Source organism: Gluconobacter wancherniae NBRC 103581 (genome assembly GCF_007988885.1).
Lineage (GTDB): Bacteria > Pseudomonadota > Alphaproteobacteria > Acetobacterales > Acetobacteraceae > Gluconobacter > Gluconobacter wancherniae.
This window is the reverse complement of sequence record NZ_BJUZ01000001.1, coordinates 1384117-1498566: the sequence shown is the minus strand read 5'-3', so window position 1 is coordinate 1498566 and position 114450 is coordinate 1384117. Positions and strand designations below refer to the sequence as shown.

Annotated in this window: 104 protein-coding genes, 6 tRNA genes, 1 other RNA gene and 5 pseudogenes (2 of these 116 cut by a window edge); 58 read left to right on the top strand and 58 right to left on the bottom strand. The window is 54.8% G+C overall.

Going from position 1 to position 114450, the window contains the following annotated elements; translation table 11 throughout:
* Window positions 1-930 carry the 5' portion of an aminotransferase class III-fold pyridoxal phosphate-dependent enzyme gene (locus GWA01_RS07045; protein ID WP_146795284.1) on the bottom strand. The gene continues 450 nt to the left of window position 1, outside the view, so 930 of the gene's 1380 nt are visible here — the first part of the coding sequence; its start codon is at window positions 928-930; the stop codon falls past the left edge of the window.
* 44 nt (window positions 931-974) lie between these two features.
* On the opposite strand from GWA01_RS07045, the gene GWA01_RS07040 reads away from it, so the two are divergent.
* A complete protein-coding gene (locus GWA01_RS07040) occupies window positions 975-1826 on the top strand; it encodes a helix-turn-helix transcriptional regulator (RefSeq protein ID WP_146795282.1) in 852 nt (283 codons plus the stop codon).
* A gap of 11 nt (window positions 1827-1837) precedes the next feature.
* Here GWA01_RS07040 and GWA01_RS07035 read toward each other — a convergent pair whose 3' ends face one another.
* The gene (locus GWA01_RS07035; RefSeq protein ID WP_146795280.1) at window positions 1838-2845 is read right to left on the bottom strand and encodes a 2OG-Fe(II) oxygenase; all 1008 of its coding nucleotides are present in this window, start codon (window positions 2843-2845) and stop codon (window positions 1838-1840) included.
* Window positions 2846-3295: 450 nt separating this feature from the next.
* Between GWA01_RS07035 and GWA01_RS07030 the strand changes: the two genes are divergently transcribed.
* From GWA01_RS07030 to GWA01_RS07020, 3 genes are all read left to right on the top strand, one after another.
* Entirely contained in the window at window positions 3296-5686 is a 2391-nt protein-coding gene (locus tag GWA01_RS07030) for a TonB-dependent receptor (RefSeq protein WP_146795278.1), read from the top strand.
* A 65-nt stretch (window positions 5687-5751) separates the two neighbouring features.
* The gene (hutU, locus tag GWA01_RS07025) at window positions 5752-7428 is read left to right on the top strand and encodes a urocanate hydratase (RefSeq protein WP_146795632.1); all 1677 of its coding nucleotides are present in this window, start codon (window positions 5752-5754) and stop codon (window positions 7426-7428) included.
* Window positions 7429-7495: 67 nt separating this feature from the next.
* Window positions 7496-8698, top strand: coding sequence for an MFS transporter (locus GWA01_RS07020; RefSeq protein WP_146795276.1), 1203 nt, complete (start codon window positions 7496-7498; stop codon window positions 8696-8698).
* On the opposite strand, the gene GWA01_RS07015 is transcribed toward GWA01_RS07020, so the two are convergent.
* The gene (locus GWA01_RS07015; RefSeq protein WP_146795274.1) at window positions 8637-10145 is read right to left on the bottom strand and encodes an HAL/PAL/TAL family ammonia-lyase; all 1509 of its coding nucleotides are present in this window, start codon (window positions 10143-10145) and stop codon (window positions 8637-8639) included. The genes GWA01_RS07020 and GWA01_RS07015 overlap by 62 nt on opposite strands.
* Before the next feature lie 79 nt (window positions 10146-10224).
* The gene (gene hutC, locus GWA01_RS07010; RefSeq protein ID WP_186819479.1) at window positions 10225-10950 is read right to left on the bottom strand and encodes a histidine utilization repressor; all 726 of its coding nucleotides are present in this window, start codon (window positions 10948-10950) and stop codon (window positions 10225-10227) included.
* 124 nt (window positions 10951-11074) lie between these two features.
* Here hutC and GWA01_RS07005 point away from each other — a divergent pair, with 124 nt between their 5' ends.
* Window positions 11075-11659: a HutD/Ves family protein gene (locus GWA01_RS07005; protein WP_186819478.1), complete on the top strand. Its 585-nt coding sequence runs from the start codon at window positions 11075-11077 to the stop codon at window positions 11657-11659.
* A gap of 3 nt (window positions 11660-11662) precedes the next feature.
* On the opposite strand, the gene GWA01_RS13320 is transcribed toward GWA01_RS07005, so the two are convergent.
* From GWA01_RS13320 to GWA01_RS13370, 4 genes and pseudogenes are all read right to left on the bottom strand, one after another.
* A complete protein-coding gene (locus tag GWA01_RS13320) occupies window positions 11663-12004 on the bottom strand; it encodes an N-formylglutamate amidohydrolase (protein WP_264818598.1) in 342 nt (113 codons plus the stop codon).
* 83 nt (window positions 12005-12087) lie between these two features.
* A complete protein-coding gene (locus tag GWA01_RS13315; protein WP_264818595.1) occupies window positions 12088-12369 on the bottom strand; it encodes an N-formylglutamate amidohydrolase in 282 nt (93 codons plus the stop codon).
* A 38-nt stretch (window positions 12370-12407) separates the two neighbouring features.
* Window positions 12408-12785 (bottom strand): amidohydrolase family protein, encoded by a 378-nt coding sequence (locus GWA01_RS13260; RefSeq protein ID WP_228118396.1) that lies wholly within the window; start codon window positions 12783-12785, stop codon window positions 12408-12410.
* Window positions 12786-12976: 191 nt separating this feature from the next.
* Window positions 12977-13042 (bottom strand): annotated as a pseudogene (locus GWA01_RS13370) (hypothetical protein); the annotation flags it as partial.
* A gap of 120 nt (window positions 13043-13162) precedes the next feature.
* On the opposite strand from GWA01_RS13370, the gene GWA01_RS13405 reads away from it, so the two are divergent.
* Both GWA01_RS13405 and GWA01_RS06985 read left to right on the top strand, forming a co-directional pair.
* The gene (locus GWA01_RS13405; protein WP_228118395.1) at window positions 13163-13342 is read left to right on the top strand and encodes a hypothetical protein; all 180 of its coding nucleotides are present in this window, start codon (window positions 13163-13165) and stop codon (window positions 13340-13342) included.
* Window positions 13291-14100: an amidohydrolase family protein gene (locus GWA01_RS06985; protein ID WP_229315971.1), complete on the top strand. Its 810-nt coding sequence runs from the start codon at window positions 13291-13293 to the stop codon at window positions 14098-14100. Before GWA01_RS13405 ends, GWA01_RS06985 begins: the two co-directional genes overlap by 52 nt.
* Before the next feature lie 1007 nt (window positions 14101-15107).
* On the opposite strand, the gene GWA01_RS06980 is transcribed toward GWA01_RS06985, so the two are convergent.
* Complete coding sequence (locus tag GWA01_RS06980) at window positions 15108-18809, bottom strand: glycoside hydrolase family 99-like domain-containing protein (protein ID WP_146795266.1); 3702 nt, start codon at window positions 18807-18809, stop codon at window positions 15108-15110.
* 154 nt (window positions 18810-18963) lie between these two features.
* Here GWA01_RS06980 and metX point away from each other — a divergent pair, with 154 nt between their 5' ends.
* The 5 genes from metX to GWA01_RS06955 all read left to right on the top strand — a co-directional run bounded on the left by metX (window position 18964) and on the right by GWA01_RS06955 (window position 24033).
* On the top strand, window positions 18964-20151 hold the full coding sequence (gene metX, locus GWA01_RS06975; protein ID WP_146795264.1) for a homoserine O-acetyltransferase MetX: 1188 nt from the start codon (window positions 18964-18966) through the stop codon (window positions 20149-20151).
* A complete protein-coding gene (metW, locus tag GWA01_RS06970; protein ID WP_146795262.1) occupies window positions 20151-20765 on the top strand; it encodes a methionine biosynthesis protein MetW in 615 nt (204 codons plus the stop codon). Before metX ends, metW begins: the two co-directional genes overlap by 1 nt.
* A gap of 115 nt (window positions 20766-20880) precedes the next feature.
* Window positions 20881-21489: a nitroreductase family protein gene (locus GWA01_RS06965; protein ID WP_146795260.1), complete on the top strand. Its 609-nt coding sequence runs from the start codon at window positions 20881-20883 to the stop codon at window positions 21487-21489.
* Window positions 21490-21851: 362 nt separating this feature from the next.
* Window positions 21852-23180, top strand: coding sequence for a DEAD/DEAH box helicase (locus GWA01_RS06960; RefSeq protein ID WP_146795259.1), 1329 nt, complete (start codon window positions 21852-21854; stop codon window positions 23178-23180).
* A gap of 106 nt (window positions 23181-23286) precedes the next feature.
* Window positions 23287-24033: an AIM24 family protein gene (locus tag GWA01_RS06955; RefSeq protein ID WP_228118394.1), complete on the top strand. Its 747-nt coding sequence runs from the start codon at window positions 23287-23289 to the stop codon at window positions 24031-24033.
* A 305-nt stretch (window positions 24034-24338) separates the two neighbouring features.
* Here GWA01_RS06955 and GWA01_RS13245 read toward each other — a convergent pair.
* The 3 genes and pseudogenes from GWA01_RS13245 to GWA01_RS06935 form a co-directional block, all read right to left on the bottom strand.
* A pseudogene (locus GWA01_RS13245) lies at window positions 24339-24521 on the bottom strand (IS5/IS1182 family transposase); the annotation flags it as partial.
* A 644-nt stretch (window positions 24522-25165) separates the two neighbouring features.
* Window positions 25166-25395, bottom strand: a pseudogene (locus tag GWA01_RS13240) (IS5/IS1182 family transposase); the annotation flags it as partial.
* A gap of 245 nt (window positions 25396-25640) precedes the next feature.
* Window positions 25641-27080 carry a glycosyltransferase family 2 protein gene (locus tag GWA01_RS06935; protein WP_146795257.1) on the bottom strand — a complete coding sequence of 480 codons (1440 nt, stop codon included), beginning with the start codon at window positions 27078-27080 and terminating at the stop codon, window positions 25641-25643.
* Window positions 27081-27258: 178 nt separating this feature from the next.
* On the opposite strand from GWA01_RS06935, the pseudogene GWA01_RS06930 reads away from it, so the two are divergent.
* Window positions 27259-27933 (top strand): annotated as a pseudogene (locus GWA01_RS06930) (transposase); the annotation flags it as partial.
* 386 nt (window positions 27934-28319) lie between these two features.
* On the opposite strand, the gene GWA01_RS06925 reads toward GWA01_RS06930, so the two are convergent.
* Window positions 28320-28409 (bottom strand) — tRNA-Ser (locus GWA01_RS06925).
* A gap of 230 nt (window positions 28410-28639) precedes the next feature.
* On the opposite strand from GWA01_RS06925, the gene GWA01_RS06920 reads away from it, so the two are divergent.
* The 12 genes from GWA01_RS06920 to GWA01_RS06865 all read left to right on the top strand — a co-directional run bounded on the left by GWA01_RS06920 (window position 28640) and on the right by GWA01_RS06865 (window position 40235).
* Entirely contained in the window at window positions 28640-29152 is a 513-nt protein-coding gene (locus GWA01_RS06920; RefSeq protein ID WP_146795253.1) for a Spy/CpxP family protein refolding chaperone, read from the top strand.
* Window positions 29153-29278: 126 nt separating this feature from the next.
* On the top strand, window positions 29279-30694 hold the full coding sequence (ffh, locus tag GWA01_RS06915; protein ID WP_146795251.1) for a signal recognition particle protein: 1416 nt from the start codon (window positions 29279-29281) through the stop codon (window positions 30692-30694).
* Between the two features lie 42 nt (window positions 30695-30736).
* Entirely contained in the window at window positions 30737-31081 is a 345-nt protein-coding gene (rpsP, locus tag GWA01_RS06910; RefSeq protein WP_146795248.1) for a 30S ribosomal protein S16, read from the top strand.
* A 31-nt stretch (window positions 31082-31112) separates the two neighbouring features.
* Complete coding sequence (gene rimM, locus GWA01_RS06905; protein WP_146795246.1) at window positions 31113-31655, top strand: ribosome maturation factor RimM; 543 nt, start codon at window positions 31113-31115, stop codon at window positions 31653-31655.
* Window positions 31652-32356: a tRNA (guanosine(37)-N1)-methyltransferase TrmD gene (trmD, locus tag GWA01_RS06900; protein WP_146795243.1), complete on the top strand. Its 705-nt coding sequence runs from the start codon at window positions 31652-31654 to the stop codon at window positions 32354-32356. The genes rimM and trmD overlap by 4 nt, the downstream gene beginning before the upstream one ends.
* Window positions 32357-32381: 25 nt before the next feature.
* Window positions 32382-32774: a 50S ribosomal protein L19 gene (gene rplS, locus GWA01_RS06895; protein WP_146795241.1), complete on the top strand. Its 393-nt coding sequence runs from the start codon at window positions 32382-32384 to the stop codon at window positions 32772-32774.
* Window positions 32775-32791: 17 nt separating this feature from the next.
* A complete protein-coding gene (gene leuC / locus GWA01_RS06890) occupies window positions 32792-34219 on the top strand; it encodes a 3-isopropylmalate dehydratase large subunit (protein WP_146795239.1) in 1428 nt (475 codons plus the stop codon).
* Complete coding sequence (gene leuD, locus GWA01_RS06885; RefSeq protein WP_146795237.1) at window positions 34219-34845, top strand: 3-isopropylmalate dehydratase small subunit; 627 nt, start codon at window positions 34219-34221, stop codon at window positions 34843-34845. Before leuC ends, leuD begins: the two co-directional genes overlap by 1 nt.
* On the top strand, window positions 34842-35951 hold the full coding sequence (gene leuB, locus GWA01_RS06880; protein WP_146795235.1) for a 3-isopropylmalate dehydrogenase: 1110 nt from the start codon (window positions 34842-34844) through the stop codon (window positions 35949-35951). The genes leuD and leuB overlap by 4 nt, the downstream gene beginning before the upstream one ends.
* Window positions 35952-36093: 142 nt before the next feature.
* Window positions 36094-37296 carry a pyridoxal phosphate-dependent aminotransferase gene (locus GWA01_RS06875; protein ID WP_146795233.1) on the top strand — a complete coding sequence of 401 codons (1203 nt, stop codon included), beginning with the start codon at window positions 36094-36096 and terminating at the stop codon, window positions 37294-37296.
* Window positions 37293-38504 (top strand): pyridoxal phosphate-dependent aminotransferase, encoded by a 1212-nt coding sequence (locus tag GWA01_RS06870; protein WP_146795231.1) that lies wholly within the window; start codon window positions 37293-37295, stop codon window positions 38502-38504. Before GWA01_RS06875 ends, GWA01_RS06870 begins: the two co-directional genes overlap by 4 nt.
* Window positions 38505-38546: 42 nt before the next feature.
* Entirely contained in the window at window positions 38547-40235 is a 1689-nt protein-coding gene (locus GWA01_RS06865) for a M3 family oligoendopeptidase (protein ID WP_146795229.1), read from the top strand.
* Between the two features lie 47 nt (window positions 40236-40282).
* Here the strand turns inward: GWA01_RS06865 and GWA01_RS06860 are convergent, their stop codons facing one another.
* The gene (locus GWA01_RS06860) at window positions 40283-40849 is read right to left on the bottom strand and encodes a thioredoxin family protein (protein ID WP_229315972.1); all 567 of its coding nucleotides are present in this window, start codon (window positions 40847-40849) and stop codon (window positions 40283-40285) included.
* 31 nt (window positions 40850-40880) lie between these two features.
* On the opposite strand from GWA01_RS06860, the gene GWA01_RS06855 reads away from it, so the two are divergent.
* Window positions 40881-41210, top strand: coding sequence for a hypothetical protein (locus tag GWA01_RS06855; RefSeq protein ID WP_146795226.1), 330 nt, complete (start codon window positions 40881-40883; stop codon window positions 41208-41210).
* Between the two features lie 3 nt (window positions 41211-41213).
* Here the strand turns inward: GWA01_RS06855 and GWA01_RS06850 are convergent, their stop codons facing one another.
* Window positions 41214-41654 carry a DUF423 domain-containing protein gene (locus GWA01_RS06850; protein ID WP_146795224.1) on the bottom strand — a complete coding sequence of 147 codons (441 nt, stop codon included), beginning with the start codon at window positions 41652-41654 and terminating at the stop codon, window positions 41214-41216.
* A gap of 125 nt (window positions 41655-41779) precedes the next feature.
* Between GWA01_RS06850 and GWA01_RS06845 the strand changes: the two genes are divergently transcribed.
* The 4 genes from GWA01_RS06845 (at window position 41780) to GWA01_RS06835 (ending at window position 43755) form a co-directional block, all read left to right on the top strand.
* Window positions 41780-42373, top strand: a complete 594-nt coding sequence (locus GWA01_RS06845) for a DUF4142 domain-containing protein (RefSeq protein WP_146795222.1) — start codon at window positions 41780-41782, stop codon at window positions 42371-42373.
* A 10-nt stretch (window positions 42374-42383) separates the two neighbouring features.
* Complete coding sequence (locus tag GWA01_RS06840) at window positions 42384-42968, top strand: cob(I)yrinic acid a,c-diamide adenosyltransferase (protein ID WP_146795220.1); 585 nt, start codon at window positions 42384-42386, stop codon at window positions 42966-42968.
* Window positions 42969-43031: 63 nt separating this feature from the next.
* Complete coding sequence (locus GWA01_RS13005; RefSeq protein ID WP_186819477.1) at window positions 43032-43175, top strand: hypothetical protein; 144 nt, start codon at window positions 43032-43034, stop codon at window positions 43173-43175.
* Window positions 43176-43185: 10 nt separating this feature from the next.
* Window positions 43186-43755 (top strand): hypothetical protein, encoded by a 570-nt coding sequence (locus tag GWA01_RS06835; protein WP_146795218.1) that lies wholly within the window; start codon window positions 43186-43188, stop codon window positions 43753-43755.
* A 7-nt stretch (window positions 43756-43762) separates the two neighbouring features.
* On the opposite strand, the gene GWA01_RS06830 is transcribed toward GWA01_RS06835, so the two are convergent.
* From GWA01_RS06830 to GWA01_RS06820, 3 genes are all read right to left on the bottom strand, one after another.
* Window positions 43763-45655 (bottom strand): OPT family oligopeptide transporter, encoded by a 1893-nt coding sequence (locus GWA01_RS06830; RefSeq protein ID WP_146795216.1) that lies wholly within the window; start codon window positions 45653-45655, stop codon window positions 43763-43765.
* Between the two features lie 71 nt (window positions 45656-45726).
* Window positions 45727-47430, bottom strand: coding sequence for an alginate export family protein (locus GWA01_RS06825; RefSeq protein WP_146795214.1), 1704 nt, complete (start codon window positions 47428-47430; stop codon window positions 45727-45729).
* A gap of 32 nt (window positions 47431-47462) precedes the next feature.
* Window positions 47463-48053: a hypothetical protein gene (locus tag GWA01_RS06820; RefSeq protein WP_146795212.1), complete on the bottom strand. Its 591-nt coding sequence runs from the start codon at window positions 48051-48053 to the stop codon at window positions 47463-47465.
* A 102-nt stretch (window positions 48054-48155) separates the two neighbouring features.
* Between GWA01_RS06820 and ispH the strand changes: the two genes are divergently transcribed.
* The 5 genes from ispH (at window position 48156) to GWA01_RS06795 (ending at window position 50983) form a co-directional block, all read left to right on the top strand.
* A complete protein-coding gene (gene ispH, locus GWA01_RS06815; RefSeq protein ID WP_146795210.1) occupies window positions 48156-49175 on the top strand; it encodes a 4-hydroxy-3-methylbut-2-enyl diphosphate reductase in 1020 nt (339 codons plus the stop codon).
* 6 nt (window positions 49176-49181) lie between these two features.
* Window positions 49182-50126, top strand: a complete 945-nt coding sequence (locus GWA01_RS06810) for a homoserine kinase (RefSeq protein WP_146795207.1) — start codon at window positions 49182-49184, stop codon at window positions 50124-50126.
* The gene (rnhA, locus tag GWA01_RS06805; RefSeq protein ID WP_146795205.1) at window positions 50126-50578 is read left to right on the top strand and encodes a ribonuclease HI; all 453 of its coding nucleotides are present in this window, start codon (window positions 50126-50128) and stop codon (window positions 50576-50578) included. The genes GWA01_RS06810 and rnhA overlap by 1 nt, the downstream gene beginning before the upstream one ends.
* A gap of 99 nt (window positions 50579-50677) precedes the next feature.
* Window positions 50678-50753: transfer RNA gene (locus GWA01_RS06800), tRNA-Asn, on the top strand.
* A 154-nt stretch (window positions 50754-50907) separates the two neighbouring features.
* Window positions 50908-50983: transfer RNA gene (locus tag GWA01_RS06795), tRNA-Asn, on the top strand.
* A 76-nt stretch (window positions 50984-51059) separates the two neighbouring features.
* Here GWA01_RS06795 and GWA01_RS06790 read toward each other — a convergent pair.
* Entirely contained in the window at window positions 51060-52286 is a 1227-nt protein-coding gene (locus GWA01_RS06790) for an MFS transporter (protein WP_146795203.1), read from the bottom strand.
* Window positions 52287-52348: 62 nt separating this feature from the next.
* On the opposite strand from GWA01_RS06790, the gene gpt reads away from it, so the two are divergent.
* The 3 genes from gpt to GWA01_RS06775 all read left to right on the top strand — a co-directional run bounded on the left by gpt (window position 52349) and on the right by GWA01_RS06775 (window position 53095).
* A complete protein-coding gene (gene gpt, locus GWA01_RS06785) occupies window positions 52349-52873 on the top strand; it encodes a xanthine phosphoribosyltransferase (RefSeq protein WP_146795201.1) in 525 nt (174 codons plus the stop codon).
* A gap of 50 nt (window positions 52874-52923) precedes the next feature.
* Window positions 52924-53000, top strand: a tRNA-Pro gene (locus GWA01_RS06780).
* An 18-nt stretch (window positions 53001-53018) separates the two neighbouring features.
* A tRNA-Arg gene (locus GWA01_RS06775) sits at window positions 53019-53095 on the top strand.
* Between the two features lie 168 nt (window positions 53096-53263).
* On the opposite strand, the gene GWA01_RS06770 is transcribed toward GWA01_RS06775, so the two are convergent.
* The 24 genes from GWA01_RS06770 to rnpB all read right to left on the bottom strand — a co-directional run bounded on the left by GWA01_RS06770 (window position 53264) and on the right by rnpB (window position 83005).
* Window positions 53264-53836 (bottom strand): nicotinamidase, encoded by a 573-nt coding sequence (locus tag GWA01_RS06770; protein ID WP_146795199.1) that lies wholly within the window; start codon window positions 53834-53836, stop codon window positions 53264-53266.
* Window positions 53833-55533 carry a DUF885 domain-containing protein gene (locus GWA01_RS06765; protein ID WP_146795197.1) on the bottom strand — a complete coding sequence of 567 codons (1701 nt, stop codon included), beginning with the start codon at window positions 55531-55533 and terminating at the stop codon, window positions 53833-53835. The genes GWA01_RS06770 and GWA01_RS06765 overlap by 4 nt, the downstream gene beginning before the upstream one ends.
* A 39-nt stretch (window positions 55534-55572) precedes the next feature.
* Window positions 55573-56919, bottom strand: a complete 1347-nt coding sequence (locus GWA01_RS06760; protein WP_146795195.1) for a hemolysin family protein — start codon at window positions 56917-56919, stop codon at window positions 55573-55575.
* 341 nt (window positions 56920-57260) lie between these two features.
* Complete coding sequence (gene ligA / locus GWA01_RS06755; protein WP_146795193.1) at window positions 57261-59309, bottom strand: NAD-dependent DNA ligase LigA; 2049 nt, start codon at window positions 59307-59309, stop codon at window positions 57261-57263.
* Window positions 59306-61024 (bottom strand): DNA repair protein RecN, encoded by a 1719-nt coding sequence (gene recN, locus GWA01_RS06750; RefSeq protein ID WP_146795191.1) that lies wholly within the window; start codon window positions 61022-61024, stop codon window positions 59306-59308. Before recN ends, ligA begins: the two co-directional genes overlap by 4 nt.
* A gap of 45 nt (window positions 61025-61069) precedes the next feature.
* Complete coding sequence (locus tag GWA01_RS06745) at window positions 61070-61951, bottom strand: outer membrane protein assembly factor BamD (protein ID WP_146795188.1); 882 nt, start codon at window positions 61949-61951, stop codon at window positions 61070-61072.
* A 67-nt stretch (window positions 61952-62018) separates the two neighbouring features.
* The gene (gene lpxC, locus GWA01_RS06740; protein WP_146795185.1) at window positions 62019-63050 is read right to left on the bottom strand and encodes a UDP-3-O-acyl-N-acetylglucosamine deacetylase; all 1032 of its coding nucleotides are present in this window, start codon (window positions 63048-63050) and stop codon (window positions 62019-62021) included.
* A 149-nt stretch (window positions 63051-63199) separates the two neighbouring features.
* The gene (gene ftsZ / locus GWA01_RS06735; protein WP_146795183.1) at window positions 63200-64747 is read right to left on the bottom strand and encodes a cell division protein FtsZ; all 1548 of its coding nucleotides are present in this window, start codon (window positions 64745-64747) and stop codon (window positions 63200-63202) included.
* A 55-nt stretch (window positions 64748-64802) separates the two neighbouring features.
* Window positions 64803-66206, bottom strand: coding sequence for a cell division protein FtsA (ftsA, locus tag GWA01_RS06730; protein WP_146795181.1), 1404 nt, complete (start codon window positions 66204-66206; stop codon window positions 64803-64805).
* The gene (locus tag GWA01_RS06725; protein WP_146795179.1) at window positions 66203-67123 is read right to left on the bottom strand and encodes a cell division protein FtsQ/DivIB; all 921 of its coding nucleotides are present in this window, start codon (window positions 67121-67123) and stop codon (window positions 66203-66205) included. Before GWA01_RS06725 ends, ftsA begins: the two co-directional genes overlap by 4 nt.
* The gene (locus GWA01_RS06720) at window positions 67123-68034 is read right to left on the bottom strand and encodes a D-alanine--D-alanine ligase (protein WP_146795177.1); all 912 of its coding nucleotides are present in this window, start codon (window positions 68032-68034) and stop codon (window positions 67123-67125) included. The genes GWA01_RS06725 and GWA01_RS06720 overlap by 1 nt, the downstream gene beginning before the upstream one ends.
* Entirely contained in the window at window positions 68031-68945 is a 915-nt protein-coding gene (gene murB / locus GWA01_RS06715; protein WP_146795175.1) for a UDP-N-acetylmuramate dehydrogenase, read from the bottom strand. Before murB ends, GWA01_RS06720 begins: the two co-directional genes overlap by 4 nt.
* Entirely contained in the window at window positions 68942-70378 is a 1437-nt protein-coding gene (gene murC, locus GWA01_RS06710; RefSeq protein WP_146795173.1) for a UDP-N-acetylmuramate--L-alanine ligase, read from the bottom strand. Before murC ends, murB begins: the two co-directional genes overlap by 4 nt.
* Before the next feature lie 46 nt (window positions 70379-70424).
* Window positions 70425-71522: an undecaprenyldiphospho-muramoylpentapeptide beta-N-acetylglucosaminyltransferase gene (gene murG / locus GWA01_RS06705; RefSeq protein WP_146795171.1), complete on the bottom strand. Its 1098-nt coding sequence runs from the start codon at window positions 71520-71522 to the stop codon at window positions 70425-70427.
* Window positions 71519-72712, bottom strand: a complete 1194-nt coding sequence (locus tag GWA01_RS06700; RefSeq protein WP_146795169.1) for an FtsW/RodA/SpoVE family cell cycle protein — start codon at window positions 72710-72712, stop codon at window positions 71519-71521. Before GWA01_RS06700 ends, murG begins: the two co-directional genes overlap by 4 nt.
* Window positions 72713-72717: 5 nt before the next feature.
* A complete protein-coding gene (gene murD, locus GWA01_RS06695; RefSeq protein ID WP_146795167.1) occupies window positions 72718-74064 on the bottom strand; it encodes a UDP-N-acetylmuramoyl-L-alanine--D-glutamate ligase in 1347 nt (448 codons plus the stop codon).
* Window positions 74061-75152, bottom strand: a complete 1092-nt coding sequence (gene mraY, locus GWA01_RS06690) for a phospho-N-acetylmuramoyl-pentapeptide-transferase (RefSeq protein WP_146795165.1) — start codon at window positions 75150-75152, stop codon at window positions 74061-74063. Before mraY ends, murD begins: the two co-directional genes overlap by 4 nt.
* A complete protein-coding gene (locus GWA01_RS06685; protein ID WP_146795163.1) occupies window positions 75152-76525 on the bottom strand; it encodes a UDP-N-acetylmuramoyl-tripeptide--D-alanyl-D-alanine ligase in 1374 nt (457 codons plus the stop codon). Before GWA01_RS06685 ends, mraY begins: the two co-directional genes overlap by 1 nt.
* Complete coding sequence (locus tag GWA01_RS06680) at window positions 76522-77973, bottom strand: UDP-N-acetylmuramoyl-L-alanyl-D-glutamate--2,6-diaminopimelate ligase (protein ID WP_146795161.1); 1452 nt, start codon at window positions 77971-77973, stop codon at window positions 76522-76524. Before GWA01_RS06680 ends, GWA01_RS06685 begins: the two co-directional genes overlap by 4 nt.
* Before the next feature lie 8 nt (window positions 77974-77981).
* Window positions 77982-79952, bottom strand: coding sequence for a peptidoglycan D,D-transpeptidase FtsI family protein (locus tag GWA01_RS06675; RefSeq protein ID WP_146795159.1), 1971 nt, complete (start codon window positions 79950-79952; stop codon window positions 77982-77984).
* Between the two features lie 83 nt (window positions 79953-80035).
* Complete coding sequence (gene ftsL, locus GWA01_RS06670) at window positions 80036-80863, bottom strand: cell division protein FtsL (protein ID WP_146795157.1); 828 nt, start codon at window positions 80861-80863, stop codon at window positions 80036-80038.
* Window positions 80860-81837 (bottom strand): 16S rRNA (cytosine(1402)-N(4))-methyltransferase RsmH, encoded by a 978-nt coding sequence (rsmH, locus tag GWA01_RS06665; RefSeq protein WP_146795155.1) that lies wholly within the window; start codon window positions 81835-81837, stop codon window positions 80860-80862. The genes ftsL and rsmH overlap by 4 nt, the downstream gene beginning before the upstream one ends.
* On the bottom strand, window positions 81834-82304 hold the full coding sequence (gene mraZ / locus GWA01_RS06660) for a division/cell wall cluster transcriptional repressor MraZ (RefSeq protein WP_146795153.1): 471 nt from the start codon (window positions 82302-82304) through the stop codon (window positions 81834-81836). The genes rsmH and mraZ overlap by 4 nt, the downstream gene beginning before the upstream one ends.
* A gap of 298 nt (window positions 82305-82602) precedes the next feature.
* An RNA gene (gene rnpB, locus GWA01_RS06655) (RNase P RNA component class A) lies at window positions 82603-83005 on the bottom strand.
* A 70-nt stretch (window positions 83006-83075) separates the two neighbouring features.
* Between rnpB and GWA01_RS06650 the strand changes: the two genes are divergently transcribed.
* Window positions 83076-84059: an alpha/beta hydrolase gene (locus GWA01_RS06650; protein ID WP_186819476.1), complete on the top strand. Its 984-nt coding sequence runs from the start codon at window positions 83076-83078 to the stop codon at window positions 84057-84059.
* Here GWA01_RS06650 and GWA01_RS06645 read toward each other — a convergent pair.
* Together GWA01_RS06645 and zwf are read right to left on the bottom strand one after the other, a co-directional pair.
* On the bottom strand, window positions 84050-84511 hold the full coding sequence (locus GWA01_RS06645; RefSeq protein ID WP_228118392.1) for a hypothetical protein: 462 nt from the start codon (window positions 84509-84511) through the stop codon (window positions 84050-84052). The genes GWA01_RS06650 and GWA01_RS06645 overlap by 10 nt on opposite strands.
* Before the next feature lie 6 nt (window positions 84512-84517).
* Complete coding sequence (zwf, locus tag GWA01_RS06640; protein WP_146795149.1) at window positions 84518-85987, bottom strand: glucose-6-phosphate dehydrogenase; 1470 nt, start codon at window positions 85985-85987, stop codon at window positions 84518-84520.
* Between the two features lie 267 nt (window positions 85988-86254).
* On the opposite strand from zwf, the gene GWA01_RS06635 reads away from it, so the two are divergent.
* Entirely contained in the window at window positions 86255-86521 is a 267-nt protein-coding gene (locus GWA01_RS06635) for a DUF2312 domain-containing protein (RefSeq protein WP_146795147.1), read from the top strand.
* A gap of 44 nt (window positions 86522-86565) precedes the next feature.
* Window positions 86566-87168 carry a hypothetical protein gene (locus GWA01_RS06630; RefSeq protein ID WP_146795145.1) on the top strand — a complete coding sequence of 201 codons (603 nt, stop codon included), beginning with the start codon at window positions 86566-86568 and terminating at the stop codon, window positions 87166-87168.
* Window positions 87169-87183: 15 nt separating this feature from the next.
* Here GWA01_RS06630 and proB read toward each other — a convergent pair whose 3' ends face one another.
* The 4 genes from proB to rplU form a co-directional block, all read right to left on the bottom strand.
* Complete coding sequence (gene proB, locus GWA01_RS06625) at window positions 87184-88323, bottom strand: glutamate 5-kinase (RefSeq protein ID WP_146795143.1); 1140 nt, start codon at window positions 88321-88323, stop codon at window positions 87184-87186.
* Window positions 88320-89330 (bottom strand): GTPase ObgE, encoded by a 1011-nt coding sequence (obgE, locus tag GWA01_RS06620; RefSeq protein WP_146795141.1) that lies wholly within the window; start codon window positions 89328-89330, stop codon window positions 88320-88322. Before obgE ends, proB begins: the two co-directional genes overlap by 4 nt.
* An 80-nt stretch (window positions 89331-89410) precedes the next feature.
* A complete protein-coding gene (gene rpmA, locus GWA01_RS06615) occupies window positions 89411-89677 on the bottom strand; it encodes a 50S ribosomal protein L27 (RefSeq protein WP_146795139.1) in 267 nt (88 codons plus the stop codon).
* A 30-nt stretch (window positions 89678-89707) separates the two neighbouring features.
* A complete protein-coding gene (gene rplU, locus GWA01_RS06610; protein ID WP_146795622.1) occupies window positions 89708-90022 on the bottom strand; it encodes a 50S ribosomal protein L21 in 315 nt (104 codons plus the stop codon).
* Between the two features lie 292 nt (window positions 90023-90314).
* Between rplU and GWA01_RS06605 the strand changes: the two genes are divergently transcribed.
* The 8 genes from GWA01_RS06605 (at window position 90315) to GWA01_RS06570 (ending at window position 99251) form a co-directional block, all read left to right on the top strand.
* Window positions 90315-90404: transfer RNA gene (locus GWA01_RS06605), tRNA-Ser, on the top strand.
* A gap of 427 nt (window positions 90405-90831) precedes the next feature.
* Window positions 90832-91074: a helix-turn-helix transcriptional regulator gene (locus tag GWA01_RS06600; RefSeq protein WP_146795136.1), complete on the top strand. Its 243-nt coding sequence runs from the start codon at window positions 90832-90834 to the stop codon at window positions 91072-91074.
* 61 nt (window positions 91075-91135) lie between these two features.
* On the top strand, window positions 91136-91663 hold the full coding sequence (locus tag GWA01_RS06595; RefSeq protein WP_228118391.1) for a hypothetical protein: 528 nt from the start codon (window positions 91136-91138) through the stop codon (window positions 91661-91663).
* A gap of 569 nt (window positions 91664-92232) precedes the next feature.
* Window positions 92233-94785, top strand: a complete 2553-nt coding sequence (locus GWA01_RS06590) for a sensor histidine kinase (RefSeq protein ID WP_146795132.1) — start codon at window positions 92233-92235, stop codon at window positions 94783-94785.
* An 8-nt stretch (window positions 94786-94793) separates the two neighbouring features.
* Entirely contained in the window at window positions 94794-95468 is a 675-nt protein-coding gene (locus GWA01_RS06585) for a hypothetical protein (RefSeq protein WP_146795129.1), read from the top strand.
* Complete coding sequence (locus tag GWA01_RS06580) at window positions 95465-96076, top strand: HNH endonuclease (RefSeq protein ID WP_146795126.1); 612 nt, start codon at window positions 95465-95467, stop codon at window positions 96074-96076. Before GWA01_RS06585 ends, GWA01_RS06580 begins: the two co-directional genes overlap by 4 nt.
* On the top strand, window positions 96063-97694 hold the full coding sequence (locus GWA01_RS06575) for an Eco57I restriction-modification methylase domain-containing protein (RefSeq protein WP_186819475.1): 1632 nt from the start codon (window positions 96063-96065) through the stop codon (window positions 97692-97694). The genes GWA01_RS06580 and GWA01_RS06575 overlap by 14 nt, the downstream gene beginning before the upstream one ends.
* A gap of 954 nt (window positions 97695-98648) precedes the next feature.
* Window positions 98649-99251 (top strand): trypsin-like peptidase domain-containing protein, encoded by a 603-nt coding sequence (locus GWA01_RS06570; protein ID WP_228118390.1) that lies wholly within the window; start codon window positions 98649-98651, stop codon window positions 99249-99251.
* A gap of 261 nt (window positions 99252-99512) precedes the next feature.
* Here the strand turns inward: GWA01_RS06570 and GWA01_RS13330 are convergent.
* Both GWA01_RS13330 and GWA01_RS06560 read right to left on the bottom strand, forming a co-directional pair.
* A pseudogene (locus GWA01_RS13330) lies at window positions 99513-100361 on the bottom strand (FkbM family methyltransferase).
* Between the two features lie 91 nt (window positions 100362-100452).
* Complete coding sequence (locus GWA01_RS06560) at window positions 100453-100695, bottom strand: hypothetical protein (RefSeq protein WP_146795117.1); 243 nt, start codon at window positions 100693-100695, stop codon at window positions 100453-100455.
* A gap of 191 nt (window positions 100696-100886) precedes the next feature.
* On the opposite strand from GWA01_RS06560, the gene GWA01_RS06550 reads away from it, so the two are divergent.
* The 4 genes from GWA01_RS06550 to GWA01_RS06535 all read left to right on the top strand — a co-directional run bounded on the left by GWA01_RS06550 (window position 100887) and on the right by GWA01_RS06535 (window position 102706).
* Window positions 100887-101525 carry a LexA family transcriptional regulator gene (locus GWA01_RS06550; protein WP_146795619.1) on the top strand — a complete coding sequence of 213 codons (639 nt, stop codon included), beginning with the start codon at window positions 100887-100889 and terminating at the stop codon, window positions 101523-101525.
* Between the two features lie 165 nt (window positions 101526-101690).
* Window positions 101691-101915, top strand: coding sequence for a hypothetical protein (locus GWA01_RS06545; protein ID WP_146795111.1), 225 nt, complete (start codon window positions 101691-101693; stop codon window positions 101913-101915).
* A gap of 6 nt (window positions 101916-101921) precedes the next feature.
* Window positions 101922-102218, top strand: a complete 297-nt coding sequence (locus GWA01_RS06540) for a hypothetical protein (protein WP_007284191.1) — start codon at window positions 101922-101924, stop codon at window positions 102216-102218.
* Window positions 102219-102307: 89 nt separating this feature from the next.
* Window positions 102308-102706, top strand: a complete 399-nt coding sequence (locus tag GWA01_RS06535; RefSeq protein ID WP_146795108.1) for an outer membrane protein assembly factor BamE — start codon at window positions 102308-102310, stop codon at window positions 102704-102706.
* Between the two features lie 142 nt (window positions 102707-102848).
* Here GWA01_RS06535 and GWA01_RS06530 read toward each other — a convergent pair whose 3' ends face one another.
* From GWA01_RS06530 to GWA01_RS06505, 5 genes are all read right to left on the bottom strand, one after another.
* Window positions 102849-103496: a hypothetical protein gene (locus GWA01_RS06530; RefSeq protein ID WP_146795106.1), complete on the bottom strand. Its 648-nt coding sequence runs from the start codon at window positions 103494-103496 to the stop codon at window positions 102849-102851.
* Window positions 103493-104143 carry a hypothetical protein gene (locus GWA01_RS06525; protein WP_146795104.1) on the bottom strand — a complete coding sequence of 217 codons (651 nt, stop codon included), beginning with the start codon at window positions 104141-104143 and terminating at the stop codon, window positions 103493-103495. Before GWA01_RS06525 ends, GWA01_RS06530 begins: the two co-directional genes overlap by 4 nt.
* 543 nt (window positions 104144-104686) lie before the next feature.
* Window positions 104687-104893, bottom strand: coding sequence for a hypothetical protein (locus tag GWA01_RS06515; protein ID WP_016738202.1), 207 nt, complete (start codon window positions 104891-104893; stop codon window positions 104687-104689).
* Between the two features lie 662 nt (window positions 104894-105555).
* Window positions 105556-106848 carry a tyrosine-type recombinase/integrase gene (locus GWA01_RS06510; protein ID WP_146795102.1) on the bottom strand — a complete coding sequence of 431 codons (1293 nt, stop codon included), beginning with the start codon at window positions 106846-106848 and terminating at the stop codon, window positions 105556-105558.
* A gap of 177 nt (window positions 106849-107025) precedes the next feature.
* A complete protein-coding gene (locus GWA01_RS06505) occupies window positions 107026-109278 on the bottom strand; it encodes an FUSC family protein (RefSeq protein WP_146795100.1) in 2253 nt (750 codons plus the stop codon).
* 472 nt (window positions 109279-109750) lie between these two features.
* Between GWA01_RS06505 and GWA01_RS06500 the strand changes: the two genes are divergently transcribed.
* From GWA01_RS06500 to ihfB, 3 genes are all read left to right on the top strand, one after another.
* Window positions 109751-110227 carry a MucR family transcriptional regulator gene (locus tag GWA01_RS06500; protein WP_146795098.1) on the top strand — a complete coding sequence of 159 codons (477 nt, stop codon included), beginning with the start codon at window positions 109751-109753 and terminating at the stop codon, window positions 110225-110227.
* Window positions 110228-110404: 177 nt separating this feature from the next.
* Window positions 110405-111265: a signal peptide peptidase SppA gene (sppA, locus tag GWA01_RS06495; RefSeq protein WP_229316025.1), complete on the top strand. Its 861-nt coding sequence runs from the start codon at window positions 110405-110407 to the stop codon at window positions 111263-111265.
* Between the two features lie 34 nt (window positions 111266-111299).
* Entirely contained in the window at window positions 111300-111605 is a 306-nt protein-coding gene (gene ihfB / locus GWA01_RS06490) for an integration host factor subunit beta (RefSeq protein ID WP_146795094.1), read from the top strand.
* Between the two features lie 254 nt (window positions 111606-111859).
* On the opposite strand, the gene GWA01_RS06485 is transcribed toward ihfB, so the two are convergent.
* Window positions 111860-112753, bottom strand: coding sequence for a LysR family transcriptional regulator (locus GWA01_RS06485; protein WP_146795617.1), 894 nt, complete (start codon window positions 112751-112753; stop codon window positions 111860-111862).
* A gap of 118 nt (window positions 112754-112871) precedes the next feature.
* Window positions 112872-113846, bottom strand: coding sequence for a thioredoxin-disulfide reductase (trxB, locus tag GWA01_RS06480; protein ID WP_146795092.1), 975 nt, complete (start codon window positions 113844-113846; stop codon window positions 112872-112874).
* Window positions 113847-113943: 97 nt separating this feature from the next.
* Here trxB and GWA01_RS06475 point away from each other — a divergent pair, with 97 nt between their 5' ends.
* Window positions 113944-114426, top strand: coding sequence for an Lrp/AsnC family transcriptional regulator (locus tag GWA01_RS06475; protein ID WP_146795615.1), 483 nt, complete (start codon window positions 113944-113946; stop codon window positions 114424-114426).
* Between the two features lie 17 nt (window positions 114427-114443).
* On the top strand, window positions 114444-114450 hold the 5' portion of the coding sequence (locus GWA01_RS06470; protein WP_146795090.1) for a glycosyltransferase. It continues 1118 nt past the right edge of the window; only the first 7 of its 1125 coding nucleotides appear in the window; its start codon is at window positions 114444-114446; its stop codon lies off the right edge, out of view.

The window sequence follows — 114450 nt, the reverse complement described above, 5'->3', positions numbered from 1 at the left end:
GTCGTAGATTTCGTCGGTCATGATCGTGGCGGCGAGGGGCTGATAGCCGGAGGTGACGCCTTTTGCGATGGTGATCATGTCCGGCTGGGTGTCGAAAACCGCTTCGGACGCGAAGAAATGTCCGAGACGTCCGAACGCCGTGACGACTTCATCGGCTACAAACTTGATATCGTATTCCCGACAGACGTCCTGAACGCGTCGGTGGTATTCTTTGGGCGGAACAATGACGCCTCCAGCCCCCATGATGGGTTCGCCAATGAAACAGGCGATGTTCTGGGGGCCGAGGCGTTCGATTTCATGGCGCAGGTCGGCGATGAGCAGATCCGTGAAGTCTGCTTCCGTCATCCCGTCGCCTTCGCGCCAGTAATGCGGTTTTTTCAGGTGATGGACGATCCCTTCGGCCTTTGACCAGCCTTTGGAATAGGCGGGAGTGGTCATGGCGATGGAGAGATAGGTCGAGCCGTGATAGGCGCCGTGGCGGCTCAGGACGAGTTTCTTTTCGGGTTTGCCCAGACGCTCGTAATAATGATGCAGGATGCGGACGGCGCCGTCATTGGCGTCCGATCCCGAGGTGGAAAAATGGACCCGGTTCAGCTTGCCGGGGGCCAACTCCGCCAGTTTTTTGGCCAGTGCGGCGGCTGTGGGGTGGGTGAAGGTGTAGAAGGTGGAATAGAAATCCAACGTTGAGAGCTGGCTGGAAATGGCGTCAATGATTTCGGGGCGTCCGTGACCCACATTGACGCACCACAAACCGCCAATACCGTCGATCAGTTCCTGACCGTTGCTGTCGCGGACCATGGCGCCTTTTGCCGCAACTATTGCAGTGCGGGCATGGGGTTTTTTCAGGCCGTCGAGGTCGGCCCAGGATTGGACGAGATGGGTATCTGCCGCGAGAATGTCTTCGGTGGTGTGGGGCAGTACAGGCGGCATGTTCAGGTCCTCCATCCATAGGGCTGTGCGGGGTGCAGCTTCTGATGTGTGATGGTAGGGTCTGTGTGGATGGGACGTATATTGCCCTGAAGGGGTATAGCCGGGTGTTTTGTCAGCAGGAACAGCAGCTTGGGGCGGTGATTTCAGCGTTGATGACTCCTGCGTTCGAGCAGTATCTTGTGGCGTGGCTCGAGAGTTGTGTCCCGATCGATAATCTGACGATCCTTTCCTATGGGAGGGATGGTCGACCGAAGTGCCTGTTGACGCACTCAAAAGAAAAAAATGTCCATGCCCGCTTTGACAGTGCGTATTGCACGGGGATTTATCTGCTCGATCCGTTTTTTGTTGTGGACAGGGCCGGGGCGCCTTCGGGGCTGTATCGTCTTGAGGATGTTGTTCCCGATCATTTCGCTGCGTCGGACTATTACCTAAAATATTACAGGGATACGCATATTCTGGACGAGATGACCTATCTGGTCCGGATATCGGCGAATGTTTCCATTCATATCTGTCTCGGGCGCGATACGAGTTCGGGAGAGACATTTGTTGCGACGGAGTGGGAAAAGGCTCTGGCCATTCAGCCTGTTGTAGCGGCGCTGGCGGGGAGACACTGGTCAGGGCTTGAAGCTGCGCCTACCGCACATGGGCAGGATACCATGACGGAGTTTCGCGAGCAGTGTGAAAAAACGTATGGTATTGTCCTGACGGCGCGGCAGTCACAGACGGCTTTGCTGATTTTGCGCGGGCATTCTTCACGTTCGATTGCAAGGCTCATGGGAGTGAGCGTGCAGACGGTGAAGGTGTTTCGCAAACAGATCCATACGCGCTGTGCCATCTCCTCGCAGGCGGAGCTTTTTGCGATGATGATGCCCGTTCTGGTCAGGCTGGGTGAGTAATAACGCTCCGGTTAGTAGACGAAGGGTAGGCAGGCGTATCTCCGGCCGGATGTGACGGGTTGGACTGCATGCAGGAGCGCGCAGGAAAATATGACGGCTCCGCCAGCATGGGGGCGGAAGGTCTGTGGGCCGAATTCGGGGAAAATCAGTTCCCCGCCGGTGTAGTTGTCATTGAGGGTGAGGGAGACGGCGAACTGGCGGTGGGCGGAACTGGGGACGGTATTGTCGCGATGGGCGTCGAAAAAGCCTTTATCCGTGGCGTCGTAGGAACTGATGAGCATTCTGTCCATCTGGGTGGCCGTGAAGCGGAAAGCGCGGAAAATCTCGGGGACGACACGGCGGATGATACGGTTTTGCAGCTCCGTGACGATGCCCCGGTCGCGCAGGGGCGTGTCCCGCCTGCGTTTGAAACCCGGGGCGACGGTGCGGACCGGATGTCCTGCGGCATTGGAGGTCAGAATGGGAGAGGGCTGGGGATCATGGGTGTCGTGATAGCGGATCAGGTTCTGACAGAAGGCCGGTTCCAGAACGTGGTCCAGCATGAGGACCGGGGCAGGAATCCCGCGCTGTGGGGCTGTGGCTTTCTGGAGTAACGCCGTGAAAAGCGTTTCTTCCAGATCGGGGCGGTGGAGTTGCGTGTGGACGACATGCATCATCGGGTCGAGTTCTATCCAACCCGGTGGCGCGTTTTCAGCAATTCCGAACGCCCGGTGGCAGATGAGGTCGATATCGTAAAGGAAACAGACCGATTTGAGATCGGGCCGGTTTTTGAGAATGGTCGTGTCGACCCTGTCGAGGGTGACGCCTAGAAATAGGCAGTCCTTGCGATTCAAGACCTCCGGATATTGGGAGAGGTTCTGGAGGACGCTTTTGACCTCGGGGTCAGTTGATGAGGAGAAGAAAAACAGCAGGATTCTGCGTCCTCCCATCATGTCAAAGGACAGGGCGCCGGAACTGGTGCTGGCTTTCTGTACGAAAGGCTGGATGGGGTCGCCGGTTTCAGTCGTAGTCCAAGACATGCGCGCTCTCGGGAAGGGACAGATGTGACGAGCATGCCCAAGAAGAGGAGCTTATCGCAAGAAGGATTTGCCTATACAATTTTACAAGAAAGGAAGGGAAGGTCTTTGCGAATCCTTTGAAAGGTCGTTCACCCTGAAATTTTCTGTAAAAAAATATAAATTTATTCAATGACATAAAGGATTTTCTTCAGCGATTGCCATGATGGGTGAGGCTGACGACGTATCGTTGATGACAGGTGGAAAATTTGTCGGGTTGGAATATGGGATGGACCAGAGAAAATTTTTCGAAGATGGAAAGATATTTATTAAGTTATTGTTATAATGGAAATAATTTTAGGATTCTTTTGAAAAATTAGACATATTTTTATCATGTTGGTGAAAAAGATAAGTTGCATATGCAACTAGGCGTGACATTGTGACTTCGATACGAAATGATTTCGAGCAGGTACCATGCCAATTGCAAAACGCCGCCGTGCTTGTGTAGCCCTTTCCACCATGACGTTTCTGGCGTCGACCTCTCTGGCTGGAGCAGCACCGGCGACACATGTGCGTTCGCTGTTGCAGGCTCATACCGCTGGAGCGTTAATGAAGCGGAAGCCTCATCCAGTCAGTGCGCGAGGGCCGGAGGTTATTTCCGTGCATGCTGCGGGGACAGACGGGGCATATGGCAAGGTCCGGCATATTGCGGGCGGGGGGCTGATGGCCGTTCAGACGGGCGGCGACATGCGCAGTACCGTGACTTCGGAATATATCAATAAGCAGGCGTCGACGACGACGGCCTATCAGGCTGTTTCTCTTGCTCCGGGCGCTAATCTTTCCCAGAGTGACCCTTACGGTTTTGCAGCCAATTCGATGCTGAGCGTGCGTGGGTTGGGCGGCAACGAGATCGGGCAGGTCTGGGAAGGTATGCCGGTCAACGATATCGAGACCTATAACGGCTACCCGACATACTGGGCGGATGGCGAAGATATTGATTCCGTCAGTCTGACGCAGGGCTCTTCGTCCATCACGGCACCTGTGGTCAATGCGTCGGGCGGCCAGGTTACGACGCTGATGCGCGATCCGTCTCACAAGATGGGCGGACTGGTCGATTACAGTTACGGCACGCTGAACCTTCAGCGGTTCTTCGGACGTTTCGATACCGGAGACATCGGGAATACGGGTCTCTCGGCTTATGTGTCGTTTTCCAACGGAACGGCCAAAAATTCCCTCGGGCCGGGGCGTCAGATGCGTCGGCATATCGACTTCGGCTTCAAGAAGGAATTTGCAAACGGCGACCGGATGAAGCTGGTTGGGTCGTATGTTGACATGAACTACATGTACAATCCGAACCCGACGCTTGCCGACTGGCAGACTTCGGGGCGGAGTTATGCATGGAACGGGACATTTACGCCCGGAAGCTCGGATTACTGGCGGCAGAACCGCTGGAAATGGGAGCAGATCATGATGAGTCTGCCTTCCGACTTTACGCTTCCGGGGAAGGTAAAGCTCAATGTGACGCCCTATTTCCTGTATGCGATGCAGAATTCTCCGGCGTCTTCCACGCTGTCGTCTGACGGCAATTATTACGGAACGGAACCTGTTTCCGTGACCATTCCGGATGCCCAGGCATCGGGCGGGAGTGTGAGAAGCGATTACGTGGGCGTGCAGTCCGTGGGCGGGTTCAACGCGTCCCTGTCCCGCCAGTTTGGGGTGCAGAAAGTGACGCTGGGATACTGGTATCAGTATAGCGTTGATGATCTGTCGATGCCGTTCTCGTCGGTCGATGCTTCAGGCAATCCAGCTTCGGCCTGGAGCCTGCGGAACGTGAGCATGAGCAATGGTCAGCCGTATCTGGCGGAGAAGGAGCATACCGTCACGCAGACGAATGCGCTCTATTTGCAGGACGAGATTTCGCTTCTCAATGATCGTCTGAAGATTGTGGGCGGCATCAAGACGCTGATGATGAGCAAGGCCGGGACCAATGGTCTGCCGGGCACGCAGTATCATGTCGGAGCGAATAACTTTCAGCCGCTGCCGCGTCTTTCGGCGACGTACAAGATTGATTCCCACAATCAGGTCTTCATCAATGCCAGCACCAATACGTTGATGCCGATTGATGACACCCTGTACAATTCCTATTCGGGTGGGGCGATTTCAACGCAGGGCAATCCGGGGATCAAGCCTGAATATTCGATTTCCGAAGAGCTGGGATATCGCTATCAGGACCGGATCATTCATGCCAGTCTGGCGCTGTTCAACTACAACTTTACGAACCGGCAGGTGTCCAGCCTGCGTTACGTCAATAATGTTCCGGTCTATTCGACGATCAATGGCGGCGGACAGACGTCACGCGGTGTGGATTTCGAGGCGGGGTTGATGCCGTTTCATGGCTTTTCGCCCTATGTGTCTGTCGAATATCTTCATGCGACGATCGACAACAATATTCAGGTCGGAAACGATTATCTGCCGACGGCAGGGAAAACGGCGGTTCGCAGTCCGTCGTTTCAGGGATCTTTCGGTCTTGTCTATGATTACAAGAATTTCTTCGGAACGTTCTCGTTCAAATACACCGGGTCCCAGTATTCGACCTTCATGAACGATGAAAAAATGCCCTCTTACAAGACGTTCAACCTGTCTCTGGGGTATCGTCTGCCGAGTGTGGGTTTTGTCAAACATCCGGAAATCCGGGTCGCGTTCATCAACCTGACGGATGAGAAAGTCCTGTCCGGTATTGCGTCGCCGCAGCTGAATGCTCAGACCACCCGTGGCATTTACGGGACATCCATTGATGGAAGCTCTCCCGGATATTACATCGCGCCGCGATTTACGACGGCGATAACCGTGGCTGCGGGGTTCTAAACTTTTCCAAACCTCTTTCTGTTTTTCTGAAAATGGAGACCTTACTCATGGTCAATTCTCCTTCCGTGTCGTCCCGTCTGTCGAATGATCGTGTGATCCGTGCCGATCATGGTGCCGAGATCAGTGCAAAGACGTGGCAGACCGAAGCGGCCATGCGGATGCTGATGAACAATCTCGATCCGGAAGTCGCGGAGAAGCCGTCGGAGCTTGTGGTTTATGGCGGCATCGGAAGGGCAGCGCGGAACTGGGACTGCTATGACCGGATTGTGAAAGCCCTGCGAGAACTGGGGGATGAGGAGACGCTGATCGTTCAGTCTGGCAAGCCGGTTGGTGTGTTCCGGACGCATGCCAACGCGCCGCGTGTGCTGATTGCGAATTCAAATCTCGTGCCGCACTGGGCGACCTGGGAGAAATTCAACGAGCTCGATCGGGCGGGGCTGATGATGTACGGCCAGATGACGGCCGGGTCCTGGATCTATATCGGAAGCCAGGGGATCGTTCAGGGGACGTATGAGACGTTCGTTGAGATGGGGCGCCAGTATTACGGTGGCGACCTCAAGGGGCGCTGGATCCTAACCGGTGGTCTGGGGGGCATGAGCGGTGCGCAGCCTCTGGCCGCCGTGATGGCCGGAGCGTCCATGCTGGCGGTGGAATGTGAGCCGTCGCGCATTCAGAAGCGTCTGGAGACGGGCTATCTGGACCGACAGGTACAGGATCTGGATGAGGCGTTGCAGATCATTCATGAGGCCTGCGCCAAGGGTGAGGCGGTTTCCGTGGGGCTTCTGGGCAATGCGGCTGAAATCTTTCCGGAGCTGGTGCGGCGTGGCATCCGCCCGGATGGTGTGACGGACCAGACATCCGCGCATGATCCGCTGAATGGATATCTCCCGGCTGGATGGTCGCTGGAGAAGGCTGAGAAGCTGCGGATTACGGACCCGGCAGCGGTTGAAAAAGCGGCGCGGGAGTCTATGCGGCTTCAGGTCGAGGCAATGGTAGCGTTCCATCGGATGGGGGTGCCGACCTTCGATTACGGCAACAACATTCGCCAGATGGCGCTGGAAGAAGGGCTGGAAGACGCCTTTGCGTTTCCGGGATTTGTGCCGGCCTATATCCGTCCGCTGTTCTGCCGGGGGATCGGTCCGTTCCGCTGGGCGGCCCTGTCGGGCGATCCGGAGGACATTTACAAGACGGATGCGAAGGTCAAGGAACTGCTACCGGACGACAAGCATCTGCACAACTGGCTCGATATGGCACGAGAGAAAATCCAGTTTCAGGGGCTGCCGTCCCGCATCTGCTGGGTGGGTCTCGGAGACCGTCACCGACTGGGTCTGGCGTTTAACGAGATGGTGGCCAAGGGCGAGCTGAAGGCGCCGATCGTGATCGGGCGGGATCATCTGGACAGTGGGTCGGTGGCCAGTCCCAATCGTGAAACGGAGGCCATGCGCGATGGGTCCGATGCCGTTTCCGACTGGCCTCTGCTGAACGCGTTGCTCAATACCGCGTCGGGCGCGACGTGGGTGTCGCTGCATCATGGTGGGGGTGTTGGAATGGGCTTTTCGCAGCATTCGGGCATGGTGATCGTGGCAGATGGTACGGACGATGCTGCCGCCCGTCTGGAGCGTGTGTTGTGGAACGATCCGGCGACGGGTGTGATGCGTCATGCCGATGCGGGTTATGATATTGCCGTGTCCTGTGCGTATGAAAAGGGCTTGAACCTGCCCATGATTACGACCAGAAAATAATATTTCGGAGGCGCATCTTTTTGGGGATGCGCCTTTTTTTGCTTCTGACAGGATAACTGCGATCATCATGACAGGAATACAGGCTGTCCGTTATCTTCCGGGGCGGCAGCTTCTGCTTCTGGCGCTGGGGCTCAGCATCTGCTCCGGCTGTGCGTATCTGGGCTCGTCCGTCATGCCCTTTCAGATTGATGCGCTGATGTCGGGGCTGCATCAGTCGGCCAGTCGGGCGGGGATGTTCGGCTTTTTCGAAATCATGTCCTTTGCGGTTTTCATGGTGGTGCTGTCCCGTCTAACGGGGGGCGTTTCGGTAGTCATGACGGCGTTTCTGGGTGCGGGACTGGCGGTTCTGTCGTCCCTGCTGACGGCGACGGGCCTGTCTTCTTCGGCATGGACGTGGGGCTGTGCGCTTCTGTTCGGTCTGGGCGAGGCGCTGCTGGGGCGGTCCTATGTCTGTGCGGCGTCGGCAAGTGAAAACCCTGACCGAATGTATGCCATTTCCAATGGCGGGGGGCTGATCGTTCTGGTGGCGGTGATCGACGCCATCCCTTACGCCACGCGCAGTTTTGGCGAACTGGGGGTTTTCGTCGGGATCGCGGTCATTGTTGCGGTAATTGCGCCGTTCATGGCGACGCTGCGTCATGCGCCGCCATTGTCGGTCCGGCAGAGTACGGAAAAGATGCGTCTGACGCGTGGCGGGGTGGCGCTGCTGTTTATCTGGGTGGGGTCGTCTCTGGGATCGAGCATGGCGTGGTCCTTTGCCGAACGGGTCGGGCGGGCCATTCATCTGTCAGCCGATTATATCGTTTTTCTCTCGACGGTGGGTATCGTTTCCAGCGTTCTGGTCAGCTTCATTGTCGGCGCGCTGGCGCAACGGCTGCGGCGGGAGATCATTCTGCCGTTGACGCTGGTGGGAACGGGCGTGGGCGGGTTGCTGGCGTGTTGCGCGTGGGATTCCTGGAGCTATACGGCGGGCGTCATCATCTACTGGAACTGTTCCATGCTGTCTTATGCGTGGCTGCTGGGAAGTGCGGCTGCGCTGGATCATACAGGCAGGGTCGGGACGTTCTGCGGCGGCATGGACCGTATGGGATATGCCCTGGGGGCACCGCTTGGGGGGCTGATTGTTGATCATGCCTCTTTCACGATGCTTGGCATTGCCGGGTGTGTGGCCTGTGTGGTCAGCCTTCCGTTCGGGCTGCCTGTTCTCCTCAGGGAGATCCGGGCGTCCGGCACGGAGGGTCGGCCTGCATCAGGACTTCAAGTCGGGTGATATCGTCCGCCAGCGGGTGGTCTTCCTCGTAAAGGGGAAGGATGGCCCGCACGCTGTTGTAAAGCTCCAGCGTGCGGGGGGAAATTTCTCCGGTGAGGCCGGCGAGGTCCACAGCCTGACAGAGGGCCAGGAGTTCGATCGCGAGAATGGATCGCGTATTGGCGACAACGTCCCGTGCCTTGAGAGCCGCTGGTGTGGCGTGGACGAGAATGTCTTCCTGAAGACCTGAGGTAATGCCGCCATCCAGACTGGCGGGGAGGGCATTGCGGCGGTTGGCGCTGACAAGCGAGGCTGCCGTGTATTGCGCGATCATGAAGCCGCTTCCCGTACCGGAATCGCTCGACAGGAACGCCGGGAGCGGGCTGAGCAGGGGGTTGACCATGCGGTCCAGACGGCGTTCGGAGACAGCGCCCAGAGAGGCTAGCGCGATGGCGGCTTCGTCCATGACGCGGGCAATGCTGGCACCGACGGCATGGGCTTCGGAGAAAGCGCCGATGCCTGTTTCGTCCTCAATGATGGCGGGGTTGTCGGACAGGCTTTGCAATTCCTGTGTGACGGTGTGGCGGATGCCGGTCAGGGCGTCGTGGACCGATCCATGAATATGGGGGATGGCGCGCAGGCTCAGGGCGTCCTGTGTGCGCTGGCCTCGGGCGTCTGCGATCCTAGTCGAGCCTGCCAGATTCTGGTTGAGGGCCTGTGAGACGGCGCGATGGCCGGGCGGGATGCGGAGGTTTGCCAAGCGTGGATCGAAGGCGCGCTGTTGTCCGCCAAGGACATCAAAGGTCGCAGCGGCGATCCTGTCTGCCCAGTGGAGGCAGGTGGCGGCTTCTTCCGTGACGAGGCTGGCAATTCCGGATGCGCAGGAGAGGCCGTTGACCAGACACAACCCTTCCTTGGCTTCAAGAACGAGCGGTGGAAAGCCGAGCCGTTCCAGTACCTTGGCGGCGGGGTGTTCCGTGCCATTGGTCCGGAGCGTTCCGTGACCGATCAGGGTCAGGGAAATATGGGCCATGTGTGTGAGATATCCGACCGATCCGTCACTCGGCACGATTGGCAGGCAATCGTGGTTGAGGAGGGCGACGAGGCGGTCGACGATCTCCGCGCGCAGGCCGGAATAACCCAGACAGTACTGGTTGACAGCGCAGGCTATGATGGCGCGGGTTGCTTCGGTACTGAGGGGGGCGCCAAGGCCCGTGGCATGGCTGAAGAGGATCTTGCGGGAGAGTGTGGACTGTTTTTCGGGCGTGATCCGCGTGTCCGACAGGCCGCCGACGCCCGTATTGAGTCCGTAAGCGGCGCCCTCGCTTTCGACCAGAACGCGCAGGCGCCTGTTGGCGTCTTCAAGCCGTTTCCGCGCCGCCTGCGACAGCCGGACCGTTTTTCTGTTCCGGGCGATGTCGCAGATGTCCTGCGGAGAGAAAGGCTGATCGAGCAGGAGTTCGGTCACGGCGGCTCTCTTGGTTGTCTATACAAGAGAGAACTTTAGAGGCGGCGTGTCGGGGGCGTCAATCCGCCGGACGTTGTCTTCAGGGGCGATAGCGCCCGCCGAAGCTGTAGCGGTTGCCGGAATAGGTGAAGATGCCCTTCATGACGACGCGTCCGTCGACCCATGTGCGGCGCATCAGTTGCAGGCAGGCTTCCGGTTCGTCGAGTTGCAGAAGGGTGCAGATCTCCTGCGGGGGCGTGACGGCAAAGACCACATGTTCGATTTCTTCCGGCCCGGCGATGCCGTAAAGATGGCGGTGAGGATTGATGCGGGTGAAATCCTGTTCCAGATAATCCGGGGCGAAATGCGGAGAGACGTAGCGCTCTTCAAGCTGAAGGGGCACATCGTCTTCGTAATGGACGATTAGGGAGCGGAACAGACGCGTGCCGGGGCGCTGTTCGAACGCCGTGGCCAGATCGCTGTCGGCCCGCACCGTCTCCACGGCGATGACTTCGGCACGGTGCTGGTGGCCGCTGGCGACGATGTCGTCGATGATATCGCGGATTTCCAGCAGTTCGACGCGTTTGGCGGGCTGGGCCACGAAAGTTCCGACCCCCTGTGCGCGGCGCACGATCCCTTCGGCCGTCAGTTCCCGCAGTGCCCGGTGGATCGTCATGCGGGAAATGCCGAGCTGTTCGACGAATTCATGTTCGGAGGGGAGGCGGTGGCCGACTTTCCATTCCCCGCAGTCGATCCGCTCGATGATGAAGGCTTTCACCTGCTCGTAACGTGCGATGGTCTTCGTCTTGTCCAGGATCTGCGACACGGCGCCCGCTGCCTTTTCTTCTCTTGAGGACTGGTCTGCCCTCTGTGGGCGGGAGAGCATTTCTGATCCTGCTGGGTTGTTGTACTTACATATGAGACACACCCCTAAGCAGGCGTATGACCATATGAAGCCGGATCCGGAAAATGACAATCTTTTCCCGTTGTCCCGTGGGCCGCAGCCGGTTGAAAACCTTGTCGCGCAGGCGTGGAAAAACGGTGGTGGCCTGACGCGGGTCATTGTTTCTGGCGAAGAGTGGCGTCTGAGCGTTGCGGAGATTACGCAGGATGGTGCTTTCTCGCGGTTTCCGGGGATTTCGAGGCAGATTGCGCTGCTGACGGGGCGGGGCGTGCGGCTTCGTCTTTCGGACGGGACGGAGCGGGAAGTCGTCCGGGCCGGGGAAATTCTGACGTTTTCCGGCGATCTGGATGTGGAGGCCATTCTTGTGGGCGGGCCGGTTCAGGTGGTGAACCTGATGCATCCTGCGGACCGCCCGTGGCGGATGGAGGCGGTTCGGGGCGGGGATGCTTCGGGTTTTGAAGTGTCTGCGGCGCGCGCGATGGTTGTCGCACGGGGGTGCTGGGTGTTTGAGGGAGCGTCGGGGCAGCCCCGGACCTGCGTGGCCGGGGCGTATCTGGTGCTGCCGGAAGGGAGTGTCGGGCGGCTGGAATCGGCCGGGGACGGCCTTTTGTATTGCGTTGCCCCCGGCTGATGTTCAGGAGCTTTCGGGGCGCCAGTCTGAGGCTGTTGCCAACAGGGGTTCGATGGCGGCCGAGAGGCTGGCGGCGGCCTGAAGGTCGATGGGCCAGGGGGCCTGCTCTGAGGCGAGATAGGTGGACTGGGCGATTTCGAGCTGGGTGGCGTGGATGTTGTCCGCTGGCTGGCCGTAATGGGGCGTTGTGTAGCCGCCTTTGAATCGGCCATCGCGGACATGGGTGTAGGCGGTGAGGGTTTCTGCGCGGGCGAGAAGCGCTTCGGCCAGTGAGGGTGCGCAGGAGGCCCCGCTGTTGGTGCCGAAGTTCAGGTCCGGCAGGCGCCCTTCGAACAGTCTGGGGATTTCCGAGCAGATGGAATGGGCATCCCACAGGACTGTTCCCGGAGGCGCGTCAGTTCGGCCTATACGGCGTCGTGATAGGGCTGTCAGTACTGGTCTGTCCGTGCGGCAATTTCGTCGGCATCCGGCTCCTGACCGTCCTGATAGATAGGCTGTCCGTCAAAGCCCAGCAGTGGCGCCAGACCCGTGCTGGGCCGTCCGGCATAGAGGGCGGCGTCATTCCGGCCTCGGTTCAGGTCCACGACATAGCGGGAGAAATTCGCGCGCAGGATGTCGATCCCTTTTGACAGCGCGAAGGCATAGAGATGCTCCATGTACCAGTCGGTATCGGGCAGTTTTCTGCCGCGCGGGGTTATACGCTCTTCCATGCCCGGCGCCAGATGGTCGCCCGCATGGGGGATTGTGATCAGGATCGGGACAGGGCCTGCTTGTCGAGGACGCACAGATCGGCGCGGGCGCCGGGTTGCAGGCCGCTGAGGGGCAGGCCGCTGGCCTGCGCGCCCCCGGCAAGGCTCTGGCGATACAGCCACGCGCCGATTGGCCCCTTGTGGTCCGGGAGGAGGGCCACACAGCGTTTCTGGCTTTGCAGGCGCAGGCCATATTCCAAAAGGCGGAGTTCTTCCCACGAACTGAGCAGGACGTTGCTGTCGCTCCCTATGCCGAAGCGACCTGATTGCGCGACATAGGCTTCGAACGGGAAAATGCCGTCTCCCAGATTGGCTTCCGTGATCGGGCAGAGACCGGCCACGTCCTGCATCTGCTTCGGGGAGATGCGGTGTTGCAAGCTGGTACATGCGCGTGCGCCATGTCCAGAAGGTGTCGTTCGGGTTCTGTCTCCGCTCCGCCAGCCCTGGCGCGCTGGAAGGCGTGGGAATGCAGGCTGATCTGCGGAGGCACGACCATTTCCAGAAGCTGCATATCCGGGCCGGGTTTACTCTCGGGGGTGAGGGAGGCGAACGTCCCGTCAGCGGCGATGGTGATCTGGACGTTGCGGCGCCACCCCTGTGGCAGGAGAGCCTGTTTTGCAAACACTTCGGTCATCACGAAATTCCAGGTTGCACGAGGGGAAAGCAGGTTCCGTGATCCGGCCAAGATCATGATAGGATTGACTGATATGTATATACATACATCACCACAACCGGAACAATTCGGAGAAGAACCATGTGGGACGTCCTTTGGCTCAATGTCCATCTTGCGACGGGTGATGAGGCTCTTGTCACGGCCGGGAATGGGGATGGCTGTATCAGCAATGGTGCCGTAGGCGTGCGCGACGGGGCGATCTGCCGGATGTGCCGGAAAATCTGGCCATCCAGATTGAGGACGGGCGTGGCGGCTGGCTGACGCCGGGGCTGATCGACGCGCATACGCATGCTGTGTTTGCGGGCGATCGCAGTCGTGAGTTCGCGGAAAGGCTGAATGGTGCGTCCTATGAGGAGATTGCGCGTAAGGGCGGCGGTATTCTCTCGACGGTTGCGGCGACGCGCGCGGTATCGGAGCAGGAGCTTCTGGAGGTGTCCCTCAAGCGGGTGCGTACGGTGATCCGTGAAGGCACCACGACTCTGGAAGTGAAGTCAGGCTACGGACTGACCCTTGCGGACGAACTCAAACAGTTGCGGGTGGTGCGGGCCATCGTTGAGCATCTGCCGGTCCGTGTGCACAAGACGTTTCTAGGCGCGCATGCGGTACCGCCCGAATATCAGGGGCGTGCGGACGCGTATGTGACGTTTCTGGACGAAGAAGTTCTGCCGGTTCTTCACGAAGAAAAGCAGCTTCCGCTTGTCGCATTGCTGCGTGAGCATGGTGTGGGTATCGGTCTGGCGACAGACTGCAATCCGGGGACGTCACCTGTTCTGGGCCTGACAGCGGTCATGAACATGGGATGCACGCTGTTTCGTCTGACGCCCGAGGAGAGTTTCCGGGCGGTGACGTCTGTGGGCGCACGGGCTCTGGGGCTGGGGCAGCAGGTGGGTGTGCTGCGTCAGGGGATGCAGGCGGATATGGCGCTGTGGGATGTAACGGGCCCGCATGAACCGTCTTACTGGGTGGTGGGGGGGGGGCTGCGCCCCTTGCGACTGGTTCATGCAGGGGTATGTATTTAGGATCTGTCCGAGTCTTTACAGTACAATTTAGGAATAGATAATCCGAGGGAAAATCTAAAAATTTGTAGCAATTCCACAGATTTCTTTCAAAAATAAACGATAACGAAAATTCAGCTGTGAATTGTCTCAGAGTGGTTCCTTTACTCAATATATTTAAATAATAAATGTTTTTAAAGAAGTTTTAGAACTGTTTAATCAAAGCGCTTTCTAATAGCAGTTTTCTTTGGTTGTGTGTCCCTGCAACCATAAATACTCTAAACTAAAAACTTCTCGAAAATGCCAGCGTCCTGATAACGTAGGGCGTGCTTGTCGTTCGTCGAAAAACGGAAATGCCTCATCAAGCCCTCGTAAAAACCTCATCCCAAACCTGTGCTACGATAGATCCAGCATTCCAACGCCCGGAAAGCCACCATCCGATTCCGTGTCGAGGTTGAACACGTCTTTAGGAAATAAAGGGCGCTTCATCTGAATTGTCTGTATCCCCCAGACCATTATGAGGATCGGGCTAGCCAATATCGCCTATAATATACGCCGCTTCCCTTCTTCGAAAGGTTGAACGCAGGCGCGTAGCTATCCAGCGGGTGATCTTCCCAGATCTACTCAAAACGTAGAACGAATGCCACCACGGCAACCATTAATCAGTCCATCAAGACACAGAAATTAGGAACAAGTCGCATCAATCGACGGTTCTTCGCCGCCTAAAAATCATAGATAGGAAGGGATATTTAATTTTTTACTGGATTGGCACGGATATCCGTTGTGCAGAGCGCCTGTAGTGTCCCCACGTCAAAGATATGTGGCGTGAATTCCGAGGAAACCGATGTCACGCTCGTGATAGTGAGCAGTTCCTCTGCGTGATGGCGGCTCGTTGATGTATCGTAAACGTCTTCTTCGACAAATTTAGCAGGACCAATGATAACCTTAAAATAACTAACATTCTGGTAGTCATGTCATTGCAATTAATGTAATATATGGCATGATAGGGTGTCAAATTTTAAAATATCTCATCAATATATATTTATTGATTTTGCTATGTCTTTTAGGATTTGTATTTCTCGAATGTGGATATTTTTTTCTATAGAATGAGTCACAGATTTAGCGTGCCTACGATGAGAGTTTAAATTAGAGCTGTCATAATAAATTTTTGCATTTTTTTGTCGAAGGATTTCTAGGTAGATTCTCCAATCTCCAGCAAGCTGTAAAAATTTCAAGTCCGATTTTGATTTTTCTATGGCAATAGAAAGATTGTTGCGTAAAAATAATGCACTACTCACGTTCAATATTAAATTATTTTCTGATAGAAATTCTTTTATGAAATTGATTCCATTAAAATATTTATCGATTTCGAGAGAGTTTTTTGATACGGTTTTATAGTATGGTCGATATGATTTTTCTATGGTGTTGCCATTATGGTCAATAGTTTTGCTGTCTGAAAAAGACATAACGATGTTATGATTTCTTAGCATTTTATTTGCCATTTTTTCTAAAAAATCGCTATCTGCAAGATCATCTGCTTCAGCAAGCCAAATTAGATCGCCTTGTGCGGAGTTTACTGCAATTTCCCATTGATGGAACACAGATCCTGAATTTTTATTATTCCTAAATATTTTTATTTTTTTATTCCACAAACGCGCGATATTAATTGCAATTTCAACACTATTATCGCTGGAAGAATCATCAACGAATATTATTTCAGAAATTGGAAAAGTTTGAGAAAAAATAGATATTAACCTTTCTCTTATATAATCCGAGTAATTATATGAAATTACAGCAACCGATATTTTTGGAATCAATTCTTTTGATATTTTGTAAATGGTATTTACATATGAATCGAATGAAAAATAGACCGAATTTAACTGTCTTTTTGAAAATTTATAGTTAATTGATTCTTTTCCACATTTGATAGCACTTTTTATGATATCGGTGCTTTTGCCAAATTCTATAATTTTATGGTTATGTTTTTTATGCGCGTTCATTGTTTTTAGGAGGTGCGGAATTCCTCCAGTATTTTCAAATACACAGCATGTCAAACCGCTTGCTAGTGCTTCCAGTATTACAGATGGATAGGGGTCTTCGCGGGAGGTTAATAGGAATACGTCGCCAGCACATAGAAAAGGATAAATGTTTTCTACTTGGCCGACGAGATGAAATTTTCCGCTATCGAGTGCTTTATTAATTTTTTGATTCAGGGAATATTTTAATTGAGAATCTATTTTTCCAACCCAGACCATATGTACATTTTGTTCATTTAAATGCTCCCAACATTCTAAAAAAATATCGAAACCTTTTCTCTTGTCGCCATATCCTGCGCTGACAATCAAAATTTCATCATTATTTATAGATAAATTTTTCCTAACTCTATTTCTTAATTTTATATCTAATATTTTTGGATTATAGAGACCTTGAGGGCAAACTATTATTTTTTCTTTTTGTTTGATTTTTAGACGTTTAGAAATTTCATCATGTGGAACAATAATTTTTCTAGCATTCTCACATGCTTCTTTTAAGCTGGTAAATAAGTTTCGATCTTTTATAATGCCTTCCAGTTCATGGATCGAGATAAAATATTGAATGTTTAATTCATATAATTGAGTTGTTATTGGTGATGATGCTGCACTGTTTACTAACGCCGAGAAAAAGCCTTCTTTTTTGAGTGCCTGGAGACGTTCTTCAGCTTCAGGTGAGTTAGCGGTCAAAATTTCGCTTGGAGCCACTTCTTGATATTGCGAAAATAATTCTCCACCATCTAGAAGAATAAATCGTATTTCCGCATCGTGGTTTCGTTGGATGCTGCGCCCCAGTTCGAGAAGAAGTTTTTGGGCGCCGGCCGGGAATGCATCATGACCTATGAGTAGCAGGCGAGTTTTTTGTCTCGCTCCCTCAAACTTCATATTGGCTCGTGCTGTCGCGTTTAGGTAAGCGCTGCCAAAGTGCACATCTGGCTCCAGATAGGCACCTTCAGCCCATTCGTTCCATGCATTAACGCAAACTATAGTTTCGCCGAAAAAAGGATTTTCGCTGGCTTGATCTATTAATCCATGGAGCCAACGCTCATATAGTGTGGGTGTAGATCCATGCAGAACGAGGCCTTTGCCTTGTCTGCGGGCGTCGTTATCCCATGAGGGGGCCGCTGTGCGTATAAGTGGATAACTAGTTTTAGGGTAGCTTAAGCTTTTATTGACCACTTCAGAATAATCATAAATATGAGCTTCGAAATCATGATCAAAAATATGCATATCCTGATTCAATAATCGACAGCCGGAAACAACTTTATGCGGAGGAAATTCAATTGCTCCGTCCAAGCCGAATTGTGTTGGATCTTCGTCACCAAACGCTTGCCCCATAACGAAAATAGGGTTCAGGTTGTGGCGTTCTTTGAAAATTTCCCGCCACCGCAGGAATGCTGCCTGACTGTTGGGTATACTGCCTGGTCTATAAACCATAAGCACTGGTCTACCCGCGATATGTATATATCTCGGGTCTTGAAGATACTGAACAAAGCAATCTATTAGGCTTATGTCGTCGTCTTCGTGGTAGTCTTGAGTGATAAGGACATCATCGTCTGATCCGTCCCATCTCCGGCTCCAGTTTTCATTTGCCCACATTAGGCAGAATGGTAGTTCTATTTCAGGGTTGGCCAATAATAACTTTAATGGACCATCTAGAAGTCTGCGACCGTTGAACCAGTAAAAATAAAATATAAAGCCTTCTATCCCTGCTTTTTTTGCCATTTTTGCCTGACGCTTGAGAATGTCAGGATTATCAAGGGTGTAATGACCTAAATCACGTGGGATGCGTGGCTGATAGTGATCCGCAAATCTTGGCATTCCGCGAGAAATGTTCGTCCACTCTGTAAAGCCAGTGCCCCACCAAGCATTATTCTCTTCTGTTGCATGGAACTGTGGCAGATAATACGCCCAAATCCGTGCCCGCAGGAGGGCATTCGGGGGTATTGCCCGCTGTTCCTCGAATAGGGGATTAGGGGCTGTCCTTCGTTGTGATTCTCTGAAGGGGGACAGTTCATTTGCAGGTTGTGCTGGGTGAATGCCCGCTCGATGTTTGTTTTCAAGGTAATGAAGGAGTGGGTTAGCGTCATGTGAGTGGCGCAGATATCGTTTCCTGTAATAAACAGGATCAAATCCTTCGAATGGCTTTCTGATCTCGCGAAAGCCCTGAATCATGTAATGCTCAAGTGGGTCTAACCCCGATGCTGCTACATCAGGGTAAGCGTTGAGATAAAATGCAGGATCAAATTCCGGGATTGGCCGGAAAGCGCTGGAATGTCGGTTACGTAGAAAGTGCGTCAGGGCGAGCATGCCATCGGGTACTGGGTAGTTTTTCCGATACCAGACGGGGTCAAACCACGCTATTGGGCGACGTCCTTCACTTTCTCCGTGGAGTACATAATGCAATAGAGGATCACCGACGACTTCTCTATTATGTTCCAGATACCAGTGGGGATCAAAGAAAGGATTGGGTTTACGTCCTTCTTTCCATCCATGTTGATGATAATGTTCGAGTATACCCGTACCGAGATGCATCAGGTCCGGGTGATTTTGCAGGTAATATGCCGGTTCAAATGTGCCGGAGTGCCCTAGTAAATGTATCGGCGGAACTCCATGCCTCACAGCGTTGTTTCCATCAGCAGGAACAGTGTTCTGGGTTCCGGTGCAGTCATGAGAAACGGGCAGGAGAATTGTGTCAGGCATGTGTTTGCTTTTTTTGAGCCTTTGTGAGGATCAATGGATACGTTAATTAATCGTTAATGGAAATGGCATATTTGCAGTGTAGGGATGGGAATGCCATATCGGCGTGCCCGACAGATGGCGTGTCGTCATACGACGGAGATCCCGCGAGGAACTGATGGACTGCAGCACATCATCGAATGTCCCTGGAGAAGGGTATTGTCATCAGGCCGTCCATCTGGAAGAGGGTATGGCTCTGGAGTGCGGTGTTCATATTGCGCCGCTGGAAATTGCTTACCGGACATATGGCAAGCTCTCGCAAGCCAGAGACAATGCCATACTGATATGTCACGCCCTGACCGGTGATCAATATGTTGCTGAACCCCATCCTTTTACCGGAAAGCCGGGCTGGTGGAGCCGAATGGTGGGCCCCGGACTACCGATCGATACAGATCGTTTTTTTGTTATATGCTCCAATGTTCTCGGCGGGTGTATGGGCTCTACTGGTCCGCGATCGATCTGTGCGGAGACAGGAAAGCCCTGGGCTACGGAATTTCCGCCCATCACGATGCACGACATTGTCGCAGCTCAGGCAAAGCTGATTGATCATCTGGGAGTAGGACGACTCTTTGCTGTCATCGGTGGCTCGATGGGAGGCATGCAGGTAACGACCTGGGCCGCAGATTTTCCCGAACGTGTTTTCGCAGCTATGCCAATTGCCACATCACCTTTTCACTCTGCGCAGAATATTGCGTTTAATGAAGTCAGCCGTCAGGCCATTTTTGCAGACCCGCAGTGGCATGATGGTCATTATCGGGATTTTGACGCCATACCCGCGCGTGGTCTGGCGGTGGCACGAATGATGGCTCATATCACGTATCTCTCTGAGGAAGCTCTCAGCCGAAAATTCGGACGTCGCGTAAGGCGCGATGGCGCGACAGCGCAGCCAGCCGCATCCAGCCCTTCGCTTTTCGGGGAAATGTTTGAGGTTGAAAGCTATCTTCGACATCAGGGATCGACATTTGTCAGACGATTTGATGCAAATTCGTACCTGACCATTACGCGCGCAATGGATTATTTTGATCTCGCCGCTGAGCATGATGGAGATCTGGCCAGCCCTTTCCGGAGCTCTGAAACCCGGTTCTGCGTTGTTTCCTTTAGCTCTGACTGGCTCTTCCCAACGTCGCAGTCGCGCCTTCTGGTGCGTGCATTAAATCGTGCGGGAGCGAACGTCTCATTTGTTGAAATTGACAGTGATCGTGGTCATGACGCCTTCTTGCTGGATGAGCCGGATTTTGACCGTACGATCACAGGCTTTCTGAACGGGGCGGCCGAGCATGCGGGTCTGAAGGCGGGACAAATCTGATGCGCGTTGATCAGAGACTCATTGCGGAGATGATTGAACCCCGCTCCAGGGTGCTGGACGTTGGAAGTGGTGACGGTGCCTTGATCGAGCATCTCTTTCGCACTCGTGCGTGTGATGCTCGAGGGATCGAGATCAACATGCAGGACGTGACACAGTCTGTGGCACATGGGCTCCCTGTTATGCATGGTGATGCGGACCATGACCTTGCGTATTATCCAGACGATACTTTCGATTATGTTGTTCTTCAAAGAACATTGCAGGCGGTGGAGCGTCCACGGGAGGTGTTACGACAGATGTTGCGTATCGGACGCCATGTTATCGTCTCATTTCCCAATTTTGGGTACTGGAAGTTAAGGCTTCAACTTCTAACGAGTGGCCGTATGCCCATGACCGCAGTCTGGAATACGCCTTGGTATATTACGCCTAACATTCATCCATGCACGATTCGAGACTTTCTGGCGTTGTGTGAGGAGGAGGGGTATGTAATTGAGCGCTGGCTCGCCATTGATGAGGGCGGTGCCAAGGCGCCGTGGAGGCGCTCTATAAGACTTGCAAATATTTTTGGTGAACAAGCCATGTTCATGCTGCACAAGGGTAGTGCTTCTATCCGTTGATGTTCCTACATCTGTGTGGCCACGAACACTTCCCGGTGTGGTGTATGTTCTGATTTTGCGTGCCCTTTCTGGCTCACGGCAGCAAGCTGACTATATAATACGGAGAGACAGGCCCATGAATGAAATCATAAGTGCGATTACCTCACGTCGTGCCACCAAGAAATTCGATCCATCTCACATTATTCCGGAGGCAGAGCTTTCAGCTATTTTGGAGGCTGCCCGTCATGCGCCTACGGCGTTCAATATTCAAAATGTGCGTTTTCTGGTTGTGCAGGATCGGGAGCAGCGTCGTCTAATAAGGGAGGCTGCATGGGATCAGCCGCAGATTGATGACTGCTCCGCGCTCATCGTAATGTGCGCCGATATTAAGGCATGGGAGAAAGACCCTGCGCGTTACTGGCGCGATGCACCCACAGCCGTGCAGGATCAGTATGTTCATATGATCCAGCAATATTATGCCGGTCATGAGCAGGTACAGCGCGATGAGGGATTTCGCTCTTGTGGACTGGCCGCTTATGCGTTGATGATGACCGCACACGCGCACGGTTTGCATACGTGCCCGATGGATGGTTTCGACTTTGAGCGCGTAAAAGAGATCATTAATCTTCCTGCGGATCATGAGTTGGTCATGTTCGTAGCTTTAGGAAAGCAGCTCTCTGCGCCATCGCCGCGTGGCGGCTTCTTGCCGCTCGATGAAGTAGTTAAAAGGGATTTCTTCTCCTGATTAAGAAATATATAGTAATATAAAGAACTTTTTTAAAATTATCTTTCACCGCACTCTTGTGGAGTGTGATGAAGCTACTTACTATTAGGACCAAGGCGTTCCTACTTCCAGTGGAGCGCTGAAGGATTTTTGGTGCTTTTTCGTTCCTTTGGCATCTGTTCAGTCAGATGCAAGACGACACAGCCACGAATCCGTCCCCGTACTACGTCGGCACACCCGACCTCTGGCGGTATCACCCAGCTAGCGCGAGATACTCAAATGAGTACTCGCCCATCAGGCACGACGAAGAAGGCGATCCGAAGCGCAATGAGCGTGTTCCTCGGGCCGCGCAAAGCGGGCGCTGCCGTTCTTTAGGAGAGGTCATGACCAGTTTCGCAGAGCTTAGCCTTGCTGAGCCCATCCAGAAGGCTCTCGCAGAAGAGGGTTACGTAACGCCAACACCTATTCAGGCTGGCTCTATTCCTCATCTTCTCAATGGCCGTGATCTTCTTGGTCTTGCGCAGACGGGTACGGGAAAAACGGCAGCTTTCGCGCTTCCTATTCTCGATTATCTTCTGAAGAACCGTCGTCCGGCTGCCCCCAAAGGTGTGCGAGTGCTGGTTCTTGCGCCAACGCGTGAGCTTGCATCGCAGATCGACGATAGTTTTGCGGCATATGCACGGCATATGAAACTCACGCATGCCGTAATTTTTGGTGGTGTGGGGCAGGGACGTCAGGTCGAGGCAATGCGCCGTGGCGTTGATGTTCTTGTTGCAGCACCGGGGCGTCTGCTCGACCTCATCGGGCAGGGATATATCGATCTTTCCACGCTCGAAATACTGGTTCTCGACGAAGCCGACCGGATGCTCGACATGGGCTTCGTGCGTGATATTCGTCGCATTATGGCGCTGCTACCAGAAAAGCGTCAAACGCTCCTGTTCTCAGCAACAATGCCACAGTCCATCAACGAATTGGCTCACTCGCTGCTGAAAAACCCAGCCACGGTTCAGGTAACTCCTGAATCCAGTACGGTTGATCGTATCCGTCAGGCTGTCATGTTCATTGATGCAGAGAACAAAAAAGACGCGACCCTGATGCTGGTGGACAACCCGAAGGTTGTGCGTGCAGTTGTGTTCACGCTGATGAAGCATGAAGCAAACAAGGTTGCCGAATTTCTGAACAAGAAGGGCATTACAGCTGAAGCCATTCATGGCAACAAGTCTCAGGGCGCACGCGAGCGTGCCATGAGTGGTTTTCGTAATGGGAATGTTAAGGTTCTTGTTGCAACGGATATCGCTGCGCGCGGTATTGACGTTGACGATGTGACGCACGTTTTCAATTATGATCTGCCGAATGTTCCGGAATCGTATGTGCACCGTATCGGTCGTACAGCTCGTGCGGGACGTGAAGGTTGGGCTGTATCGCTTTGTGATGCGGAACAGCGGGCGTGGCTCAAGGATATCGAAAAGAAGATTGGTAAGCCGATCCCGGTTGTGACCGATCATCCCTATCATTCTGACACGGCGCAGGCTTCCACGCAGCGTCCTCCAGTGTTGGGTGGTGGTCGAGGAGGTGGCGGTGGTCAGCGCCGTGGTGGCGGTGGTCGCCCGGGCGGCGCGCCTTCCGGGGGCTCCCGTGGGGGGGCTTCCCATGGTGGTGGACAGCGCCGTGGCGGCGGTGGTCGTTCAGGGGGGGCATCCCGTCCGCGCTAAGAACTAAATTCACAAAAGGGATAGCCTTATGGGCTGTCCCTTTTGTTGCATTTCGACGGTTTTCGATGGCAGTGTTTTATTGCTATCTGGGAATAAGGTCGTCGCCATGCAAAGTTCGATTGATGGTACAAATATGCCCGTGCTGCGGGTTATGCTTCAGCCGGGCGAGCGCCTTGTTGCGGAGACGGGTGAGCTTTCTTGGAAAAGTCCTAACGTAACCCTTCAGACCACAATGTCAGGCGCGGGACAAAGTGGATTATTCGGGGTCATTTCGCGCGTCGTAGCGGGTGGGGGGCTTTTCATGACGCAGTTCTCTGCTGAGGGAGGTCCTGGTCTGGTGGCATTTGCCGCGAAAATACCCGGGCATATTACCGAACACGACCTAAGTAATGGTGCTTATCTCGTACATCGACATGGTTTTATGGCCGGTATCGGCAATGTTCGTCTCGAACTGGCTTTTCAGCGTCGTCTGGGGGCTGGAATATTTGGAGGAGACGGTTTCCGCCTTCAACGTGTTTCTGGTCAGGGTAAGTTCTGGTCGATGTTGGGTGGAGAAGTCATCCCCCATGATCTGGCTCCGGGTGAGCAGATCGATGTACATCCCGGGCATGTCGGGATGTTCGAGGAAAGCGTCGAGTTTGATATCACCATGATTCCGGGCATCCGCAACAAGTTGTTTGGCGGGGATGGTTTCTTCATGGCTCGCTTAACGGGTCCAGGCCGGGTCTGGCTGCAAACTATGACAATTGCTGGTTTAGCTCATGCACTTTCACCTTACCTGGTAGAGTCGACTGAGGGCAACGCAGAGGTAGCGGGTATTGGAGCAATTATAGGGTCATTAACCAAAAGATAATGAAATAATATCTAAGAAAACATCAATGAATATATGAAAAATTATTTAAAAATTCGATATATTTTCACTTTTGATCATTAATCAATAATTTTAAATTAATTATAGATATAATATTGGTATTAGTTAATATTTTTAATGTTGATGATCGTCTTTCCGTTTAAATGGACTTTGCGGTTGGCTTGAGATTTTCTTAAAAAATCTGAATTTTAAGGCTTTGTGCTGATCTGCACTTTGCATTTTGAGCAGATCGGGGACACCCACGCTGGATTACTACGCGCTCACCCTCTCCAGGAGGGGGTCTCCATCGTCTTCCATTTCCGGGCCAGCCAAAATTTGCGCTCTATGCAAAGATGCGACCTGTAGCCAAAGAACAAAATAGCAAGATACGTTGTGAGGACCGTTCCGCCATCTTGCCGTTTGGCTTTGGTAAACTTCAGTGTCCAGCCCGCATAGCGATTTTTGTGATATAGCTTTGAAGGCTTGCCCTGCTAGGCGCCGGTAGGTTTGATATAGTCTGCTGTGGCAGCGATGAGGATGACGAAAAGGAAGGATGCGGGGGTTTTCTTATATTAGGTCGCGCCAGCCCATCATGCCTTGATCCTTGCCCACAGGTTTTCGACCAGATGCCGATGCCTGTAAGCGCATCCGCGGCTACACAGACTTTGGAGTCAAAGCCTCCAAGTAGACCGGCCAAGCGCCTTACGATCTCTGCGGCGTCCTCTATAGCCCCTTTGTGGTGAGCATGGGTTGTAGTGCCATCAAGAAAGGGCATGCCCAGAGCCTGATCCTCATCTTTGATCTTGTTAAAGATGCATTGCTATACACTGAGCTTCGACCATCGAATGAACAATTGTGCCGCGATCCACCATGGCCCAAACTCCAGTGGCACGCCATTTCGCGCCGTCTTGATGGCGCCAGAAATCATCGATATCGTCCGTCTAAGGCTCTTCGGTGGGGTTTTTCCCTTCGGACGAACTTTTTTCGATGAGAGGCCCTCAGGCGGACCGTGCGGTATCAGACAAGACAGGTTGCACCATGCTCATCATAAGCAGCTATGCTGTCCGTTCTGTTATTTAAGGCCTAGCAGGCCCTAGTTTTGTGGGATACGCCCTTCAAGCAGATTTGCCTTCTAGGCGTTGGTATTGTTGCTGCTTTGGAGTAACCACTAGTACCACGTCTAAAATCTGGCCTGACATTGGTAGATAATCAGCGTTGCTCAGGGTCGTATCAAAGCGATCGAATGAAGAGTGCCCCTCTTCTGTTTTCGTTCGAACATGCAAGAGCCTTGTTCAGATCCGGACGGAAGACTTAAAAAATCACAGTTATAGAAAACGCTTCAAGTTAATTATCGTTTCTGCTCAATCGCGCAAGCCGTTTGTCAACTGCTAAGAAGTCAGGCTACTTTGTGATCTATACTCCAATCAACGCCAGGGGAATGGAATTGCACATGGAGGCTCAAAACCAGAGGTTTTTTGCCCCCCCCCCCCCAAGTCACTGCAATCCAAAGCTTTGTCTGCTCGCTTGTATTCTTTTGAAGCTTTACGCACATTCCGACTTTTCTTTGGAATTCAATCCGATAAGTTTGGAATGGTCTTAAATAATAGAATTCACGATATGATGTTTCCGTATATTTCAACTTGATCAAAATGCAGATATCCGCCATCCGGAGCAATGATAATTATCTTCAAATATTTTGCAGTATAACCAGAAATGCTTCTCCATATATATGGAAATCCATCAGCTCCACCATATATTAAATTATCATTTTTTCTATGTATTTCATGCCATGTAAGTCGGTCTGTGGATATCTCTATCGAAAAGTTACTAACTCTTTCTAAGCAACCATCCATACGGTTGAAAATTCTGATTTCATGTACGTTAAAATGATTAAGAAGATCTATTTCCCACCATGGATTTTTTTCATATTTTGTATGGTTTTGAGCACGTGCCCAAATTTCACCACTGATGATAGCCTCAGCGTCTTCTTCAATCGTTCGATTATGCTCAGTCGATGATTGAGAAGCTTTTTTCCCCTTGGAGATTAACGTCCATTCGGAAGGTAGAAAAAGAGAATGATCCCAAGCTTTGTTCACATAAGATTGCCAATAATTGTGGAGATATTTATCTTCAATAGCATTGGTCATCGCATGGTGTGATTTTTTTTGCTCTTCTGTCAGTTGGCCCCAGATTTTTTGGGTTGCAAAAGATCCTCCCAAACTTCGACTCACTCTTAGTTCAAAATCTTGATTTGATTTTATATTAAAATGAGCAACAAATCCCTTTTCAATAATTCTTTGTCTCCGGTTATTTTTATTTAAATATTCCCACGCGGAATCAGGAAAATTTTCATAATAATTTTGCATATCCTCATGGAGAACATTGCAGCTAATTATTTCTTTATCTAATCCGACATAGTCATGATTTATAGGTGCGTTTGGTATTTGATATATTTTTTTATATGGAATAGAATTTGTTTTTATTAATATTTTTGTAAATGGAGTTGCTCCATCTTCCCTTTTTGTGTAATTGATTAATACACTTCCTTCTGGTCTTGTTTCGTATCCGTTATTTCCGAATGAGCACCAATTAAAGTATATCGCATCATATTTATCATAATTAACAATAAATTTATCAATATTATCTACGTTTCTAAGTAGTAAGAATTCATCTATATCAAAAAACATTATCCATTCATTTTCTGTTGAATATTTCCAAAGAAAATGAAAATACATTTGGAACTGTAATCCGACTAAGTTATAGTGGACGAATGTTATGAATGGATTGTCTCCAGATAGGAATGGAATTAGTTTATCATAAAGAGAAGAAGGATCATCATCATTGCAATATATATATATATGATCAAATCCAATGGATTTATGATAATTAACCCATTCGACAATATACTGATTTTCCCATCGTGCGCAGGCGACTAATGATTTTTTATATTTGTAGTTGCCGTTTTTTCTATGATCGATTGGTGTTTCTGAAAACGTTGATATCTCCTGTTGATATAAGTAATTATTCCGCAAATTAACATAATTATTCATATTTTATCTCCTGATTGTTGTTTTTACAGGTGTAAAAATAAAGAATGGTAAAGATTAAACATTTCAGCCTTGATTAGGGCACGATATCATGAATGCCTCAAGGTGGATGGTTCGAAAAACCCTCTGGTTTTGAGGTCTGCTCTGTGATTCCATTTTCCTTGCGTTGATTGGAGTATGGATCGTGAAGCAGGCGGGATTTTTTGATGTTGAAGAGCGGCTTGCTCGGTTGAGCGGGCTTGGCGATCAGCTCGAAGCGTTTTCCCGGACTGTGGATTTTGAAACGTTCCGTCCTGATCAGGAAAAGACCCTGGCGTATTCCGATGGAAGCAAGGGCGGACGACCGCTATTTGATCCGGTGCTGATATTAAAAATCCTGGTGATCCAGACGCTGAACAATTTGTCTGATGAACGGACGGAATATCTGATCAACGACCGTCTGTCATTCATGCGTTTCCTTGGCCTGGGGCTGTCGGACCGGGTGCCTGATGCCAAAGCGGTCTGGCTGTTCCGTGAACGTCTGACTCAGGCGGGAGTTATTGAAAGACTGTTCAATCGCTTTGATACAACCCTGCGGAACGCAGGCTATCTGCCGATGTCGGGGCAGATCCTAGATGCAACAGTGGTAGCCGCTCCAAAGCAGCGCAATACCAACACTGAGGAAGCCGACCTCCGGGCAGGGCGTATTCCTGAAGGCTGGCAAGATAAGCCATCCAGATTGTCCCACAAGGATCGCCATGCGCGCTGGACACTGAAGTTCACCAAAGCAAAACGGCAGGATGATGGGACGATCCCGTCAACGGATCATGCCATTCCGTTCTTTGGCCACAAATTGCATGTTTCCATCGATCAGAAATCACAGGCCGGACTATTTATCGGAACAGTCGGCATCAGCCGGGCCACCATGAGGATCGGACTGGCCAATATCGTCTACAACATGCGCCGCTTCCTCTTTCTGGAGCGGATTAACGCGGCCTCGTAGCAACCCAGAGCATGAAACCCTCGTCCTGCTTAAATCGCAGAGCGAAAATCATCATCTGGAACCTTAATCCCAGTTGACTGCCAAAAAATTCGTAAATTACGGTGCCTCGAACCCTCCAAGCCGCATCGATAAATTTACAAGACGACGTATATCGCGTCCAAGCGGCGGACAATGACGCATTTTTTAAGATGGAACCCAAGGTGGGATGGATTTGATAAATCAGATAACTACCTGAAAAATTTGGGATTTTTTGATTTATATGGCGGAGAGGGTGGGATTCGAACCCACGGTACGCTTCCACGCACGGCGGTTTTCAAGACCGCTGCCTTCAACCACTCGGCCACCTCTCCATCTCCAGTAGGACTGGAGTCGCGCCTCGTGGGCGACGAGGCGTGGTTTGCTATGTCTTGCCCGGAGCGTCAAGTGGGGAATTCGGAGGATATGTCAGTTAGTTACATAAAATCAGCACGATCACATTTCGAAACCGGGGGGTGGCAGCTCTGTAACAGGGTTTCATGCTTACCTTCGGGGGGAGGGCGCGGTGGCGTGCCCTAATGTTTTGCATAAACTGGAGCGTATCATGTCTGGTAAATTTCTTATGGGCATGGGGAGTGCCCTTCTGCTGGCTGGAACGGCATTTCTGCCAGTAATGGCTGCGGCGCAGGATGTGCCACCGCCGATGATGGGGGGGCGAGGCCCTGGTATGGGGCCTCATGGCCATCTTCCTGTGCCACCGGGTGTTGAATTGACGGCAGAGCAGAAGGTGCAATGGCGTATTATCAGTGAGCAGGCAAAGAAAGATGATGCAGGACTGCGCAAGGATGGCCGTGCGCTGCACGAGCAGATTGGGGACGCCTTGATGTCTGAAGGGGCACTTGATCGCACCAAGCTTGCGGATCTTCTGCGTCAGGAAAACGCTCTCCATGTTCGTGAAGAGCAGGCTAGGCTAGAGATTATGGAAAAGCTGCATGATCTGCTGACGCCTGCTCAGAGAAAGCAGGCGCGTGAGACTGCAGATAAGATGAAGGCGCTGCACGAACAGCTCTGGGCGCTGATGAAAAAAAGCGATACGCCAGAGCCTGAAGCTCCCTGATCGGGGGGTAAGGATCAATCTGCTTGACGTATATTGCGGCAGGCAGTAAATCGGTCCTGTTTTCGGACACGCCACATCGCGAAGGCTCGCGCAGTGGCGTGTTTTTGTTTGTCATAGGGTGGCCCGTTGTTCGAACAACTTTCAGGCAAGATGTCCGGTGTCCTCGAAGGACTTTCCAAGAATGGAAAGCTCTCTGAAGGTGATGTCACTGAGGCAATGCGCGAAGTCCGTCTGGCGATGCTTGAGGCAGACGTTGCGCTTCCTGTTGTTCGTGATTTCGTCAATAAAGTGCGGGAACGGGCTGTCGGCCATGAGGTGCTGGAAAGCGTCTCTCCAGGTCAAGCCGTCGCAAAAATTGTCAATGATGCACTGATTGATGCTCTTGGCGGGGCAGGGGCAGTTCCTCTGAATCTGTCTGCAACAGCGCCGGTCCCGGTGTTGATGGTTGGTTTGCAGGGTTCTGGTAAAACCACCACATCGGGCAAGATCGCGCTGCGTCTTTCTGGGCGCGAACGCAAGAAAGTGTTGCTGGCCAGTTTGGACGTTCAGCGACCTGCGGCTCAGCTCCAGCTTCAGCAACTTGCTGAGCGTGTGAATGCGCAGACCGGTTTGGTTGTGTCGCTGCCAATCGTCGCCGAGCAATCGCCTGTTGATATCGCGAAGCGCGCACTGGAGACTGGTCGGCGCGAAGGATATGACATCGTCATTCTCGATACGGCAGGTCGTCTGTCTATCGATGAGACTTTGATGGATGAGGTCCGTCAGGTGCGGGCCGTCACGAACCCGGCAGAAACGCTGTTGGTCGTTGACGCCATGACGGGGCAGGACGCTGTAAATACCGCCAAAGCCTTTAACGAGGCTGTTGGAATTACTGGCGTTGTTATGAGCCGTATGGATGGTGACGCCCGTGGTGGTGCCGCACTTTCCATGAAGGCGATTACGGGTGCGCCAATCAAGCTGACGGGTTCTGGCGAAAAGCTGGAGGCTCTTGAGGAGTTTCACCCAGAGCGTGTGGCTGGCCGTATTCTTGGGTTGGGTGATATCGCCGGTCTCGTGGAGCGTGCGTCTGAAACGCTCGATCACGAGGAAGGCGAGCGCGTTGCCAAGAAGATGCTCGCCGGAAAGTTTGATCTGGATGATTATGTCTCCCAGATCGATCAGATCAATCGCATGGGATCGATCTCGGGCATTCTTGGTATGTTGCCTGGAATGGGGAAGCTCAAGGATGCGTTGGGTGACAAGGAGATCGATACGTCGATCTTCAAGCGTCACAAGGCAATCATCTCTTCGATGACCAAACAGGAGCGCAAAACTCCTGGGATCATCAAGGCATCTCGCAAGAAGCGGATTGCATCTGGGGCGGGTACCACCGTTCCGGAAGTCAACCGCTTGCTCAAGCAGTTTGACGATATGTCCACCATGATGAAGCGGATCAGCAAGATGGGTCTTTCTGGTCTGATGCGGAGCATGGGCGGGGCAGGTGGTCTGGGTGATATGATGAAGGGGATGGGTAAGCCCGGTGGGCGTCCTCCCTTCGTCTGATCAGCCCATAGTTTTTTAAAATTAATCGTTCAGGAGTTTTTCATGAGCCTCAAGATTCGTCTTTCCCGCGCCGGTGCCAAGAAGCGCCCTTACTATCACATCGTTGTTGCAGACAGCCGTAGCCCACGTGACGGCCGTTTCATTGAGAAGGTTGGTTCCTACAACCCGATGCTGCCTTCTGATCATGCAGATCGCATCAACCTGAATGATGAGCGCATCAAGCACTGGCTCTCCAATGGCGCACAGGCAACTGATCGCGTTGCACGTTTTCTTGGTAACGCTGGTCTGGCTCCGAAGCCGGAATATCGTGAGCAGCCGAAGAAGTCTGCTCCGAAGAAACGCGCCCAGGAGCGTGCCGCTGCTGCTTCTGCCGCTGCTGCAGCCTGATCATTCATTGATCTTGTAGGCTGCCTGAGCAATGACCCGTTTTAACCCTGAAAGCGATGTACTGGTCGCCACTATTGGTCGCCCCCATGGTGTGCGTGGCCTTGTGCGTCTGCATGCAGCCACTGATGATCCGGTTTCGGTCGAGGAATTCGGTACGCTGCATGATGAGCAGGGTGAAGAATGGGTTGTTCGGTGGGTATCGCCTGGTGTTGCTGCGCTGACGGATCGGAACGGTCAGACCGTTTCGGACCGGACGGCTGTGGAGCGCGTGGTCAACCGTCGTTTGTATGTGGCGCGTGAGCAGCTTCCCGCCGCCGAGGAAGACGAATTCTATCATACTGATCTGATTGGTATGGTCGCCGTTTCCGAGGCTGGAGATGAGCTTGGTACGGTCGTAATCGTTCACGATTATGGTGCTGGGGTCAGCATCGAAATTGATCGTGGATTGATCATACCGTTCACGATGGCCTGTGTCCCGCATGTTGATCTTGCAGGCCGTCAGGTTGTGGTGATCCCGCCGCCGATGGTTGAAGTCGAGGGTGACCTTGATGGCGACGTGCAGGTGCGCGCATGAGCTGGCGAGCGGATATCCTCAGCCTGTTCCCGGATATGTTTCCGGGGCCGCTGGGGTTTTCTCTCGCTGGACGAGCACTTGAGCGCGGAATCTGGTCCTGCGAAGCGCATGATCTGCGTATGCATGGACTTGGGCGCCACCGTGCAGTTGACGATACGCCCTTTGGCGGTGGTGCGGGCATGGTGATGCGGGCAGATGTTCTGGATTCAGCCCTTAATGCGCTTCCTGCGCTTGATGGCCGTCCAATCGTCTATCCCACCCCCCGCGGCCGTCGCATGACGCACGAGGATGCGGAGCGTCTTTCCGTCGGGCCAGGCGTGGTTGTCCTCTGTGGTCGATTTGAAGGTGTGGACGAGCGTGTGCTCGAAAAGCATGGAATCGACCAGTTCTGCATGGGTGATTTCGTATTGTCCGGCGGTGAAATTCCTGCACTGGCGCTGCTTGATGCATGCGTCCGGCTTCTGCCGGGTGTCATGGGATCTGATATCAGCGGTCAGGACGAGAGCTTCACGGACGGTCTGCTAGAGTACCCGCAATATACCAAGCCGGCAGTGTGGGAAGGGCGAGAAACGCCTGAAGTCCTGCTCTCCGGTCATCATGGCGCCATTGCAAACTGGCGTCACGAGCAGTCAATCGCCGTCACAAAGGCACGTCGCCCGGACCTCTGGGATGCGTATCTTGCGCGGCAGCAGATTCATTAAGAGTTTTGTTTTCAGGAGTTTGGTCATGAACATTATCCAGCAGTATGAGGCGCGCGAGATCGAGCGTCTTTCCGCAATCCGTGCCGTTCCCGAGTTCATCGCTGGTGACACCGTGCGCGTTGGCGTTCGCGTTGTCGAAGGCACGCGTGAGCGCGTGCAGACCTTCGAAGGCGTTGTTATCGCCCGTTCCAACAAGGCGCTGAACAGCAACTTCACGGTTCGCAAGATTTCTAACGGTGAAGGCGTCGAGCGCGTATTCCCGCTTTATGCACCGTCCATTGCGAGCATCGAAGTTGTTCGTCGTGGTAAGGTTCGTCGTGCAAAGCTTTATTATCTGCGTGGTCGTTCGGGTAAGTCCGCACGTATTGCGGAGCGTCCGCGCGATCTACCGAAGGATGGCGCCAAGGCCGCCTCGTAAAGTCGGGAGTAGACAGGATGCAGGTTTCGAATTCGCCCAGAACACTTTTTGACAAGATCTGGGACGATCACATTGTAGAACGTCTCGAAGACGGGACATGCATCCTCTACATCGACCGTCATCTTGTTCACGAGGTGACAAGCCCGCAGGCCTTCGAAGGCCTGCGGTTGGCCGGGCGCCCTGTGCGTCGTCCGGATGCAACAGTTGCGGTGGTTGATCACAACGTCCCCACCTCGGACCGTTCTAAGCCGATTGAAGAGCCGGAAAGCCGCCTTCAGATCGAAACGCTTGAGCGCAATGTCGCCGAATTCGGCGTTCCCTATTTTCCGTTACTGTCTGCCTCGCAGGGGATTGTCCACGTTGTCGGGCCAGAGCAGGGAATCTCTCTGCCAGGTATGACCATCGTCTGTGGCGACAGTCATACCTCAACGCATGGTGCGATGGGTTCCCTTGCTTTCGGTATCGGTACTTCCGAGGTCGAACATGTTCTTGCGACGCAGACGCTTTTACAGCGTCCCGCAAAGAACATGCGTGTGTTCGTGGAAGGCAAAACAGGCGTGGGTGTCACTGCCAAGGATATCATGCTTGCCATTATTGGCAGAATTGGTACCGCAGGCGGCACGGGACATGTGATTGAATTTGCCGGTTCTGCAATCCGGGATCTGGACATGGCCGGGCGCATGACGCTTTGCAACATGTCCATTGAGGCTGGTGCGCGCGCTGGACTGGTTTCGCCGGATGAAACAACGTTTTCCTATGTGAAGGGCCGTCCGTTTGCACCTAAGGGTGAAGCGTTTGAGCAGGCGTGCGCGTATTGGAGAACACTGGCGTCAGATGACGGTGCTCATTTTGACACTGAAGTTACACTGCGTGCGGAAGACATTGTTCCGTCGATAACGTGGGGAAATAGCCCGCAGGATGTTCTTCCTGTTGATGGGATTATCCCGTCTCCAGCTGATTTCAAGGATCCAGCTCAAGCCGCTCAAGTCCAACGTGCGCTGGATTACATGGGTCTTGAGGCAGGGCAGAAAATTGCAGGTACGCCTGTTGATGTGGTGTTCATTGGCTCCTGCACGAATAGCAGGATCGAGGACCTGCGCTCAGCCGCGGATATCGTTCGTGGGCGGCATGTCGCGCCAAATGTACGTGCGATGATCGTTCCAGGTTCTGGTCTGGTGAAGCGCGAGGCTGAAGCTGAGGGTTTGGACAAGATCTTCCTTGACGCGGGTTTTGAGTGGCGGGAAGCGGGTTGTTCGATGTGTCTGGGTATGAACCCAGATCGTCTGACGCCGGGGCAGCGTTGTGCTTCTACATCCAATCGAAATTTTGAGGGGCGGCAGGGGCCAGGCGGTCGCACACATCTATGTTCACCCGCGATGGCTGCGGCAGCAGCTGTTACGGGCGTGCTGTGTGACGTCAGGGAACTGATCAGGGAGCCTGTGTAATGGATAAGTTCACGCAACTGACAGCCATTGCGGCGCCCATGCCGAACGAAAACATCGATACCGATCAGATCATTCCTGCGCGTTTTCTCAAGACGATCCTGCGTACGGGTCTTGGGAAAAATGCTTTTGCAGCCCAGCGCTACGACGGAAATGGTGCTGAGCGGCCTGAGTTTGTTTTGAATCAGGAACCATACCGGCATGCGGAAATCCTGATTACGCTCGATAATTTCGGATGTGGATCTTCGCGTGAGCATGCTCCTTGGGCGTTGCTGGATTTTGGTATCCGATGCGTCATCGCGCCGAGTTTTGCAGATATTTTTCATAACAACTGCTTCAAGAACGGCATTCTGCCGATCCGTCTGCCACGTGAAATCTGCGAAATGCTGATGGATGATGCGCGGCAGGGTAGCAACTCCCGCCTGACGGTTGATCTTGAGAAGCAGGTTATTATTCGCCCGGATGGAGAAACTGTATCGTTTGACGTTGACCCTTTCCGTCGCCACCTTCTGCTCGAAGGGTTGGACGATATCGGGCAGACCATGGCTCACGACGACGCCATCAATACATTCGAGCATCAGGCAAGCCGGGCATGGGTGCCGTCCATCACCATGGAGACAACGAAATGAGTGAAGCCCACAAGCTTCTCGTTCTTGCCGGAGACGGTATTGGCCCCGAGGTCATGCGCGAAGTCGCACGTATTGTGCATTGGCTTGGTGTTAACCGCGGGCTCCGTCTTGAGATTACGGAAGAACTGGTTGGTGCGGCTTCCCTTGCTGCACACGGTGTTCCCATTCGTGACGAAGTCATCGATCTTGCCAAGCAGTCCGATGCTATTCTGTTTGGCTCTGTCGGAGATCCGGCATGGAGTCACGTAGGTTTCGACAAGCGCCCCGAAGTGGCTATTCTCAAGCTGCGTAAGGAGCTTGAGCTTTTTGCAAATCTGCGTCCTGCTCAGCTTTTCGATGCGCTGATCGATGCATCTGCCCTGAAGGCAGATGTCGTGCGCGGGCTCGATATTATGATCGTTCGCGAGACGGTTGGCGGGATCTATTTTGGTGAGCCTCGCGGTATCGAGACGCTCCCGGATGGCGGCCGCCGCGGTATCAATACTGAAGTTTATACGACGGCGGAAATTGAGCGCGTTGCTCGTGTGGCCTTTGATCTCGCACGCAAACGCGACAACCGTGTGTGCTCCGTAGAGAAATGTAACGTGATGGAAAGCGGCCTTCTGTGGAAGGAGGTCGTGACTGATCTGCACAAGCGCGAGTATCAGGACGTTGAATTGTCCCACATGCTGGCGGACAACTGTGCCATGCAGTTGGTTCGTAATCCGAACCAGTTTGATGTGATCGTGACCGGTAATCTCTTTGGCGATATCCTTTCCGATCTGGCTTCCATGCTTACCGGGTCTTTGGGCATGCTTCCATCTGCAACGCTTGGCGTTGTGCGGGAAGACGGCAAGCGTAATGCGCTTTACGAGCCAATTCATGGTAGCGCGCCCGATATCGCAGGGCAGGGGATTGCTAATCCTCTGGCTCAAATCCTGTCGTTTGCAATGCTCCTGCGTTATTCACTGAACCGTTCTGATGATGCAGATCTCATTGAGCAGGCTGTTTCCAACGTCCTTGCGACAGGTTTGCGTACGGCTGATATCATGTCTCCGGGCATGGCACGTGTTGGTACCGAAATGATGGGTCAAGCTGTTCTGCGTGAAATGGAAAAGCTCGCCTAAAGTTAAAGAACCCCGGTGGGATGCGTATTCTGCCGGGTTATATTTTGCTGTTCAGGTTGCCTGCTATGCAATTGGGGTGTGGTCAAAGTCGATGTCTGGCGGGTAGGGTCCGGGTGTCAACGATGACATCCGGGAATCAGTCATGCCTTTCATTGCCGACCGTCTGAACAGAATTCTTCCCAGTCAGACCATTGCTATTACTCAGAAAGCTCGTGCCCTCAAAGCTGAAGGCCGCGACATCATCAGTCTTTCTGCAGGTGAGCCTGATTTTGATACGCCAGAGTTTATCAAAGAGGCTGCTATTGCAGCCATCAGGGCTGGCGAGACAAAATATACGGATGTTGCGGGAACCCAGACGCTACGAAAGGCCGTTGCCGATCGCCTGAACAACGACTTTGGCCTTGATTACACCGCGGACGAAATCTGTGTTTCAACTGGTGGAAAGCAGGTCATTTATAATGTGATGACTGCAACACTAAATGCAGGAGACGAGGTCATTGTTCCGGCGCCGGCATGGGTTTCTTATCCGGACATTGTTTCATTGGCAGACGGCAAGCCTGTCGTTGTTCAGACAAAGCCAGAGAATGGTTTCAAACTCACGGCAAACCAGCTTCGTTGGGCGATCACGCCACGCACAAAATGGGTTATGCTGAACTCCCCCTGTAATCCTACTGGAGCGGCTTACACAGAAGACGAACTGCGTGCCCTGACGGATGTGCTGCTTGATTATCCGCATGTCTGGGTTTTTACGGACGATATTTACGCAAAGCTCGCCTATGACGGCTTTGTAGCCAAGACAATCGTGCAGGTTGAACCGCGCCTGCGAGACCGAACCGTAACCATGAACGGTGTGTCTAAGGCCTATGCCATGACAGGCTGGCGGATTGGATTTTCGGCGGCACCCGTATCTTTGACGAAACAACTGGTGAAGCTACAGGGGCAGAGCACAAGCAACCCATGCTCGATCGCACAGGCTGCGGCTCTGGCGGCAGTTTCCGGGCCACAGGACTTTATCGCTGAGATGGTCTCGGTATATCAGGAGCGTCGCAATCTTGTGGTGTCGATGCTGAATGAAGCGCCCGGTCTAAGCTGTCACACACCTGAGGGTGCTTTTTACGTATTTCCATCCATGCAGGGGACACTTGGAAAAACGTCTCGTGGGGGAGCGCGGATCGATAGCGACGAGGCTTTTGTTACGGCCCTGCTTGAGGAGACCGGCGTGGCGGCAGTGCATGGCGCTGCATTCCTGACACCGGGTTATTTCCGTGTGTCATATGCGACGTCTACAGAGCTGTTGCGAGAAGCCTGTGCGCGGATTCAGAGCTTCTGTAAGGGGTTGTCGTGACGGTTCATATCGCATCCCGACTGGCGACACTTCCCCAACCCGCAACCATTGCCATGGCTGCGCGTGCGCGGGAACTGCGGGCTGAGGGAGCGGATGTGATTTCACTGGCTCTAGGCCAGCCGGATTTTCCGTCTCCGCCAGAAGCTATTGAAGCCGCGTATCACTCTGCGCAGGCTGGAGATACCGGATATCCGCCCATTCCGGGGCAGAAAGCGCTGATTGAAGCGATTATCCGGAAATTTCGGCGTGATAATGCCATCGAAGCGACGTCTGATCGGATCATGGTTGCCAATGGCGGCAAGCAGGTCATTTTCAATGCTTTCATGGCGACACTCGAAATTGGCGATGAGGTGATTGTACCTGCGCCATACTGGGTCAGTTATCCGTTGATCGCGCGGATGCTCGGCGGTGTTCCTGTTGAAATCTCGTGCGCGGAGGAGGATCGTTTCCGCCCGCGTGCGGAGGTTATCAAAGCAGCGATAACACCCAAGACGCGATGGATTGTACTTAATTTCCCTAATAATCCGACAGGCGCCATTCTGGAGAAGGAAGATCTGGAAGCAATTGCGGGGGTTCTTCGTGAGGCTCCGCATGTTCTGGTGATGTGCGACGAAATTTACGAACATCTGACGTTCGACGGGCGGCGCCATCTGTCGCTTCTGAGCGTTGCGCCTGATCTGGCGGACAGGATACTGATCGTAAATGGTGTGGCTAAAGCCTATGCCATGACGGGTTGGCGGGTTGGGTTCGCATGCGGGCCCAAGACGCTGATCAGCGCAATGGTTGCTGTTCAGGGGAACGTGACGTCCGGTGTGTGCACGTTGGCTCAGGCCGGTTCCGTTGCCGCACTTGATGGGGATTTCTCCCGAATTGAGGTCATGCGTCAGACATACGAGACGCGACGTAATCGTGTTGTCGCAGTCCTCAGGGCGATTGCTGGCGTTACTTGCGAGATGCCTGAGGGCGCATTTTATGCGTATCCCGGCATTGCATCCTTGATAGGTGGTGTGTCTGGGGGAGGTCGCGTGCTTACGGATGATGTCGCTTTTGCCGAGGCACTTCTTGATGAGGCGCACGTGGCGACAGTGCCCGGATCAGCATTTGGCTACAGCCCGTATCTTCGTTTGTCCTGTGCAGCTTCGGATGCTCAGCTTGATGAGGCATGCGAGCGAATTTCGCGCTTTGTAGAAAAAATCAGGCCAGCCTGAGAGGCATGGACGCGTGGGCGGAGGAATGCCAACATCGTGTTCATGACACAAACAATTCCTCCGTTCTCAACTCTTTCTTTTCAGCGTCCTGACGAAGTTTTTCTGCGTGAACGATATGCAGCAGTCGCGGCATATCTGGATGCAGGTCACAGGCTGGAGGCTTTGCAGGCGTTTGACGTCGTACGCAGGGAATATGAGTCTTGGGCGTCTCACGTTTACCTCCAGTTCTCGCGTAATACGCAGGATGAAGCTGCCAAGGCAGAACGTGACTACGCAGACAGGCTTTCGCCTGTTGCCACAGACCACGAAATCACAATCAAGAAGCGCCTTCTTGCGGACCCTGATCGGGCAGGGCTGATGGAGATTGTGACGCCGCATGTGGTGCGGTTGTGGGAATCCGATACAACTACTTTCGATCCGCGGATCAGTCATGACCTTGAGGAAGAGGCACGTCTGACGGGCGAATACACCGCGTTGCTCGCGTCGGCGAAAATTCCGTTTGATGGAAAGTCGCTCAACCTTTCAGGGCTCGTGCCTTACCTTGAAAGCTTGGACCGCGATGTCCGGCATGCGGCTGAGACAGCCCGCTGGTCATTCTTTGAGGAAAATGGAGCGGCCCTTGATGAGCTTTATGGCAAGCTTGTCTCTTTGCGTGACCGGATGGCTAAAACCTTAGGTTTCGATAACTACACCGCTCTGGGCTATCGCCGGATGCGGCGCACGGATTATGGGCCCACGCAGGTCGCGGCATTCAGGGAAAAGGTGCTGACCCACGTTACCCCGCTGATCCAGTCCATTCTGGAGCGCAGGCGCCTGGAAATGGGCTGGGACCGCCTCCGGGCATGGGACGAAGCCTTGATCGACCCTAAAGGCAACCCTGTTCCTGCGGGAGGATATGATCTGCTGGTCGAGCGTGCGGAGACAATGTTCCGTGATCTTGATGCTAGCGGAGAAATGGCCGGTTTTTACGCCCGGATGCGCGATGAGGATTATCTCGACCTCAAAAATCGGGACGGCAAGGCAGGCGGCGGGTTCTGCACGTCATTTCCGACGGAAGGGACGCCATATATTTTTGCCAATTTTAACGGCACACATAATGACATCGGGGTGTTTACCCACGAGATGGGTCATGCGTTCCAGAACTGGAAAAGCCGTGATCTGCCCTGGATCGATCAGATTTGGCCCACCATGGAAGCTGCTGAAATTCATTCCATGGGGCTAGAATTTCTGACCTGGCCACAGATAGGAGAACTGGTCGAAGATGGTGCGGCTGAGCGTTATCGGCGCATGCATTTGATCGGAAGTCTGGCGTTTTTCCCGTATGGCGTCTGTGTCGATCATTTTCAGCACGAAGTTTATGAAAAACCACAGATGAGCGCTGAAGAGCGTCATGCGACGTGGCAGAGGCTTGAGAAGCTCTACATGCCGTGGCGCGACTGGGGCGATCTGGCATATCCCGCGAAGGGTGGCCGCTGGCAGGCGCAACTGCATATCTACCGACTGCCATTCTATTATATTGATTATGCACTCGCTCAGTGCTGTGCATTGCAGCTTTGGCTGCACTCTCGTGCTGACAGTGCGGGCACTTTGGAAACCTATCGCGCTTTATGTGCAAAAGGTGGTTCCAAGCCATTTTCGGAGCTTGTTGCGGAAGCCGGTCTTGCCTCACCGTTCGAGGCAGATGCACTTGCTGAGGTCGTTCAGGAAGCTGAGCACGTCCTGTTGGGATAACAGGACGTGGAAGCGATGATCCCCGGGTTTTATGCCGGGGATGCAGTTCACTTGCGGCTGTTCCACTCAGAAATCAGATCGATTACTGCCTGAGGAGACATGCTGCGAGCATTCCCCAGAGCTGTTGATCCATCGCCATTCAGTGCATGACCTTCTGGCGTAATGATGATGACGGTTGGGACAGCTTTGATCGTCACGCCATATTTCTGGGCCAGGTCCAGATTGGTATTGATGCGCCCAACATTGACAGGAACAATGACGAACTGGTTTTCCAGCCATTGTGCAGCATCAGGAAGTGCAAAAATCCCTGCGAGCATCTTGCAATCCGGGCACCAATTTCCGCCGAAAACGAGCAGAACGCGGCGGTGCGTTTTTGCGGCTGTCTTGAACGCTTCCTGTACCTGGGTATGAGCGAGGGACGTATCGGGGTATGGCTCCGCAACCGGAGGCGCAGATGTCTCCGTGAGTTTTGGGGCAGGCGTCGCAGCAGATGCTGATGCGAGTGTCCCTGCGGCGAGGGCGAATCCGGTGGCTGCGGCGAATAGGAATGTACGCATAAACAAGGCTTTCATTGATGTTGCCTGCTGCATGTCATAACGCAGGTTCGGGATCACGACGATTAAACCTCAGTTCAGTCGGAATATCATGTCTTCAGAAGATCGGTTAAAACACAATAAAAACAAGGGTCAGAAGGAAGTCAGCGTTGCCGTAACGCTCATCAGAACAGCGATTCTGATTGGCCTCACGCTGGCGTTTATGGCGATCTTTCGTTTCTGGAAGCCTGCCATTCATGGCATGCAGAAAGTTGCCGGGACCGGTGCGTGGCAATCGCTTTATGGCTTTTTTCATATAAACTCGGGGCTTGGCCGCGAGCAGCTGATTTTGACTGCGGTCATGTTGGTTTGCTTCGCACTGGCACTTCTGGCCCAGTTTATCGGGCTATGGCTGATCAGGATTTTCCGTAAACGGACCTGAGCATTAGTCCGAGCTCTTGCGGTGCGGAGCCTTTATTGCGGCCATTGCTGTGGCCGCCCAGGACAGGATCAGTAGGGTGCCACCGTATGGTGCTACTCTTCCTACTGAAACCTTGTCGAATGTCAGATTCGTAAAAGCGAGCGTTATTACCGACACGCAGAAAATGAGCGTTCCAGCCGCCATCATTGAGCACGACCAACGTGCCCAGCAGCGTGCCAGACGATCTCTGCCAAGGGCCAGCGCGCAAAGGGCAATGGCGTGCCACATCTGAATTTCGACGGCAGAGTGAAGCATGCCCCGGCCAGATGGAAGCGCGAACGCTTTGTCAGGCAGGTGTGCGGACAAGGCTCCAAGAGCTACGCCAGTCCCAGCAGCAAAAGCTGCAAAGACAAGGATACCTCGAAAGAAACGATCATGCTGCGTTGTCGTGGTGTTTGCGGACATGGCTGCAATGTAGCATGTCTTTACGTGAAGGAAGAGCTGACCTGTGGCATTGCCTCGTCTTCCGGGAGAGTGTCCTCGTCATGTGTGTCCTCTCCGTATCCTGTTTCACTAAGGAGAAGTTTCCAATGACGATCATCTCACGTGCGGCACTTGCTGCTTCAACTGCAATGCTCTGTGCTCTTGCCGCCTGTACTGCTCCGAATCCGCCGCCAGCCCCGCCGCTTCCATCCGCAGCGAAGGCATCTCTGAGCACGGCTGATGCTGCGTTCATTCAGCAGGTTGATGAAATGGACATGAAGCAGATTGCGATTGCGGGTCTCGCGGCGACACATAGCAACAGTGACACTCTGAAGGCATTTGCTGCTACTGTTGTTGCTGATCATACAACCAGCCGCGCTGCTGTTGCTAAGATCGCCTCAACATCAAACCTGACTGTCTCCGGCAAGATCGATACGGCTGATCAGGCTCACATTGATTCCTTCGCGCATCTTTATGGTTCATCATTCGACCGCCTTTTCCTACGTGAAGTTGTCAGCGGGAATGGTGCAGCTTTTGATACTGCCGCCAGCAGTGAAGCTCAGAGCGCTTCCTCAGCCGATGTAAAGACGCTGGCAGCGGACACGGTAAAGATGGAGCAGTCACATGTTGGCCGTGCTCGCGATCTGATGGGTGATCATACGATCCGTGGTCATCACCACAGCTTTGGCCGCCATTCCTGAGGTTTCGGGAATGAATATCCGCATCGATCGCGTGGTGACACGGGGCGGCGACGGGGGAGAAACCTCCCTCGGAGACGGCACTCGTGTTTCGAAGGGAAGTGCGAGAATAGAGGCGATGGGGAGCATTGATGAACTCAATGCGACCTTAGGCCTTTTGCGTTACCACGTGGAGCATGATCGTCTTGTTTCTGTCCACGTGGCAGATATCGCGCGCCTTCAGTCGTGTCTTTTCGATCTTGGTGCGGATCTTTGCATGCCAGTCACCGGGCGCCCGTCTTCACTTCCATCTGAAGCTGTGCGTTGGCTGGAGGCGCGGATTGAAGCTCTGCGATTGTCCCAGCCTGAATTGCGCAGCTTTGTTTTGCCAGGAGGGTCGCTCGTAGCAGCGCATGCCCATCTTGCGCGAACGGTTGCGCGCCGGGCCGAGCGGGCGCTCGTTCAAATGGAAAATGCCCCTGTTGGGGGTATGCGTTTTCTGAACCGGCTATCGGATTATTTCTTCGTGTTTGGGCGCCATGCCAATAATGACGGACGGGATGATATTTTATGGCAGCCGGGGACGTGGAAAAACGATGCAATAAATACTGGAGACTAGGCAAAGAAGCCTATTGTTTTGGTGACAGGGGCAAAATTCGCTGTTATATTGCGCCCAGTTCGAATGTCTGAAAATTCAGATATTTCCAGCTTTTCACCCTGTAGCCAGGCCATGCTGCTGTCGATCGGGAATTTCCTGATCGACCTTTCGTCCGTATCAAACGGGCAGTCTGGCTACCGATACATGCAGATCATTATATTTGGTTGAAGAACAAAGAATGCAGGACGATCATCAGGTCACCGAAGACGCACTGCGCCAGGCGCTGTCGCGTCTGGGCTCCGGTCGCTCCCAGAATGCACGCCATGCCCAGCAGCCACAGGAGCGTCGCAGGCGTTTTGTGCGTGATGGACAGGTTGTGGTGGAGCACCAGAACAGTCGCAACGCAGCGCCTCGCGTTGCAATTCAGGACGATCAGGACGAAATTGAGCGCCTGAAACAGTCGGTCAAGCGCGAGCAGCGCCGTTGCGAAGAATCAGAGCGTCATCTGGGGGAAGCTCGTGCCCAGATTAAGGTTCTGGAAACACGTGCGGCTCACACGCGTATTCAAGTTACTGAGCTCAGCAAGGAATTGCGCGAGCATCAGGACATTATTCAGACGCTCAAGGCGCAGGTGCATCAGGCACGTGAACTCGCAGCTACGGCAGCGCAGCGTTCTCCGCGCCCGGTTGGGCGTCCCCGCAAGGAACGCCCTGAACAGCCGGTAATTGATGAAGCGCCGGTAGCCGTTTCGGTTCCGGTGAAAGCCAAGGCTGAGCCTGAGCCCGTTCAGTGGTGGCTTAAGGGTTGAAGTGGGGTCAGGCGGATTGCCTGACCTTCCTTGCAAACCACAGACAGACACCAGCGAAGACAGCCCACCCCAGTCCGGATCTCATCAGGGCGGGGAGGGAAATGGCAATTGTGTCAGCACTGCCGGTCGCGCCTGTCATGGCTGCCAGTGCGACACCCACCAGACTTTCTCCAACGATAAAGCCTGAAGCGATCATTGTTCCGCGTTCCTGTGGGAAGCGGCGCAAGAGCCAGACCAGACCGGAACCGATTGCGATCGTGACGGAGACCTCCGGGGGAAGATAAATTCCCATCCCGACGGCAAGTGGTGGCATTGCCAGCTTTCTGCGGCGTAGTATCAGGTCTGCGACGATCATGCCGATGCCCAGTAGGGCTCCAATTTCCAGCATATTCCAGTCAAGACTACGGGTCAGGATACCTGTGGCAATGGCTGCCATCAGAGCGGGCTGGGGTGCTGCCAGCGCGTGTGCGGGGTCCATGCCGTCATGTGGCATGGCGCCCACAAATCCATAAGCCTGATAAAGAATTTGCAGGACCCAAGGAATAACCAGGGCGCCGGTAACGCAGCCAATCAGCAGCCCGATTTCCTGTTTCCACGGCGTGGCGCCAACGAGTTGACCTGTGCGGAGGTCTTGCAGGTTATCGTTGGAAATCGCGGCAGAGGCAGTGATTGCCGAGAGCATGAAAAGCCCGAATGCGATGGCGAGAGGGCGCTGGGTCACAGACAGTATTCCGCTGCTCTCAAGTCCCCAGAGGCAGAGCGAAATAATGATGATTGCAATAATCCCGACGCCCGAAATCGGTGACGAAGACGAGCCTACAATACCGGCCATGTAACCGCAGGCGCTGGCAACCAGGAAACCCAGACCAAAACATGCGATCACACCAAGAGCCACCAGCGTGAGCAACGGAGCACCATGCGACATGACTGGCCACAGGAAGTTCGTGAAAAGGCCAGTGAGTATGATGGCCACACCGACGCTTAAGGTGATCATGATTCGGGGAGAAAGATCGCGGTCGGTTTCGTCTTCAGTCGCGCGATGACTGATAGAAAGGGCTTCCCGAAGCCCTTTTGCGACTGGGCCAGCCAGTGTGAGGAGCGTCCAGATTGCTGCGACGGCGATAGCGCCTGCGCCAATAAAGCGCACTTTATGTAGCCAGATCCCTGAGGCTGCGGCCAGTGGTGCTGCCGAAGGGGTCAGATGACCCAGAACAGGCACCATGACACCCCATGCCATCAGAACGCCGACCAGCATTGCAATGCCGCCGCCAATTCCTACCAGATAACCAGTGCCGAGCAGGGCAAGTGAGAACGAGCCTGTCAGCCTGAAGGCAGAACTTCCTGCTGTCGTTGCAACGGAAAAGCCATCGGACAGGATGCGTAGGCCGGATGTTGCAAACGCGACACCAGCTGATACCAGGCTGCCTGCAGTCAAGGCGCGCAGACTGTCAGCGTCCCCTTCTGGAGAGGAGGCTCTGAGGATTTCAGCGCAGGCTGTTCCTTCGGGGTAGGGAAGGTCAGAGTTGGTGACCAGGGCCCGACGAAGCGGAATGGTGAAGAGCACGCCGGTCATTCCACCAGCCATGGTTACGAGGAAGGTCACGAAATAGGGAAATTCGTGCCAGTATCCGACCATGATCAACGCAGGTAGGGCTGCAAAAACGCAGGAAAGTGTTCCAGCGGCGGAAGCCTGCGTCTGGACCATGTTGTTTTCGAGGGTCGTGCCGCCTCCCATCAGGCGAAGCAGGGCCATTGAGATGATCGTGGCGGGAATTGACGAGCCAAACGTCAGGCCAATCTTCAGCCCAAGATACACATTCGCAGCCGTGAAGATTACGGTAATGAGCGCGCCAAGCACGATGCCGCGGATGGTCAGTTCTTTGCCGTCCATATAATTCATTCCGGAAGTGTCCCAACCATACGTTCTGTTACTGGGGCCTTACGATGTGCGGTCTGGCATCGCAACATTGTTCAGAAGGCGAAGGAGAAAGTGGACTGATAGAAGGCACCGCTTTTACCGCCAGCTCTGCGGATACCGCGAGAGGCTTCGAACCATGCGAAATCCTGAACCCAGTTCAGGTGTGGGGAAATCGCCCAGGTGAACAGTCCGTTCGGTGCGATGCCTACGAAATGCCCATGGAATTTTGGTAGATTGTAAGCAGAATTGACGGAATAGAGGCTGCCCCCATGTTTTTGCCGCCAAAGGAGAGGTGCCTTGATTTTCAGCGAGACAGAACCCCCGGGACTTCCGATCAGAACCGGAGCGACGCTGACAAGGTTTCCGGCACCCACATATCCAGTGTAATCCAGATAAGGATTCTGAGGGGAAAATGGTGCAATATACGTATTGACCTTACCCTCGCTGCGCGTCTCGTTTCCGCCGGAATACAGATCTGTCTGAAGTCCTGCGAAGGGGTGCAGAGGGCCTGCCGGATATCGGTAACCCAGTGTTGTGTTGATGGCATATGCCGAAACGTTCCGGCTATATGTTGAAGCGTATTGTGTAAATCGGCCGCCTTGCCAAAGTGCACCCAGCGCATATTCGAGATTATGGGCTGTTCCGTACCAACGAAAACCCAAATTGTTGCGGGTTGTGGCGCCTGTGATCGTGGATGGAATATTTGACGAGGAGATGTTGGTCAGCGTGCCGCTTTTCCCGCCCAGATGAAATCCGATCCAGAAAAGATCCAGATAGGATCGTATATGCTGGTTTCCAATATTGAAGGCTGGGACGTCGAAGGTAGTATCAAGGCCGTAAAGTCTTGTTGTCCAGTCCTGATTATCATGAAGCATTGCGCGCGGCGTAATATTTGTGCCGACGAAATCGTAGGCGTCAAAACGCACATGAGGGAACACGGCGTAGGCTCTTGGGCCATTCCACGTTAGTTGGACATTTTGTGTTTCACGATCATACATGATGTAAGACGGTGCATCGAGAAACTGCTGCCGCCCGAAGATGACGCCTGTGCGAGCGTTGCCAATGGTTTGTTGGTATTCGGCAAAAAGTTGTCCCACATCGAGACGTTTTCGAAACGTACTGTTGTAACCGTAGCCTGACCAGCCGGCCGCCGTGCCGTTGATGAGTTGCCCGAAAATCCGCACATGTTTATCGATATGGAGGTCGGCACCCACCATGTTACGTGTCGTGAAGCGGCCAGAATGAGAATGTGTATTTGCGCCCAGCATCGGAAACTGGTTGTACCAGTTGCGCGCGCGACTGCGCCCTGAGAGAGAGAGCCAGATCGTGCCATCTCTATTCAGTGCAATAAACTTCAGAGGGTCGAAAAAATCTTTCCGGGTCCGTTTGTCCCGCAGGTACGACCAGTCTTCTGCCCAAGGCGCAATTCCGTATCGGCCAACTGGACCGAATCCGCTGCCTTCGCCGTTTCCGCGATTGAAGTTACCCCATTTTGGCTGCTGCCCCACCGGTGCAATGTTCTGACTGGCAGTCAGCCTTCGGGCCTGCTCAATAAAGCCTGCGCGGGGGAAGTTCTGTATTGCGGGACGTTCGGCGTGATGAACTGTGATTCGTTCTTCGGAAGCTGCAGCGCTTGAGGGTGTTTCGGCCGTATATCCTTCAGAGAAGGACATGCAGAACCCTGTCGTACAGATAACGCGCAGCGGACGGCTTTTGGTGAAACGATGAGAAGAAAAAGACCGTCTACGCTGCTTCATGACCAGTTCCGGCTTGAGGAAATCCGGTCAGCTTATTCGGAATGAGAGTGAAACGAAACCGGAGGGAGATGCTGGCGGTTATATTGCAACTCATCCCGTGTCAGCTGGTAGCCAACTTCTAGGGTGTACGGGTTTGCCTGAGGGTTTGAACTCTGCGGGAGGTCGATGATTCTCAGGTCCGTGCGGATCTGCTGGGTGCTCACGTTCGGGGCAAGCTGGAAAGTGTCGGTAAAGATTTTCTTGTCGACGATCTTTCCGTCACGCATCACCGCCACGAAATATGGAACATCAATGGAGCCGTCCTTTTCAGCCGGGCCACGGGTAATGTTCATGGCAAGGCTCAGGCGGGTGCGAACCATTGACTGCTTGTGCGGGCCATCAGGGCCGCGTTCGCAGTTGCCAGAGAGAGATGTGATCTGGGTATGGCTGACGAGACTTCCCACATCGAGGCCCCGTCCGTCATAGACGAAGCGGTCCGATGCGACGCCAGGCATTTCGAGCGCCGGGCATGCGGGAGCAAAAAAGCTCTGGTTGGATTCGTCGCAACCGGCCAGGGTCGAGAGCGCCATCACGGCGAATGCCGGGATGAAGAAGGACGGGGCAAGGCGCCGGAAGGCTGGCATCTGCTGAAGAAACTCCCAGAAAGCAGGCCGGACGTTGCGACGAATGGCAATCCGTCCGATACTGGTCCTACATTATCGAACTACGCCCGCTTGGGGAACACCATGTCAGATCAGACGATTTTTGCCTCCGCCAGTGCCGACGGCGCCACGGCAGCATCCCAGAAAACTCTCCGTGTCCTGCTGGCCGGTCCGCGTGGCTTCTGCGCAGGCGTGGACCGTGCGATCCGCGTCGTTGAAGAGGCTCTGCGCCGGTATGGCGCGCCCGTATATGTGCGACACGAGATCGTTCACAACCGCACGGTTGTGGAAGGCCTTGAGGAAAAAGGCGCCATTTTCGTTGAGGAACTCGATGAAGTGCCAGAAGACGGCCACGTCGTTTTCTCAGCGCATGGTGTGCCGAAAGCCGTGCCAGCCGAGGCCCAGCGCCGTAACCTGCTCTATCTGGATGCAACCTGCCCGCTGGTTTCCAAGGTTCACCGCGAAGCCGAGCGCCACTTTGCCGATGGCGGGCCGAATCAGCGCCATATCCTGATGATCGGTCATGCCGGGCATCCGGAAGTTGTTGGGACGATGGGGCAGTTGCCCGTTGGCGCCGTAACGCTGATCAATGATGCAGAAGAAGCGCGCACGATCCAGCCAGCAGATCCCACACGCCTCGCATTCATCACCCAGACCACCTTGTCTGTGGATGATACGGCCGAGATTGTGGACATTCTGCGTGATCGATTCCCGCTGATCGAAGGTCCGAAGCGCGAAGACATCTGCTACGCCACGACGAACCGCCAGGAAGCTGTGAAGGCAATTGCACCAGAGAGTGATCTGGTGATCGTCATCGGTTCTCCCAACTCCTCCAATTCCCAGCGTCTGCGAGAAGTGGCCGAGCGCTCAGGTGCCCGTCGTGCGCTACTGATCCCGAAGCTGTCTAATCTGGACTGGAGCGTTCTTGAGGGTGTGAACACGCTTGGTATCAGTGCTGGTGCTTCTGCTCCGGAAAGTCTGGTGCAGGAAATGGTGAACGCACTTGCCGAGCGTTATACGCTGAAGATCGAAGAGCGGATCGTGAAGGAAGAAAACATTAACTTCCGCCTTCCTGGCCCGCTGGCCAGCGCGGACGAAGCCTGATCTGTCGTGGCCGTCTATACGGAACTGGCGGCCGAGACGCTTGAGGCGTTTCTTGCCACATACGACATAGGTCAGCTTGTCTCGTTTCACGGGATTGCTGAAGGCGTTGAGAACAGTAACTTTCTCCTGCGGACAACGCAGGGGGATTTTATTCTCACCCTGTTCGAGCGTCGCGTTCAGGCATCGGAACTGCCGTGGTTTCTGGGGCTCATGCAGCATTTGGCCCAAGCAGGGCTGACATGCCCTCTCCCGGTGAATGACCGGGAGGGGAAACCCCTGAAGATTCTTGCGGGACGGCCAACGGCAATCACCACGTTTCTTCCCGGTGTATCTGCGTCTGTTCTGGATGAGGGGCTTTGCCGGGAACTCGGTGCGGCGCTTGCGAAGCTGCATCTTGCTGGCAAAGGCTATAGTGCCACGCGTCGAAATGCTCTTGCACCTGACGCATGGGGACCGCTCCTTCGAAGCTGCAGTGGAACGGGCGATACGATTCTGCCGGGCCTTACATCTGAGTTGGAGCAGGGTTTGGAACGGATCGTTGCTGAATGGCCTGCGAAGGATGCACTCCCTACGGGACAAATCCATGCGGACCTATTCCCTGATAATGTGTTTTTCAGGGACGGGCAGGTATCTGGTCTGATTGACTTCTATTTCGCATGCACCGACTTCCTTGCGTATGATCTGGCGATCTGTCTCAACGCATGGACGTTCACGGATGAGCGTATTTTTAACTCTGCGTTCTTTATGGCTCTTTTGGAAGGATATGAAGCAGTCCGCCCATTGTCTGCCGCTGAGAAAAATGCGCTTCCGATCCTGTGTCAGGGGGCTGCGATGCGTTTTCTGCTGACCAGACTTTATGATTGGATCAATACCCCCGCCAACGCGCTCGTAACCCGGAAGGATCCGCTCGCGTATCTCTGGCGGTTACGACATTTTCAGGGGCGGCACTGATGTCTGAAACTGATTCGGATCAGACATTCGTGCAAGTCTGGACGGATGGTGGCTGTAAGCCAAATCCTGGACCAGGCGGATGGGGGGTGCTCCTACGGTGCAAAGGCAAAGAGCGAGAAATGCTCGGTGGTCATCCTGAGACAACCAATAACAGGATGGAACTGACTGCAGCGGCAGAGGCACTGGAAGCTCTGACACGTCCTTGCAAGGTCCAGCTTCATACTGACAGCGAGTATCTTAGAAACGGAATTACGCGCTGGCACTCGGGCTGGGTCCGTCGTAACTGGCGTAATGCTGCGGGCGACCCTGTTGCGAATATGGATCTTTGGCGCCGTATTCTGGATGCAGCAAAGCCGCACGATATCGAATGGCTGTGGGTCAAGGGACATTCAGGCGATGAAAATAACGAACGCGTTGATGTTCTGGCGACGAAAGGCCGTGAAAACCTCTGAATAATCAGGCTTTTCGCGAAATTTTCTCTGAAATGTAAAAAAATCCGGGAGAGGGGGCTTTACCCGCCCGGCAGCATTGGCTAGATAAGCCCTCGCTGGTCCCGAATAGCTCAGTTGGTAGAGCAAGCGACTGTTAATCGCTGGGTCGTAGGTTCGAGTCCTACTTCGGGAGCCAGCCTTTTCTCCTAAAAATTTGCTTTTACATGGCTTTTTAAAGAGCTTTTAGGTCTTCTGCGCAATAAAGAGATCTCGCAGGGAATCCGTGTAAAAAAACCTTTGTATAAGGGGTTTACCCGCCGAACTCGTTTGGCTAGATAAGCCCTCGCTGGTCCCGAATAGCTCAGTTGGTAGAGCAAGCGACTGTTAATCGCTGGGTCGTAGGTTCGAGTCCTACTTCGGGAGCCACAGCTTTTTCATGAAACTGATATGTACTAGCCTTAGACGAAGCACAGCCTTCGCCTGAGCAAAGGCTGTTTGTTTTTTAGACTTCCTCAGGCTTTACGTCTTCCAGTCTATCCAGCTTCCACAGGCGTGGGAACATTGGGATCCACGTTATTGCGACGACGATTGTCCCGATACCGCCTGCGACGACCGCTGCTTCGGGGCCTATGGCCGTTCCAAGCATTCCGCTTTCGAATTCGCCCAACTGGTTACTCGAGCCAATGAACAGGGCATTTACTGCTGATACGCGTCCACGCATCGAATCGGGCGTAGCGAGTTGTATGAGCGATCCACGAATCACCATGCTGATGACGTCAGATGCCCCAAGAACCAACAGTGCCAGAATCGAAAGCCACGCAACATGAGAGATACCAAAGACGATTGTGGCAATTCCGAACACCACGACTGAAATCGTCATGGTGCGCCCTGCGTGACGTCCGAGGGGGCGCGTAGAGAGCCACCATGACATCAACAGCGCGCCTATAGCGGGTGCAGCGCGGAGCAGGCCAAGCCCAACCGGGCCTACATGCAGGATACTGTCAGCATATACCGGCAGCATCGCGGTTGCCCCGCCCAGCAGGACCGCAAACAGATCCATTGAAATAGCGCCCAGAAGGTCGCGACGTTTGTTTAGAAATCCCATACCAGCAAATACGGATGCCAGCGTGATGGGAGCTTTCGGGGGAGGGGTGTGATCCAGGCGCAGGGCAAGTGTGCCGCAAAAGGCAATGACAAAGCCCAGTGTGGAAATGCTGTAGCAGGTAAAAGGTCCCAGCCCGTACAGGAGCCCCCCGAGACTCGGCCCTACGATCGAAGCCGTCATGAACAGGGACGACATCAGAGCCTGAGCGCGTGGCAGGAGTGCCGGGGGGGCAATGGCTGGCAGGAAAGCCTGCTGGCAGGGCATTTCAAAGCTTCGGATCGCGCCATACATCGCCGCGAAAAGATAGATCATGATCGGGGTCAGGGCATGCATCCATGCAGCAAGAGCAATAGCTGCCGTGCTGAGGATTTCGACGATCTGGCAGAGAAGAACGATCGTGCGCCGGTTGAAGCGGTCTGCAACGTGGCCAGAGACGAAGGTCAGTGGAACCATTGGCAGGAACTGGACCAGCCCCAGATAACCAAGGGCGGCAACGCTGTGTGTCAGCGTGTAGATCTGCCACCCGATAGCGATGGTCATCGTGGTCGCGGATAGCTGCGAGAAAATTCTTCCGACGATAAGGGCCGGAAGGCCTGGGAGGGAGCGTAAAGCCGGGTCAGTCATTTGAGTATCTATAGGCAATTCAGTGACGCAAGTTTATTGCAAAATCGCGCTGTGGAGGGCAGATGATGAGCATGACAGCCACACAGACAGCGAAACCATCCATGCCCATCACCTACGCTACAGTTACATGGGACCAGCTCCATCGTGATGCACGCCAGCTCGCTGCATCTTTGATGAAAGAACACGGTCCGTTCCGCGGGATCGTTGCGATCACGCGAGGCGGCCTCATTCCTGCTGCGATTCTCGGTCGTGAGATGGGATGCCGGCTTATCGAGAGCATTTCCGTCATCAGCTATGCCGAAGAAGAAGGCTCCCAGCACAAGCCAAAGGTTGTGAAGCCTGCGCCTGCTGCTGGCGATGGAGAAGGTTTTCTGATTGTAGACGATCTCGTCGATTCTGGAATCACGGCAAAGCTTGTCCGCGAACTGATGCCAAAGGCTGTTTTTGCATGCCTGTATGCAAAACCTGACGGAAAACCACACACCGATCACTTCGTAACTGAGGTCGCACAGGATACTTGGGTGCTGTTTCCGTGGGATACAGCACCACTTTTTGTTCCTCCGCTCGTAAGAAGCGAAGAAGATTGAAAAAACCCTCTTGCTTATCCGGAACTTAGCCCCTAGGTTCCGCTTCGGTTCGGGGCGTGGCGCAGCCTGGTAGCGCGCTTGTTTTGGGTACAAGAGGCCCCCGGTTCGAGTCCGGGCGCCCCGACCAGTCACAGAGGATATTGCTGCGCCCTTAGCTCAGCTGGATAGAGCAACAGCCTTCTAAGCTGTGGGTCGATGGTTCGAGTCCATCAGGGCGCACCATCTTCGCGCTTTTTCCTCGTCAGATCCAATACGAAAAAAACCTTATTGTTTGATTGCCCTGAATGCGGGCAATTGGCTTTTTCTGAGAGCTGGGTCCGCCCTTGCGAATCGTGTATCGCCTGCGGCGCCTCAGGTCTTTAGCTGATTCGGTAAGTTCTTCAGAAAAAATTAGATTTTCGCGAGGTCGGTTAGCCGAATCGTAGCTTTCTCAAATTTTGAAAAAAGATCGGAGCAATCGTCTGCGATCGACCGGCAGGCTTCGGGGATGACATGGACTTCGTAGCCTAGATTCGCTGCGTCGAAGGCTGTTGCTGCGACACAGTAATCCAAGGCCACACCCGTGATGAAAACTCGCTGTATGCCGAGGTTTTTCAAAAGCCCGTCAAGACCGGTTTTTGTCTCGCGGTCATTATCCAGAAAAGCGGAGTAACTGTCCCGACTTGGGGATGTACCCTTCCGTATGATCTGTGTGATGGGACGCTCATCCAGCAACAGCGGAAATTTCGCCCCTGATGTGCCTGCAACACAATGCACCGGCCATGGGCCCCCTTGTTCCTTGAAGGAGCAGTGTCGCGCTGGGTGCCAGTCCTGACTTGCGATAATCGCTCCGAACGGCTCGTGGGCCAGTCTATTGATCGGTTCAACAACTTCGGTGCCGTTCGGCACAGCAAGGGCCCCACCGTCAAGAAAGTCGTTCTGCACGTCAATAATGAGCAGGGCATCATGCGCGGTGATGATCAAAGGAGGTCTCCGTCCTGACCTGTCATCTCGCGGCGGATTGCTCTGAGCGGTACGAGGCCTGATCCCATAATGGCATCATGAAATTTCTGTAGTGAAAAGCTGTTTCCCTGTTTTTGCTGCAGATCTTTACGGAGTTTCAGGATCATCAGTTTTCCCAATGTATAGGAAAAATATCCCGGATCGACGGTACCGCGCCGTGCTTCCCTGTAAGCTGCCGCCGGTGACTGAAAACAACGGGTTTCCATCATCTGTGTCGCCTGCAGCAGGGACATGCCCTGCATATGCATTCCAAACGATACCAGAAGGCGACAATCACGCAGCACAGCATCCTGTAATTGCATCAGGTGAAGGGCGGGGCTGTGATCATCTGCGCCCTGTTCCACCATCATCTGCTCGCCATAATGCGCCCATCCTTCCGTTGTGGTGTAGGAATTTGCGCCTCTGCGAATCAACGACCACTCCGGATGTGCATACAGATAAAGCCCCTGCACGAAATGACCGGGCATAACTTCGTGAATGGTGGTGTTCAGGAGCGCGGGGCGATTGAAATCCTCCAGGGCTTCTTCAGCCTGCAATGGTGTGAGGGCTGGGGAGGGCGGCGTGATGTCGTAAAATGATGGCAGGAACGTTTTTTCGAATGGTCCGGGCCATTCGGTTGCGGCCGAAATAAGGGCCTGCTCGAAAGGCGGTGTCGCCACGACTTCGGGCAAAACCAGCGATGGCAGCGTTACAAGGTGGTGGGCAATCACAAAATCCTGCAATTCCTTCAACTGGCTTAACGCTGTGGGAATGAGGTTTTGGAGGGAGGGATGGTCCTGTCGGATCTCCTGCAACGCGCTCATCGGATGCTTCGGATCTATTTGAGCTGCAACTTGTAGGAAATCTGCTCTGTCTTTCTCCAGATTCTGTTCACCCAATGAGATGATTGTCTCAGGTGGGGTATCCACCATATCGGCTGCGAGCAGGGTTTTCATTGCTTCGCGCCCAAGAACGAAATTTCCATCCGGCTTCAGCTGCAACAAAAAAGACCGGAAATGCTGAAGGGCGGCCACGGCATCACGGCCAGCATTGGCCAGCTCACTCTGCAATTGCGGATTATGGACGTCAGAAAAGGCCGTAGGAACATCGTTGCCGATAAATCCCAGAGCGCCCAGAAGATCTTCATCCGCCACTTCGATAAAAACTGCTGGTACGTGGTCTAGTTGTCTGGGGGCGGCAGACAAAAAGGCTGGAAACTGTCTGAGGCGCGCTATCGCCGCTTTCATGCGTGCTTCAGGCGTTGCGTAGTTACGTGCAATCAGCCCGTACAGCGAGTTCGTTACAAGATAAATGTAATGGTCTGGATCATGCCGATAAGGCTTTATGACCTCGTTCAGGAGGAGCTCACCTTTCAGGCTGGCAAGCAGAATGTCGCGGTCATCTTTTTCTTGCAGCGACGCACCAGACATGTCGAGTGCCTGAAGTTCTTCCTGTTCTGCATGGAGCCTGAGTGTCTGCGTGGCAATAAACTGCTCTGAAACGTCATTGAGACGTGCATCACCATCATGCACACCTTCCATGGTGGCATCGACAGGGTCAGCGGCCCATTCTGCATGGTAATGAGCACGGGCAATTTCAGCCAGAGAGGCAGCACTCGCCGGGCCGCCAGAGACGGTTCCCGCGGAAAGCAGGGTTGCAAGAACAAGAATGTGCTTCATTTGCACATCCTAGTCTTGCAACACGTTGTTAGGGAAGCGTCATGGTATGCGAGAAACCAGAAGCTGATTGATACGAAAGCCTTCGACGTCCACCACTTCAAAACGAAACCCTGAAGACTCAACCCGATCAGCTTTTCTTGCCATCCGCCGCAGCCTGTTCATGACAAAGCCGCCAACGGTGTCAAAATTCTGTGCGTCTTCAAACATAGGGATATCGAGTTCACGGATAACATCTCCGATGGGGGCTGCTCCATCAATCAGCCATGAATGTTCATCACGGCGAACAATGGCCTGCTCCTCGAACGGGCTTACGAGCCCGTCCATCAGTGCACCCATGATATCCTTGTAAGTGATCAGCCCTACTACAAGCCCGTATTCATTAACGATTAATGCGAAGCCTGCGGAATGCGCATCAAACTGCGCGAGTGTTTCCCACAGATTGAGTGTGTCTGGCAGGGAGAGAACATCGCGGCGTCTTTTGAAAATCTGGCTCGTAATCGGAGTGGTCGCATCGAGCGTGCCAGGTTCGTCCACGACTGCCACAAGAACGTCTTCGGCGCGGATGGAGCCAATAACGCGGTCTAGCCCGCCATCGCATAGTGGATAGCGGGAATATGGTCGGACCCGGACTTTGTCGCGCTGACTTTCCAGACTTTCCTGTACGTCGAGATATACGATCTCGTCACGAGGCGTCATGGCCGACGTGACGGAGCGATCCTGAAGACCCAGAACATTCTGGATCATCTGATGTTCCTGCTCCAGCAGGACGCCAGATGCCGTACCGGCCGCGAGGATGGCCCGAAGGTCCTCAGGGGTAACAGGCTCCACGGTGGCAGCAGCAGGGATACGCATGAGCCGCAGAAGAACGTCCGAAATTTTTGAAAAAACCCAGACCGCGGGATAAAGCACTTTGAGTGCAAGAGCAGGGAACCAGCCCACCATGAGCGCGACCCGGTCTGGGGCGTTCATGGCGACGCGCTTTGGAAGCAGATCTGCAAACAGAACGAAAAGGCCGGTCACGAGCACAAATGCGGAGACAGATCCAATCTGGTGGGCCAACGTGCCTGAAAGGCCTATTGCCATAAAAGTTTCACCAAGCGGATCGCTCAACATCGATTCGCCAATGACGCCGCCGAGCACGCCCACGGCATTCAGGCAGATCTGGAGAACGGTAATAACCTGCCCGCTGTTCCGGCGAAGCTTCAGAAACGCGACAGCACGTCTGTCTCCAGCCTCTGCCTTGGCGCGCAGCCGGACGTCACGTGCAGCGGCAAACGATATTTCGGACAGGGAAATAAGGACCGAGACGGCGATCAGCGCGGCCATGGCGGTCAGGCCCAGCAGGAAAAGAACAATCAGATGCTGGGAGGGGGATGGTAAAGACATGCGGGTCTGATCATAGACCAGAACCGACGGATTGCGCCATCGGGGGACTTGCCCGTGTCACACATGTCAGCTCTGTCGGTGGGCATTTTAGGTGCCTGTCGGGTGACCCGGGAGGTCAGAAGCTTAGCAAAGCTAGGGAAGGCGATTTTCTGCTCCGTTGTGCTCCACCGGGGGAAACACAAGAGGGGCAGCCAATGAACCGAGTGTCAGGGTGATATTGCGACCTCCCGCGTAATCATAAAACAGTGGGGAGCCACAGTCCGGGCAAAACGTCTCGTGGGAATCAATGACGAGTGTCCCACGGCGGGTGGCTCCGCACGGGCAGCCACCCTCAAATAATTTCAGGAACTTTTCTCGTCGACGCCAGCCAGTGCGCGCCATCCGGCTTCATCCATCGTCTCAATGCCCAGTTCGGCAGCTTTCTTTGCTTTGGAGCCAGCTTTCTCGCCAAGAACAACAAGATCCGTTTTCTTTGAGACGCTATCCGTGACCTGAGCACCCAGGCGTTCGGCAATGGCTTTTGCCTCCGGGCGGCTCATGGTGGTCAATGTGCCGGTAAATACGATTGTTCGACCGGAAAGATGCCCGCTCTGAGGCGCTGCTTCGTCAGTAATGATCAGTTGCTGTGCCAGATCATCCAGCGTGTCGACATTGTGCGGTTCCGAAAAGAACGTCACCAGCTCTTCTGCGATCGCCTCGCCAACGCCCATGATGGAACTCAGTGCCGTCCGCTCATCCGAGCCCGGATTGGCGGCGATCATGGCTGCCCTCCAAGCATCAAAAGAACCGTAATGCCTGGCCAGAAGCTGTGCGTTGCGCTCGCCTATACGCCGAATGCCAAGCCCGAAAAGCATTCTGGAAAGAGGGATTGTGCGACGGTTTTCAATAGCACGGATCAAATTGTCGACCGATTGCCGGCCCCATCCGTCCCGCTGAAGGATCGCGTCTTCATGATCTTTCAGGCGGAAGATATCTCCGGGCCTATGAATATAGCCTAGTTCGAAAAATTCACGGATACTTCGTTCACCCAGGCCGTCGATATCGAATGCGTTGCGTGACACCATGTGGATCAGCCGCTCAACGAGCTGTGCCTCACATGTCAGGCCACCAGTGCAACGTCGCACTGCTTCCCCATGTACGCGCTCTGCAAGCGAGCCGCAGACAGGGCAATGATCGGGATAAACGAACGCAGCTGCACGAGGTGTATCTGTTTTCACAAAACCCAGAATTTGGGGAATGACGTCTCCCGCGCGTTGAAGCCTTACGAGGTCTCCCACGCGAACGTCTTTGCGGGTTATTTCATCTTCGTTGTGAAGTGTTGCGCGTGAGACTATGACCCCACCGACATTCACGGGCTCCAGATGGGCAACGGGAGTAAGTGCGCCGGTGCGGCCAACCTGGATTTCGATTTCAAGCAGGCGTGTAATGGCCTGTTCCGCCGGAAATTTCCAGGCAATCGCCCAGCGTGGCGCGCGCCCTACAAAACCCAGTCGCTGCTGGAGCGACAGATCGTCAATCTTGAAGACGATACCATCGATATCGTAGTCTAACCCTGATCTTTCCAGCGTCAGGCGTTCTACATACGCAGGAATATCCCGTGCATGTTCGATGAGTTCAGAGCGTGGATTAACGCGGAAACCCCATGCCCTGAGCTGGGCCAGATAGGAAAAATGGCTGTCTGCGACGGGGGAGGATGCGTAGCCCATGGCATAGGCGAACAGGGAAAGGGGGCGGCTTGCAGTAACGGTTGGGTCAAGCTGACGCAGCGATCCCGCAGCAGCGTTTCGCGGGTTGGCGAAGGGCTTTGAACCGCGTGCCTCCTGCTGTTCATTCAAGGCAAGAAAACTTGCCTTGGAAAGAAAAACCTCTCCGCGAATTTCCAGGCTGTCCGGGAAATGGCCCGTCAATTGCTTTGGAACATCCTGCAAGGTCAGAAGGTTGGCTGTGACATCCTCACCTTCAATGCCGTCACCACGCGTCGTGCCACGAATAAACTTGCCGTTTTCGTAAGTCAGGCTGATCGAGAGGCCGTCAATCTTTGGTTCGGCCACGAAGCGAAGAGCGTCGATGCCAGTTTCGTCCAGTCCCAGAAAGCGCCCCACACGAGAGACAAAGCCCTCAAAGCCTTCATCATCGAAAACGTTGTCGAGTGACAGCATGGGAACACGATGGCGATATTTCCCGAACGCATTATCAGGTGCCGAGCCAACGCGTTCACTTGCGCCGCTATCCTGCTTCAGGCTTGGGTCTTGCTCCTCAAGCGTGCGTAGCTCGCGGCGGGCTGCATCGTATTCGGCATCTGAAACTTCTGGATCGTCTCGTCTGTGATAGGCTTCGTCCCACCGCGCGATTTTGGCTTCGAGTTCGGCGTGACGTTCGGCGGCATTCATTCAATATTTCCCAGAAGACTGTCGGCTGCAGCGCGGGCCGCATCCGTGACAACGTCCCCGGCCAGCATGCGGGCAATTTCCTCGCGCCGAGCGGAGGGTGAGAGCGGCTCAGCCAGCGTCTCGGTACGTTCATCGCGAATGCGTTTCGCGATACGCAGGTGTTGATCCCCGCGGGCTGCAACCTGTGGACTATGCGTCACGACAAGAACCTGCACATCACGAGCAACCTTGTGCAGGCGGTCCCCGATCGATGAGGCAGTTGCGCCCCCTACACCGGAATCGACTTCATCAAAGACCAGTGTGGCGACATTTGAGCGGGCAGCCAGAACGACTTTAAGTGCCAGCATCAGTCGCGACAATTCGCCGCCGGAGGCTACTTTTGCCAAGGGGCCTGGCGGCTGGCCGGGGTTGGCCGCGATAAGGAAAGATGCCTGTTCCATACCCTGGCTGGTCCAGGCTTCGGGACTCAAGGGAATAATGGAGACAATGAAGCGCGCGCGCTCAAGCTTCACGGGCTTCAGCTCTGCACTCACCGCTTTTTCAAGTTTCTCGGCTGCTTTTCGGCGTGCTTCGGAAAGGGTACGCCCTGCATCCTCGTAAGCCAGTCGTGCGTCCAGCAGCGCGCTTTCGAGCTGGATGATATGAGCGTTTCCAGAATCCAGCGCTGCCAGACGGTTACGCAGACCACTCAGAAAAGAGGGAAGCTCGCCGACTGTTATGTTATGTTTTCTGGCTTCGGCCCTTAAAGCAAACAGTCGCTCTTCCGTCTCTTCGAGTAACCGTGGATCCGCTTCCGTGTCAGCAGCAAGGCGCGAAAGAAGTGTTTCGGCTTCAGAAAGAGCCTCTTCAGCTTTCTCAAGCGCATCAAGCGCTTCCTGAGCCTGCGTTTGATGAGAGGAAGACACTTCTTCTTTGTCGGTTGGTGCAGGCAGAAGGCGTGCGAGCGCGCGACTGGCTCCACGTAGAGCAGCGGCAGGACCAGCGGAGCGTCGGTCTCGTGGCGTCAGTTCTGAGAGCGCGGCCGCGACGGCTTCTCCCCGGCGTTCGTCGCGCTGAAGACTTACGCGCAGTGCCGCAAGTGCGTCCTCTTCGTTTTCCTGAGGTGCGAGCGTGGAAAGGTCGTCCACAGTCAGCCGAAGCCAGTCTTCCTCGCGGGCAGCTGTTTCCATCTCACTCCGCGCTTTTTCAAGCGCGGTTTTGGCCGCAGCCCATGCCCGATGCGTGTGTGCTGCATTTTCCCGAAAACGACGGTCAACACCGAACGCATCCAGCAGATCCAGATGGGTGTTCTGATCTGCAAGCCCCATCTGTTCATGTTGTCCCTGAATTTCCACGAGCAGGGAAGCAATCCGCCGAAGGAGCGTTACGCCTACGGGCTGATCGCAGATATAGGCCCTTGAGCGACCATCCGTCGTGACGATTCTCCGAAGAACGAGCGGGTCATTTGCGTCTTCGAGCGCAATCCCTTGCTCACTCAAAATTCCGAAAACCGGATGCCCGGAAGGAGCTTCGAAAAGTGCCGACACAGAGGCCTGGGAGGCACCCGCACGCACCAGGCCACCGCTTGCACGCTCACCAAGAGCAAGGCCGAGACTGTCCAGCAAGATGGATTTTCCGGCACCGGTCTCACCCGTCAGAACGGTGAGACCAGATGCAAGGCTGAGATCGAGTTTTTCGATCAGAACCACGTCACGGATGGAGAGATGGGTCAGCATGACGGGAATGTTGGTGGCATGTGAGTGCGTGTCAAACGCTGTGCCTTAAAAAACGGATTCCCACATGCGGGTGACAAAGCCACGAGGCTTGCTGTTCGGGCGCTTCAGATCACTCTGGAGCAAGTGGTTGTCACGCAGGTTTTCATATGCGTAACGGTACCACTGGCTGTCAGGGTAGTTGTATCCGAGAACCGCAGCAGTTCTGCGGGCTTCGTCCTTCAGTCCCAGATCCAGATAAACCTCCACCAGTCGCTCCAGAGCTTCTGCAGCGTGGTTTGTCGTCTGGAAGTCTTGCACGACGCGCTGATAGCGGTTTAGGGCAGCCTCGTAATTGCGCTGCTGCTGATATGCACGACCTACGAGCATTTCTTTGCCGGCAAGATGATCGCGGCATAGATCGATCTTGAGCTGCGCATCACGAGCGTAAGCTGTCTGCGGGAAGCGCGTAACGACTTCCTCGAGTGCTTCGAGCGCTTCTACCGTACCCTGCTGGTCGCGCTGGACGCTCGCAATCTGTTCGTAGAAGCACAGTGCGCGCAGGTAGAAAGCGTATGCGGCATCAGGGCTTGTCGGGTGAAGCTGCAGGTAGCGCTCAAGCTGCTGGACTGACAGGGCATATTCGCTCTGAAGATAGTAGGCGTAGCCTTCCATCAGTTCTGCGTTGCCGGTGTAGCCGGAATAGGGATAATTCTGCTGTAAAAGCTCGAATTCACCCCCCGCCACTTCATAATGGCCGGAATGCAAAGCATCGATGCCATAATTGTACAGGGTCTCTGCATCCGCCATTTTGGGCGCCTGATGTGAGGCATGGTTCGAGAAATACGAGCACCCCGACATCAGAAGCAGACCACTGATGGCCGTAGCCTGAAGTAAGGCCTTGCCCGGAGCGGACGCTGTTTCGAAACGATGCTGAGTGCTGCTTGCCATACCTGCTCTTCCCGTGGACGTGTGTCTTATATCATGAGACCGCCCGGACGAAAGGCCTGCTGTTATGTCAGGCTGCAACGCGGGCGCGACGCGCTTGACGGGAGCGTTGGATTGTTGCTGTGCCAACGAAACGCCAGTTGGCCTGATCTGCGAAAACTGCACGCAAAAGCTGATTGTTTATTTCGTGTCCGGATTTGTGGCCCACAAACTTCGCCTGCAGGCGGTGCCCGGAGCAGTACAGGTCTCCTACCGCATCGAGAATCTTGTGGCGTACAAACTCATCCGTGACCTTAAGGCCTGCTGGATTGAGGATTTCAGCGCCATCAACTACGATTGCATTCTCGAGAGACCCACCGCGTGCAAGACCAATCTGCTGCAGTGCTTCAATATCTTTTTTGCAGACGAATGTACGGCAGCACGAAATTTCGTTCAGAAAATGCTTTTCATCAAGGATCATTGCATATTGTTGATGGCCTATTGCCTCAGCATCAAAATCAATGGACACCGCCAGGGAAAGGTCCTGACGTGACGGGCAGAGTTCCGCGAAGGCTCCATTAGGATATTCAACGCGAACCGGGCGCATAATTTCGATAATTTTGCGCGGCGCATCCAAAGTCGTGACGCCTGCGCATTTGATCAGAAAAGCGAACGCTTCCGAAGAGCCATCCAACACTGGAAGTTCAGGCCCATCGACGCTCACGAGAACATTGTCGATAGCCAAGGCATGCAGCGCTGCCATCAGATGTTCGATGGTCGCCACCCGTACTGTTGGATCCTCAGGAGACGCGACGACAGTAGAAAGGCGGGTATCTATAATCCGGTCATACAGGGCAGGGAACGGAAGGGTGCCAGTGCAGTCGGTGCGCTGAAACCTGATCCCTGTATTTTCTGCTGCAGGGCTTAGGGTGAGATTTACTTCAAGGCCACTGTGTAGCGCTATTCCGCGGCAGCTGATGGCGTTGGCCAGTGTGGTCTGCAGGGGAAACTCTCCGGAGGGCAGGAATGGGGAATTATTATTGGGAGTTACAGAGCGGCGTATGGGAGGCATGGCTGTTTTCACAGAACCATGTTCGCTGCCCTTCGCAATAATGCCCTGCATGATATCCCCTGACCTGATGTTTGCTCTGGTGCAATAGAGCGCAGGGGGTAGAACAGTTCCAGTCAAGGATTGTTGCCAGATATTACCTTGATTCCCACCTAAAAAATGGGCGGAAATCAGGCAAATGTGGCAACAATAATATTCCCGATTTAGCGGCGCAGGAAGGTTGGGATATCCAGATCAGACTCTTCGCTTTGCGGGGCATTCTGCTCGTGGCGAGGCTCCGGCATCGCTTGAGGTGCGGCGGGCTTCTGGTTGTTATAAATCGTACCAGTCGGCTCTGAACGCTGCGCTGACTGTTCAGCGGGCTGAGGCGGGCGGCTACGGAATGCTCCGGTTACAAGGCCAAACAGACTGCGAGGCTGTTCCTGGGGCTGGCTTCTGGGAGGCTCGGAAAAAAGCCCCGAACGTGGCGACGGAGCGTGTGTCTGTACCTGCGGCTGAACCTGAGTAGGGACGCTATGTGCCGGAGGGGCAGACGGGCCGTCAGGAGCAGCAGCAGCTGTTGCTGCGTCTGCAACGGGCTGCTGCTGTGCAGCTACCTGTTGTGGATCAAGCTGGAAATTCGGACGAGGTCCTCCTGCATAAGTCGATCCTGGCTGGAAAGACTGAGGCGCAGCACGGCTGGTCGAATTTTCGCGCGGTGCAGCGGCAGGCGCTGCCGACGTCTGTACAGGCTGATGCTCGACGGGGGCAGGCTCAGCGGCAAGCGGCTGGGAATCAATACCCGTTGCGACAACAGAGACCCTGATCTTGCCATTCAGCTTTTCATCAATCAGAGCACCAAAAATGATGTTCGCTTCTTCGGATACTTCGTCGCGAATGCGTTCGGCAGCGGCGTTCACCTCGTAAAGCGTCAAATCTTCGCCGCCTGTGATGTTGATGATCAGGCCGCGCGCGCCGGCCATTGACGTCTCTTCCAGCAGAGGGTTGGAAATCGCACGTTCCGCGGCAACGATAGCGCGCTCTTCGCCCTCAGAGTCCGTATCGGCCTCGCCGGTGCCCATCATAGCCTTGCCCATCTCTTCCATCACGGCTTTCACGTCCGCAAAGTCGAGATTAATGAGGCCGGGGGAGACCATCAGGTCGGTAATGCCGCCAACACCGGTCCGCAGAACGTCGTCAGCCATTTTGAAGGCTTCTTTGAACGTTGTCTGCTGGTTTGCCGTGTTGAACAGGTTCTGGTTGGGGATGACGATCAGCGTATCTACATATTTTTGCAGTTCAGCGATACCATTTTCGGCCGCAGCAGATCGCCGCCGACCTTCAAACTGAAAAGGCTTCGAGACCACACCAACAGTAAGAACACCGCGTTCTCTTGCCATGCGCGCGATGACTGGTGCTGCTCCGGTGCCTGTACCACCGCCCATGCCAGCCGTGATGAAAACAAGGTTGGCACCTTCAAGATGGCGACCAATTTCCTCTGCAGCTTCTTCTGCTGCCTCACGCCCGATTTCCGGTTTGGCGCCAGCACCCAGTCCGCGGGTGAGGTGGGGGCCAAGCTGGATTCGACGTTCGGCGCGCGAATATGCGAGCTGCTGGGCATCGGTATTGGCGACGACGAACTCTACCCCTTTGAGTTCGGCTGCGATCATGTTGTTGACCGCGTTTGTGCCACCCCCTCCAACACCGATGACCGTAATTCGCGGTGTCAGTTCAACGTGAGAGCTGGGAGTGGGGGTAAGGTTCAGCGTCATTTATCAGGTCCGGACTGCTGCAAGGCGAAAAAAGAAGCATTGGTAACTGTGTAGCTTACACGTTATTACGTATGAAGCCCACGATACGTTTCAGAAAACTGTTGGGGCGTGTGTCAGAAGCGTCAATATCACCGTAATCGCGATCTGCACCTGCGGCCCATGCCAGAAGGCCGGCGGAGGTCGAGAAACCCGCTGATGCAGAAGCGCTTTCCGGCAGGCCAATGATGTCGAGTGGCTTGCCCATACGGATCTGCCTCCCGAGAATGCGCGCGGCCAGCGGTCCAACACCATCCAGCAAGGATGCGCCTCCTGTCAGGACGACGCGACCATTCGCCAGTCGTCCAAGGCCCGCTGTATCCAGCGCGTGGCGCACCATCTCAAGTGTTTCTTCGATACGCGGCTCGATAATGGAAATGACGCGTGAGCGTGGGATCCTGCAAAGTTGATGACTGCCTTCGCCGATCAACGGGACAGAAAGCATTTCGCGCTCGTCGTCTGATGCCATCTGTGCCGCACCGTGCATCGTTTTGATGCGCTCGGCCGTTTCGATGGAAGTGGAAAGCACACCTGCGAGGTCACGCGTGACATGCAGGCCACCAACCGGCAACTGCGCAGTATGAAGCAGCTTTCCCTCGCAGAACACTGCAAGCGACGTCGTCCCGCCACCCATTTCCACAACAGTTGCACCGAGCTCGCGTTCGTCTTCATCAAGGACTGCCAGGCCCGATGCGAGCGGGCTTGAGACCAGTCCACCCATTTTCAGCTCGGCATGATGCATGACGGCATCAAGCGTTCTGAGAGAACTTGCATTCATGTCGATGACATGAAGCTTCGCGGCCAGTTGATCACACTGGTGCCCCCGGGGATCGACCACACCAGGCACATTATCCACGGCAAAACCCACGGGCAGCGTGTGCATGACTTCCCGACCTTCGGACCACGCGCGAGCCTGTCCCTCATTCATAAGGCGTCGCACGTCGCCATCAGTGACTTCCCGGCCTCCAATCTGCATGCGTGCGTCAATGAGGCGGCTCTGCGGATGTCCGCATGAAAGGTTCACGACCAGTGAATCCATACGGCGCTCAGCGGCTTCTTCAGCCTGCCCGACAGTAGCCCGGATTGCAGCTTCGGCTTCACGAATGTCGACGATTGACCCGGAACGGATGCCACGTGACCGCCTCCAGCCATATCCCAGAACACGGAGTGAACCGTCTGGCTCCCCGCGCCCGATCAGGCAGGTCATTTTGGTGGAGCCGATATCCAGCGCGCCAAAAACTCCTGGTTTCCATGTCCGGGTAGAGCGGGGCTCATCCGGCGGTGGCAGGGGCAGAATATCCCTTGGATCGCGTCCACTTCCGGCTTCGCGTTCTCCACCCACAGGGATCAGTGATCGCCCTCTCAAGCCACGGCGGCGGCGAAAAGCCGGAAGATCGGACAATGGCGTTGTAAGATCGTTCATGGCTGTTTCTGAGCGTCCGGAGTGGGGGGCGATGGAGGAGGTGGTGGAGCTTGATGAATCACCATCCGGTCAGGAAGGCGCAGATCAATTGAAGGCACCGGGCGTTCTAACAGACGCATACTGCCTTCATATTGTGCCAACCGGGCAAGTGCAGCTGCTTCTGCGCCCTCAGGCAACAGAATTGTCGTGCCATCACGCAATGTCATGTCCCAACGGCGGCTCCCCACTCGTATCAGTGCTGTCACCTGTGATTTGACGACAGGCTGGGCGGAGAGAGCGTCGATCATGAAGGCCGCGGCAGAATTCGCGCCATCTCCCACCACCAGTGGCAGGCGCAGGAAAGCTTCTGCATTTTTGCCCGTCAGGCCCTGATCCGGGACTTCCTCGCCCGCACGATTGATGAGCGAGAAATGTCCGTGATCCTGCCATACGGCGATCGGGGTACGTTCCGTGATGTTGATCACGACCGTATCCGGCATATGACGTTCAACAGTTGCGTGGTCCACGAATGGCAGGGCATCAATCCGAGTGCGAGCGGCCTCAACGGAAAAACCGAAAATCGGATGCCCAATGCCTGTTCCGAGAGCCTCATTGATTTCGGTTTCGGTTGTCAGGCCACGCCCATTGATAATGACGTGGCGGATCTGGAGTGGCTGCATCTGAACGAGCTTGGCCCGCAGGGGGGCAAAGCGCTTTTCCGAAGCAGCATCATAGAAAAAACGCCCGCCGACTGCCAGAATTCCCAGAACGCCCAATGTCACGATAGCCGGGCGAACAAGCCTCTTCTGTCGTCGCCAGAAAAGACGCATCCGTGATGGACGGTCCCCGAACTGGGGTGGAAGGTCCGGCCTGCCAGAACCGTAGGGCGGTGTATTACGCCTTGGGTCAGAGCCGTCGAAGCGGGGATCGTGTCGCATCAGTGTGTCAAAGCGTCCCGTACGAGCCAGTCACAGAGTTCCGGATATGAAATTCCGCAATAGGCGGCCTGTTCGGGAAGAAGAGAAGTAGGCGTCATTCCGGGTTGTGTGTTTACTTCAAGGATGATCAGTTGATCAGTCTCGTCGTCATAACGAAAATCGGTACGGCTCGCGCCCTTACAGTCCAGCGCCCGATGTGCCTTGAGGGCCAGATCGAGGGCTCTTTGGGTAACAGCGTCTGGTAATTCGGCAGGAATGACGTGGCGTGATCCCCCTACCGAATATTTTGCATCAAAATCATAAAATTTTGTGGTGTCCGCGGGCAGAATATCCGTTACGGCGAGCGAACGGTCGCCGAGTACCGCGGTTGTCAGCTCCCGTCCGGGAATGAAGCTCTCAACAAGAGCCTCGTCACCAAAGCGCCATGTTTGTGCGATTTCGGCTCGGCGATTGTCTGCCGGGCGGATAATTTCGACGCCCACCGAAGATCCCTCGGCAATCGGCTTGATAACATATGGTGCGGGCAGCGGATCAGCGTGAAAGAGTTCGCTCACGGCGATTACGCGCCCGTTGGCAATCGGCAATCCCGCCGCTGCCAGCAGAGTGCGTGTCGCACCCTTGTCCATCGCTACGGCTGAGGCGCGTATTCCAGAGTGTGTGTATGGCAATTTCAGCCATTCCAACACGCCCTGAATAGCGCCATCTTCACCCATGGGTCCATGAAGTGCGTTGAAAACGACATCTGGTGCAGCCTGACGAAGTGCGCTGATCGTGGTCGCAATATCAGCGCCAACATCCACTGGTGTCACGTCATGCCCCGCTTCCATGAGTGCGCTGATGATCGCGTTACCACTGCTCAGGCTGACGGGGCGCTCGCTGGAGATACCGCCGTAGAGAACTGCGACCTTCATACCGTCTCCTGTCCATTTTCTTCGCGCCCGATCCGGCGGATTTCCCAGTGAAGCTCAATGCCTGCCTTGGCGAGAACCTTCTGGCGCACTGTCTCACCGAGTTGTTCAAGATCCCGGCTGCGGGCTGCCCCCAGGTTCAGCAGAAAATTACAATGTTTCTCGCTGACTTGTGCGTCACCGAGTTTAAGGCCCCTGCATCCGGCGTCGTCAATCAGCGCCCATGCGCTGTGACCTTCCGGGTTGCGAAATGTCGATCCGCCTGTGCGAGCCCTCACGGGTTGGGAGGCCTCTCGAGAAGCCCGGATCTCAACAATGCGGGCTCTTACGGCATCTGCCGTGTCCTTTGTTGCTCTCAAGCGGACCCGTACAACAATCGAATCTGCGGGCAGTTCTGAGTGGCGATAGGAAAAATGCAGTTCTTCACAGGAGAGTCGCTTTAATACGCCGTCCTTCGTCAGAATTTCAGCCCAGTCGAGAACGGCGTTGATATCAGAACCATAGGCGCCCGCATTCATCCGGATCGCGCCGCCGATCGAACCGGGAATGCCCGCAAGAAACTCCAGTCCAGCCAGACCGGAAGCCGCCGCATGCTCGGCAACTGTAATATCCAGCGCCGCGGCCCCAGCGATAATGCCATCGTTTTCGACGGTAATTTCCGTGAACCCACGAGCAAGGCGCACAACCAGACCGGCTATCCCGCCATCACGGATAATGACGTTCGAGCATGCGCCGAGAACTGTTAGGGGAAGATCCTGAGGCTTTTCACGCAGTGCATGTGCGAGATCGTCGAGGTCTTCCGGGACAAAGAGCCAGTCTGCCGGGCCACCGGTCCGGAACCATGCTCTCGGTCCAAGGGGGGCATTGGGAGTGAGACGTCCCCGAAGGCCCGTAATTGGAACCTGTGAAGTCATACAGCCTTCTCGCTGGCAGAAGACTTCGCATTGAGTGCAACAAGCTGCTCCGGAAGGGCCTGAGCCCATTGCGTAATGGTGCCTGCACCAAGGCAGACGACATAATCGCCCGGCTTGGCAATCGCGCTGATCATTTCGGGCAGATGGCCAGGCTCTGGGAGGGGAACGACTGATCGATGTCCGCGATCACGCAGACCTTCAACGAGTGCGTCACGGTCCGCACCTTCGATCGGAGTTTCGCCCGCTGCATAAACATCCGCTACGATAACTGTGCCAGCGTCGTTCATGCATGTGCAGAAATCGTTGAACAGCGCTTTCAGGCGCGAATAGCGATGTGGCTGAACGACTGCAATGACATTCTGAGCTCCGGCCTGTCGTGCTGCTTTCAGAACTGCTGCAATTTCAACGGGATGATGGCCATAGTCATCAATGATTGAAATGCCGTTATATTCACCGGTCCGTGTAAAGCGGCGTTTTACGCCCTTGAAGGACGCCAGACCATCGGCAATCGTTGCATCACTGATTTCCATTTCCATGGCAACGGCAATCGCGGCCAGAGAGTTGAGGACGTTATGATGCCCCAGCATGGGTAGACGGAAAGGGCCAGCCCGACGTGTGCGGTTGCGGGCGCGGTTTGTGACTACGACTTCAAAAGTTGCGCCACGTTTGTCCATGACAACTTTTTCAGCGCGAACATCTGCCTGCGGGCTGAAGCCGTAGGTGATGATGCGATGATCGGACAGGCGTGGAATCATCTGCTGGACCTGAGGATGGTCAACGCAGAGGACGGCAAATCCATAAAAAGGAATGTTGGAGACGAACTGGTCGTAGCCCGCCTGCATGGCCTCTTCTGTGCCCCAGTGGTCCAGATGCTCAGGGTCCATGTTGGTAATAACGGCAATAACAGCCGGAAGACGCAGGAAAGATCCGTCACTTTCATCGGCTTCCACAACCATCCAGTCGCCGGAACCCATACGGGTATTCGTGCCGTATGCCTCGATGATGCCACCATTGATGACGGTCGGGTCCAGGCGGGCCTGCTCCAGAACGCATGCCACAAGGCTCGTCGTGGTGGTTTTGCCATGTGTGCCACCAATAGCGACCGACCACCGCAGGCGCATCAGTTCTGCCAGCATTTCGGCGCGGCGAACTACTGGAATGAGTTTTGCACGCGCAGCAACGACTTCCGGATTGTCCTTTTTGACTGCTGTTGACGTTACGACAACCTGAGCATGTCCGAGATTGGATGCGTCATGGCCGATATGGATTTCGATGCCAGCCTGTCTCAGGCGCTGGACATTCGAACTTTCGGCAATATCGGACCCCTGGACCTTGTAGCCCAGCATATGCAGGACTTCGGCGATACCGGACATGCCGATGCCGCCGATCCCGACGAAATGAATTGTTCCAATGTTCAGGGGTAGGGCACGCATGGATAAAAAACTCTCGCGATGGGCGATTGATAGAGACAATGACTGATCAGGATCTGAGAACGGATTCAATCAGATCCGCCAGTTTTGCGGCAGCATTGGGACGACTGAAGCCTCGTGCGGCATTTGCCGCAGATTTAAGGCGTTCAGGATGGCCGAAAAGATCAGTCAGTAGGGTGGTCAGGGCTTCGGGTGTGAAATCCGGCTGGCGGATCATCCAGGCAGCACCGGCTTCCTGAAGGTCCTGTCCGTTTGCGCCCTGTTCATCCGAGGCCGCAATCGGCAGTGGAACCAGCACTGATGGGAGACCTGCCATCGCGATTTCCGCCACTGACGACCCTCCAGCCCGACCGATCACCAGATGGGCATTTTTCAGGCGGTCGGGAACATCGTTGAAAAAGGGCGCGGCATTAATCGTGATACCGGCTTCTGTGTAAATCTCCCTGACCCGGGGGGCATCTTCATCACGGACCTGCTGTGTGACTTCGAGGCGCGTACGAAAGCCTGCAGGAAGAGCAGCCATAGCTTTGGGAACGATATCTGAAAAAACCCGCGCTCCCAGAGACCCTCCCCATACAAGAACGCGAATGGTTTCTGTCGGAGGCTCGTAGGAATGGTTTGCGAGCGCCTCAATCCCTGAACGTACGGGCATGCCCGTGAGCGTTGTTCTTGCATCTTTGGGCAATCGGGCAACGGTGGCATAGGACGTCGCGATTGCTGTCGCAAAACGGGAAAGCAGAGCGTTGGCCTGCCCGAGGACCGCATTGCCTTCGTGAATGACGATCGCAGGACGAGAGGATTTTGGAAGAAATCTGGCAGCAAGTAGCGGGGGAACGGATGGGTAGCCACCGAAGCCAACAACTGCCGAAGCATCCAGCGTAGACAGAATTCTGCGCGCTGCGATCACGCCTTTGAGAAGCGCGGTGATACCACGAATTTTGCCTGCAACACCTTTGCCTGCAACGCCTGCACCATCCAGCACATATTGGGGGCGATCCTGGAACACACCATTTTCGCGGCGACCGTGGCGGGCATCCGTCATGAGAACCAGATTATAGCCACGCTCTGCGAGAATGCCTGCGACGGCTTCTGCGGGAAAGAAATGACCACCCGTTCCACCGGCAGCAATAACGATCGGGCGACTCATTGTGCGTTTCTTTCGAGGACTGATTGGTCGTTGTAAGACACGTCGCGATAGCGACCGATATCGCTTCTGCCGACCTGATGGCGCGTGAGTGCGAGGACCATGCCAATTGTCAGTGCCACAGAAATGGCAGAACTGCCGCCATAGGAAATGAAAGGGAGCGTCATGCCCTTCGTGGGGATCAGATGTAATGTCGACCCCATATTGACGAAGGCCTGAAGCCCAAAGCCCGTAATGAGGCCTGCTGTCGAGACGATCACGAAGGGGTCGTCTTCACGTGTCAGCTTCAGGAGCGTCCGCAGGACGATCAGGGCGAAAATCATAATGATCCCGCAGCACAGAAGCAGACCATATTCCTCACCTGCGACGGCAAAGACAAAGTCCGCATGTGCATCTGGCAGCAGGTCTTTCACGCGGCCTTCGCCGGGCCCTCTGCCTAACAGACCACCATTTCCAAAGGCACGGAGCGCCGTATCAATCTGATAGTGATCGCCAACATCCGGATGAAGGAAGCGTTGAACACGGGACTGGACGTGTGGGAAAACAACGTAAGCCATTGCGAATGCGCCAGCCATGATCGCGACGCCAAGGCCAACGAAATACAGCTTCAGGCCATCCACGAAAAGCTGGGTCATGAAAACCATAGTGATGACGGAAAGCATTCCGATATCGGGCTGTGACTTCAGGAGGGCCAGAATGAGCGCGAATGCACCAAACGCCAGAAGAAGCCCCGGGAAAGCGATGTTACCCGGCAGGACTTTCGTGCGTCTTGCAGAGAGAAGCCAGCCTGTAATCACCGCAAAGCACGGTTTTAGAAATTCAGATGGCTGCACGGACATCATAGGCAAAGCGATCCATCGCCTTGCGCCCTTGATTTCAATCCCATGCACAAGCGTCATGAATGTTGCCCCAAGGGCAAGAATTCCACCGATGAGGGCCAGTTTTCTGATGCCAGACCGCGACAGGTATGACGTGGCAAGCACGATCACCCCGGCAAGTGCCAGAAAGAAAACCTGTTTGAAAATGAACATGTTGCGGGACGCGCCGATACGTGACGCAACAGCCGGACTTGCCGCCAGCATGAGAATATAGCCGAACGCAATCAGAATACCGACACAGCCAAGTGTGACGCGATCGATATTACGCCACCAGCGCGCAATCCCGGACGCATCGACACGGGAGTAACCCGCCATGAACTTCAGCCTCCCTGATCGTGCGCAGGCGGTGTGCCTGAACCGCCTGATTGCACAATATTATCGCAAATGTGAAGAAAGTATGAACCTCTTGCTTCAAAACTAGCAAATTGATCAAAGCTCGCGCAGGCCGGAGAGAGCAGAACAATGGGCACTCCAGCGCTCTGTGCCTCTCTGAATGCAGTTGGAACTGCATTGTCCAAAGTGCCGCACATTTCGAATGGGACGTTATGTTCAGCAAGCGTGTTTGCGAGAATGTTGGCGTCCTGCCCGATCAGATAAGCTTTTCCGATACGGTCGAACCATGGAACCAGCATCTCGATCCCACCTGCTTTGGAAACACCGCCAGCAATCCACATCACGCGCTCATAAGATGCGAGCGCCTTTGAAACGGCCTCCGCATTTGTGGCTTTGCTATCGTTGATAAAGGAAATGCCGTGACTTTCAGCAACCTTCTGAAGGCGGTGCTCCAGACCGGGAAACGACGAAACTGCCTGACGGATTGCGTCCTCGCTTAGCCCAAGATGGCGGGCGATGGCCCATGCTGCTGCAACATTCTGCGCGTTATGACGCCCCGGAAGAGCCATGCTTTCAAATGCGGGTGGATTGTCCGCGTTCAAGGTCGCAACTTCTATGTCCCTTGTGCGAAGAATGTCTGCAATGGCGTTACACCAGGGATCATCGTTACCGATCGCAGCGAGATCACCTTGACCCATATTGTCAAAGACATGTGCTTTGGCGCGGGTATAGCCTTCCATGTCGCCATGGCGGTCGAGATGATCGGGTGTAATGTTCAGCAGGCAGGCAGCCTGAGCATGATAATGATCCAGCCGCTCCAGCATGTAAGACGACATTTCGATTACATAAACACCGTTATTTCCCAGAAGCGGGAGAGCGAGAGAGGCGGTTCCGAGATTTCCCCCTGCCGCAGTGGGAATGCCAGCATGTTGAAAAACATGGGCGATCAGAGCGGTGGTCGTCGATTTCCCGTTCGTCCCTGTCACGGAAACAAAGCGCGCTGATGAGCCTGCCTTGCGAACGGCACGCCACAGGATCTCGGCGTCGGAAAGAATGGGTATACCTTGCGCGCGCGCCAGCGTAGCGACTGGGTGAGGCTTGGGGAGTGTATGGGGAATGCCCGGCGACAGGATGAGAGCGCTCACACCACGAAGATCTGTGATCGGGGCAACCGTCAGGCGCTCATGAGGAGGCAAATCTGCGTTACGGTCGTCCCATGCCTGGACGATGGCGCCCATATGCAAAAGCGCTTCGACAACGGCGGTACCGTTTCGGCCGAGGCCACAGACAGCGTAACGACTGCCTGCGAACAATGTGGCGGGAAAGCTGCTCACCGAAGTTTCAGGGTTGCCAGGCCGCACAGGCCGAGGACGATCGAGACGATCCAGAAACGCACGACGATTTTAGGCTCCTGCCAGCCTTTTTTCTCAAAATGATGGTGGAGTGGCGCCATCAGAAAGACGCGTCGCCCAGTGCGCTTATACCAGAAAACCTGAATGACGACCGACAGTGTTTCTGCGACAAACAGGCCACCAACGATACACAGGACGATTTCGTGCTTGACCGCGACTGCGACCGTGCCGAGTGCTCCACCAAGAGAGAGTGATCCTGTGTCGCCCATGAAAACGGCAGCGGGGGGGGCGTTGAACCACAGAAAACCAAGCCCGGCGCCGATAAGGGATGCGCAGAAGACCGCCAGTTCGCCAGTGCCGGGAACGGGGTGAAGCTGGAGATAATCCGCAAAGACGTGGTTGCCGACCAGATAGGAAATCAGGGCAAACACGAGCGCTGCGATTACGACCGGCACAATAGCCAAACCATCAAGGCCGTCTGTGAAGTTTACCGCGTTTCCAAATCCCGTAATGGTGATCATCGCGAATAACGGAAATGCGTAGCCCAAAGGCAGCAGAAGGTCCTTCACGAACGGAAAAGCGACCGCGTTGCGGATTTCCGGGGGCGTCAGATGCTGGAGCCAGATACCTGCGATGAGAGATGCTAGGAACTCACATCCCAGTCGCATTTTTTTGGAAACGCCTTTTGTGTTGCGCTTGGCCAGCTTCAGGTAATCATCTGCAAAACCCACAGCGCCGAATGCGGCCGTCGTCAGCATGACAGCCCATACAAAACCGTTGGTCAGATCTGCCCACAGAAGGGTGGATGTGAACAGGGCAACAAGAATCAGCACGCCTCCCATCGTGGGAGTGCCCGCCTTTTCGAGGATGTGACGTTCGGGGCCGAGCGTGCGGATGGGCTGCCCTTCGCGTTGTATACGCTTGAGTTGTGCGATGAACGGATTACCCAGCGCCAATGATATGACCATTGCCGTCAGACAGGCACAGCCTGAACGGAATGTCAGATAATGGAACAGGTTGAAGAAACCACCATGAGACGTATCGTGGGCGGCAACGAGATCAAACAGCATCAGGCAGGGACCGTATCGGAAGCGTTGTCGAGAGCAGAGATCACATCGCGCATCCGGCTGCCCAGACTGCCTTTGACAAGCAGCAGGTCACCGGGGCGGAGTGCTTCGCACAGGATTGAAGCGAGGGTTGCGGCATCCGGGGCATAAGCGCCCTGAAGCGCTGAGGGGAGCGCATCGAAAAGCGCGCGCATATGGGGGCCGCAGCAAAAGGCGATCGTGTCTGTCTCGATCACCGTCTGTGCGAGAGATCTATGCTCGGCCTCAGCAAATTCGCCGAGTTCGCGGATATCGCCCAGTGCGGCCAGACGACGCTGGCCGGGCAGAAGAGCGAGGGTCTCAAGGGCTGCGCGAACGCTGGGACCGGAAGCATTATAGCTTTCATCCAGCAGTTTTACGCAGTCCAGAACAATACGCATCTGCCCGCGACCGGCGCCTGGAACAAAGCTTGTTAGCGCTGACGCGGCTTTAGCCAGATCAGACCCGAGTGCCTTGACGACACCGAGTGCAAGTGCGGCATTGCGTGCGAGATGGCGGCCCGGAACACTGAGTTCTACGCGCTGTTCTGCGTCGTCTACGCAAAGTGTAAAGCGGCTTCCATCTGCATCACAGATCAGATCGGCAATGCGGATATTAGCATGGTCGGACAGGCCGGATTTCCAAAGGCGGCAGCTCTCCGGGAGGGCTCGGGCAAAGAAATCCTGCCCCGGCGCATCATCGGGAACGATGGCCGTCCCGCCAGACGAAAGGGCACCGAAAAGAGAAGCCTTTTCTTCGGCGATGGCCGCAATGGAGCCCATATGCCCGAGATGTGCTGTGCCGATCGTTGTGATGACGGCGACATCCGGACGAACCTGCGCTGCGAGCGGAGAAATTTCGCCCGCATGGTTCATTCCGATTTCGCTGATGCAGAAACGCGCATCCTTCGGCAAACGCGCAAGCGTTAAAGGAACGCCCCAGTGATTATTATATGACGCGACTGATGCGTGTGTTGGGCCCAGTGCAGAGAGCGCGACGAGAAGCATGTCCTTGGTGGTGGTTTTCCCGACACTGCCTGTCACGGCAACAACCTGACCATGGAAGCGGTTCCGGGCGAACTGGCCGAGGTCTTCGAGGCCTCGCATCGTATCTGCGACAACAAGGAGGCGGCTGTCTGTATGAGGTCCCGCATCATGGACCATCACGCACGCTGCACCGCTTTGCAGTGCCTGTGCGATATGTGCGTGCCCGTCGCTGTTTTCGCCCTTCAGTGCAATGAACAGATCGCCCTGTTTGATCGTACGGGTGTCTATCGAGATACCGCTCACCTGCACATCGGCTTCTATTCCGCCACCGGTGGCTGCTCTCAGGTCATTGCTGGTCCAGAGTACGGTCATGCTACGCCTGCCAGTGTCTGTAGGACTTCGCGGTCATCAAAGGGGAACACTTCCTTGCCGACCGTTTGTCCAAGTTCATGACCTTTGCCCGCGACAACCAGAATGTCACCAGCATTCAGCGCATTCAGACCTGCTGCTATAGCCGATCGCCGATCCCCGATTTCCAGCGCGTTAGGGCAGCCAGCATGAATTTCTGAACGGATGGTGGCGGGATTTTCGCTGCGGGGGTTATCATCCGTCACGATAGCCAGATCAGCCATGCGTGCAGCAACTTCGCCCATGAGCGGACGCTTGCCCTTGTCCCGATCTCCTCCGGCTCCGAAAACCACGACCAGACGCCCGGTTGTATGAGGGCGCAGGCTGGCCAGAACACGTTCTAAGGCGTCGGGTGTATGGGCGTAATCAACATAGGCTGCGGCACCTCCCGGAAGTTCGACAGCTCGCTCGCAACGGCCCCGCACGCCCGTCAATTTTGGAAGAAGAGACACGACGTCATGTGCGTCCGCATCATCTTCCCAGCAAAGCGCTGCCGCCAGCATGGCATTGTCAGCCTGAAAGAGCCCTGGAAGTGCGAGCGTCATTTCCGGAAGTTCCTGACCATGCAGGCTCAGGCGCACGACCTGACCGAGTGGTGTGGGGCGTGAATCCAGAAGACGGATCGTTGTGCCGGTACGACCGACCTCTCTAAGCCGCCGACCCTGCTGGGCAGCAATGGCATGAAGCGCGTTGCGGGTTTCTGAATCCATGTCTGCATTGATCGCGGCAATACCTGCGGCGGGCAGCAGGTCTTCAAAAAGGTGCAGCTTGGCTTCACGATAGGAACTCAGAGTTCCGTGATAGTCGAGATGGTCCCGGGTCAGGTTTGAAAAACCCGCTGCCATGATGTTCACACCATCCAGCCTGTGCTGTTCAAGCCCATGGGAAGAGGCTTCGAGCGCAACATGCTGGACGCCGTTTCCGGCAAGGGCTGCGAGCGTGCCTGCCAGCGAAACCGGATCAGGTGTGGTCAGCGAGGGGGGCTGAGGAATATCTGTGTCCGACACAAGGCCCAGAGTGCCCAGACTTGCTGCACGAAATCCACGCAATATCCACAATTGCCGGAGGAATTCGGCCGTGCTGCTTTTGCCATTGGTTCCGGTGATTGCTGCAATCCGGGAAGGCTGTGCGCCTGCTAGTTTTGTTGCTGCAACCGCAAGAAAATGCGCGGGTGATGGATGGACAATTACAGGAACGCAAGCGGCATATGGCTGATCCACCACAACAGCAGAAGCGCCTTGTGCAATGGCTTGCGGGATAAATGCGGCTCCGTCCTGTTTTGTGCCACGTAGGGCAACAAACAGCACGCCCGGTCCAGCCTGTCGGCTATCCGCAGTGACGTGTGTGATGTCCGGATCAGCATCTGCGGTAAATGGTGTGCTGCAATGCCGGAGAAGGTCGGAGAGACGCATGTAAAAAATCAGTTCCGTTTCAGAGGGGCATGAGGTGGCGTTTTGGCATTGCGTGGGTCTCCCGGATCGTTGCCGGGGCCGAGAGGGCGGTAGCCGTGGGGAACGGCGGGATCCATGGAAATGGCGAGTGCTGCGTCGATTGCGGCTGCATTGGCAGTATCCGGGAACATGCCGAGCATCGGGCCGATACGCGATACAATTTTCGAGAAAGTAGGTGCGGCAATCCAGCCCGCTGTGGTCCACCCATGAGTGGCAGCGGTAGCGTGGGGAGCGTCAAGCATAACATAGACTGCATAGCGTGGCGCATTCATGGGGAAAACACCGGTAAATGCCGTAATATTGACGTGCTTGAGGTATCCACCATGCGGGCCAATTTTTTCTGCCGTGCCGGTTTTTCCACCGACAAAATATCCAGGGCTTTCAGCATTCTTGCCGCTGCCCTGTGTCACGTCGAGGCGCAGGATACGGCGAAGGATTGCAGAGTTCTCTTCTGAAATCAGACGCGGTCCGACCGGCTCTGGCAGTTTGTCCGGCTGAGTCTCAGTGGGTTTGTAGGCCGCCGGGCGCAGCATGGGATCTGCCGGCTGCGTGTCATTCAGATCCTGCGCCTGTGAAAGTAGCGTTGGTGTGACAAGAATGCCGCCGTTTACGGTCGCAGCAGTGCCTCGGACGATCGAGAGCGGGGGCTCGGCCATACCATGCCCGAATCCTACGGTCATGACGGTGGAAATGCCCCAGTTACGAACGGATGGGACAATTGGCCTGCCTGCTTCGGGCAGCTGGATGGGTACGCGGTCAAAGAAGCCCATATTGCGCAGCCATTCCTGTTGCCGCTGTGCACCGACATCAAGTGCGATATGTGCGGCTGCGGGATTGGAGGAATATGCCATGACAGCCGTCAGCGAGAGCCACGGAGCGAAATGGTCTGTCCGGATATCGGAAATTTTGAAGCGTCCAACATGAATCGGGATGGTGGAAAACTTGTCCCAGATATGTGCCACGCCAAGCTGAAGCGCCATTGCTGCCGTCTGGAGCTTATACGTTGATCCGGGCTCATACATGCCGGTCACGGCTCTATTGAACCGCGCATCATTGGGGGCATGACCAAAATCGTTGGCATCGAAATCAGGCAAACTGACCATGGCGATGACTTCGCCGGTCCGAACATCCATGACGATCGCGCAGGCACCGATGGCCGAGAAATTATCTTGCGCGGCTTGAAGCTCATCTCGGACGACCGCCTGAATGCGAACATCCAGTGATAGTCTGAGGGGGGTGCGATCAGAGTTCAGGCGCTGATCAAAATAACGCTCAACACCGGCCACACCGTGATCATCAATATCCACGCCACCCATGACCTGTGCGGCAGTCCGGCCGAGGGGGTAATGGCGGCGCTCGCCGGGTTCGAAGTAGATGCCCGGAATGCCTAGATTATTGATGGCAATTTCCTGTACGGGCGAGATATCGCGCGCAATATAGACGAACTGCTTCTTGAGAGAGAGGCGGCGTACAGTCTCGGCTTCGTCCAGTTGCGGCAAAACCTGACGCAGTTTTTTTGCCGCGTCTTCCGGGTCTATGAGCTCCATCGGATTGGCGTAAACCTGCGCAACAGGCAGGGAGATCGCGAGTGCCTGTCCGTTGCGGTCGGTTATGGTCGCGCGTTTTACGCTGGGGAGTACGAAATCCCCGGAAATCGCGCCGTGAGGGTCGCTTTTAGGAATTTCGGGGACCTGAGAGGCGATCTGCCGCTTTTCTGGCGCCATCGGCATCAAAACGGTCGCAAAGGTCGCTTTCAGCGCAACGGCACCATAAATGACGAGAAAACCCATGCCCACGCCAAGAAGGCGGGCGTGCATCTGGTCCAGCGTTACACGCTGACGTTTGGCGGATTTCGGCAGGACCGAGGTGCGCGCGCCCTTTTGCTGTCCTGATTTAGGTGCCTGGGGCCTGTCAGAAGGGGGTAGCGCATCACTGGGCATTGTGCGGCGTTGCGTCCTGCGTGAAGAGGCTCGCCCGAAACTATCCGGTAAATGCTGAACGAGCGGTTAAGGAGTGATGCGTCTCAGTTAGCCAACGGAACGGGCGCAGGCAACGCCTCTCCCTCACTTCCCAGGGCAGAAGCAGAATGATGATGACGCGGACGATCAGCCACAGTGTGTTCTGAGGACGCGTCATGGCCGTGGGAAACGGGCTGCTCATGCCAGGCCGCAATCATGAGCGGGGCAGGGCGATTGCCGTGAAAGCTTGCAAGGCGGACGTTGGGTGCCATGTCAGAATGGACGACGGGCACTGTCGTATGAACCGAATGAGAGCGGGGTGTCAGCATCGCAATCTCGGTGTCTGCCTTCGGTGCGCTTATCACACGGTCGGCTCGCGGGCGTAAAGCACGCGGTGTCGGTGTGACGGATTTGGCAACAACCGGGACAATGCGTGGCGTGGGCGCTGCTGATGCTACGACCACAGGTGTGTGCGAAGCCTCGGGAGAGGGTGCTGGTCGTGTATCGTGATCACCTTCGGGAAGGGGCTGGTGTGCTGCAACAGCTGCGCGGTTCACCACGTCATGCAGAGGCTTGCGGGGGTCAACAGGTACTGGTTTAGAACCGGGCGCGGGAAGCATCTGCTCCAGACTTGCCATTCGAACGAACTGTGTCGGGTCCATCGGGTGCAAAGATGTAAGAAAGCGGGACGATAGCGCGCTCAGACGGTCCGGCTGATTGAGAAGGGCCCATTCTGTCCGAAGCATTGCCGTCTGGCTCTGTACGCGCTGCGTATCCTGGACGATCTTTGTGATCTGCTGATCTAGAACCGTTGTTTCATGCTTCTTGGTATAAAGAAACAGTCCAGAGCCTCCTGCGAGAAGGGCGCAGGCGATTGTGAATGGGCGGATCATGCAGATGTTCCTGAAACAGACGTGGCGGCGGCAGGAGTACGAACCAGCGCACGCAGACGTGCACTGCGAGCGCGAGGATTCTCCCGGGCTTCCTCGTCCGTAGCGGACTGGGGCCGGGAGTGGAGCAGATCGAAATCAGGCTTGTTCTGATGAAGCGGGATGGGCTCGTAGCGGGACGGGTTGCCCGTGCGTCCCGCATGGACCGCCATGGCGCGCTTGACCATGCGGTCTTCGAGCGAATGGAACGTCACGACTGTGAAAACTCCGCCCGGCGCCAGCAGGCGCGGCGCGGCCTCGAGGGCGCGTTCAAGCTCTCCCAGTTCATCGTTGACTGCAATGCGCAGCCCTTGAAAGCTACGGGTCGCCGGGTCAATTCCTGAGCGATCCCGGGGAACGCAAGAACGGATAATGCGCGCCAGATAGCCCGTTGTCGTGATGGTCTCTTCAGCGCGGGCATTTACGATTGCACGGGCGATACGGCGGGATAACTTCTCTTCACCGTAGCGGTAGAGAATATCCGCGATGGTCTGTTCGCTTTCTCCATTCACGATATCGGCGGCGGAAACGCCATTCCCGCCCATACGCATATCCAGTGGGCCGTCATGGCGGAAGGAAAAGCCCCGCTCCGCCTGATCGATCTGGAAAGAGGAAACACCGAGATCCAGAACAATGCCGTCAAAAGGAACAAATTCTTCGACGAGCGTTTCCATGGCACCAAAGGTGCCCTGATGCATGATCAGTCGACCATCAGCCTGTCGTGCCATTTCCTCGCCGCGGATGATGGCATCCGGGTCTCGGTCAATTCCGTGAAGCGTGCACTCTGCAGACTGAAGAATGGCGCGGGCGTAGCCTCCGCCGCCGAAAGTGCCATCAAGGTAACGGCCACCGTCTCGTGGGGAAAGCGATGCGAGAACCTCTGCAAGCATGACCGGAACGTGTCCGTCATTCACAGGGAGGGCGGCAAGTGCGTTCATGCCGGTGTTCCTTGTGGTGTGCGGCGTTCAGATGTCAGGATTTTTGCGCGTGCGCGGGCCTGTTGGCGGCGCTCGGCTGCGGCGGTCGGATCCCAGATCTGGAATGTGCGACCAAGCCCCATAAACGAAATTTCGTCCGTAAGGCCTGCGTGGGATTTGAGTGCCTCGGGAAGGATGATGCGGCCTTCCTTGTCGCTGTCCAACGGATATGCATCGGCATAGAGGCTGGCGGCGAGATCATCGTGGTCTTCGGAAAATGGGTCGTATTCATCCAGCGGTGCGGAGAGGGACGCAAATGCGCTTGCGGTCCAGCCTTCAATGCATGGATGGAGATGCGAAGGGCGCAAAATGACCAGTGCATCGCCGGGCTGGGCCTGATTCCTCAGGGCAGTGCGGAAGGAAGCAGGAATAGACACGCGTCCTTTCGCATCAAAGCGGTTCTGGTGCGTGCCGAGAAACATGCTCATGCCTGGTATGCCTCCCCGCGCCACAGGTGCCGCTGTAAAGCAGCCCGATTTGTTTTGGTTTTTAATGGGATATCATGGGATTTCATGGGACGTCAAACATATATGGTTAAAAAATCGCAGAAAACTGCGATATTCAAGAAAAGGAAATGTGGCTGTATTTTCCAGTTCCCAATCAGCGACTTTCAACGCTTTATGAGATGTGGATGACGTCTTTGACATTATTTGTTCTTCTTATGTTCTCATTGGATAACGAAGAACAATTAAGAAAAAGTTTCGATGAGTTCTGTTTTTGTGGGGAAATGCCAGACGGCCTGTAAGCCGGGTTCTGTCCGCCCGAAGGCGGGACGATCATTCCTCTGGGACATACATTGCTGCATGCCTCACGCGACCAACCCGAACGACGAGGCAGAAAACCCCCGGATGTCGAAACATCCTGCCGTTCCTATTCGGTCTTGCTCCCGGTGGGGTTTACCGTGACCGGCGCCGTTACCGGCGCCGCGGTGCGCTCTTACCGCACCGTTTCGCCCTTACCCGCAGATATCTTTCGAAAAAGACAGCCCGGCGGGTGGTCTGTTTTCTGTGGCACTATCCCTGGGGTCGCCCCCGCCGGCAGTTAACCGGCACCGTTTTCCTGTGGAGCCCGGACTTTCCTCCATTCTGATGGTCCTCACCATCAGCACAGCGATCGTCCAGCCGTCTGGCAGGCGGACCTTGCGTCCGCGCGCCGATTTGGTCAAGGGAAGTATTGGAAAAAACAGGATGTTTCCTCCGATGTCGCCTACATTGCCACTCCGTGTTTTTCTCTGGCTGCTAAATCGTCAGTCGCGCAAGGCGAGGCGCCAGCGTGTTCTGCCGCAAGCGGGCGAAGTACCGGTCATTCCAGCGCCTAGACCCTCAGACGAGATGCTCGCCCGGATTCGGCGCATTACAGGAAAGCCGTCATTCCCGCAGAGACTTTCATCGCTGCGCATTCGGACATGGCGGGAAATCAGAATTCCCGGCGCTGACGGAACGAGGTTGGCCCGTCTTTATCGTCCGCGGGGGAGGGTGAATGGGGTTGTTCTGTTCCTGCATGGCGGTGGCTTTGTTCATTGCGACCTTATCTCCCATCATGGGATATGCTGCCGATTGGCCGCATCTTCCGGCGCAATGATCCTGTCTCTGGATTACCGTCTCTCACCAGAGCATCGCTTCCCTGCGGGATTGGAGGATGCGTGGACGGCACTCCAGTGGTTGAGAGTGCAATTCCCTGATCTGCCTCTTGCGGTCGCAGGGGACAGTGCTGGCGGAAATCTGTCTGCTGCCCTGTCGCAGCTTATGCGTGAAAAAGGCGAACGGCTTGCCGGGCAGCTTCTTTATTATCCCGCATTGAGCGGCCCCGTGGCGCCCCCATCCCGTGAAAAATATGCCGAGGGGTACATGCTGGGAGTGGAACTGCTGCACTGGTATTGTGGGCAGCTACTCTCAACGCCTGAAGAGCTTTTCGATCCTCGCTTTGCCCCTGTACTTGCAGAGCATTTCGATGGGCTCCCGCCCACGATGCTTGTTACGGCAGGATTTGATCCGCTGAAGGGTGAGGGGGAGCTTTATGCGCAGCTACTGCAGCGGGCAGGAGTAAATGTGCGTTATCGCTGCTATCCACGCATGATTCACGGATTTTTAAATTTTTATGCGTTTGTAAAAGAGGGGCGGACCGCCCTGCGAGAGGGCGGTCTTTTCCTGAAGCGGGCTCTGGAAGCCGGCAATCAGGGTTGAATGGGGCGGAATACGCCCGGAGTACCTGCATCGGTTGTAATTGACTGCTCGGTACGGTTCACCTTGACCATGAACAGGCGGTCTGCCGACGGAGTCGCGCCAGGGCAGCCATGTCCATGACGACCGAGAACTTCAATTTCCGGATTGTTCACTGAAGCATCTCCGTTCACCACGAAGACAATGCAGTTGCGCGGCAGGTCGGTCAGGCGGTCCTGAATGACGCGGACGCGGAGATGTTCAACAAGTGCCGTGTTGTCGAACCAGCTCAGTTTTCCGAAAGTGATCTTGTCGTAAGACATGTCCAGCAGTCCAGATCTTACAATCACGAACATCAGCAGAAACGCCGGCACCACGATGAGGAGCCGGCGAATCAGATGCTGTTTGAGCGTACGGGGCGGACGTCTGGGGCCACGTCCAAAACGAGGCCCGGCGTTCGCGTTGTCAGTACTCAAAAGCGGTTACTCCATATTTTCGTGCCAGTGATGGCCATTTTCTGCCAGCAACGTTGTTGCCTTGGAAGGACCATAGGAGCCTGCGCTGTAAGTTTCCATCGGGCTTTTGTTTTCAGACCAGGCATCGAGAACCGGCTCGATCCATTTCCACGCTGCTTCGACTTCATCGCGGCGGATGAAGAGAACCGGATCACCGCGTACGGCATCCAGCAGAAGGCGCTCATAGGAATCCGGGAAGGGCAGGCCGCCACCCATCTCAAACTCGGCGTTCAGAACGCTTTCCTTAAGTGTAAATGCGTCCGTTGCAGGGTTTTTGACATTCAGGTGCAGTTCAACACCTTCATGGGGTTGAATGCGGATGACGAGACAGTTCGCAATCGGCGGGGTGCTGAACATGTGGGTCGGAGCCGTCTTGAAAGTAATGACGACTTCACTGACCTTTTCTGCAGAACGCTTGGCAGTGCGGAGGTAGAAAGGCACATTCTTCCAGCGAGGCGTATCGATGAAGGCGCGCAGGAGGGCGTAGGTTTCCGTGTTGCTGGGTTCGCCCAGTTCTTCCAGGTATCCAGGGGCAGGCTTTCCGCCAACCATTCCCTCGGTATACTGGGCACGTACAGTCTCTGTGCGTACTGCATCGCCTGTGATGGGGCGCAGGGCGTTCAGAACGGCCAGCTTGGCGTTACGGACGTTGTCTGCTGCCAGTGATTCGGGCTGCTCCATCGCGACCAGTCCCAGAACCTGCAAAAGGTGGTTCTGGATCATGTCGCGCAATGCGCCGGACGTATTATAGTACGCCGCGCGCCCTTCGACACCGACCGTCTCGGCAGCAGTGATCTGCACGCTCTCAATGAAGTCGGAAGACCATACGGCTTCAATGATCGGGTTTGCGAAGCGCAGCCCGATGACGTTCTGGACGGTTTCTTTGCCCAGATAGTGATCGATGCGGAAAATATGGTTTTCTGGGAAATACTGCCCGACGCCATTGTTGATGGCTTCTGCCGTCGCACTGTCCGTACCAATCGGCTTTTCGAGCACGACCCGCGAGAACGGGGTGATCAGGTGTTTGGCGTGCAGATTTTCACAGATCGCACCGTACAGCTGTGGAGCAGTCGCGAAATAATAGACGCGGATGCGCTCTGGCGGCGCGGTTGAAAGCACAGCCGCAAGACCATCCCAGTCTGAGCCGGATTTCGTACCATCGAGCGTTACGTAATCGACACGCATCAGGAAGCGTTCGATCAGGGACGGGTCGCGTACTTCTTTGGGAAGAAACCGGACGAGCGCTTCACGGACACGATCAACGAACTCTTCCCGGTCAAGGGCAGTTCGGGCGGTGCCGATGATGCGAGCTTCGTCCGGCACCTGTCCGGAGCGCATTCTGTTGTAGAATGCGGGAAGAAGCTTGCGCATGGTGAGATCTCCGGTAGCACCGAAGATGACGTAGTCGAAAGGTTCGACCTGCTGGGCATGATCCATGGGAAGTGACTTTCAGACCTCTCGAACCTGCAAAACATGACGTTTTAACCGGTTCAAGCCTTTGATGAGGGCACGGCTTAGTTCCGCTTTGAGGGAGTTTATGTCAAGGCAAAGGGGCTTCAAGATATCCGGCGCAGTGTGTTCGTTCATGAAATGTGCGCATAATGTCGTTGACCGTCGTGCCATTGGCGCGATAAGCCGCGCGGCTGGCGTCACAGGACTCTGCGACGCACTCAGGCCCATTGCCAGAATAGGGAAATACGAGACATGGAAGCAGAAAGCATGAGCGAAGGCGCCGCAACCGGAGGTATCGCTGCAGATCGGCTGCGTTCCATTATCGAACGTGTCGAGCGCCTGGAGGAAGAGCGCAAGGCTCTCGCCGGTGACATCAAGGACATTTTTTCAGAAGCAAAATCCGCTGGATTTGACGTTAAGGTGATCAAGCAGATCATCCGCCTGCGCAAGCAGGAGCCTTCTGAAATTGAGGAGCAGGAGACTCTGCTGGATATCTATCGTCGCGCACTGGGGATGTGATCTGATCCCGGTTCTGTCGCTCTAACTTTCGGATACAGGGCATCATGTCCCCCATCGCTTGGCTTCCGGACTGGGCCTTCTTCTGCCTGGTCATTGTGCTCGCAATTTTTGCTCTTGCACTGTTGCTGATGCCTTTTGCCGTCTTTGGTCTCAAGCCGAGACTGCAAGAGGTTGAGCTTCAGTTGTCGGAATTGCGAGCGGACATGCGTGCCCTGTCGCAGAAGTTTGCCGAACCGGTCTCACGACACGAGCTACAATCGGAGCGTTCTCCGGTTGTAGAGGCCCAGCCTGCTGCATTCGTTGTGGAGGAGCCTGTTCAGGAGCGCCGCCCAGACCCTCTGCGGCCGGGGAACGGTTACATGGATCCACCACGTGCCGAAAGGCATGTGGTCAGTGCCTATGAAGACACTCCGATCATGGCACGACCAGAGCAGATTCTCAGGCCAACACGTTTTGAGCCACCAGCTCGCGAAACAGGTTGGTCGCGGGCCCCGTGGGAAGACAGGAACCAGACAGCGGCGCCTTATCCTGCCCGTGAGGAACTGCATCCTCGTGGGGGCAGTGTATCAGGGAATGCTCCTGACCGGGATGATACCCGCCGGAATAGGTCTGAGCCGACATTGCGCTGGCCTCCTCGCGGAGAATAAGCGCTTTTCTGTTACTCAGTGGGTTTCGAGAACCAGATCGTCTCTATGGATCAGGACATCCCGGCCCCGATAGCCAATCAGGGCCTCCATATCTTCTGATCTGTGCCCAAGCAGAAGCGCAGTTTCCTGAGAGCTATACTCCACCAGACCTGCGCCGACAGTTAGCCCTTGGGTTGTGCATATTTGCACGAGATCACCTCTTGCAAAGTTTCCGTCCATACCTGTAACGCCTGCCGGAAGAAGGGATGCGCCACCTTTCAGTGCGCTCTCTGCTCCTGCATCAATCAGAAGGCGCCCTTTGGGGCGGAGGCTGCTGGCAATCCAGCGCTTGCGAGCCGATCCAGCATCAGACTGAGCCAGAAAACGGGTGCAGAGGCCTCCGTCCGTCAAGCGTCTCAGTGGATGATTGCGCTGTCCTGCTGCAATAATCATGTCCGCGCCAGCGCGCGTCGCGATCCGGGCAGCAAGAAGCTTCGTACGCATTCCACCGGAAGAATATCCCGGAGGAGGTTCACCACCCATCGCCATAATCTCGTCCGTCAGGTGATTGACAGTCGGAATATGCCTAGCATCAGGCGTCGTGCGTGGATCAGCGGTATACAGGCCGTCAATGTCCGAGAGCAAAATTATAAAATCTGCTTCGACCATCTGTGCAACGCGGGCGGCAAGGCGATCATTATCGCCAAAGCGTATTTCTCCGGTAGCGATGGCATCATTTTCGTTGATGACTGGAATGCAGCCAAGCCCCAGCAGTGTCTGCAGTGTCGCGCGCGCGTTCAGGTGCCGTTCGCGGTTTTCAGTGTCGTCGGGGGTCAGGAGTAACTGGGCGGCAGGCATGCCATGTTCACCCAGTGCCAGACTCCACGATTGCGCGAGTCCGATCTGTCCAACGCTGGCGAGAGCCTGCTTTTCTTCGAGCCGCAGGCGGCGTGATGTCAGGCCAAGCTGGTGTCTGGCAAGAGCGATCGCACCCGAAGACACCACCACCACTTCGGTCCCAGCCTTGCGTAGCTCTGCAATGTCCGCACAGACGCTGCGAAGCCATTCCTCCCTAAGAGCTGCAAGCTTGCCATCAACCAAAAGCGCACTACCGATTTTGATGACTATGCGTCTAGCCCGCTTCAGAGCGCTGGCAGCATCTTCGGGAGAGGTCATGCGGATTGCGCTTTTTTAGAAGCCGTCACGCGGTCCTGCAGGAAGCGCAGTAGCTCAGGCAAGCCTTCATGCGTAACACCGGACAGCAGCATGACATCGGCGCCCGATGCCTTGGCTAGGGCACGTTTCTTTGCGGTCTTTTGTGTGGGAGTGAGCGCGTCGCATTTATTCAGAACGATGACTTCTGGCTTGCTTGCAAGGCCAGGATCATATGCTTCAAGCTCATTGCGGATTAGCCGCCAGTGCTTCACGATCTGGCTTTCCGTCCCGTCAATCAGATGGATGAGTGTCGCACAACGCTCAACGTGTCCCAGAAAGCGATCGCCCAGACCAGCACCTTCGCTCGCGCCTTCAATCAAGCCTGGAATATCCGCAATAACGAATTCCTCGGTATTGTTGAGGCGCACGACGCCGAGCTGAGGGTGCAGTGTCGTGAATGGATAATCTGCAATCTTGGGACGTGCACGGGAGGCGACCGAAAGAAGTGTTGATTTTCCGGCATTCGGGAGGCCAACCAGCCCCACATCAGCGATTAGTTTCAGGCGAAGCCAGACCCAGCGCTCCTCGCCAGGAAAACCAGTGTCCGCACGGCGCGGAGAACGGTTTGTGCTGCTTTTGAAATGAGCGTTTCCATGGCCGCCATCGCCACCACGGCAAAGAAGAATCTCTTTACCATCACTGTCGAGGTCAGCGATCAGGGTTTCGCGATCCTCGTCAAAGATCTGCGTACCGACAGGAACATTGATCACGACATCCTGTGCGGCGGCTCCTGTCCGGTCCGAACCGGCGCCGTTACCGCCCTTGCGTGCACGAAAATGCTGTGTGTAGCGAAAATCGATCAGAGTATTGAGGGCAGGGACCGCACGGAAAATGATGTCACCACCACGGCCGCCATTTCCGCCATCAGGCCCGCCGAACTCGATGTATTTTTCCCGACGGAACGCGATTACGCCGTCGCCGCCATCGCCGGAACGAACATAGATCTTTGCCTGGTCGAGAAACTTCATCGTATTTTCCGCTAAAAAGGAAAAAAAAGGGCCGGCCCCTGGAGGAACCGGCCCTTCCGCGTACGCTCAGGGCGCAGGGATTATTCGGCGGCTTCTGGAAGCGCCACGGAAACGTGAACGCGGCCTTCAGCGCGACGCTGGAATTTTACATGTCCGTCCACGAGGGCGAACAGGGTGTGGTCGCGGCCGAGGCCAACGTTTGCGCCTGGCTTCATCTTGGTGCCGCGCTGGCGAACGATGATGTTGCCTGCAATCACGCTCTCGCCACCGAACTTCTTGACGCCGAGACGACGACCGGCGCTATCGCGTCCGTTACGGCTCGAGCCGCCTGCCTTCTTCTGTGCCATGGATGCTTATCCTTCCTAAAGTTCGGCCGATCAGGCCGCGTTGATTGCGTCAATGCGCAGGACGGTTACCGGCTGGCGGTGGCCATTCTTGCGGCGGCTGTTCTGGCGACGGCGCTTCTTGAAGATGATGATCTTCGGGAGACGATCCTGCGCTACCACAGTCGCGGTTACGGTCGCACCTGCAACCAGAGGTGCACCAACGGTCAGGCTGCCTTCGCCGCCAACCATCAGAACGTCAGAAAAGGTGATCGTGCTGCCGGCTTCTGCCTCGAGCTTCTCAACCTTCAGGATGCCCTGCGGGGCAACACGATACTGCTTTCCGCCTGTGCGGATGACTGCAAACATTCTGGAAACTCTCGCTTTTCCGATCTGATGGCCGCTTCTGATAGAGTGATACTCCATCCTGTCACGACCCAGACGCTTCTTGTCATTGGTTCCCGACCGGAGTGATCCAGCCAATAGGAACAGGGGCGCTCGATACAGGGATGAAGCTCACGCGTCAATGAAAAAGGAGCGAATAGGCGAGGGATATACGCTCTTCTTACACATTTGGCGCGTATACCTCTTGCAATGTATTCCAAAGCTCGTCATAAGCCCTCCCGTCGACTGGGTTTTTGCTTATAAAGTGAAGCCGTACGGAGAGGTGCCAGAGTGGTCGATCGGGGCGGTCTCGAAAACCGTTGTGCCTTCGCGGGTACCGTGGGTTCGAATCCCACCCTCTCCGCCAGATAAATCAAAAATTCCCGGATTTTTCAGAGTGTTATCTGATTTGTCAAAATCGATCCCACCTTGGGTCCCATCTTAAAAAATGCGTCATCGTGCGCCGCTTGGACGCGATATGCGTCGTCCCGTAAATTTATCGATGCGACCTGCTGACTGAAATGCTGCGTTTCTCAGAGGCATCCCGATAATCTGAGGACGCAGCTGAAGTGGCGATCCGCGAAACTTCGCTCAGAAATATCTTGAAACCGTCGCTAGTGTTCAGCTAACTTTCTCTGGTTAGTTGACACCACAGTACAGAAGACTTCCACAAGGGAAGTGCAATACCTGCCTCTAATCGAAGCAGCAATTTTGCAGAATCTTGAACGCCCAGAAAACCAACGAACCAGGTGTCATCGTGAGCTCTGTAAGGAGCATGGTTGGATAGGTGTGTCATGGATTCTGTATTGCCGGGTCATCGTTCGGATGACTTTTTCATAAGCCGTCGCGAAGCTGCGATACGGCTTTGTGTCTCTCTCTCAACAATTGATCGGTATGTCGCGGCTGGGGTTCTGCAGCGCTACAAGATCGGACCACGCCGGACGCTCTTTCGGCTACGTGACGTCGAGCATCTCGTTCGGCGCGACGATGTTGGCTTTCAGGCACCTGCGCCAGTGCCCTTGAGGCCGGATTTCTAGTCATCTCGCCCATCAGGGCCAGACCCCTGCAAATCCCGCTTCAATGCTGAAAGTCGCCCCGATGTTTGATGTCGCTGAAATAGAATTTTCATGGGAAGCTCCATGGAGCTCTCTTGAAGAAAAAAATTTTGCCCAGGATTTTTTCTACTGGCATCTCACGAGTGTCTTCAAAGGCCCCATGGAAGGCACTTATACAGATCCTGATCACCCGCAAGCCAGTTGGTCACTGTTGGACATTTCCAAAATCGTCGGGCGCTCTTTACCGCGCGATATCAGCGTAAGGTGGTCTCCCGTTTATTTCAAAAACCCAAATTTCTCAAATAGGAAAACAGACGAGATCATAGAGAGGCTGACACTGCGACAGCCCCATTCAACAACCAGGGGCCCGGACTTTTGGACACAGATAGATGCGCTCATGGAATTGCTGTTCGCCCGGACATCTTTCTGGTCTGATGCATTGACACTGGATGACCTTCTTCCGCAGCTGACATCAGGCCGGATGATCCAGGTTTATGACGAATACCGGAAGGCAGGTTTGCCACTCAATGTAATTGCAGAACACGTTCTCTTCTATAAAAGACCAATCTGATCCGATGAGCAGCGCGATGTTGCTTGCGCTTTAAGGGATCTTGGTTGGACACAGCATCGCACGGCTAAGGCCCGGCTTTGGATAGCACCCCCTGATTTTCCATCGCGAGACCGAAACAGGCCCCGATGGCACCACAGGTGAAGCCCCTTTGAGGCACAGTGAGTTTGCACGCCCCACTATGCGGTGAAGAGCCGTAGCCTCACGGCCGCCATTAAAGCAATATCTGACATCCCAAGTTGTCAATTATGGGGGTAAGCGGTAGGGCCGCTATCGGGAATCGATAGCCGAAAGCAGAAATAGCCTGCGCCCATATTCATGACGCCTACCGACCCTTCCAAGACGCTCGGCATCGATTTTTCTGTTCCCAGGTGCAGACCGGCCGCTTTCTCGTGTGGAAAGCCCACGTTGGCCGGTTGCAGACTGACTACTTTGACGAAAAAAAAGCCTAAGAAGCGGACGCTCGTCCCAGTGGTCGCCGTTCTAAGGCATCACGAGTCTTTACGCTGCGACCGTCATTGGCCTAAGGCAATCAGTTAGCAGAATTTTGCCAATCAAAGCGGGGGTGAAAGTTGAAGGTTCCGTTCAAAGTCTCGGCACGAGCTGCACGCTTGATCGGCAGGGAGAACGTGGCGACTTCCCAGGGTGCCGTCACGGAACTGGTCAAAAACGGGTATGACGCAGATGCGACCGTATGTGCTGTTCTGTTTCTTCCCCGCTGGAAAACATCTCCCAAAACGCTGTCCGCTCGCGAGCATAACTTGCTTATCCATGCCTTCCCCGCGACGGGTGCGATGTTCGAGTCGTTCGGCGACACATGGCGAGAGAAGGGCGAAGTATCGGCCGCCGAACGAGCCACGCTCGATGCCGCTTATGCCGGTTTCCTAGACCTCTGGATCATCGATAACGGTCACGGAATGTCCGCGTCGACTATCGAGGAACGTTGGATGGTGATTGGGACCAACGCAAAGGAGATGGACGGGTTGTCTGTCGGCGGTCGCGTCGTCACCGGCGCGAAAGGCATAGGGCGTTTCGCGCTCGATAGACTTGGCCAGGAATGCGAATTGCAATCCGCAGTCGCCGGCGCGAAGCGGGCACATTGGCTGGTCGACTGGACTGAATTCGAGGGCGCCGGAAAGATCATTAGCGATGTGAAGGCGGTCTTAGAGACCGAGCAGGGAACGCTAAATGCGTATCTGGAGAGTCAGGGCTTAGCAGAGCTTCTACCGACCGTCGGTCCAGCCCGCCTCGGCGAAGGCGCGCCGATCAAATACGAGACCGGAACGGCGATCAAAATAACGCTGCTGAATGACATCTGGGATAAGCGCGACAGCTTGCGTCTCAAGGAGACGCTGGAAGCATTGCTTCCACCGCACGACCGCAGCGACTTCGATATCTTCGTCTATGATCATCGTGTACCCACCGAGAGCGGGTTCATCGACAATTTTCCACCGGATCAGTTCGATTATCGGATGCTGGCCGACGTCATGGCCAATGGCGACATCAAAATCCGCCTCGCACGACAGGAAATCGATGTCGCGGCTATCCGCCCGAGAGTGTTCACGCTGCCCAGCATGCAGCAGGAGCCCTATCGCAAGCAGGATTTCAACGCCGGTGAAGTCACGATCGACACCAATCTCTCGACAATCCTCGGTATCGCGAAGGACCAGTTAGGAGATTATCTGTCGGTCGGTCCCTTCTCCTTCACTTTTTACTTTTTCAAACTCGCCAACGCTGCAGCGGATACCCTGCGGAGATTTCCACAAAAGCATTTCGACGTGTCGAAGCGTCGACGGTGGCTGAAGAACTCGGGCGGCATCCGGCTCTATCGCGACAATTTTCGCGTCAGGCCGTATGGCGAACCTAGCACGCCCGGCTATGACTGGCTGCTGCTTGGCGAACGCACGGCACGCAACCCGGCCCAAGCTTCGAGAGTGGGATGGCGCGTACCGCCACAACAGGTGGCCGGCACCATCCACATCACCAAGAACGACAACCCTGCCCTCGCTGATCAGTCGAACCGCGAAGGCATCATGAATGAACGTGCATTCTCCACGTTCCGTGAAATCGTGATGGGACTGTTGCGCGAGTTCGAGAAAGATCGTGCGTACATTCTGTCGCAGTTCAGTGTCGCCTATGATCTTGATAACCCAGAGGCGAAGGATATCGAGGAAGGCCGCAAGATCGCCGAGCAGGTGCTTCAGGAAGCGCCACCCCCGGAAGATCAAGCGCCGCCGTCGTCGGATAAGGAGCGCGGCTCCAGCGGGCCTTCCAAGCAAAAACCGGATCCAAAGCTGCGCCAGGTATCGCAGGCCTATGATTCTGAAGTAAAAAAGAACGAGACGCTGAGGGACAACCTCCAGGTCATGCGTGGCATGGCCACCCTCGGCACCGTGCTCGTATCGTTCACTCATGAGCTCAAGCAGATACGGGCAAACATCGATTCCCGCTCCGAGCGCTTGTCAAATGCCGTGCTTGAGGTCGCCGATCAGACGAAGATGAGCGACATCGGGGAGATCGAAAATCCCTTGCGCATCATCGAGCGCTTGCGCCGCCAAGATGAAAAGGTCAGCCGCTGGGTCACATTTGCCTTGTCCGCAGTTTCACCTGCCAAGCGGCGGCGGCGCGTTATCGATCTCGGTGACTATCTAAAGGGTCTCGGGACTTATTGGGATGATTTTCTGCGCTCGCGAAGCATCAACCTCACGCCGAATGCCGAGAAAGGTGCCAATCTCAACCTGCTTGCACATGAGATCGATCTTGACAGTGTTTTCTACAACCTGATCAACAATTCTGTTGAAGCGCTGGTCAAACCAGGCCCCGAGAACAAGCGGGAAATCTTCATCGATGCCGCTAATCCCGACAATGGCTGGATCGAAGTCAGGTACCGCGACACCGGTCCTGGGCTTTCTGACGAGTTCAATCTGCCCGAAGACATCTTTCAGTTCGGTATCTCCTCGAAAAAGGAAGAAGCAAGTGGCGACGCCTCCGGGACAGGGTTGGGAATGTGGCTCCTTCGCAACGTCGTCGATGACTATCGGGGGGCGGTCTCGCTTCGGTCGGCGCTAGGCGAGCCGGGCTTTGCTCTGACAATCAGATTTCCCGCTTATAAAGCCGAAGGCTAGGAGGAAGTATGGCCGACGAGGGTTTGCCAGTGATCGTCTATGTTGACGAGAATGAGGACGCGCGTGAGGATTTCTATATCGATGCGAAAAAGACCAAGCTCTTTCGCAAAATCATCATTCTGCCGCCCGAGCCGACGCTCGCGGAGATGGTTGCGAACCTGGCTCAGATTAATTTCGAAGCGCTAATCTCCGATTTCCGCCTCGCCGATGCTGCCGGCACCGACTACGACGGCAGCGCTCTTGTCGCAGCGTTTCTGCAAATCCGCACCGGCTTTCCCTGTTTCATCCGCACATCTTACGACAACGAAGCGCTGCACGCCGCCGACGACGTAAACCGCGTTTATTCCAAGGAAATCGAGGCAGCCGGGGTCGGCGTCCGCCCCCTGTTCGAGCGCATCAATCTTCAGATCCAGCGAATGCGCCGTCAGATGGAAGCATGGAGCGGTGAGCTCGAAGAATTATTGAAGCTCGAACGCACCAAGCTTTCCGCGCCCGAGATCGATCGCATCATCGAGCTTGATGGGTTGATCGAGGCGAACATGGGCGGCGAGCATGAAATAGCGCAAACGACGAAAAAGCTACTGCTTGATGGCGATTTCTATGAACGGCAGAACGAGCTACTCACGGCCACCGAGGAACTGATCGATCGCATCAAGAAAAATTTGAACACGGGGAACGGATGATGGCTGCTGCTATCACGATACGATCGGCGTTGCCGGTTCGCGCGACAGTCGCCGCTAAGACGAGATACACTCTCTACCGCGCCGATCTCCGACGCGACTTCTTTCAGGCCTGCGGCTATTGTGGCGATAGCGACGAACGAATTGATCGCATCGGCTTTCATATCGATCATTTCGCCCCCAAGGCGCTGTTTCCGGACCTTGCGCTAGTCTACGAGAACCTCGTTTACGCTTGCCGGTTCTGCAACGTCGGGAAATCCGATCATTGGGTGGGCACGGATCCGGCGGTTCCTAACAACGGGAAGGAAGGCTTCGTCGATCCATGCACCGCCGATTATGAGCAGCACTTCGAGCGTCTGGCGGATGGTCGCATCGTCGGCCGCAGCCCGATCGGGATCTATGCTGTCAAACGACTTCGCCTTCATCTCCTGCGACACGAGCTACTGTGGAATGCCCGGCGCATGCGCGCAGTTCGAGATGATGCCGATGCCCTGATCACCGCGCTGGAGCAGGAGGGAAAGGGTGATACGTCAGAAGCACTCGATCTGCTGAAACATTTCCGAGAATTGACCAAATCCATCGAAGATTATGAATTTCGTGCAAACAATTGACCAACGCGAACTCGTCCGCCTTACGGGTGCAGTGTACACACCAACGAGCGTCGCGTATGCGCTGACGGAATTCGTCGCGACCATTCTGCCGCCGAATGCCGGACGAGCCCTGGAACCCAGCGTCGGTGATGGGGCATTCGTTAATGCGCTCGAGGCGGCCCTTCCCACTCTGTTTCTTACGGCGATCGATATCGATGAGCAGGTGATTGAGCAGCTCGAAATCCGAGACCGTCCCAACTCTTGCCTACGTGATTATCGGACAGGAAATTTTATCGATTTTGCACTAGAAGAAATCGCCCAGTCTGTCAGTTACGATCTCATCATCGGGAATCCGCCATTCATTCGAAAACATAATTTCTCGGAGGAATTCAAAGCATCGCTCGAAGAGCTGGCGGAAGCAATTGATTATCCGAAGACGAACTTTAAGAACAGTTGGGCTGCATTCGTCATCGCTGCAACAACGATGCTCAACCGGACGGGCGTTCTCGCCTTCATTCTCCCGTATGAGATCATGACAGTCGCATATGGGCAAGCTGCCCTGCAATGGCTGAGCAGCAAGCTTGCGCGGATAGATCTCTTCATCTCGAACGAGAAAGCGTTTCCGGAGATCGATCAGGATGCCATTATATTCGTCGGGAGATCATCGGCTGCAGAACCAGGTCAGTTCGTTCAGCAAGTCAGGTCGATGACATCCTTATTGGAACGCAGCGAGACTAGGCTCGACCTTGCGTCGACCGACAATCTGGCTCTCGAGTTGAGCTCTTTTCTCATAGGCGGTGACGCGTTCGCGACCGCCAATGAGTTGCGCACAAAAATGCCGGTCATCGGTGATCATTGCACCAGCGCACCAGGCATCGTGACGGCCGCCAACGATTATTTCATTTTGACCGAAGACGAAGCAAAAGAGCTCGATATTCTCGAACATACCTTGCCTATTCTAAAGAAAGGCAGCCTCTCGGCACGGCAACCTATATTCGAAGCGAGCCAATTCGAGGAACTAGCTAATCGCGGGCCCTGCCGCCTTGTTTACATGTCGGTTCCGACCGAAGAATTGCCCGAAAAACTCCGGGATTATGTATACGCAGGCGAGGAGCGCGGCTACAATAAGCGATATAAATGCCGAAATCGCGATCCCTGGTATCGCGTGCCGTTGGTGCCGAAGACTCCGGCTTTCGTTTTCAAACGGTCGCACGACTATCCGCGACTTTGCTTGAATGAGGCCGACGTCTACATCACGGACACCGCTTACGGATTGCGGATGAAGGACGGTTTCACCCCCCGCGGCCTTTGCTTCTCGTTCTATAACTCGATGACACTTCTCTTCGCCGAGACCGACGGTCGATTCTATGGAGGAGGCGTGCTCGAGCTTTCGCCGAAGGAATTTCGGGGATTGCCGATCGCGTACCATGAACCGTCGGATCAGGAGTTCGATGATTTTCTTGCGGCGCACCGAAAAGCCGATGGCGACGTTTCGGCAATACTCGATTTCGGTGATCGATGGCTTGCCAAGAAATCGCGACTTAGCAGCCGCGAATTACGAAATCTGCGAGCAGCATGGCAATCTCTTCGAGCTCATCGATTACGGCACGGCCGTGATGGACCGCCAGACGGCCAATAGCGACTGATCGGAGCCAGACCTTTACCGATAACCTCGGCATCGCCAAATTTATTGCTCCGCGGCGTCGTCGAAAGATATCGGCGGCGGCGCCTTCGACATTTCTGCTCCGGATTACAGGGGATGGCGGAACTATGCGAGATTGGCCTGACCGACGGCCAAGCAATCGCCGCAGTCACGCGACAGGCGAAGGGGCAAGCCTACCTACTGGCATCGACCGAACTATTATACATCTCGGCGAGACTCTGCCTGATTTAGTCGGCGTTGTCTGGATTACACGACGACTGAAAGCGATGCCTGGTCCAGTCGTTGCCGACTGAGCCTGAAATTAAACATCTGACCAACTCAGTATAGCGGCTGCTTTCAGGCTTGAACTTAGCCCGACCGCATGGCCGATATTAGGGCGCGTTGCCACTCTCCGGTAGTAGGCTTTGCGGTTCCGTGAATGGCCGCTTTCCTAGGGTAGGTATCTCTGAAGCTGACGGTCGCGAAAGTCCCCAAACTCGGTCTATCGTTACTCGCCTAGCAATATCGGCTTTCGGGCATTCGTCACAACCGCTTGGGTGTCCGAGATGAGGCGAAAGCGGACCTTCCGCTTTCGCCTACATAGCGGACATTCAAGCGACTGTGGGAAAGCCGACATATGCAATTGAATTTCGAATGGCTGAACTAAATTTTTGCCGCCGCTTGCAGTGATAACCAAATTTGATGCATCTCAGTTTAAAACGAGGAGTGGCCCAGTGCAGGCCGATATAAGCTCTTTATTTCGAAAGCACAGGCAGACTACGACCAATAAGAACTTGATTCACACCGAACTAAAATTTACTCATAAAGTTAAGAAGCATTATGAAAGACATCAAAATGAAAAATAAAATTCCTGTTGTTTTATTATTTTCAATAATTCTCTCTTCTTGTTGCTCTAATAAGTAAAATATCGACCCTTTAAATAGGACCTTATTGTCTATTCTTTCAAGAGGGGCACATGTTCAAATAAATCCTCGAAAAAATAATTGCAGAAGCTCTCAAGGAAGCGGAATATATATCGGGAATGGCATTATTATGACTGCGTCTCATATTTTAAATCCCAAAGAGAATGGATGTGTTTATTACTCGTCTGTCGGGGATGATGTTAATGTGGCAATAAACGATAAAATATTGAATGCCAAAGTATTGAAAATTTCTAAAAATTTTAGTTTTGGTGAAAACGATGTAGCTTTGGTAAAGGTTTCGGAGATTTACTCCCGTTATTATAAAGACTTACATTCAATGCCGCTGTGCGTTAAGCCCGTGCAACCAAACGATAATTTCGCCCTTTTGGGTTTCCGTCGACTTGTCCCCGTAGAGCATTTGGGGCCTCTAATACAAGGCCAATTTCAGGCAGGAGATTCCGGATCAGGAATTATAAACATGAAGGAAAGATGTATCTACGGAATCGTGAGTGCTTCAGAAAAAACAGGCTTCGACTCTGATATGTCCCATACCGAACCAAAATCACTTTCGGAAACAACTCTCTCCGTTACGAATTTTAATGAAATAAAAACATTTATTGATAATAAATAAAATCCCTTTCTATTAGTCTAGAAATGGAAAAATCATCCAATTTTCTAGGAATAATTACCTAATTGAACTTACGTTATACTGACAACCTTTTTTGGTTGGGAAGCGTCGGCGGTGGGGAGACATAGGTGTCTGCCGCTTCGGTCAATCTCTAATGCCAAAATTAGGTGATGACCCCAATCACGGATTTGGTAACTGAAAGCAGACCTTCCGCTCCCCCCCCCCAAAAAAAAAAGCTGACAAGCTTCTCCTCACCACCATCACTCAGAACCGGGAGAGCAGGATATTCCCCCGACTACGGGAGCGGCGCTCATACCCACAGCGGCGTAATACCGGAAAGACGTTCTGGGCCCACTGCCCATGCTCGGTGTCTTCCATGATGAGATGATCGGGCCACAACGCCGCTGGTGCCTCGCGGAAAAACGGCAGCAGCGCCCTGTCTTCGTAGCCCTCGATGTCGATCTTCAGCACATGCACGGCTGTCACATCGCAGGACTGCAGAATGTCCACAAGCGGACGGATACGCACCGCAGCGCCGTGTCCCGCACCAATCCGACCACCGCCAAAATCCCTGTTCACCTGCACGAGTTGACCAGAGCCCTCCTAATCTCCCACCGCCACACGCAAGAGATCGGCCCGTATCCCGTTCAGCCTCATATTGGTGGCCAGCCGCTCGAACAGAACCGGGTTCGGCTCGATGGCAATGACGCGGGCTTCTCTCTGGGCAGCATAGAGCGAAAAGAACCCCATATTCGCCCCGACATCTACAAACGTCCCGCCTTTCGGCAGATGACGCCGCAGCCATTTCAGCTCGCGATGATTGTAGCACGCGCCACAGACCGCTGATTTTGCATCCGTCTGGTTATCCTGCGGGTAAAATCGCACCTTCAACCCGAACATGGTCGCATCGACAGGACCTGAGGAGCAGTCTTTCTTGAACCGCTCAATGAACGGCCGACGCAGACGGCTGTATCCCAATGGCGTGTTGAAGAAGGCTTTCCGGATCCGTGTCTGCGCCTCTGTCAGCGGATAGGAGCCAAAAGGAAGTGCACGCGCAAGACAGTGTCCGTCCAGCACAACGTGCTCAGAAGACGGGTCTGAGTATTCTGACATAAGGGATAATGACCGTATGGGAAGGGATGACGGGGCTTCGACGAAGCCAAACGGCAGGTTCAGGACACGCGGTGTCCGATGGACCGATCCGTCACAGCTTCCCGACCTCGCGGCAAAGCTGGAGCAGACCGCCCATCCGCTGCTGTAGCACGGCGCCCAGCACCATCACGCCTTCCAGCAGGCGCGCACCTTCCGTATCCGCCCGCAGACTCTCCAACCGTCCTTTGAGTAGCGCATGCTCGATCTCGATCAGACGCAGCACGTCGTGCAGAGCGGCATGCAGCTCTTCGAGACCGGCTGGACGGGGTGGTGGCAACAGTGGATCTTCAGGCATGACAATCCCTTGGACAAAAATATCGGTTTCATGCGAGGATCTGACGATGACGAGTCACGGGCCACGCAACATTTCGACGTCAAGAGATACGGTTTTCCGACTTATATATCAAGCGGAATATCGTATTGATACCTCATTTCCGAATGAGGACTCTCTGCGTGCCCCGACATTCCAGGCGAAAGCGTAAACTCATGGACGACCAGATCCGCCTGATGCGCGAGCGCGGCGAGCGCCTCCGCGAAGCGGCCCAGAGTATTGGCATCACCCATGCCGCCAAGGCGGCGGGCGTGCCGTACACGACCCTGAGGGATTACATGAATGGCGGGGAGATGAAGTTCTCCGCCCTTGCGTCGCTGGCCCGGGTCTGCGGCGTGTCCCTGGACTGGATCGCCTTTGGCACGGTTGGCGGCTCACCTGCCGGAGCGACAGCGGTCCAGACCACATCGACCCGTCAGATCGTCGTGCCCTGGTATGATGCTCATGAAGATGGCCTCCGGATTGGTCGCGACTGGTTGCAGAGCGTCATTCCCCGGGACCTCACAGCCCTTTGCCTCATCAGCAATGCAGGCGATGCGATGGAGCCGACTTTGTCCTCGGGTGATCTGGTCATCGTGGATCGAAGCGTCACGACTGTGACGGGCAGCGCGCTCTATGCGCTCGAAAGTGCTGGCGCCGTCCTGGTCCGTCGCCTTGATCCTAAACTCGGTGGCGGGGTCCGGGTGATCGCCGACAATCATCGCTACCCGCCCCAGGACGTCGCGGCGGATCGCCTGGACTGCTTCAAGTTGCTCGGCGAAGTGGTCTGGACCGGCGGCGTGCCTCATCCTTGAGGCGTTCTTGATATACGGGAACCTGTTTCTACGAACAGGCTTTTATCCGTATTGACGATGCACGGGAAATCGTAGATCATCTGGCTTGTTGAGTTCACTTTGTGTGCAGGGCCGTCCTGCCACACGGGAGCTTCAAGGAGCTGGCGATGATGTCTCTGTCCTGTTGTGTCTTCCGGTCTGGCCCTTGTTCTTGCCTGTCAGGGGGCGTCTGACATGGTCGTCTCGGTCCTCCTTGTCCTGATCGTTCTTCTCCTGCTCGTTCTGGCCCTGGGTTCGTCGGTCAGGCTGTTCGCGTGGCTGAAGGCCCGCGACATTCTGCCGCCTGCGGCTCTGATGCTGGGTACGGCGCTGGTGATCCGGGTCGTCTTCCATGCCCACTGGGGGAGATAAGATCTCATGACGTCTTCAACAGACGGTCTGTACAGCGAGGCGACCGAAGCAAAACGCGCGGCCCGTCTGGCTGCCTATCTCGAAGAATACGGTGCCGAGGAAGACGAGACACGGCTTCTGCTGAGATATGTCTCGTGGTTCGGAGCGGGTGCCTGTCTTTTGTGCGGCATCGCCCTAGCTCTGCCCTGGCATCCGCTCTTTGCGTTCATTTTGGGCATGAGCTGTTGGACGGCTCCGCGCGAACCGTTTCTTCGAAAACTGAAAGCCGCTGAAGACCGTCGCAGGCTTCGCGGGCTGGACTGAGATAGTCCGTTCGTTTTTCGGCAGGTCGCCCGCTTTTTTCCAATTGTCCCGTCATCGACTGTTTTTGCAAAAACAGCAAAGGATCCCGCATGTCTGCACGTCTTCTTAGAACCCTGACCGTCACATTGTCTCTCAGCGGACTAATCGCCCTGACAGGCTGTGCCTCGGAAGGGAACGAAACCCTCAAAAACGAGACCAGCGCGTCCATCGACCAGAAGATCCATGATGGTGTGACCACCAAAGATCAGATCCGGGCCCTGTTCGGAGACCCACGCGAGAGCACGTTCACCGACAGCGGCCATGAACAGTGGCGCTATGCGTTCACCAATGCCTCGTCTGACGCCGCCAATTTTATTCCGCTCTATGGCGATCTGCATCAGGGCACCCATGGTACGGAAAAGACCCTGACCGTGATCTTCAACGGCGATGTCGTCTGGCACCACACCATGAATGCCTCCGCCGTCAAAACCGGCAGCGGGCTGTTCTGAGGTTATAGGAGAAAATCCCCTCTGGTGTTGAAGGCAGAGGGGGTTAACCCAGGCCGCTGAAGAGCTGGAGCTGGATGCATCATCTGGGGCCGAGGGCAGCGTGGAACAGTCCTGCACCAAGATCGACGCATCCGCTGGCAACTTACTCTTCCAGCATGGCAGGGCCTTGAGGCAGACAGGCCCACTCTGCGGCCTGGCCGAAAGGCTCCTCCTCGCCAGGCGGTGGAGAGACGACGTTGCCTGACAGCACCAGCAGCCGGTTCAGCGGCTCCCACTCCAGCAGTGTTTCAAGCAGCGCGGCTGCGCAGTTCAAACGCAGAAAAGGGCTGTCCTGCGTCAGTTCTGTCATCAGGTCTGTACGCAGTTCGAGGACGGATTCCTGCAACCCGCACGGCCGCAACCAGGACGCCCGCTGTCGTGCGAGCCGGTACAGACAGAGATCATGAGGCGGCCGGTCCTGCGGTCCACCCAGCACGCGATGCAGGAACGACATGTGAAACCCTGCCAGAACAAAGGGTCGCGGGGCATCCACCGGCATCAGGGCCCGGAACAGGGGATCGCTGATGGTCAAGGCAGGCTGACCATGCTCGTCGGGACTTTCTTCCAGATGACCCGAGGAACGCCGGGGCTCACTCAACCAGAGCAGGCTGCGTCCTTCGACAAAGCCATCCCTTTGCAGCAGGGTGACGGGAGCGCCCGCATAGGGCGCTCCTTTCTGATCCGGCGTGATATCGAGCAGTTTCAGGCGCGTGACGGGCCAGCGCGGCAGCCGGATCGGACCAGGAGTCATGATCTGCCTCCCGAGCGAAGCGGCGCTACCAGGGCGAGGAAACGCTTCTGTAACTGCGCTGGCTCAAGCAGATCGTTGAGATACCAGATCTCGGGCGTAAGGCACTTCTGCCGGTAGACCTCCAGTCTTCGGTCGAACTGCGCCAGAAGATTCGCTTCGCAGTCATTGCGCGTCACGCGGTCCGCACCGCAGGCGCCTACAACCTCAACGTACCGAACCCGATCCTGAAACCGGATCCCCAGATCGGAGAAGAAGAGTGCCGGCCCCGCAATCTGGATGCGGGGCTCGACGTCCAGTGTAATGTCGTCTGGCGCGACAGGACGCAGGGCTTCCCAGGCGATCCGCTCGGGCGTGGAGTTGAGCTGCGTCCCATCTTCAGCAATTTTCCCTCCTGTCGGCAGATCGTTCCAGCACGCCATGGCCGCTTTGATGACTGCCGCCCAGGCCCAGGTTCCGCAGTCGCCAAGCCGGGTCAGGTGTTGCCCCGCCGGTGTTGGAATATAACGAAACACAGAGCTGGGCTGCTGAACCCGCAAACGCAGGCTTAGCTCGCGGTAGAGACGAAGGTCGTCCGGTGTTGGCTCGAAGAAAGAGCGCGTGTGACGAGGCGCGGTCGTAGCAGCGACCGGGGTTTTTGTGAGAAGCATAAAGCCTCCAGATTTTTGAAGATGAAATGAAGGGCCAGGCCGACACTGTCCGGCCTGTGGTGTCAGGCGTTACAGGCGATACGGGAGGCCGCTCCCGGGGACCTGGGCGGTCCAGAGTGCTTCGATCAGTCTTGCGGCTGCATGAATACGGACCAGGTCGGAAGCTGGGTGAACGCCTGACCGATCTTCCGCTGCAAACCCAGGTCATCTCCTGTGCCCCCATGAGCAGGACGATATCCGGAAGAAGGACAGAAGAAGAGAGGATGCTGTCTGGGCCGTCCTCTTCTGCACCAGTTAAATCTGGCATGGGCTGCTGCAGGATCTGGTCGCGCAGAACCTGTCTATTGGCCGGGTCCTGATCGGCCTTCCGACCAGGAAACCACAGACCCACGCGTTCAGCCACGGGCACGGGTTCGCGCCGGGACAAAACAAGATCGTACAGACAGATCGCTGTCCCGGTCGTCCCGAGCGGAGCGTCCGGGCGATCGCGGGAGGCGACAAGACCCATCAGGCGGACAGCCAGGTCCGTGCGCAGGAAGGACGTCATGTCCGGTCTCCTGCGTTCTCCGTCAGCGCCCGGTTCAGGGAACGGACGGTCTGCGCCAGAACGATCAGCGTACCCTCAAGCCGCGTATCGCTGGTGAAAGCTCCAGGCTGTGCGATGACATCGCGCAGTGTGGGAAGAACAACGCCGGCAAGAACGGCATGGGCGTCAAAAAGCGTGTCGAGTTCGGTGAATGACCTGGTCATTGCGAAAGGCTCCAGAAAGAAGGCAGATCCAGAGAGAGAACGAGAGAGAAAACCCTCGCTCTGGTCGCACGGCGACCATTCCAGCTCACGCTCCGCGTGAGCTCATCTGGGGGGAGGACCAGCCCGGTCTCCCTTGCGAAGCCAAAAAAAACGACAGAACCACTCTGATCATTTTCCGTCGTGAGAGAGAGGAAGAGAGGTTGAGTTCTGCACCGCCGCCCCAGGGGCGGCGCGACCCCGGAACGGGGGCGCGTGCAGGTTAGAATGACGCGTCACAGCGTGATGCGGACGCCCACGGCAGGGCACGAACATGAAACGGTTTTAAGGGACTGTTTTAAAAGGGTTTTTGGAGCCTTGCTCCAAAAACCCAGTATCGTGCCATCTTGAGCGATCTGGCAGCCCGATTTCATGGCGGATTGCCATGGTCTGAGGTTGCTGATCGGGTATCGCTCTGATCCGCTCTCGGCGTGTGACGCTTGAATGACGCATCCCGGGTCCGCGCGATGGCGACATGACGCATGGATGACGCGTCATCGGGCGTTTGGTGGGTTTTCAGTGCGATCGGCAGAGTTCATGCATTTTGCCACAGACACGGAGACGGGGTTCTGAAGGCGCTGAAACCATTTCTGACCCGGAAAAATTTTCGGAAGTTTGAGGCCCGTTCAGGTGTCTGGATCCCCGATTTCAGAGTCTTTCCAGGTGAAAAGCGGGGCGCTGTCAGGATTGGGACGCGGAGGCACCGGGGCCGCCTCACTGGATTGCCCGGCACAGAAGCGTTCCCAGGCGTGCATCATCTCTGAACGCCTGTTGAAGAGATCCCCCCGGCGATAGGCCGCCTCGACCTTGTCACCGATGGCATGGGCCAAAGCCATTTCGGCGACCTCGCGTGGAAAGTCGGTTTCTTCGGCCGCCCAGTCCCGGAAGCTGGAGCGCAAACCATGGATCGTCACATCCTTCGTGCCTGCGGCCTGATGGAGGGCTTTGGAGACCGCGACATCGCTCAACGGCGAACCGACCCGGCCACCAGGAAAGACGAAACTGTCCTCACCGGAACGGGATCTCAGGGTCTGGACTTTATACAGCAGCGCCATCGCTCCGCTCGTCAGGGGCACACGATGCTCCCGCCCGGCCTTCATCCGCTCGGCCGGGATGGTCCAGATCTGTTTCTTCAGATCGATCTCCGACCACAGGGCCTTGCGGACCTCGCCAGAGCGGGTTGCGGTCAGGCAGACGAACCGTGCGGCCAGAGCTCCTACACCATGCTCGGCGCCGAGCCGGCTGTAGACTGGCGGGAGGTCGCGATAGGGCAAGGCGGCATGGTGCACCACCTTTGTGACTGCCGTGGGTTTGGGGAGAATGTTGGCCAGGTGCCCCCTCCAGCGGGCCGGGTTCTCTCCCTCGCGCCAGTGATGGCTCTGCGCGTAGTCCAGAATGCGCTCCATCCGTCCACGCAGCCGTGTTGCGGTTTCGGTCGTGCTCTCCCAGATCGGTCGCAGGACAGCGAGCACGTCTTCTGTCTGGACGCTGCCAATCGGCCTCGAGCCGAGGACGGGATAGACATGACGCTCGAGAGAGCTGCGCCACATAGGGGCCGAGCGCGGATCTTTCCAGCCCGGCGCCTGTTCGGTGATGTACTGCTCGGCAACCTGCGCGAAGGTGCGCTCCTGAACGGTTTCTCCCTTCTGCCGGGCTTTCTCTTCGAGAGGGTCGAGCCCTTCCAGAAGCAGGCGCCGGTTCTCGGTCGCCCGGAGCCGGGCATCGGCCAGAGAAATATCCCGGGCGGGACCGAGTCCCATCTCCCGTCTTTTGCCGGTCTTTGGGCTTTTGTAGCGGAAGGTCCAGGCCCGGGTGTCGCCCCGGACAGTGATCCATAGATTTCCGCCATCGCCGTGAACCCCGTCTTTGAGGGAGGCGACCTTGCGGGCATTCATCTGGTTCGGCGGAAGCTTGCTCATGGCTTTTCAGTCCCATCTTCCGTCCCACCTTACGGGATAGGTTTCAATGCGTCTATCTGCTTCTTCAGGAGGGCATAAATTTCTGTAAAGCCATCAAAAACAATGGTTATTGCGCCGATCCGCCTTTCCGTGACGCCCTACATCGGCGGACGCCCTCTCCGTCAAAATGCTGAAAAATTAGTTTTTCGCTAACTGGCTGTGTTCGCCTGTAAATGGTTTATCGGCATCCAAAAAATCGGCGTTTGTCTGCATCGTGTGAGCAATCACGACGAGATAGGTGATTGCGCGCGTCATCTCCAGACGTGTGATGAGATCTGTTTCCAGTGCATCGAGTGCTCGGAGGCGGCGCACTGCGGCATTTGCTACGCGTGCCGCTTTGTCGTGGCGGCGTGTGGAATGCTCAACGTATTGAAGCACCAACTGAATCGGGCGACGAGCGCTTTCAGGAAGATACTCCCGATCCATCAGGGTTCTGAGGCGGATGACGTTCAGTCCAAGTGTCAGTGTCGCAAGTGTCCCTTGAATGCACGCTTCGATGAGTGGGAGCGGGGTAGGGCCCGCGTGCCGGATGAGGCGTGCAAAGCGATCCGTGTTTCTCCCAACCCATGCACTGATTTCAGGTTTATGAGAGGGTTGAGCCAGGCCGCGCAGTTCGCTCAGCATTACGCGGCGTAATCTAAATCGCTCAGCGCTGCTGCTGAAGGGCAATACTGCTCGAAAGACCATGACACTGATGCAAACAGCGAGAACGGTTGCCATGTTCCCGTTGTAAAATGCCATCTCGTTCATGATGCTATGGTTATGAAGTCCAAGCATTGCAGGTAGGAGCAAGCCGTAAGCTGCTGATCCACCAGCAGTTGCAGGATTACCTTTTGCCAAGCCGCCAAGAAACATTGCGGGTCCAAGGAAAAGAAATAACGTTTCGTAGGTTGTCACTTTGGGCATTAGAACAAACACGAGAAGCCACGCCATCGCGTAGGCTGCCAAGGCTCCCTTGAGAAATTCCGTCGTGCCCAGAACCGGATTTTCTTTGGTGGCGAATAGTCCACAGACAAGCGTCGTGATTGCTATGAAGCCTAGCCCGTTAGGCCATGCAGTAACTTCATAGATCAGCGCAGTGATCATCACGACGCAGGCGCCACGAATACCGTTATGTATGGCTTCCCTGGTGTCGCGATGACCTTGTCTCTGGAAATGGAAATGGTCACCGCGGATAATATGTGTGCTTGCTTCGTATTCGACGATTGCCAGTTCCATGTCGCCGAGGAGCTCGCCCAGAGAAACGAAAAGAACACGCTCATCGAGATTCGGAGCGTAAGCGCCTTGTTCTGAAGCAAGTTCAAATGGCTCTAATTCTGGAACGGGCTCAAGGCTTGTGAGAATATCGTCGTGGCGATGGGGCGCTGCATATTGTCGGCATAGGTCCCGCAGATGCTGCAGTTCTGCGAGTAGATCTGGGACCTCTGTAGATAGAGGAAGTCTATCGGGAAAATACTTTAAAAAGAGCAGGATTTCTTCTGCTACCTGTTCAAAAGCGGGATGATCATGGCTCAGAAGTTGTAGGCGTGTGGCCATGCCAAAGCCACGGGAGAGCAGAATGGAGACAGCCGCTAACGCTGCACGAGCGTGGTCACCTTCATGGCCGTGTGGGCCCATTTCGACTTCGGCAAACTCGATTTGATCATTGATCGTTAGAATGGTCCCGAATTGGTTCCGTGCTGCCGTCAGTGCTCCTCGTTCGGCACCAAGAATGCTTTTCAGGGTGCGCGAAACAAGGATCAATGCCGACTCTAGTTTATCGCGCATTTGCGCGCGTGCCTGACGTTCCTGGCTTGTTGCAAAGATGAATCCCATCAACGCTTCGCACAGCACGCCTAAAACAATATATGTGCTTCTGGAGACGGCGACGAAGAAAATATCATTAGGATTGGACGCTGCATCCATACAGATGATGGAGCAAGTATATCCTGCAAGAACAAGGGCATAAGAGCGAAAGTTGCTGACGAATGTCGCGAATCCGCTGCAAAGACCGATCCATATCGCGATTAGCGGAAAAAACATCCATGGCGCCTGTGGTGCAAGTGCCATGAACGCAATTGCTGCGATCGCACCGATGATAGTCCCAATGATGCGCCAGCGGGCCTTTGACTGACTTTCGCCCCGGGTTGTTTGTGCCACGGCCCAGACTGTCATGGGAGCCCATGCTGGGCTGTCCAGTTCCATCCAGAACGCAATGCCCAAGGAGAGGCACGCAGCAATCGTGCTTCTTAGGGCAAAAGTAACGCTGGAAGGAGACGGTGAATAAATCCACCACAGGAATGGCTTTTGGCGAGTTCTGCTGAATGCGGTTCTCCAGCTGGAAACCTTTGGCGGTTTCGAGTTGGGGGAGGGCGCAGATGAAGCGCCATTAATCGTGCTGCTACCACTCATTGCAGACATCTATTAGGCACAAACAGTGCTTCGGGGCGAGGGCAGAATTGACTATCCAAGTGCCTTTTAAAAATTTCCCACTCGGAAGTGTCTTTAATGTCCTTATCGGCGCTTCTCTATATTTTTAAAAGTATCGTTTTGCCTTTTTTGATTTATAAACGTTACTGATTAAATGTCATTTAAATAAAATATATAAATATCACTATGATATATATATCATGAATAATTTATTTTAGTGAATATTTAATAATTTTTTGAAAAAATTTAGCATTCATGTGAATTTTTCTCACGGGGTAAGGTGAATACCGTGGGGTAAAATTAATGCAATTGTAGACGTTATAAAATGTTACCTTTGTCATCGCATGTCAGTGCTTACTGATTGGGTATTGAAGTATTTGTTTATGGACAGTATTGTGTGGTCAGTGGAAAGCGCTATGTTATCGCTGAATCTGATTTGAAAAGGTATACGAATATGTCCGAGAGCGAGGGTAATACCAGCCTTCTGGAGCTGACGGCTCAGATCGTAGCAGCTCAGGCTTCTAAGGGGTCCTTGGACGCTGGGTCTCTTCCTGGTCTTATTCGCCAGGTTTACGATGCGCTTGCCGGGGCGGGTGTTCAGGTTGAAGCTCCTCAGCCTGAGAAACTTCAACCAGCTGTGCCCATCAAAAAATCAGTATTCCCTGATTATATTGTTTGCCTTGAAGACGGTAAGAAGCTGAAGATGCTCAAAAGACATCTTCAGAGTGCTTACGGCATGTCTCCTGAGCAGTATCGTGAACGCTGGGGGCTACCTTCCGATTATCCGCTCGTTGCTCCAAGTTATGCAGAGCGTAGATCTGCGCTGGCGCGTGAAATTGGTCTTGGTCGTAAAATTAGTGCGACCTCAGATGCTGTCAGCTCAGATAACGATGTAGAAGCCCGTCCTCGTCGCGGTCGTACCAAGAGCTAAGTTCTAAAAATAATTATTTGCTCTTTCCTGATACTCGGTTCGGGAAAGAGTAATTAGTGATTTCAAAAAGGTGGTTGCGTGGGGCCTGATACCGATTCTCCGGTAATCCGTTTGTTGAACGGTCGTCGGCTTCTTTACTGGCGCATTGCAGCGATCTTTTGTTTTGTCTTTTCTTGCATTGTATCGACAAAGCATTTTAGCTCCAGATCCACTATAGCGAGTACTAAGCCTCATATTGCGCGGCTCGTTATACGTGGAGTCATCAAAAACGATGTCTCGCGCGTTACCGATGCTTTGGCAAAAGCTCAGAAGTCGCCTTCCGTGACGGGGCTTCTGCTTGTGGTTGATAGCCCAGGTGGTGGTGTTACGGGGGGCGAGCGCCTTCACGATGCCATAGCGAATTTTGCGGCGGTGAAGCCGGTTGTGGTTTCGATGGGGGATATGGGGGCTTCTGCCGCCTATATGCTCTCTGTTCCCGCTCAGCATTTAGTTGCACGGCCATCTACGCTGACAGGCTCCATCGGTGTTATCATGCAGCGCGCGGATGTTTCTGGGCTCCTCTCCAGATGGGGTGTGGCTATGGATGCCATAACTTCTGGAAAAATGAAGGATCAGACAGACCCGACGAGCGCCCTTACGCCTGAGGGGCGGGCAATGTTGCAGGGGCTGGTTGATGATCTTTTTGGTCAGTTCGTGCAAATGGTGGCGAATGGTCGCCATATGCCCGTAGAGAAAGTTCGAGAACTTGCGGATGGCCGTGCGTATACAGGGCATCAGGCGATTGCATTGAATCTGGTTGATGAGTTGGGAGATGAAAACGTTGCGAGGCGTTGGCTGGATAACAGGCTTCATGTGAGCTCTGATTATCCTGTTGCGGCTCTTCTGCCGGCTCATGATCAACATTGGTATGAAAATCTTTTCGGTCGCCGACGTTCCGCTATGTTGGAGTGGATGATTGGCACTCAGGCTGAGTTTTTTTTGAAGGAGCGGGCAGCAAGTCTGTGGCTTGACGGTCCCGTTGCGATCCTGCAACTTTGAATTATCTTTAGCTGCAACCGGGACTTCTTCTGAAATGACGAGATCGGAACTGATTGCAGAACTGGCGCTGCTACATCCTCACCTTCCTGCACGTGATGTCGAGCTTATCGTCGAGACAATCTTCGATGAAATCGCTGCTGCTCTGACAAGGGGAGATCGTGTAGAGTTGCGCGGGTTTGGTGCTTTTGCTGCCAAAAAGCGTGATGCTCGCGTGGGGCGTAATCCGAGGACGGGCAAAGCCGTCGATGTGGACGAAAAGTCCGTTCCATCTTTTAAGGTTGGTAAAGAACTTCGAGAGCGCGTTAACCAGAACGCTGCCCATAATGGTAAGTTAGGTTGATCTCAGAATCAGAAAATTTGAGAGAAATATTTAAAGTAACTCTATGAGTATTTCGGATTAAGTTCGCGTGTGATTTTGAAGTTATTTTTGGGTATCAAATATTTTTTCTCAAAAAGAAATAATGCTGAAATTGGCAAGGCGTTTAGTGGTCTGTAATATTGATTGATCGTAATGGTTTGTCTTTATTCCTGAGGCTGAGACTCCCAAATTCTATGGAAGCCCATCCAGCATGCGGGCTTCCGTGATAATCTGGATTAGTGATTTTTGAGGTTGCTGATTTCAGTCAGAAGAAAATCCCGGAAAACAGCTATTCGCTTTGAGGTCCTTAATTCCTCGGGATATACGAAATATGCTTCCACCAGCGGGAGGTTTTGTTCCGGCAGTATTCGCACAAGATTCGGGTGTGCGCTTGCTGCATAAAGGGGAAGAGAACCGATACCTGTTCCAGCGGCTATCGCTGTAGCAACTGCGGAAATGTTGTTGATGGCCAACCTGCCGCCGCGATGGGCGAGGCCTTCCTGACGAAGAAGGTCAAGAAGCCAGTTCACGTTTGGGAGCGGAAGGTGCCATCCAGCAAATCCGATGATCTGGTGATCGGCAAGTTCCTTGATTGTCTTTGGTGTACCGTAGCGCTCCAGATATTCCGGGCTGGCATAAATTGGCATCGGGAAATTTGCGAGATGGCGTTGGACCAAATCCGGTTGGGTTGGCGGATGCAGACGGATCGCGACGTCCGCCTCACGCATGCCCAGATCAAGATCGGCATCTTCTAGGAGTAACGTGACTTCAATGTCAGGGTGCATTTCAAGAAAGCGATGAAGGCGAGGGGATAGCCAGGAAAGGCCAAACCCTGTCGTCGTGGTAATCTTGATTTTTCCTGCGGCGCGCTCTTTGCTCTCACTCAGGAAAGCCTGTGTCAGGGCAAGTTTGGAGAAGACTTCCCTGACGGTGCGGTTCAGGACTTCACCCTGTTCCGTGAGGATCAGGCCTCTGGCGTGACGATGAAACAGCGGAACACGGAGAACTTCTTCGAGTGCGGAAATCTGGCGTGAGACTGCGGATTGGCTGAGGCTCAGCCTGTCGCCGGCGTGCGTGAATGATCCCGCTTCTGCAACTGCATGGAAAATCCGCAGTTTGTCCCAGTCCATTTTATGATCTCCGCGTTCTGTGGTTCGGCGATCATCGTCGTTCTTGGCCATGTCACCCGGCGCTTCTGTGCCTGTTATATTGTTGTAAAAACGAAACTGTCTCAATCAGAACTGATGGTCAAGTTTCTGTTAGTGTTGGGATACCGGCCAGATAACGTTCGGCTTCCAAAGCTGCCATACAGCCTGTTCCGGCTGCAGTCACTGCTTGTCGGAAAATCTTGTCCTGAATGTCACCTGCGGCAAATACGCCGGGGATGGAGGTTTGTGTGCCTCCTGTTTCAGTCAGGATATAGCCTTCATCATCGCACTCTACCTGATTGCGGAAGGGGCCAGTATTGGGATGATGCCCGATAGCGACGAAAACGCCGTCAACCTTCAGCTCCTCTTCGGCGGAATTTTCGGTGTTGCGGATCTTAATTCCGCTAACAACCTCCGGTGTTCCGCTGCCTAGAATTTCCTCGACAGCCCGGTTCCAGTGAATTTCGATTTTCGGGTGTGCGAAAAGTCGATCCTGCAGAATGCGTTCTGCACGAAGGGTATCGCGTCGATGGATAAGGTGTACCCGATCTGCGTGATGAGTGAGGTAGAGAGCTTCTTCGACAGCAGTGTTTCCACCACCAATAACGGCAACGGTTTTGCCGCGATAAAAAAAGCCGTCACAGGTTGCGCAGGCGGACACACCGCCGCCCTGAAGGCGTCTCTCCGAATCGAGACCAAGCCATTTTGCCTGGGCTCCTGTGGCGATCACGACTGTTTTTGCCAGAAATTCATCTCCGGAATCTCCGCGAAGATGAAAATATCCTTCACTATCCTGACCGTCTCTGAGGGAAGCCTCGGTGATCAGATCATAGATAATACGGGTGCCGACATGCTCGGCCTGTTCGCGCATCTGTTCCATTAGCCAAGGGCCCTGAACAGGCGCTGCAAAGCCGGGAAAGTTCTCGATTTCGGTGGTAATGGTCAACTGGCCGCCCGGTTGCAAGCCTGTCACCAGGATGGGTTTCATGCTTGCACGGGCCGCGTAGATTGCCGCAGTGTAGCCTGCAGGGCCGGCGCCCACGACCAGTAGGTCAGTGTGATGGATGTCGGGCATGAAGGTTCCTCGTCGGTGTTTTCTTTCTCATATAGAGCCTTCAGGCGCAGACGCCATCTTTGCGGAAGCATTCTCCTGCAATATATCACTGTATGAAATGAATGCTCCCACACCCACCACACCGATTGAACTAGATGCCATTGACCGGCAGATCATTGCTGAGCTGCAGGCTGACGGTCGAATGACCAACGTTGAGCTGGCTCGCAGAACTGGCATTTCTGCGCCCCCTTGTCTCAGACGTGTTCGCCGTCTTGAAGAGCATGGGATCATCAAAGGCTACCATGCCGAAGTTGATGCGGATCTTCTGGGATGGTCTCTCAATTTTTATGCCCTTATCGGCCTCGATAGTCAGAAGGGGAGTGTGCTGGAAGCTTTTGAAGCTCAGGTAGGCGCGTGGCCCGAGACGCGTGAATGTCACATGATACGGGGTGGCGGAGATTTTCTGGTGCGTCTTGTCGCGCGCGATGCCTCTCATCAGAATGTGCTGACGCGGCGCCTGACTGAAAGCGTCAATGTTGTACGGGTACAGACCCTGCAGACTATCCACACAAGTCGTGATCTCGCTGGAGTTCCGATCTAAGGCTGGAAGGCAAGCCCATGACGG

What these genes read in the sequence shown, in the direction of transcription:
- GWA01_RS07040 (WP_146795282.1), top strand. Translation starts at nt 975, where the DNA reads ATGTGTGATGGTAGGGTCTGTGTGGATGGGACGTATATTGCCCTGAAG.
- GWA01_RS07035 (WP_146795280.1), bottom strand. Translation starts at nt 2,845, where the DNA reads ATGTCTTGGACTACGACTGAAACCGGCGACCCCATCCAGCCTTTCGTA.
- GWA01_RS07030 (WP_146795278.1), top strand. Translation starts at nt 3,296, where the DNA reads ATGCCAATTGCAAAACGCCGCCGTGCTTGTGTAGCCCTTTCCACCATG.
- GWA01_RS07020 (WP_146795276.1), top strand. Translation starts at nt 7,496, where the DNA reads ATGACAGGAATACAGGCTGTCCGTTATCTTCCGGGGCGGCAGCTTCTG.
- GWA01_RS07005 (WP_186819478.1), top strand. Translation starts at nt 11,075, where the DNA reads ATGAAGCCGGATCCGGAAAATGACAATCTTTTCCCGTTGTCCCGTGGG.
- GWA01_RS13315 (WP_264818595.1), bottom strand. Translation starts at nt 12,369, where the DNA reads ATGGAAGAGCGTATAACCCCGCGCGGCAGAAAACTGCCCGATACCGAC.
- GWA01_RS13405 (WP_228118395.1), top strand. Translation starts at nt 13,163, where the DNA reads ATGTGGGACGTCCTTTGGCTCAATGTCCATCTTGCGACGGGTGATGAG.
- GWA01_RS06980 (WP_146795266.1), bottom strand. Translation starts at nt 18,809, where the DNA reads ATGCCTGACACAATTCTCCTGCCCGTTTCTCATGACTGCACCGGAACC.
- metX (WP_146795264.1), top strand. Translation starts at nt 18,964, where the DNA reads ATGGACTGCAGCACATCATCGAATGTCCCTGGAGAAGGGTATTGTCAT.
- metW (WP_146795262.1), top strand. Translation starts at nt 20,151, where the DNA reads ATGCGCGTTGATCAGAGACTCATTGCGGAGATGATTGAACCCCGCTCC.
- GWA01_RS06965 (WP_146795260.1), top strand. Translation starts at nt 20,881, where the DNA reads ATGAATGAAATCATAAGTGCGATTACCTCACGTCGTGCCACCAAGAAA.
- GWA01_RS06960 (WP_146795259.1), top strand. Translation starts at nt 21,852, where the DNA reads ATGACCAGTTTCGCAGAGCTTAGCCTTGCTGAGCCCATCCAGAAGGCT.
- GWA01_RS06955 (WP_228118394.1), top strand. Translation starts at nt 23,287, where the DNA reads ATGCAAAGTTCGATTGATGGTACAAATATGCCCGTGCTGCGGGTTATG.
- GWA01_RS06935 (WP_146795257.1), bottom strand. Translation starts at nt 27,080, where the DNA reads ATGAATAATTATGTTAATTTGCGGAATAATTACTTATATCAACAGGAG.
- GWA01_RS06920 (WP_146795253.1), top strand. Translation starts at nt 28,640, where the DNA reads ATGTCTGGTAAATTTCTTATGGGCATGGGGAGTGCCCTTCTGCTGGCT.
- rpsP (WP_146795248.1), top strand. Translation starts at nt 30,737, where the DNA reads ATGAGCCTCAAGATTCGTCTTTCCCGCGCCGGTGCCAAGAAGCGCCCT.
- rimM (WP_146795246.1), top strand. Translation starts at nt 31,113, where the DNA reads ATGACCCGTTTTAACCCTGAAAGCGATGTACTGGTCGCCACTATTGGT.
- trmD (WP_146795243.1), top strand. Translation starts at nt 31,652, where the DNA reads ATGAGCTGGCGAGCGGATATCCTCAGCCTGTTCCCGGATATGTTTCCG.
- rplS (WP_146795241.1), top strand. Translation starts at nt 32,382, where the DNA reads ATGAACATTATCCAGCAGTATGAGGCGCGCGAGATCGAGCGTCTTTCC.
- leuC (WP_146795239.1), top strand. Translation starts at nt 32,792, where the DNA reads ATGCAGGTTTCGAATTCGCCCAGAACACTTTTTGACAAGATCTGGGAC.
- leuD (WP_146795237.1), top strand. Translation starts at nt 34,219, where the DNA reads ATGGATAAGTTCACGCAACTGACAGCCATTGCGGCGCCCATGCCGAAC.
- leuB (WP_146795235.1), top strand. Translation starts at nt 34,842, where the DNA reads ATGAGTGAAGCCCACAAGCTTCTCGTTCTTGCCGGAGACGGTATTGGC.
- GWA01_RS06875 (WP_146795233.1), top strand. Translation starts at nt 36,094, where the DNA reads ATGCCTTTCATTGCCGACCGTCTGAACAGAATTCTTCCCAGTCAGACC.
- GWA01_RS06865 (WP_146795229.1), top strand. Translation starts at nt 38,547, where the DNA reads ATGACACAAACAATTCCTCCGTTCTCAACTCTTTCTTTTCAGCGTCCT.
- GWA01_RS06855 (WP_146795226.1), top strand. Translation starts at nt 40,881, where the DNA reads ATGTCTTCAGAAGATCGGTTAAAACACAATAAAAACAAGGGTCAGAAG.
- GWA01_RS06850 (WP_146795224.1), bottom strand. Translation starts at nt 41,654, where the DNA reads ATGTCCGCAAACACCACGACAACGCAGCATGATCGTTTCTTTCGAGGT.
- GWA01_RS06845 (WP_146795222.1), top strand. Translation starts at nt 41,780, where the DNA reads ATGACGATCATCTCACGTGCGGCACTTGCTGCTTCAACTGCAATGCTC.
- GWA01_RS06840 (WP_146795220.1), top strand. Translation starts at nt 42,384, where the DNA reads ATGAATATCCGCATCGATCGCGTGGTGACACGGGGCGGCGACGGGGGA.
- GWA01_RS13005 (WP_186819477.1), top strand. Translation starts at nt 43,032, where the DNA reads ATGTCTGAAAATTCAGATATTTCCAGCTTTTCACCCTGTAGCCAGGCC.
- GWA01_RS06835 (WP_146795218.1), top strand. Translation starts at nt 43,186, where the DNA reads ATGCAGGACGATCATCAGGTCACCGAAGACGCACTGCGCCAGGCGCTG.
- GWA01_RS06830 (WP_146795216.1), bottom strand. Translation starts at nt 45,655, where the DNA reads ATGAATTATATGGACGGCAAAGAACTGACCATCCGCGGCATCGTGCTT.
- GWA01_RS06825 (WP_146795214.1), bottom strand. Translation starts at nt 47,430, where the DNA reads ATGAAGCAGCGTAGACGGTCTTTTTCTTCTCATCGTTTCACCAAAAGC.
- GWA01_RS06820 (WP_146795212.1), bottom strand. Translation starts at nt 48,053, where the DNA reads ATGCCAGCCTTCCGGCGCCTTGCCCCGTCCTTCTTCATCCCGGCATTC.
- ispH (WP_146795210.1), top strand. Translation starts at nt 48,156, where the DNA reads ATGTCAGATCAGACGATTTTTGCCTCCGCCAGTGCCGACGGCGCCACG.
- rnhA (WP_146795205.1), top strand. Translation starts at nt 50,126, where the DNA reads ATGTCTGAAACTGATTCGGATCAGACATTCGTGCAAGTCTGGACGGAT.
- GWA01_RS06790 (WP_146795203.1), bottom strand. Translation starts at nt 52,286, where the DNA reads ATGACTGACCCGGCTTTACGCTCCCTCCCAGGCCTTCCGGCCCTTATC.
- gpt (WP_146795201.1), top strand. Translation starts at nt 52,349, where the DNA reads ATGATGAGCATGACAGCCACACAGACAGCGAAACCATCCATGCCCATC.
- GWA01_RS06765 (WP_146795197.1), bottom strand. Translation starts at nt 55,533, where the DNA reads ATGAAGCACATTCTTGTTCTTGCAACCCTGCTTTCCGCGGGAACCGTC.
- GWA01_RS06760 (WP_146795195.1), bottom strand. Translation starts at nt 56,919, where the DNA reads ATGTCTTTACCATCCCCCTCCCAGCATCTGATTGTTCTTTTCCTGCTG.
- ligA (WP_146795193.1), bottom strand. Translation starts at nt 59,309, where the DNA reads ATGAATGCCGCCGAACGTCACGCCGAACTCGAAGCCAAAATCGCGCGG.
- recN (WP_146795191.1), bottom strand. Translation starts at nt 61,024, where the DNA reads ATGCTGACCCATCTCTCCATCCGTGACGTGGTTCTGATCGAAAAACTC.
- GWA01_RS06745 (WP_146795188.1), bottom strand. Translation starts at nt 61,951, where the DNA reads ATGGCAAGCAGCACTCAGCATCGTTTCGAAACAGCGTCCGCTCCGGGC.
- lpxC (WP_146795185.1), bottom strand. Translation starts at nt 63,050, where the DNA reads ATGCAGGGCATTATTGCGAAGGGCAGCGAACATGGTTCTGTGAAAACA.
- ftsZ (WP_146795183.1), bottom strand. Translation starts at nt 64,747, where the DNA reads ATGACGCTGAACCTTACCCCCACTCCCAGCTCTCACGTTGAACTGACA.
- ftsA (WP_146795181.1), bottom strand. Translation starts at nt 66,206, where the DNA reads ATGAACGATCTTACAACGCCATTGTCCGATCTTCCGGCTTTTCGCCGC.
- GWA01_RS06725 (WP_146795179.1), bottom strand. Translation starts at nt 67,123, where the DNA reads ATGCGACACGATCCCCGCTTCGACGGCTCTGACCCAAGGCGTAATACA.
- GWA01_RS06720 (WP_146795177.1), bottom strand. Translation starts at nt 68,034, where the DNA reads ATGAAGGTCGCAGTTCTCTACGGCGGTATCTCCAGCGAGCGCCCCGTC.
- murB (WP_146795175.1), bottom strand. Translation starts at nt 68,945, where the DNA reads ATGACTTCACAGGTTCCAATTACGGGCCTTCGGGGACGTCTCACTCCC.
- murC (WP_146795173.1), bottom strand. Translation starts at nt 70,378, where the DNA reads ATGCGTGCCCTACCCCTGAACATTGGAACAATTCATTTCGTCGGGATC.
- murG (WP_146795171.1), bottom strand. Translation starts at nt 71,522, where the DNA reads ATGAGTCGCCCGATCGTTATTGCTGCCGGTGGAACGGGTGGTCATTTC.
- GWA01_RS06700 (WP_146795169.1), bottom strand. Translation starts at nt 72,712, where the DNA reads ATGGCGGGTTACTCCCGTGTCGATGCGTCCGGGATTGCGCGCTGGTGG.
- mraY (WP_146795165.1), bottom strand. Translation starts at nt 75,152, where the DNA reads ATGCTGTTTGATCTCGTTGCCGCCCACGATACGTCTCATGGTGGTTTC.
- GWA01_RS06685 (WP_146795163.1), bottom strand. Translation starts at nt 76,525, where the DNA reads ATGACCGTACTCTGGACCAGCAATGACCTGAGAGCAGCCACCGGTGGC.
- GWA01_RS06680 (WP_146795161.1), bottom strand. Translation starts at nt 77,973, where the DNA reads ATGCGTCTCTCCGACCTTCTCCGGCATTGCAGCACACCATTTACCGCA.
- GWA01_RS06675 (WP_146795159.1), bottom strand. Translation starts at nt 79,952, where the DNA reads ATGCCCAGTGATGCGCTACCCCCTTCTGACAGGCCCCAGGCACCTAAA.
- ftsL (WP_146795157.1), bottom strand. Translation starts at nt 80,863, where the DNA reads ATGATCCGCCCATTCACAATCGCCTGCGCCCTTCTCGCAGGAGGCTCT.
- rsmH (WP_146795155.1), bottom strand. Translation starts at nt 81,837, where the DNA reads ATGAACGCACTTGCCGCCCTCCCTGTGAATGACGGACACGTTCCGGTC.
- mraZ (WP_146795153.1), bottom strand. Translation starts at nt 82,304, where the DNA reads ATGAGCATGTTTCTCGGCACGCACCAGAACCGCTTTGATGCGAAAGGA.
- GWA01_RS06650 (WP_186819476.1), top strand. Translation starts at nt 83,076, where the DNA reads ATGTCGCCTACATTGCCACTCCGTGTTTTTCTCTGGCTGCTAAATCGT.
- zwf (WP_146795149.1), bottom strand. Translation starts at nt 85,987, where the DNA reads ATGGATCATGCCCAGCAGGTCGAACCTTTCGACTACGTCATCTTCGGT.
- GWA01_RS06635 (WP_146795147.1), top strand. Translation starts at nt 86,255, where the DNA reads ATGGAAGCAGAAAGCATGAGCGAAGGCGCCGCAACCGGAGGTATCGCT.
- GWA01_RS06630 (WP_146795145.1), top strand. Translation starts at nt 86,566, where the DNA reads ATGTCCCCCATCGCTTGGCTTCCGGACTGGGCCTTCTTCTGCCTGGTC.
- proB (WP_146795143.1), bottom strand. Translation starts at nt 88,323, where the DNA reads ATGACCTCTCCCGAAGATGCTGCCAGCGCTCTGAAGCGGGCTAGACGC.
- obgE (WP_146795141.1), bottom strand. Translation starts at nt 89,330, where the DNA reads ATGAAGTTTCTCGACCAGGCAAAGATCTATGTTCGTTCCGGCGATGGC.
- rpmA (WP_146795139.1), bottom strand. Translation starts at nt 89,677, where the DNA reads ATGGCACAGAAGAAGGCAGGCGGCTCGAGCCGTAACGGACGCGATAGC.
- rplU (WP_146795622.1), bottom strand. Translation starts at nt 90,022, where the DNA reads ATGTTTGCAGTCATCCGCACAGGCGGAAAGCAGTATCGTGTTGCCCCG.
- GWA01_RS06600 (WP_146795136.1), top strand. Translation starts at nt 90,832, where the DNA reads ATGGATTCTGTATTGCCGGGTCATCGTTCGGATGACTTTTTCATAAGC.
- GWA01_RS06595 (WP_228118391.1), top strand. Translation starts at nt 91,136, where the DNA reads ATGTTTGATGTCGCTGAAATAGAATTTTCATGGGAAGCTCCATGGAGC.
- GWA01_RS06585 (WP_146795129.1), top strand. Translation starts at nt 94,794, where the DNA reads ATGGCCGACGAGGGTTTGCCAGTGATCGTCTATGTTGACGAGAATGAG.
- GWA01_RS06580 (WP_146795126.1), top strand. Translation starts at nt 95,465, where the DNA reads ATGATGGCTGCTGCTATCACGATACGATCGGCGTTGCCGGTTCGCGCG.
- GWA01_RS06560 (WP_146795117.1), bottom strand. Translation starts at nt 100,695, where the DNA reads ATGCCTGAAGATCCACTGTTGCCACCACCCCGTCCAGCCGGTCTCGAA.
- GWA01_RS06550 (WP_146795619.1), top strand. Translation starts at nt 100,887, where the DNA reads ATGGACGACCAGATCCGCCTGATGCGCGAGCGCGGCGAGCGCCTCCGC.
- GWA01_RS06540 (WP_007284191.1), top strand. Translation starts at nt 101,922, where the DNA reads ATGACGTCTTCAACAGACGGTCTGTACAGCGAGGCGACCGAAGCAAAA.
- GWA01_RS06535 (WP_146795108.1), top strand. Translation starts at nt 102,308, where the DNA reads ATGTCTGCACGTCTTCTTAGAACCCTGACCGTCACATTGTCTCTCAGC.
- GWA01_RS06530 (WP_146795106.1), bottom strand. Translation starts at nt 103,496, where the DNA reads ATGACTCCTGGTCCGATCCGGCTGCCGCGCTGGCCCGTCACGCGCCTG.
- GWA01_RS06525 (WP_146795104.1), bottom strand. Translation starts at nt 104,143, where the DNA reads ATGCTTCTCACAAAAACCCCGGTCGCTGCTACGACCGCGCCTCGTCAC.
- GWA01_RS06515 (WP_016738202.1), bottom strand. Translation starts at nt 104,893, where the DNA reads ATGACCAGGTCATTCACCGAACTCGACACGCTTTTTGACGCCCATGCC.
- GWA01_RS06510 (WP_146795102.1), bottom strand. Translation starts at nt 106,848, where the DNA reads ATGAGCAAGCTTCCGCCGAACCAGATGAATGCCCGCAAGGTCGCCTCC.
- GWA01_RS06505 (WP_146795100.1), bottom strand. Translation starts at nt 109,278, where the DNA reads ATGAGTGGTAGCAGCACGATTAATGGCGCTTCATCTGCGCCCTCCCCC.
- GWA01_RS06500 (WP_146795098.1), top strand. Translation starts at nt 109,751, where the DNA reads ATGTCCGAGAGCGAGGGTAATACCAGCCTTCTGGAGCTGACGGCTCAG.
- ihfB (WP_146795094.1), top strand. Translation starts at nt 111,300, where the DNA reads ATGACGAGATCGGAACTGATTGCAGAACTGGCGCTGCTACATCCTCAC.
- GWA01_RS06485 (WP_146795617.1), bottom strand. Translation starts at nt 112,753, where the DNA reads ATGGACTGGGACAAACTGCGGATTTTCCATGCAGTTGCAGAAGCGGGA.
- trxB (WP_146795092.1), bottom strand. Translation starts at nt 113,846, where the DNA reads ATGCCCGACATCCATCACACTGACCTACTGGTCGTGGGCGCCGGCCCT.
- GWA01_RS06475 (WP_146795615.1), top strand. Translation starts at nt 113,944, where the DNA reads ATGAATGCTCCCACACCCACCACACCGATTGAACTAGATGCCATTGAC.